This window comes from Aquimarina sp. TRL1, from assembly GCF_013365535.1.
Taxonomy (GTDB): domain Bacteria; phylum Bacteroidota; class Bacteroidia; order Flavobacteriales; family Flavobacteriaceae; genus Aquimarina; species Aquimarina hainanensis.
The window spans coordinates 4997857-5113199 of record NZ_CP053590.1 but is presented as its reverse complement, the minus strand read 5'-3'; the positions used below and the strand labels follow the sequence as shown (position 1 = coordinate 5113199).

Here is a 115343-nt window from a genome sequence, read left to right as displayed (position 1 = left end):
TGGGAAATTGGCTGTATGTAAGTTTTATGTTCAATGGGGAACGAAAGACGGGATATGTCAGTCAGGAATTAGTCGATTTTGATCAGGTTGCCAATGATGCAAATCAAAGAATCAGTGATTTCGATTCCTTTAATAGCTATCCCGAAGTAAGAGGAGCCACCGGATGGACTTTTGGAGATGAAACTCAAGGAGTCATTCCAGAGCAGGAGCTCTCTATGGCAACAGCTAACAGTTTACCTGAATTGGGAGCAATGTCACTACTAAACTACAATGTTGTAAACCTGCGGGGACAGATTTTGGAAAAAATAAGAACAGACCCTGATATGTTAGCTACGCAACAGGAAATTTTACAGGCAGTGCGACAAGATGAACGATATGGAGAAACAGCATTTTATATCACAGGTAGAGAACTTGTAGGGTTTGGAGGAAACCGTTGGACTTCCAGTAATGAGAGTTGGTCCAGTACGGGAGATGATAATCCGTTACTACATCGCGAAACCTGGCAAGTTGCAGGAAATGAACTCACCTGGGCACTTAGGAATGCGACAGTTCGTTACTGGGCAGAAGTAAGTCCGGATGGAGCTGTACGAATAACCTATCACCTCAATGATAGATTAGACCTCAGTCCTTCAGAAGGTCGCTCAGAAGCCTATAATAATATTTCAGAAGTTACAGGATTCCTCTATCATACATTAGCAGGAGGAAACCTTAACCTACAAACACGTGCAGAATGGACAGAAACATTTTCAAACGAATAATACTAACAACCCTAATACTAAGTAGTTGTATGAATAAGCAAACCAATACCAATCATTTTTATGATACCAGAAAGATAAACGATCTCTACAGGGTTCCTTTATTAGAACCTATAGAGTTAATATCTGCGGATGAAGACAGTTGGTTTCTGGCTGTCAACTCTTTTAAAAAAGGAGTGAAAAGAATGCATGTAGAAGCAGTTGGAATAACAGATTCTATACTGGTAGGATATGTATCGAGTGTATACCTGGATAGTAAAATGACAAAAGCATGGTATGTGATAGATTACCCCGAAAAAAAGATAGAGTATTTTACTGATAGTCATGCATATCAGCAGGAAATAGCTAAGAAAGGGATCGTAGTCCCCCTTGTCAAAGCAGTTGATTTTTATACCAGTTATTGGAAACAGAAAGCAGTAAATAAATGACTAAACTATGAATATATGAAGCGTTATAGAGAAAATGAACACAACAAGTCTCGAAGGATGAAAACCCCAATTATAGAGGGAATGGTTTAGTCTTCAGTATGCCATAATAATATGCTCATCCTGTGAGCCTAATACATTTAATATATGTTTAAAGCTACTTCACATACATCCACAACAGCAGGACACCAGCGTCCAACTCACGTACTGGGAGAAAAAGAAACACCGTTTATCCAACCCAAATTGAGTGTAGGTAAATCAGGAGACAAGTATGAGGTAGAAGCAGATCACATGGCAGATCAGATAGTAGCAAAAAGCAATCAGCAAAGCCCCCCTTTTTTTAGCCCTGTACCAACGATACAATCAAGAGAAGAACAGATACAGGAAAAACCCCTGGCTGCTTCTATAACCACAGGAATTCAGCTAAAAGAAACAGAAGAAGAAATCATACAAGAAAAATGTGAAGCTTGTGAACAGGAGCAAGTACAGAAAAAGGAAATCATCCCTCCTCCTGTGGTTCAAAATAAAGGAGAAGAGGAAGAAGCACTTATTCAAAAAAAATGTGAAGCCTGTGAGAAAGAAGAAACTGTTCAGAAACAAGAAGAAACGAATATTGTTGAGACAAATAAATCTTATGAGATAGAAAGTCAGAAACTAATACCTATTCAGAAGAAATGTGATTGTGAGGAAAAAGCACCTGTCCAGCGGCAGGAGTTGGTCACCACGGACCCGAATGTTATTGTTAGCAATGCATTGGGAGCACTTCAATCCGAAAATAGTCTGGAATCCCGCCTGAATAATACAAAGGGGAAGGGAGGTAAACTGGATAAAAAAACACAAGAGGAGATGGAGTCAGGCTTTGGAGCTGATTTCAGTAATGTTAATATTCATACAGATAGTACTGCTATAGAAATGAATAAGGAATTAGGAGCACAGGCTTTTACCAATGGTAATGACATCTATTTTAATGAAGGGAAATATAATCCAGATACGACCAGTGGAAAACATTTACTAGCGCATGAATTAACGCATACAATACAGCAGGGAGCAAGTAGTGCTGATACTATTCAGCGATTCGAATTACCGGAATTTGGGGTGCCTGATTTCGTAGAGGATGGTTTGGATACAGTATCCGGTTTGTATGATGATACAGTAGATGCAGTTGCAGATGGAATATATGAAGTAGGAGAAACACTGGGGATCAATGATGATGTGTTGGAGGCGTATGAGACTGTTACAGAGTATGCTTATACCGGAATGGACTATTTATATGCCGGATTGGATTGGTTATATTCATCAGCTGGAGAAGTAGCGCGTCGATTAGTAGAATCTCTGGGAGGAGTTATTATGATTACATCTGGAGGCTTGATCATCACTTTTCCCAAGATTTGCCCGATTGAAGCAGAAGATTTTGATATAGATATTGACGCACAGGAAGGAGAAGCAAAAGTTCCGATTTTTGGAATTCCAATTGGTCCGGGAGTACTGACAGGGGAAATAGGGGTAAAAGGGGTGTTTGATCCGGCAATGAACTTACAATTAGGACCTTTCTGCCTAGAAGGAGCACAATTAGTGATTAATCCGCTTAGTGGAAATTATACTGCCAGGGGAAGTGTAAGTGCCACAGCCGCAGTATCGGTAGGGGCAGAAGCAAGAGCTGGTCTATTAGGAGAGTTGTCTTATATAGGAGTTATTGTAGTAGGAGGAGTCCCCGTTCCTATAGAGATCCCTCTTATAGGATTAGAAGGGGGAATTGCAGGATTAGGAAGAGCTATAGGCATTGGAGAAATAGAAATCGGGGGTAACATAGGTTATAGCGGAGGTTCCTTTATCGCAGGAGCCTTTGAGCAGCTCAATTTGGGATTAGCAGGAGATTTGTTTTTAGGTGCCTATGGGCAGATGAATATTTTAGGAGAGAATTTCTGTAGATTGTATTGGGAACCTCTTGCATGGCATGGAGATATCGGAGCATTCTTTAATATTGCAGCAGGAATAGTAATTGGTCCTAGTTCAAGTGCTTATGCATATGCATCAGCAAGTTTGGGGCGCTTTCCTTTTGATCAATTTGATCTTATTTTGAGTAGAAAAGGATTTTCAGATGATTGTCCGATAAAAGATAAGTTATGCAAGTTGTTAGAAGCCTTACATCTATTGCCGTCACAGAATGGAGGTGTATGGAGTGATACCGGAAGTTATGGACCGGGAAGTAGATTGACAGGACCGTTGGAAGTCTATGAAAAGGCGCCGCCAGGAAGAGCCAGTGGAGCAGAATGTAGAGGGGCATGTGGTCCTGATTGTGAAACTTGTACCTCACATAGCACATATAGGTATACGGACCCGGTAAGCGGAGAAACCTGGGAATACACTAATTTTCAGGATTGTGATACCCATGAAGGTTGTAGAGAACATGATGCTGCCTTTGACTGGGCTGCTGATAAAAAAGGAGAGATTGGTAAATGGGCGATCATTATGCCTTGGCATATGGCAGCGAATATTGAGTGTACCTGTGATTATCCGGCAGGAAATTGTTTTGCCTGGGTAGCAGGCTTACCTCCATATGATGGGAAAATGTATTTTGCAGATACAGCAAGAAAGATATCAGGAGGAGGAACAGGTCCAGGACATGGCGGAACCCAACCTGGAAATACTCCGGATTGTGAAGGATATACAGGAGGACCACCATTTGGTAGTGATGAGGTGATTGGAATTCCTGGGGGAGACTTTTATCACTATAGTGCAGCACCAGTTAGTGGAGAGTTTACCGTTGTTCCGGGATATGACCGATGGACAGATTACCTGACTAATTGTAGTGCAGAAGCACATGCAGCTACAGGAGTTCCGGAACCAGCGATTCAATACGTAACTATTGTCAGTGGGAGTGATGCAGCACTTTTTATTGATACAGGTCAGTTCAATGAGAGACATACCACCTCAGTGATTTATGGCGTGAATTATCCGTATCGTCATTATAATAACCATACTGCAATTCCTGAAAGCTGTTATACGACTTTTAGGTTGACAATTTTTACTCCAGATTGCTCGTTGAGTGGAGGAGGAGCTACCCCAAGTGGCGATGAACAACAAGACCTGGAGCGATGTGACAGGCACGAATTACCCCCAGAGTTTTGCGATGATCTTTATAATAGGGTAATAGAACGTTTTGGAAATAGAGACCGGGATTTAGAATTTGATCCCGATGGTCCTCTGGAAGGACATCGTTTTCCCGATGATGCTCCTATTATGGAACGCTTCAGGCAATCCTATAACCGATTAGATAGCTGGAATACCTATATTGCTACCTATCATCAGGATTGGTTTGGAGAGTTTACACAAACATTCCAGGTAGAAGAAAGAAGAACCGAATGGATGTCTGCGATCAAAGAAGAAACAAAAGAGTTTAAAAAGAGATTTAGAGATATTGATAACAGAGATCCTGAAGGAGAACGCAGGCGGTTCGAAGAAGGGATTTTGCAAGACTATGAAGAGAGAATTGATCAAATGGTTCAGGAGATAGCACAATGGTATAAAACCAGAAGCGGAAGTCAGGAAAGTATTGAAGAAATCATAGAAAGAGTTCATCAGGAAGGAACTGTTCTATGGAGAGCAGCCTGGAGAGCTACTATTTTGGCAGTAAACAGAGTGTTGTCCAGAATCTGGCCTCCTGCCAAAGCAGCATTAGAATCCTGGATAGGACAGGAACAAGGAAGACACCCGAATGTAGACCTGAGCGGAAGCATTAGTGATATTGATTATATCGGGAGTTTAGCCAGAGGATTTAAAAGTCCATCAAAACAATTTGTGCGGTTTAATCCTGATAATTTTGATGTAGATGCATTTTTAGTAGCTCCACCGTTATCAAAATGGGCAATTAATTTTGCTCCGGAGAAAGATGAACCTGATTTTATTGATAAAGGGAGAATCTGGGGAAGATCCTCGGGAATCGATCGTCTTATTTCATTTGCTGACCTGGCACATACGGAATTTAGTACTATTGAAGGATATGATCAGGAAGAAATATTTGATGTGGTACTGAGAACTCCACCAACCCCAGAACAAGATCGGAATAGAACAGGGTCAGATAGATTGTATGAAGTGAGAGAACAGCTTAGTCCGGAACGATACAGTGAACTATTACAGGAATTACAGCAAGCAGGTTTGATGATGACTGATGAAGAGGGGCGGTTATTATTACGGGAAGACCTAAACGAAGAAGAATTTAACACCTTTGTACAGATTATAGAACGATACGAACAATAGAATGGAAATATATAGATATAATTATCTGCTGGATCTACGGACTGCTGATTTTTTAACAAATATGAATTTTAAGGATCGATTCGCATTGCTCCATGAATTATTACGGATTTCAGCACAACCTATAACAAGGCGTTGGCGTTATATATTCGAATTTTTTGATTCTTTAAAAGATTCAGAACAGGAAAAGATATTTTTTGAGATTACCTGCAAAGAGATCGATCATTGGGACGAAGCAGTTTTATCAATGCACTCTAATTCAAAATATGTGTTGGATCAGAAATGTGAAGGAATGTTTTCCCGGTTGATCAAACATGTTTCTATTTATAAAAGAGAAAGTAAAGGGAATGAACATTTGATTAAAATTGCCCATAATGAGAATCTGGAAAACCTCAATATGCTGACAATTCACGATAGTACTCTTAATAAAAGCGGAATACTGGCACTTAAAAACTCATCGGTTTTAAAAAATATTCATTCATTGCGTATTCAAAATGTGGTACTGAATCCAGCGCTAAGAGCATTATTGTATTCCTGTTCTTTTCCTAATTTAAAACACTTAGAACTAATAAAACTCGGAATATCAGATTCAGATTATTCCCTCTTAGAACAAGCGTCAATTTTTGAAGGGGTTCAATCCCTGAATTTATCATCAAATATCCTAGCAGATGGTTTTATAACCACCTTATTTGATACGATGACATCCCTGCCGGAAACAATAATTCTAAAACGGAACTTTATCAAAGAAGCTGGGATGAATCATATGTTAGGATATCTAAAAAACACCTCATTTCAGTTAGTAGATGTTTCTAAAAATAGCATTCCTCAGGATTTTAAGAGCAAAGATACCGAAGTACTAAGAGGAACTATTTTGTATTGAAATTAGCCTATGTATTATTGAAGATTTATATAAGAGGGGTTCGCACAAGCTAGTAGCCGTTGAAGAGGTATATCAGGTTGTTCCGAACGCGGTATAGGATGTTCAGGGCGGGGTAATTTGTTCCGAACAGGTATAGAGAATGTACTTGATCATCCATAAGTATATTCGTTGAGGCGTATTCCGAGGTGGTTTACTGTTTTTTCAAAAAACAGGTATTTACCCCTTTTTTAACCGTTTTTTACCTCCGGATAATCTCGAGAATTACAATTAATTTTAAAAAAGAATAGCTTGGTCAGCATGAAAAAAGAAGCGTATAAAAAAGAATTATTACTACGATCCGTACAACGAAGGAATGGATCGGATAATTATTATAAAGAAGTGATGAAAATCCAATCCTGGCTGACGTTATTTTCTATTTGGAACCCCAATAGTGGAACAGCCACAGCTATTGATGGGGATTTTGGTCCTGCAACAGAAAAAGCAGTTAAAAATTTTCAGCAGGTACATCAAATGGAAGAAAACGGGTATGTCGATCAGCATACGTTTAATGTATTGACATTAAATCTCAAGGAAGCTTTCGAAAAACCGTTATTTGAAGATACCGTTAGAGGACTACTTATTGAAGCAGCAAATAATCATCTGATGAATTACCCATTCGAATTAGAGATTCGCAAAGAGTCCAATAGCGGACCATGGGTACGAAGTTATATGGATGGTAATGAAGGTAATCTCTGGTATTGGTGTATGGGATTTGTGCAGACTATAATAGATCAGGTATGGAGTCATCTAGGGAAAGATTTTAGAACGATGATGCCGTTGACGTATAGTTGTGATACGGTTGGTAATACAGGTTTGCAAAAAGGGGTTCTTTATCGCTATCAAACCCTCCGGAAGGATCCGGATTTAGTGAAACCAGGAGATCTCTTTCTCTTACAGCGATCAAAATATGACTGGATACATACAGGTATTATTGTGAGTTGCAAAGGAGCAGTACTGGAAACAATTGAAGGAAATACAAACTATCAAGGCTCCAGAAATGGAATTGCAGTGATGAAGAGAACAAGAAATCTGCAAAAGTCGAGATTAGATGTGTTTTCATTGGATACTTTTATTTAAAATAAACTTTTGGCTTTAGGGGTATTCCCGAAGCGTTAATACCTCATTTCATGAGCACTCATAAATCAAAATCTATACAAACCAGGGTAACAACCCATAGCGGCTGGGAATATGCACTTTCCTTTCTGAAAGAAATAATTAATTATCGATTGCAAAAAGAATTTTCAGGCTCAGTAGCAGGGTATCCTATATGGAATCCGGGGGAACATACCAGGGATCCGTTACTTTCCTGGATTGCCGACAAAGAACTCCCAACAGCAGAAATTATTGTTTTATTAATAGGATTGGTTCCTCATGTCTCTCCAGGGTTTATACACAATATTATCAGTGACTTTTTTCCCTCAGGAGGAGAATTACCGGATTTAGGAGGGGTAAAAGGGAAAAATCATCGGGGAATTCTTCCTACGGGAGAAACGGTACAGTTTCTACTGGCAGGTAAAGAAATTGAGGGGCGAATTCTGGTGAGTGCATACTTCTCTCCAGATCATTTTTTTGCTCAGGAAGGGGTACTGTATCTGGAGACTGTACCGGCAGGAGAACCCGTAATGAGTGGAAAAATCATTATAGAAGAAGAGTTCCTCGTATTATTGACGACTAACAGAAGCTATCAACCCAAAACAGGAAAAGAATTCCCGGCAGAGAAGATTGATACTACACTAGAATGGGAAGACCTGGTATTGAGCCCAAAAACATTGACACAGGTAAAAGAGATCGAAATATGGTTGCGATATCATCATACATTATTGAATGAATGGGGAATGAAGCGATCCATAAAACCAGGGTATCGAATTTTGTTTTCTGGTCCTCCGGGTACAGGGAAGACATTAACTGCTACTTTATTAGGGAAGTACACAAAAAAACCAGTATACCGAATTGACCTGTCTATGGTTGTGTCTAAATATATAGGAGAAACCGAAAAGAACTTGTCCAGACTTTTTGACAAAGCTAAAAACAAATCCTGGATTTTATTTTTTGATGAGGCAGATGCTATTTTTGGAAAAAGAACTAATGTAAGAGATGCACATGACAAGTATGCAAATCAAGAAGTTTCCTATCTGTTACAACGTATCGAAGCCCATCCGGGACTCGTTATTCTGGCTTCTAATTTCAAAAATAATATAGACACCGCTTTTACCCGCCGGTTTCAATCTATTGTAGAGTTTGAAAATCCAGGATATAAAGAACGTTATACACTATGGAAGAAAAACATTCCGGTACAGGTTACTTTTGAATCGGACTGCTCCCTCCAGGAGATTGCAAAAAAATACGAAGTTACAGGAGCCAATATTGTCAATATTATACAGTATGTATGTCTCAAAACAATTGCGATGGATAAGCGGGAAATTTCATTAAAAACTATGCTGGAAGGAATCAAAAAAGAATATTTGAAAGAAGGAAAAATGATAAGTATTTAAGAGTTTATGAACTATTCTTTTATGTTATTAACAAAATCGGAAGTTACTTCATACAAATCAATACTTTTAAAAATATTGAATACACATATTTTTAAAATACCTGATAATGAAACACTTTCTTTTTTTACTCTGTTCCCTTTTTATTATAGGGTGTAACCAGAAAAGTGAAACTACAACTACGACTGATACAACAGAAGTTTCCAAAGATCCGCTAAAAGATCAAAAAAAACCGGAACCCCCAGCAGAAGCATTAAAACTAACACAGGAACAGGCAAGTAAACTTATAGCACTACCACTGGCATGTATCCAGACAGAATATCCGAATAAATTAAATCAAGTTATAGGAGGTAAGAAGGACATTCAGGAACCTTCTGTATTACATCCTGCTTTTTACGGATGTTTTGATTGGCATTCTTCTGTTCATGGCCATTGGTCTCTGATAAAAATCTTGAAAGAATTTCCACAGATAGCCAAAAGCGAAGAAGCCAGAAAGCTATTGGCGACAACTATTACAAGAGAACATATAGCCGCAGAGGTTGCGTATTTTCACGGAAAACACAATACTTCTTACGAAAGAACATATGGGTGGGCATGGTTGCTTAAATTAGCAGAGGAACTTCATACCTGGGAGGATCCTTTGGCCAGAACACTGGAAGAGAATCTCCAGCCACTGACAGACTTAATCGCGCAGCGCTATATTGATTTTTTGCCTAAGCTCAGATATGCAATCCGAGTAGGAGAGCACCCAAATACAGCTTTTGGGCTTTCTTTTGCCTGGGATTATGCAATAGCCGTAAATCATAAAGCACTTATAAATAGTATCCGGACAAAAGCCATTGAGTTTTATAAAAACGATCAGGGATGTCCCTTGAGTTGGGAACCAGGAGGGTACGACTTTTTATCCCCCTGTCTGGAAGAAATTGATATCATGCGCAGGGTGTTGAATAAAGAGGAATTCGAAAAATGGATTGGTTCATTTATTCCCGATTTGCAAGCAAAAAGCTTTCGATTAGAAACCGGAGAAGTATCAGATAGAAACGATGGGAAACTAGTACATCTGGATGGGCTTAATTTTAGCAGAGCCTGGGTACTATATGGGTTGGCAGACCAATATCCGGAAGATTATACGCACCTTATAAAAATCGCTAATCAACATGTCTCGTATTCCTTGCCGAATCTGGTAGGGGATAGTTATGAAGGAGGGCATTGGTTAGGCTCATTTGCTATCTATGCATTGGGGGCTTCAAATACCGCTAAAGCTACAGAATAAGGATTAATCAACAGAAGGTTTTAGCAAAAGAGGAAGTATTACTTCTGCTCAGGGAGATAAAAACACTTGATACCAATCTATGACAGTATGGATACTACTATCATGGATAGTAGTAAAATATATGTGTAATCATATAGAACTATAGCATTAACAGCTGACCCCATTCCATTGCAATGTAGAGAATACGAACTGAAAAGTGTATAAACAGGCTCTGGTTGAGGGGTAAAACAATAAAAACAAACAGATGAAAAAATGGCTTTCGAATATAGGACCGGGAACATTGGTAACAGCAGCCTTTATAGGACCAGGTACCGTAACAGTATGTACCTTAGCAGGGGTAACCTTTGGGTATTCCTTATTATGGGCATTGGTACTGTCTATTGTAGCTTGTATTGTACTACAGGAAATGGCAGCACGATTGGGAATTATTACCCAAAAAGGACTGAGTGAAGTAATCCAATCTCAATTTCCGAATAAGGTTATAAGGTGGGGACTTATAGGAATTATCCTATCTGCGATCTTTATTGGGAATGCAGCATATGAAGCAGGGAATATTAGTGGAGGAGTACTAGGTTTATCTACAATATTGGGCAATCCTGTGATAGACGTTGCAGGTTTGCAACTAAATTACCAGAGTCTGTTAATAGGAGTATTGGCGTTTGCTTTACTTTATATAGGAAATTATAAAGTACTGGAAAGAAGTTTGATAGGTTTAGTGCTTTTTATGAGTTTGGCATTTATTCTTACTGCAATAGCCACGAAACCAGATCTTTCTCTTTTGGTAAAAGGGTTTGTTCCAAGTTTATCCGCAGATAAAATTGTAACCGTTATTGGTTTGGTAGGAACCACGGTGGTACCCTATAATTTGTTTTTACATGCTTCTTTAGTTAAAGAAAAATGGCAGAGTGCCAGTGATTTATCAAGTGCCAGAAAAGATACAATGATTGCAGTTATTTTGGGAGGACTCGTATCGATGGCAATTATTGTAGCTGGAGCTTCCATACAGCAAACAGAGATTCATAACGCGGCGGATTTAGCGAAAAGCTTAGAACCAGTTTTTGGTAAAATGGCAAAATATGTATTGTCATTGGGACTATTTGCAGCAGGGATTACCTCGGCAATAACTGCTCCTTTGGCAGCGGCATATGTGGTAAAAGGATGCCTGGGATGGGAGGGAGGATTAAAGACTAAACGCTTTAGATTCGTTTGGATGTTTATTCTTGGATTAGGTGTGTTGTTTTCTTCATTGGGAATAAAATCCATTGAGATTATTCGCTTTGCTCAGGTGACAAATGGACTATTGCTACCGATTATCGCAGCCTTCCTTTTATGGGTAGTAAACAGTAAAAAAATATTAGGAAAATATACCAATACTACCCAACAAAATATACTCGGTTTTTTAATCCTGATGATAACTGTTTTTTTAGGAGCAAAAAGCATTTGGAAAGTAATTGAAAGTTTGTAGGAAAATGAAAAAAAATATTTGGAATGCCGATGTAGGAGAAGAGGCTGGTTTTGATCATCAAATCATGCCGTATATCTCTTGGTGTAATATCTCTTGTGGAGTGCATGCAGGGAATGATGATGAAATCAAAAAAACAATTGATTTGGCAATAGCAAATGATGTAGCTATTGGAGCACATCCATCATATCCGGATCGGAAGAATTTTGGAAGATTGTCGATGGATATTTCAATGTCTGAATTGGAAGAGATACTAACAAATCAGGTATTGAAGGTAAAAAAGTATGTAGAAGAAAGAGGGAAAAAAATGCATCATGTAAAACCTCATGGAGCATTGTATAATGATGCGGTTATTCGACCTGAAATTGCAGAGGTAATTGTTGATGTTGTGAAAAATGTCGATAGAAGATTATTTGTTTTGACATCAGGTAATTCGATGATAGAAACTTTTATGGAAGAGAAAGACAGAATTAAAAAGGAGGTTTTTGCAGATCGGAATTACACTTCAGATTTACAATTGGTATCAAGAAAATATAAGGAAGCGGTGATCACCGAACCAGAAAAAGTATATGCACACGTAAAAGAAATGGTGTATCATAATAGAGTATTAACGATCGAAGGAGTGAGGAAAAATATTTTTTTTGATACGATATGTGTACATGGAGATAATCCAAAATCTGTAGCGATATTAAAATATGTTACAGAGAAAATAAATAGAAATTTATAAGAAGAGAGAAATGAGAATATGACAACGGAATTACAATTCAAACAATATGGAGAATGTGCTATTTTAATCGAATGGCCAGAAAAAATAGATGAAAATATACTCGAAGAGCTGATTTTTTGTCAAAAATTGATTCAGGAAAATTATTTTAAAGTAATTATTGAGGTAATTATATCATATAACTCGTTATTAATTTCTTATAAGTCTGGTATAGAGGATTTCTATAGCGCTGTTTTTGAGCTGAAAAAGCTTTTTAAAACAGTAAAAACTATTGAAGGAAGAAAAAAGAAGTTGTGGGAGATCCCAGTTTGCTATGAAGCGCAAATGGCAGAAGATCTACTACAGTTTTTGGAGTTGAAAAAGATAAAAAAAGAAGAATTAATTCGTTTACACTCCTCCTCTTTATATACTGTTTTCTTCAGAGGTTTTTTGCCGGGATTTTTATATCTCGGAGGATTGGATGAAAAATTAGTACTCCCGAGAAAAGCAATTCCCAGCAGAGAAGTTCAAAGTGGTTCAGTTGCAATTGGAGGAAGTCAGACAGGAATTTATCCGGTGAATAGTCCTGGAGGTTGGTATGTGATTGGTAAAACGCCAATACGCTTTTTTGACGTAAAAAATGAAACCTTGTCATTTGTGTCACCTGGAGATAAGTTAAAGTTTGTTGCAGTGGATGTTTTAGAATATAACGCTATAAGTTCATTGGTTTTGGAAGGTGAATACCAGCTTAAATTTTCTGTTGTATGAGTGTAGGTGTAAAAATTATAAAAGAAGGATTGCGAACAACAATTCAAGATAAAGGAAGAATTGGTTATGCTGAGTTTGGAATTCCTAAAGCCGGAGCAATGGATCAAACTTCTTTTTTATTGGCGAATTTACTGTTGAATAATAAAGAAAATGATGCTGTGTTGGAATGGGTTGGAATTCCTCCGGTTTTACTTTTTGAAGTACGTACTGTTATATGTGTTACAGGGGGAGAATGTGAGGTGTTACTGGATGCGAAAAAGATGCCGATGAATGTTCCTTTTGAGGTTTTTGAGGGGAGTAAACTTTCATTTAAAAATAGCAAAAAAGGACTGTATTTTTTTGTAGGAATTAAAGGAGGTTTTAAAACGGAATCTATCTTAAATAGTCGTTCTTTTTTTATGAATATAACAGCAACTTCTGTTCTAAAAAAAGGAGATGAAATTGGTTGTGAAAAACACCTTGGTTTGTCTACTAAAAACACAAAGGTAAGTGCTCCTTTTTATAAGCGGAATTTTTCTGTGATAGAAGTATTCCCCGGACCGGAGTGGGAACAACTTACTAAGGAACAAAAACAATTTTTATTGGAGACCACTTTTACTATTTCGAATGTTATAAACAGGATGGCGATACAATTAATAGAAACAGTACATAATAATTTAAAATCAATGTTAACATCTCCCGTCTTACCAGGAACAATTCAATTAACTCCGGCAGGAAAATTAATTGTATTGATGAGAGATTGTCAGACTACCGGAGGGTACCCGAGAATTTTGCAATTAACAGAAATGAGTATTGATGTATTGGCACAAAAACACCCGCAATCTACTTTTAGATTTGTTTTAAAAAACTATTAAAATCGTCTTTTATTGTGGATAGTTACTATCTACTAATTTATATATTTTGCAGGTTGCTCTCGATCAAAAGGCTTCTTTGTTACAACGCTATTGCCTTGTATCTGTAGGTCTGTATTCCTGTCAGGAGTTTGATGTATACTAAAGTCTTTGATACAGTGTAATGGTTGAATGGCGTTGGTGATAAAGAGTTTGTTAGTAGGATATTAAAAAACACAATTCTCTTTTTTGGGGGAAAATCCCCTGTTTTGGTATGGGGTAAATCCCTTTTGCTAAAAAAAAGTTTATTGACAGTGTGTTGTTTAATTATCTGTAAATCAGTTTTTTAGTTTGTTTTTTGAATTAAATGATTATGTTAAAAAGGGTGCTGTTACTTGTTCAAGAGTGGTTATTTTCGGTACATTAGCAAGTGTTAATCAGAAAATAAATAACCATTATGAATTCAGAAATACCTAATAACGGCGGGAAGTTTCCCAAAGATAAAAAAGCAACCAAAAAGAAAAAGAAGATAACAAAACCTAAGAAATGTATTTCTGTAGAAGAAGCTAAAGAATTACAACATCATTGGTGTTGTGATCGGGCAGAGCACTTACAGAAGTGTTTAGGGCATGAAGATGCCAGAGAGTTTTGGTGGCCGTTGGAAGAATTAGAACAATATATCAAATATGTAAAAAGGAAATCTAAGAAAATGGGAATAGAGAATCCTGGAATTAGAGCATATTTTGGAGCATATCCTAAAAATAAGTGTAGCCATGGAATAGGAAGGTCTACTTTGTTTTTTGCACCGACAGGAGTGCCAGCCGGAAGTGCAGGGAAAGATGGAGCTGTAGACTATAGACAGAATAATTACGATATAGACCCTTTTAATAGAGGAGGTGATGGTGGAATTCCTCCAAATAGTTATTAATTACATGTTATTCTCTATACGCCTATGAGTGCAGTGGTATTTTTTTCAGTTGTTAATCTTTTTGAATTGTTAGCTGCAATAGTAGGTACAGTTGTTCTAATAAAGAATAAAAACCGAGTTAATAATTTAACTCGGTTTTTTGTCTGGTTTTTATGGTTTACTGTTTTTGTTGAAGTGTTTTTCGGCTGGATGCCAACATGTGCGAGAGAATGGAATTCATCGATTTTTTTAAAAGATTTAATTTCTTGGGATGTAGAAGTGTCTTATAAGATAAATTTTTGGGGGTTTAGGGTTTATACGGTTTTTTCTGATTTATTTTTGATGTACTATTTTAAAAAGAATATAAAATCAGAGGAGGTAAGTAAAATTGTAAAAGGCTTGATGCTTTTTTATTTTGTATTTACAATTTGTTGTATTGTGTTTAAAAATTCTTTTTTAGAAAATATTTATTCAGTACCTTATATTCTAGGTCCTATTTTTATTTTTATAAGCGTAATGTTGTACTTTTTTGAAATTTTAAAAAGTAATAAAATTTTATATTTTCATAAAGAATTACCTTTTTATATAGCTATAGGAAGTATGATTTTTAACTTAGTGGTTACTCCTTTGTTTATATATAAAGAGTATTATTCTAGTGAGAACCCTGATTTCAATACCTTAAGGATGTTTTTACTTTATTGTTCGATCATTTTTTTAAATTCAATATATATATTAGGTTTTTATATATGCTTCCGAAAGAACAAATCTTATTAATTATTTACTTTACTGCAGTAATTCTATTTTTTGTAGTTTTTGGAGTGGTGTTTATTGTGACATTTCTTAAAAGGAAAAATAAACTATTGCTGGAAAATTTTAAAGCGACACAACGTTTTAAAGAAGAGCTGTCTCGCTCTAAAATAGAAATACAAGAACAGACATTAAAAAATGTTAGTTGGGAATTACATGATAATATAGGACAGTTGTTATCTACAGCTGTTATGCAGATTAATATATTAGGCACAGCTATCTCAGAAGAAAATGCAGATTCCTTACGGGATGTAAGAGGGTTAGTAGGTGATAGTCTGCAAGAAATACGACTATTATCCAGAACACTAAACAAAGAGGTAATTCAGCATGTGGGGATAGAGAAGTCTATACAGGTAGAACTCACCCGATTTAATAAACTAAACTTTTTAGAAACAGAACTAAAAGTGAGTGGTACTCCTGTGACGATTGAGCCTAATGACGAGATTATCTTATACAGGATTGTTCAGGAATTTTTTTCCAATACGATAAAACATGCAGAAGCAGCGCACCTTTTTGTACATTTGGATTATCAGCAGGAGGGCGTTGAGATTACGGTAAAAGATGATGGGGTTGGCTTTGATCAGACTTCGGTACAGGCTAATTCAGGTTTGCTAAATATGAAAAGCAGAGCAGAAGTAGTTGATGCAAAAATAAAATATACTTCCTCTCCAGGTAATGGAGTGACATTGGTACTACAATATCCGTTTAAGAAAAAGAAAATACAAAATGATTACTAAAAAGAAAAAAACAATTGTAATAGTTGACGACCATCTGCTCTTTGCACAATCATTAGAGAGCTTGATCTCTAAATTGGAAGAGTACCAGGTGTTAGCAATTCTAAAGAACGGAAAAGAATTAACGCAGTATTATTTACACAAGCGAAGAAAACCTGATTTGGTACTATTGGATGTAAAAATGCCAGTGATGGACGGGGTGCAGACCATGGAATGGTTAAAAGAGAATCAACCACAGCAAAAAGTATTGGCACTTACTATGGAGGATGATGAAGAAACCATTATAAAAATGCTGAGATCAGGAGCCAGAGGATATCTCCTAAAAGATATTCATCCCGAAAACTTTGAATTTGCGATGAAGATGGTTATTGAGCAAGGATTTTATTATTCTTCCAAAATAGAAAAAGCTCTGAAGCACTCAGATCAACTAGATCAGCATACAAACTTAGAAGACCATCTGACTAAGAGAGAATGGACTTTTCTCAAGCATGCTTGTTCAGAATTGACCTATAAACAGATTGCTGATGAGATGAGTCTTAGTCCTAAAACAGTAGAAAACTACAGAGAGATGGTTTTTAAAAAGCTGGAAGTTAAAACCAGAGTTGGGCTGGTCATCTATTGTATGAAAAACAATTTGTTTAAATTTTAATCCGACTCACTGAACCATAGTTGTTTTTTATAAAACCTCATAGAAAGGAGATGGAAATGAAAAAAATAATGCCTTTTTTTATTTATACTTTGAATTTAATAAAGAATTAGTATATTTGGCAACAGATTATGAAAACAGTAAATACAATTATTAACGTCATTATTATTGAGGTGATTATTTCACCCCAGTAAAGGGACGTTGTATAAACAATATAAACTTAAAATCCCTTTACAATTTGTAAAGGGATTTTTTTTTGAGCATAAAAAATAAAATAGAAATGCAAACTGTAAAAGCTATCATTCGTATTGTCATTATCGTCGTGGTGATTATTTCACCGTGATGAAGGGCATATTGTGTAGCGAACAAAAAAATCCCTTCAATTATGTTGAAGGGATTTTTTTTGGTGTATAAGGAACAAAAAATAATAATTATCTGTGTAGTGATTGTAAAAAAAACAAGTGTAATTAGTTGTTTTTTAGGAGTTTGTGAATAAATAGGCTTAGGTTGGATGTTGTAAGGAAATTGAGGAAATGATAATTGTTTAGCAGTAACAAAATAATTTTATACTGCGTTATAAAAGATGCTTTTTGTTATTATCAAAAAAACTGTTAAAAAAATAAAGATAATATAAATAATATTCAAAAAAATGGATATCAACAAATTTAGTAGGCAAGTTACTCAGGATGACACTCAACCGGCAGCACAGGCGATGCTGCATGCAATTGGGTTAACAAGAGAAGATTTAAAAAAACCATTTGTAGGGATTGCTAGTACAGGGTATGAAGGAAACCCATGTAATATGCATCTCAATGATTTGGCAAAACTTGTAAAAAAGGGAACCGAAAATGAAGATTTAGTCGGTTTGATCTTTAATACTATTGGCGTTAGTGATGGTATTTCTATGGGGACACCAGGAATGCGTTTCTCATTACCATCGAGAGATGTAATTGCTGATTCTATGGAGACAGTAGTACAGGCGATGTCCTATGACGGAATGGTGACAGTTGTTGGGTGTGATAAGAATATGCCTGGAGCACTTATGGCGATGCTGCGATTAAACCGTCCGGCTATTTTGGTATATGGAGGGACTATTGCCTCTGGATGTCATGAAGGAAAAAAGCTGGATGTTGTGTCTGCTTTTGAAGCCTGGGGAGAAAAAGTAGCTGGTACTATGACGCAACAGACATATGAGAGTGTTATCGAAAAAGCATGCCCGGGGGCAGGAGCTTGTGGAGGAATGTATACAGCAAATACCATGGCATCGGCTATTGAAGCATTAGGGATGTCACTTCCTTATAACTCCTCGAATCCGGCAATAAGTGAAAATAAAGAGAATGAAAGCGTCATGGCTGGGCAAGCAATGCGAGTTTTATTAGAAAAAGATATTAAACCCAAAGATATTGTTACCAAAAAATCATTGGAAAATGCAATTCGATTGGTAACGATAATGGGAGGATCTACAAATGCAGTATTGCATTTTCTAGCTATAGCAAGAGCAGCAGATGTGTCTTTTACTTTAGAAGATTTTCAGCGTATAAGTGACGAAACTCCATTTTTGGCAGACCTGAAACCTAGCGGGAAGTATTTGATGGAAGATGTGCATAGGGTAGGAGGAATTCCTGCAGTGTTGAAATATTTATTAAAGAAGGGATTACTACACGGAGATTGTCTGACTGTAACAGGAAAAACATTGGCAGAAAACCTATTGGATGTTCCCGATTTATTAGAAGGGCAACATGTTATAAAACCATTGGAGTCCCCTATAAAGGAAACTGGGCATCTGAGAATTATGTATGGAAATCTGGCAGAAGACGGATGTGTGGCAAAGATAACAGGAAAAGAAGGGCTCCTTTTTAAAGGAAACGCCAAAGTTTTTGATAGCGAATACGATGCTAATGATGGAATACGAGATGGAAAAGTGCAAAAAGGAGATGTAGTTGTTATACGATATGAAGGCCCTAAAGGAGGACCTGGAATGCCAGAAATGCTAAAACCTACAGCAGCGATTATGGGAGCAGGCTTAGGAAAAGATGTCGCTCTGATTACAGATGGACGATTCTCAGGAGGAACGCATGGTTTTGTCGTAGGGCATATTACCCCGGAAGCACAAGAAGGAGGATTAATAGGTTTGGTTGAAGATGGTGATGTGATCACAATTGATGCAGAAAAAAACTCGATAACAGTTGATATAGACAGTGAAGAACTTGCAAAAAGAAAAGCAGCATGGGTACAACCTCCTTTAAAATTTAAAAGAGGAGTACTGTATAAATATGCGCATACGGTATCATCAGCATCCCAAGGATGTGTAACAGATGAATTCTAAAAAATACACAAATCAAATTATTACAATTGACAAATTTTGAAATCGAATACTAACGACTCAAAAAGGACAGAGCGTATGGAAACAGCAACGCAAACAGTAACGAAAGAAACTACAATGAAGACGGAACGAATGACAGGGGCAGAAGCAGTCATTAGATGCCTGTTAGCCGAAGGAGTAGATTTAATTTATGGGTATCCCGGAGGAGCAATTATGCCTGTATACGATGAATTGTTTAAATATGAAGATCAACTAACACATATTCTGACAAGACATGAACAGGGCGCAACACATGCTGCACAAGGATATGCCAGAACCAGTGGAAAAGTTGGCGTCGCAATGGCTACTTCTGGACCAGGAGCTACAAATCTGGTCACGGGAATAGCAGATGCACAGATTGATTCAACTCCGATGGTGTGTATTACAGGACAGGTCGCTTCTCACTTACTGGGATCCGATGCCTTTCAGGAGACCGATATTGTGGGGATTTCTACACCGGTGACAAAGTGGAACCATCAGGTAACAAAAGCTGCCGATATTCCCGAAGTATTTGCTAAAGCATTTTATATTGCCAGATCAGGGAGACCCGGACCGGTACTTATCGATATCACAAAAGATGCACAGTTTGAAGAGTTTGATTTTTCATACGAGCCCTGTAAAGGTATTCGTAGCTATAAAGCAACTCCTCCAACGGAGCCGAAAAGCCTGGAAGATGCTGCAGACTTAATCAATGCCGCGAAAAAACCATTAATTGTTTTTGGTCAAGGAGTGATTTTGGGAGAAGCAGAAGAAGAGTTTACAGCTCTGATAGAAAAAGCGGGAATTCCGGCGGCATGGACTATATTAGGATTATCAGCCCTGCCAACTTCTCATCCACTTAATGTAGGAATGGTAGGAATGCACGGAAACTACGCACCTAATAAATTAACCAATGAATGTGATCTTTTGATTGCTGTAGGAATGCGATTCGATGACCGGGTAACAGGAAATCTGGATACTTATGCGAAACAAGCCAAAGTAATACATTTTGAAATAGATCCTGCAGAAGTAGATAAGAATGTGATGAGTGATGTGGCAGTTATGGGAAATGTGAAGCATACATTGGCAAAAATATTACCTCTGATAAACAAAAATGATCACCAGGCTTGGTTACAGCAGTTTAATGATCTGATGGAGATAGAGTACGATAAAGTCATTAAAAATGAATTGTATCCTGAGAAAGAAGGCCTGTCTATGGGAGAAGTTCTCAGAGGAATCAATGAAGAGACCAAAGGAGATGCGGTTATTGTATCTGATGTAGGTCAACATCAAATGATCGCATGTCGTTATGCAGCATTTTCCAAATCAAAAAGCAATGTTACCTCAGGTGGTTTAGGAACTATGGGATTTGCTTTGCCGGCAGCTATTGGAGCAAAAATGGGAGCCCCCGAACGAGATGTAATCGCTATTATAGGAGATGGAGGGTACCAAATGACAATTCAGGAATTAGGAACGATTTTTCAGAACAATACAGCCGTTAAGATCGTTGTACTGAACAATGAGTTTTTAGGAATGGTTAGACAGTGGCAACAATTATTTTTTGAGAAGAGATATGCCTCTACAGAAATGACCAATCCGGATTTTATTACGATTGCTAGAGGATATCATATCCCAGCAAAAAGGGTAACCAAGCGAGAAGAACTAAAAGAGGCAATCAAAGAAATGATGACCACAGAAGGTGCTTATTTCTTAGAAGTATGTGTAGAAAAAGAAAATAATGTATTCCCGATGATTCCAACAGGAGCCTCAGTATCAGATGTAAGACTAAGTTAATTATGGAAAAAGAAAATTATACAATTTCGGTATATACCGAAAACAATATAGGGTTGTTGAACCGGATTTCGGCTATCTTCCTGAAAAGGAGAATTAATTTGGATAGTTTCACAGCTTCCGTTTCTGAAATAAAAGATGTTTTTCGATTTACGATTGTAGTTTCTGTTACGGAAGAACAGGTTCGGAAAATTATAACACAAATAGAAAAACAAATTGAAGTTATCAAAGCGTTTTATCACAGAGATGATGAAACCATCTATCAAGAAACAGCTTTGTTTAAAATCTCTTCAAAATTGTTATTCGAGGAACGTCAGATTCAAAATGTGATTAAAGAGAGCAATGCGCAGATTGTAACAGTAACTCCGGAGTTCTTTGTTTTAGAAAAAACAGGGAGACGCTATGAGGTAGAAGCATTGTACGATAAGCTGGAGCCCTATGGACTAATGCAGTTTGTCAGGTCAGGAAGAATTGCAGTAACTAAAGAGAAAATGCATATCTCTAAGATTCTGGAAACATTCACTATAGAAGAAGTGAATTAAATCATATACTAAAATTAATAAACTAAAAAACTGTTCCGGGCAACGGAAAAAAATTAACCAATAAGAAAATGGCAAATTATTTTAATACACTATCATTAAGAGATCAGTTAACTCAATTAGGAAAATGCAGATTTATGGAATTATCCGAGTTTTCGGATGGAGTAGCTGCATTAAAAGGAAAAAAGATTGTTATAGTAGGATGTGGAGCACAAGGGCTGAATCAGGGATTGAATATGAGAGATTCAGGGCTGGATATATCCTATGCTTTGAGAGAAGCAGCAATTAAAGAACAAAGACAATCGTATAAAAATGCTTCTGAAAACAGCTTTACAACAGGAACTTATGAGGAGTTGATTCCAACAGCTGATATGGTGATTAATTTAACTCCAGATAAACAGCATACACAAGTGGTAAGTACAGTAATGCCGCTGATGAAAAAAGGTGCTACGTTATCCTATTCTCATGGATTTAATATCGTAGAAGAAGGAATGAAAGTACGAGAAGATCTGACGGTTATTATGGTTGCGCCAAAATGTCCTGGATCGGAAGTACGAGAAGAATATAAAAGAGGATTCGGAGTGCCTACACTTATTGCGGTACACCCGGAAAATGATCCAAAAGGAGAAGGTCTCGCGCAGGCCAAAGCGTATGCAGTAGCTACCGGAGGACATAAGGCAGGAGTTTTAGAATCTTCATTCGTAGCAGAAGTAAAGTCAGATCTAATGGGAGAGCAGACAATCTTATGCGGATTATTACAGACAGGATCTATTCTTTGTTTTGATAAAATGGTCGAAAAAGGAATTGATAAAGGGTATGCCTCAAAATTAATTCAGTATGGATGGGAAGTTATCACCGAAGGATTAAAATACGGGGGTATTACTCATATGATGGATCGTTTGTCTAACCCGTCCAAAGTGAAGGCATTCGAATTATCAGAAGAATTAAAAGGAATTATGAGACCGTTGTTTAGAAAACATATGGACGATATTATGTCAGGGCATTTTTCCAGTACTATGATGGAAGATTGGGCAAATGACGATAAGAATTTATTAGGATGGAGAGCAGAAACAGGAGAAACTGCTTTTGAGAAAACACCGGCAGGAGATGTAGTAATTTCTGAACAGGAGTTTTATGATCACGGAGTACTTATGGTTGCGTATGTAAGAGCAGGAGTAGAATTAGCCTTTGAATCGATGACTGAATCAGGAATCATTGAAGAGTCAGCGTATTATGAATCATTACATGAAACTCCTTTAATTGCGAATACAATTGCACGAAAAAAACTATTCGAAATGAATAGAGTAATCTCCGATACCGCTGAGTATGGTTGTTATTTATTCGACCATGCATGTAAGCCATTATTATCTGATTTTATGAAAGATATTGATGTAAATGTTATAGGGAAAGCATATGATGAAGGAGTTGATAACGGAGTAGATAATGCAAAACTAATTTCTATTAATGAGATTTTAAGAAATCACCCAATTGAAGTTGTAGGAAATAAGCTTAGAGCTTCTATGACAGCAATGAAACCAATTGTATAAAAAAGTAAATCCGGTTTGTGCAAAAAAAGTATAAGCCGGATTGTACCTTCCCAAAGGGTGATATTAGTAGAAAGATACAATGACGAGTAGAATTAGCAATACATTATGAATACAACGAAGACCACATATTTTCCGGATTTAGAGGATATACAAAAAGCAGCTACAACTATAAAAGAAGTGGCTATGGTGACTCCTTTAATGAATAGTATTAGGTATTCTCGGAGGTATGAAGCGAATGTCTTATTAAAAAGAGAAGATCTTCAGCGGGTTCGATCCTACAAAATTAGAGGAGCTTTTAATAAGATAAGCTCTTTGACTCCGGAACAATTACAACGGGGAGTGGTTTGTGCCAGTGCGGGGAATCATGCCCAGGGAGTTGCCTTTGCATGCAACCATTTGCAAATAGAAGGGACGATTTATATGCCTTCTGTGACGCCAAAGCAAAAAGTAGAGCAAACTCAGATGTTTGGAGGAGCTCATGTAAAAATAGTATTAGAAGGAGATACGTTTGATGATTCATCCAGGGCAGCCAAAGAGATTTGCGAATCTCAGGGAAAAACATTTGTACATCCTTTTGATGATCCCAAAACCATAGAAGGACAGGGAACCATCGGTTTGGAGATTTTTAAGCAGGCAGATGCTCCTATAGATTATATTTTTGTTGCTGTAGGAGGAGGAGGATTGGCATCTGGTTTATGTGGAGCTATGAAAGCCTTGTCTCCCAAAACAAAAATTATTGGAGTAGAACCAGCAGGAGCTCCTTCGATGTCCACTTCTATAGAAAAAGGAATCAATACAGAGATTGCCGATATAGATAAGTTTATAGATGGTGCTGCGGTCCAGAAGGTTGGTGAACACAATTTCGAGATTTGTAACTCTAATTTGTCTGAAATGATAACTGTTCCGGAAGGACTGGTATGTCAGACTATTTTGGACTTGTATAATAGAGATGCTATTGTTGTAGAACCAGCAGGAGCACTAACTTTAGCAGCGCTGGATTTCTATAAAGAAGAAATCAAAGGAAAAAATGTAGTGTGTATTGTCAGTGGTAGTAACAATGATATTACGCGTACAGCAGAGATCAAAGAAAGGGCCTTGTTGTACTCTGGGCTAAAACATTATTTTATTGTACGGTTTCCACAACGTGCAGGAGCTTTGAAGCAATTTGTGGGCGAAGTATTAGGTCCTAATGATGATATCACTCATTTTGAATATTCTAAAAAATCAAGTAGAGAGAATGGTCCTGCTGTGGTAGGAATTGAATTAAAAGATACAAAAGATTTAGCTCCTTTGATTACCAGAATGAAAGAAAAGAATTTTTTTGGCGATTATCTAAATGATAAACCTGATTTATTTCAGTTTTTGATTTAAAGATAGTTGCAACTTTTATTTTTTTTAACCTCTGCAGCAATGCCATGCAGAGGTTTTTTATTCGATAATCCAGGGAAGATACACAAGAGGTGCTGCTTATTTTCCATGAAACTCCATATTGGGAACCTTTTCTCCTTGTTTTAGAAAACGATCAAACCATTGAATCACTTGCTCGGAAACCTCTTTTCTGTTGTTTCTAATTCCGTGATCACCTCCTTCAAACATGATAAGTCGATAAGGTTTTCGATGCTTGTCTAATTCTATAGCCAGTTGTAAAGACTGGGATGGTTTTACACGCCAGTCAGAGGTGCCATGCATAATGAGTAATGGTGTATCTTTTGGGAATGCATGTGCCCAAAAGGTTGCAGATCGCTTTTTTAATTCGGTTTCTTTATGTTTAGAATATTCAGGGATGAGTTCTGCCAATACTTTTTCTTCCATGATAGGTCTGTCGGTAATGGTTTCAAAATTATTCGAGACAGCTCCTCCAACAGCAGCGGCTTTTATGCGATTTGTTTTGGTTAATGCAATATAGGTCATCATTCCCCCACGACTCCATCCATACATACCTACATTAGTAGTATCCGCTTGTTTTATTTCTTTTATCACATTTAGAAGATTCAATACGTCATTAACATCTTGTCCTCCAAACTCTTCTTTTCCTTCTCCTCCCATATTACCTCTGTATTGACTCGCGATCACGACATACCCTTTACTGGCTATTTTAGCAAGTCCTAAAAACGGAATAGCTTTTGGCGATATGGCACCAGTATCTCTGTTTCCTCCTCTATTATAGATGATTGTAGGATATTGTCCTTCTTTTTTAGGAAGAACCAGAACACCTTTTACTTTGAGACCATCACTGAGGTAAGTAATATTGTAGCTGTTCACTGCTTCTATTTCAGGAAATCGAGACAAGAATTTTTCATAGTGTTTAATTTTAGAAAATGGGATTATTTCTTGTTTTAGCAGGAGAGAAGTTTCTTGGCTGTTTCCCGTGAAAAAAGAAATAAGAGTGAAGAGTAAAAGTAAAATAAAACGGATCATATTGATTGGTTTTGGATATATTTTTATGACGATCCAAAAAAACTTTTGTTACAATCCTATCGGGAGATAGTAAAAAAGGGAAAGAATACATAAATGATTGAAGTAGTGTGTAATTTTTAGTTGTTTACATAAAATCCAAAAAAGGGAGTGAGATATCGATGATTTTACAGGGGATTTTTTATGATATTGATAAAAACTCGAAATTTTAAGTCTATAATTAGGTAGCGTGTATGTTTTTTACGTATTATTGCACAGTTAGTTAACGAAAGGGGCTTCGGCCGACGATTTAGAGTTACTATATTATGAGACATTTACAAGACATACTACCAGCAGCAGGAAAACCAATCCTTTTATCTTTGATTACTCCACAATCAAATCGCTGTTTCCGTCGTCCCTTTGGGATATAAAAATGTAAAAGAAGTGGGTGCGTCCTGCTTCCCCGTGAGATAAAAACCTCTTTAATTTTACTAAAACTTTACTAGATGTTAATATGAATTATTGCGTTTGTATTATATATCTGTAGATCTTTATTTCTCCAAAGAGGATACCCCATACTTTAATTAAAAAATTAATACATCTTTTACAGGTTTGTTATACCTGTAAGAGAAGATAGTCAGGCTTTTTGATATAATTAATAAAAGCATGAACAGTGGCTATGTTGCTGTAAATGTTTTAGGTACGATTATATCATAATGACAGTTTTGAGAATCAATTAGAATACATTTTTTGACAAGTTTTATAGAATACCTAAAACAGTAGTATAGGCATGAAACAGGTTCATATTACAGTAGCAACAAAATCACATTTTTCTTACGCAGATGAGATATGTGATGTTATTCTTGATTCAGCCAGAGTTCGCGGAACAGGAATCGCTAAACGGACCCCAGAGTATATTCGAAGCAAAATGCTCAGTGGTCACGCCATTATCGCTATGTGTGGAGAAGCCTTTGCCGGTTTTTGTTACATAGAGGCTTGGGAACATGAGAAATATGTAGCCCATTCAGGACTTATTGTTCATCCTGATTATAGAAAAATAGGATTAGCAAAACGTATTAAGGAGTTCACCTTTGAACACTCATTACAAAAATATCCTAATTCCAAAGTGTTTGGAATAACTACAGGATTGGCTGTTATGAAGATTAATTCTGAGCTAGGGTATAAACCAGTTCCTTTCTCTGAATTAACAGAAGATCCTAAGTTTTGGTCTGGGTGCAGGACATGTACCAATTATGATATTCTAAAATCAAAAGATCATAAAATGTGTCTGTGTACTGGGATGTTATACGATCCGACACAAAAAGAAAATAAAAAGAAACAATTCAATAAAAAGATATTAAAACGATTACGAAGCATTAAACAAAAAATGCTGATAAGTAATAAACATTTTTTACAATGGAAAAAGTAGTATTAGCATATAGCGGAGGATTAGACACTTCTTACTGTGTCAAGTATTTGATTCATGAAAAACAATTGGAAGTTCATACCATATTGGTTAATACCGGAGGTTTTTCTGAAAAAGAGTTAGAAGAAACAGCACAAAAAGCGTATGAACTGGGAAGTAGTTCTCATAGTAATAAAACCATATTGGATACCTTCTATAATAAAGCTATTAAATATTTAATTTTTGGAAATGTATTAAAAAATAATACCTATCCCTTATCAGTTAGTGCAGAACGAATTTTTCAGGCAATAGAAGTAATTAAATATGCCAAAGAAATCGGAGCTAATTATATAGCTCATGGAAGTACAGGAGCAGGAAATGACCAGATCCGTTTTGATGTCATTTTTCAGACCCTGGCTCCAGAAATAAATATTATCACTCCTATACGAGATTTACAATTATCTAGGCAAGAGGAAGTTTCATATCTCGAAAAACACGGTGTTAATTACAGTTGGGAGAAAGCACAATATTCTATTAATAAAGGGATTTGGGGAACCAGTGTGGGAGGAAAAGAAACATTGACATCTCATCAGTCATTACCGGAGTCTGCCTATCCGAGTCAACTAGAAAATAAAGAAGAGACGACTATTACCCTACATTTTGATCAAGGAGAATTGATAGGTTTAGATAATGTAAAGGATACACCTATCAGTAATATCAAAAAACTGGAACAGTTGGCGAGTTCCTATGCGATAGGAAGAGATATTCATGTTGGAGATACTATTATTGGAATAAAAGGGAGAGTGGGGTTTGAAGCAGCAGCTCCTCTATTAATTATCAAAGCACATCACTTGTTAGAAAAACATGTACTGACTAAATGGCAACAGTATTGGAAAGAACAATTGGCTAATTGGTATGGAATGTTATTGCACGAAGGAAACTACTTAGATCCGGTAATGAGGAATATAGAGGTCTTTTTAGAAGATTCCCAAAAGACAGTAACAGGAGATGTGATTGTTCGATTAAAACCGTATCATTTTGTATTAGAAGGAGTCGCTTCTGATTTTGACCTTATGAAATCTGATTTTGGTCAATATGGAGAGATGAATAATGAGTGGACCTCAGAGGATGCCAAAGGGTTTATCAAAATCTATGGAAATGCGAATAAAATATATCACCAGATAAATTCTTCATTAGTATGATTACAGCAGGAATTATAGGAGGGTCAGGATATACAGCAGGGGAATTAATACGATTACTGGTACATCACCCAGGAGTAACTATTGATTTTGTATACAGTACGACCAATGCAGGAAACCCAATTCATAAACAACATAAAGATCTGCTAGGAGAGCTTACACTGGATTTTACGAATACAGTTAATCCAGAAGTTGATGTGCTTTTTCTATGCCTGGGGCATGGAAGGTCGCGCTCTTTTCTAGAGAGTCATACATTTTCCGAAACAACAAAAATTATTGATTTGGGAAATGATTTCAGATTGGAAAAAGATCAGGTTTTTGAAGGTAAAAAATTTATATATGGATTGCCAGAACTATATAAAGAAGCAATTAATAAGGCATCTTATATCGCAAATCCAGGATGTTTTGCTACAGCAATTCAATTAGGACTATTGCCATTAGCTTCTGCCAAAAAACTGGAAGATGTCGTACATATTAATGCCACAACAGGAAGCACCGGGGCAGGAGTTGTACCGGGAGCGACTACTCATTTTAGCTGGAGAGACAATAATTTTTCTAGTTATAAGGTCTTTAATCACCAACATTTAGGAGAAATAAACCAAAGCCTGAAAGCTTTGCAAGAGGATTTTACAGCTCCTTTGTTCTTTATTCCGAATCGGGGAAATTTTAGCAAAGGAATTTATGCAACGATGTATACCCGTTTTGAAGGAACAGAAGCAGCTGCAAAACAATTGTATATGGATTATTATAAGGATGAAGAGTTTACAGTAGTGTCAGAAGAAGAGATCCATTTAAAACAGGTCGTAAATACCAATAAATGTGTATTACATGTATGCAAAAAGAAAGGGATGCTATTGATTACGTCAGTTATAGATAACCTTATAAAAGGAGCTTCAGGTCAAGCAATACACAATATGAACCTGATGTTCGGATACCCTGAAAAAAAAGGTCTGGAATTAAAAGCAGCAGCTTTTTAAAAAAGAAAACAGTTAAAAAAAGAAAAGATGCAGGAACAATTAACAATAATAGGAGGAGGAAATCTTGGAAAGTCAATAATTTCAGGTTTGGTATCCAGTGATATATTTAATACATCTGATATAACTGTAGTTGATAAGTCCTTTTATAACTTATCATACGTGAAAGACAATCTGGGGGTCAATATCTCTCAAGACATTATTACAGCTATAGAAAATGTAAAATGGGTTATTCTATGTGTACAGCCGAGGCAGTTAGAAGGAGTTCTTAATGAAATAAAAGATAAAGTTACTAAAGATCAGGTATTTATTTCTACGGTTACAGGAACCTCTATAGAAGAAATTAATCAACTATTACCTGACAATAAGGTGATTAGGGTGATGCCGAATACGGGGGCAGCAAAAAAATTATCAATGACCTGTATCTCTGCAAGCAAAGATGTAAAGGAAGAGTTAGCGATCGTAGAGAAAATATTCAAAACAATTGGAGAAACTTTGGTGATTGAAGAGCGATTGATGCAGGCAGCTACGGTGTTGGGAGCCAGTGGTATTGCTTTTTTTCTTCGATTTTTAAGAGCGATGATACAAGGAGGAATCCAAATGGGATTTCATCCGCATGAAGCTCAGATTATCGCAGTACAGACAGCTATTGGAGCTGCTACATTGGTGGCAGAGAACGGAACCCACCCAGAACGGGAAATCGATAAAGTAACTACCCCGCAAGGATGTACAATAGAAGGGTTGAATGAGATGGAACATCAGGGATTAAGCTCTTCCGTAATAAAAGGAGTAATGGCTTCTTATGAAAAAATTAATACTATAAAATAACAGGAATTACCATTGGGGTAACTGCTGTAAAAAAATAATAAAAATGAAACTATTTGATGTATATCCATTATATGATGTAGAGCCAGTAAATGCTTATGATTGTATTGTTATAGATAGAAAAGGAAAAGAGTATCTCGATATGTATGGAGGGCATGCTGTAATTTCTATAGGACACTCTCATCCACACTACGTAAAGCGCATAAAAGACCAATTAGATCAAATCGGTTTTTATTCAAATGCAGTTCATAATAGTTTACAACAAGAACTAGCTAATAAATTAGGAGAACTATGCGGGTATGATGAGTACCGTTTGTTTTTGTGTAATTCTGGGGCAGAAGCCAATGAGAATGCATTAAAGCTTGCTTCTTTTCATACAGGTAAATCAAAAGTGATTGCCTTTTCTAACGGATTTCATGGGAGGACATCTGCAGCAGTAGCCGTGACAGATAACCCTAAAATTGTAGCTCCTATTAATAAACAGCAACAAGTAAGTATACTGCCCTTAAATGATATTGAATCTTTCCAAAAAGAAATAGAGAAAGGAGATGTTTCTTCTGTGATTATAGAACCCATTCAGGGAGTAGGGGGACTAGATGAACCTACAACTGAATTTTTTAAAGCAATACAGCATTTGTGCAAAAAGTACAAGGTAGTTTTGATTGCAGATGAAGTACAGTCTGGTTATGGAAGAAGCGGAAAGTTTTTTGCGCATCAACATCATGGAATTAAACCAGATATTATATCCATAGCAAAAGGAATGGGAAATGGATTTCCTATTGGAGGGATATTAATTAGTCCGGAATTTCAATCTAGTTATGGATTGCTGGGAACTACTTTTGGAGGAAATCACCTGGCTTGTGTAGCAGGTCTGGCAGTATTGGAGGTTATCAAACAAGAAAAACTTGTTGAGCAGGCAATGAAGATGGGACAGTATTTAATCAACAAAGCTCAAAAGATTCAGGGAGTCAGTAAGATTAAAGGAAGAGGGTTGATGCTTGGAATCGAATTCGAAACAGAAGTAGGAGAACTTCGGAAGAGATTGATCTACGAAGAACGAATTTTTACGGGAGGAGCGAAGAATCAAAAATTACTGAGGGTATTGCCTCCAATGACTATTACGACCTCGGCAATAGATAGGTTTATAAAAGGAGTACAGGAAGTAACCTCAGTAGTAATCCCCTAAACAATTTTAAGAATCATAATAAGCAAGCAGGATGGAGACAAAAGACATGATTAAAATAGAAAAATATTTTTCCACACATGATATAGATTCAGTAGCTGACTGGGTAGAAGAAGCTATCACGATCAAAAAGAATCCATTAGGATACAAGGAATATGGTCAAAATAAAACCATAGCAATGCTCTTTTTTAATCCGAGTTTGCGAACCCGGTTAAGTACCCAAAAAGCAGCGGTACACTTAGGGATGAATGTGATTGTTATGAATTTTAATGGAGAGGGATGGTCCCTGGAGTATAATGATGGAACGATCATGGATCAGGGAACATCAGAACATGTAAAAGAGGCAGCTCAGGTAGTATCTCAGTATTGCGATGTATTGGCTATTCGGGCTTTTGCTTCTCTGGAATCTAAGGAGGATGATTACAGTGAGAAAGTAATTAAGAGTTTTGTGAAATACGCTTCTGTACCTATCATTAATATGGAAAGTGCTACTGCACACCCATTACAGGCATTAACAGATGCGATGACCATTACGGAGCACATGACTAAAAAAAGACCCAAGGTAGTTTTTTCCTGGGCACCTCATCCAAAGCCATTACCACAGGCAGTAGCAAATTCCTTTGTAGAAATGATCAAACGAATGGATGTAGATTTTGTTTGTACCTACCCAGAAGGTTATGAATTAGCCAGGCATATAACAGAAGGAGTAACAACAACACATGATCAGGAAGCAGCTTTGAAAGATGCAGATTTTGTATATGTCAAGAACTGGAGCTCTTATGCAGATTACGGAAAAGTTCTTTCTACAGATACGTCCTGGAAAATGACAGCAAAAAAGATGGAGCTGACCAACAATGCGAAATTTATGCACTGCTTACCGGTAAGAAGAAATGTAGTCGTAGATGATGAGGTATTGGATGGTGCTAATTCATTAGTGATTGAACAGGCTAATAATAGAACATATGCAGCACAACTGGTCTTAAAAAAGATGTTGGAATAATCGTGTAAAAAGAAATGATATGGAAAAAATACTAGTAGCAAAAATAGGAGGTAATGTTATAGAAGACGAGAAGGCATTGGCTTCCTTTTTACAGGATTTCTCAAAAGTAAAAGGACCTAAAATATTAGTGCATGGAGGGGGGAAGATGGCAACCAAATTAGCTGATAAATTAGGAGTCAAAACAGAAATGATCGATGGCAGAAGAATTACTTCTTCAGAAAATCTGGATATTGTCTTAATGACCTATGCGGGAGTGTTGAATAAGAAGATTGTAGCCGCTTTGCAAAAAAATAATTGTAATGCATTGGGGTTAACCGGAGCAGACGGGAATGTAATACAGGCGCAAAAGCGACCACCTCAATTTGTAGATTATGGCTATGTAGGAGATATTGTCAAAGTAGATGGAGTGATTATCAAAAATTGGCTCGAACAAAATATTGTACCGGTATTCTGTGCAGTAACCCATGATACAAGCGGGCAATTATTGAATACAAATGCAGATACCATTGCATCAGAAATAGCGGCAGCGATGAGCCCTTTTTATGAAGTGTCTTTATTTTATTGTTTCGAATTACAAGGAGTCCTGGAAGATATAGAAGATAAAAGTTCAATCATAGAGTATATAGATCAATTAAAGTACAAAGAACTTCAGGATCAAAATGTGATTTCAGCAGGAATGCTCCCCAAACTGAAGAATTGCTTTGATGCCTTGAAAAAAAATGTAAATGAAGTTCATATAGCCAATGCAGATTTTGTTAAAGATAACTCTATAAAACATACAACCTTATGTCTCTAAAAGAAGAACTAACTCAGGAAGCAATTGTTTTGTTAAAACAGTTAATAGAAACTCCTTCCTTTTCTTCAGAAGAGCAAGAAACAGCTCTTCTTATAGAACGATGGTTTTCTAAGAATGATATTCCTTTTCATAGGGAGAATAATAATATCTGGGCCTATAACAAGCAATACGATCCTGATAAACCCACAATTTTGTTAAACTCTCATCACGATACAGTAAAACCCAATGGAAATTATACCAATAATCCTTTTGAAGCTTTTGAGTCGGAAGGAAAGTTATTTGGTTTAGGGAGCAATGATGCAGGAGGGTGCTTGGTTTCATTAATAGCAGCTTTTACATACTATTATCATTGCGAAAACATGGCATATAATCTGGTGATTGTTGCCTCTGCCGAAGAAGAGAGTAGTGGTGATAATGGGTTAAATAGTGTTTTGAAACACTTGAGAGGGATTGATTTTGCTATTGTAGGGGAACCGACATTGCTGGATCTGGCTATTGCAGAAAAAGGATTACTGGTACTTGATGTTACAGTGAAAGGAACTGCTAGTCATGCGGCACACCCTAATGACGACAATGCTATTTATAATACGCTGGAAGTTATCAGGTGGTTTCAGGAATACGAGTTTTCCAAGGTGTCTGATACATTGGGAAAAGTAAAAATGACAGTTACACAAATTGATGCGGGAAAGCAACATAATGTAGTGCCGGCTAATTGTCGATTAGTAGTAGACATACGGGTCAATGACCATTATACAAATAGAGAGGTACTGAATACAATAAAAGAGGCTTTGCCTCAAACGGTAAAAGTAAAGCCGAGATCTCTACATCTGGGATCCTCATCAATTCCGATGGAACATCCTATAGTACAGGCAGGGATTTCGTTGGGAAGAAGCACATATGGATCTCCGACATTATCTGATCAATCCGTATTGAGTTGCCCTTCTCTAAAACTTGGACCGGGGGATTCTGTGAGATCACATTCTGCAGATGAGTTTATTTTTATTGAGGAGGTGGTCGAAGGAATTGGTCTTTATATTGATGTTTTAAAAAAAGTAATACTACCTGAAGAAATTCCGAATACTGCTGTTTTGGAAAACAACAAATAAAAGAAATAATACAAAATCAATAATTGGTAATAAAAGAAAAAGATGAAACTTTGGGATAAAGGACTACCGACAGATCAAAAAATAGATGCATTTACTGTAGGGAATGATAGAGTATTGGATTTGGTAATTGCAAAATATGATATAGCTGCAACACTAGCACATGCTAAAATGCTACATCGTATTGATTTGATATCGTCAGAAGAAATAAAAGCTATTGAGAAAGGATTAGCTTCTCTTCAGGAGGAAGTAGCAAAAGGCATTTTTTCTATAGGAGAAGATTTTGAAGATGTACATTCCAAAATTGAGTTTGAATTAATCCGTAGAATAGGAGAAGCAGGGAAAAAAGTGCATACAGCCAGATCGAGAAACGATCAGGTATTAGTAGCAATGCATTTATATCTGAAAGATGAGTTGATAAGCATAAAAGAACAGGTTTCTGGTTTTGTAAAAGTACTGTTGGATACAGCAGATAGGTATAAAGAAGTATTATTACCCGGATATACGCATTTGCAAATAGCAATGCCTTCTTCCTTTGGGTTATGGTTTTCAGCATATGCAGAGAGCTTTGTCGATGATTTGTATATGGTGAATGCAGCTTTAAAAATAGTTGATCAAAATCCCCTGGGAAGTGCAGCAGGCTACGGGAGCTCTTTCCCGATTGATAGAGAATATACGACAAAAGAATTGGGGTTTGAAACATTAAAATATAATGTCGTTGCTGCTCAGATGAGTAGAGGGAAATCAGAAAAATCAGTCTCTTTTGCATTGAGTAGTATCGCTGCGACTTTGTCTAAACTAGCGATGGATGTTTGCCTTTATATGGGGCAGAATTTTGGTTTCCTAAGTATTCCATCAGAGTTTACAACCGGTTCCAGTATTATGCCGCATAAAAAGAATCCTGATGTTTTTGAATTAATAAGAGGGAAATGCAATAAAATACAAGGATTACCTTATGAATTAAGCCTGTTGACCAACAATTTGCCTAGCGGTTATCATAGAGATTTTCAGTTGCTAAAAGAAGGAATAGTACCTGCTATTCAAGAGCTCAAAGCATGCCTGGAAATGGCATCCTACTCATTAAAGAATATAGTGGTAAATACCCAAATTCTCGAAGACGAAAAATACAATTATCTGTTTAGTGTAGATACACTAAATGAACTGGTAATCGGAGGAATGTCTTTTAGAGATGCGTATAAAAAAATTGGTCGTGACATTGAAGAAGGAAAATATCAACCTGTAAAAGGAATCACCCATACCCATATAGGAAGTATTAATAATTTATCATTGCCAGAAATAGAGAACAAGTTAAAGCAGGCATAAAAGTGAGAGTTGAGTTTGTGTACTTTTAAAAAGCTTTAACTATAGCCCCTCGGAAATACGATACATTCCGGGGGGTGTTTTTTATAATACTTTCTTATTTAGAGATTATTTTTTTCAGATCATTGATGACATGTATATTGTGTCGTAGTAATGCGAATAAAATGAATAAAATAATAAGAGCTGCCAAAAATCCTAATGTAATTCCACTTCTATTATTACTGGATACTTTTTTAGAGGTTTTGATATAGGCTTTAGAGATTTTTTTAGTGTATTCTGATACGAGTGCAAAAGCAGGGGCAAATATCAAAACAACAACCAGCATATCCATAAGTACCAAAAGATATCCTTGTAGATCAATGTGTTTTTTTACATACTTAATAATGTATTCATTAATTAAGGTAGCACTTAATACCGCAACGGTATAGATAGCATATTTGGTTAGTATTCGGTTATTCATTATTTGGGACAATTTTTACAAAGAAAACAAAATCTTTTATGGATGAAAAAAAGAAAATGATCGCATATAGATATGTACAATATATACCTGATATAAACAGGAACGTATAATTATAGTAAAGTGTTGATTTCTTGTTATAATTGTATAAAAAAGCACCTATAGATAGGTGCTTTTTTATTTTAGAGAGTAGCTTGCTCTTTTTCTATAAAGGAATATTTCCATGCTTCTTTTGAGGAGTATGAACTTCCTTGTTCTCAAGCATACTAAAAGCTTTGATAAGTTTTTTTCGAGTGTTTTCGGGAAGTATTACTTCATCAATGAATCCCCGTTGTGCGGCTCTATAAGGATTAGCAAACTTATCAGCATATTCAGCTTCTTTTTCGGCTAGCGTAGCAAGAGGGTCTGTAGCATTTTTAATTTCTTTTTTAAAGATAATTTCACTGGCTCCTTTGGCTCCCATAACAGCAATTTCGGCAGAAGGCCAGGCAAAATTAAGATCCGCCCCAATATGCTTTGAATTCATTACGTCATATGCACCTCCATATGCTTTTCTGGTAATAACGGTAACTCTGGGAACAGTAGCTTCACTCAATGCATATAATAATTTAGCTCCATGGACGATGATTCCATTCCATTCCTGATCCGTACCGGGAAGAAAACCAGGGACATCTACCAGTACTAATAAAGGGATATTAAAACTATCACAGAAACGAGTAAAGCGAGCAGCCTTTTTAGAGCTGTTTACATCTAATACTCCGGCAAGAAACATGGGTTGGTTGGCAATAATTCCAACGCTTCTCCCTGCGATTCTAGCAAATCCGACGATGATGTTTTCTGCATATTCTTTATGGATTTCATAAAAAGAATCCTCATCGATAATCCCAGTGATAACCTCATGCATATCATAGGGCTTATTAGGATTATCAGGAACAATATCAGTGAGAGCATCCCTTATTTCATCCGTAAGAACTACTTCTTTTTTAGGAGGAGTTTCTTTATTGTTTTGAGGGAGATAACTTAATAAAGACTTGATATCTTCTAAACATTGGACATCATTAGATGAGGTAATATGTGCTACTCCTGATTTGGTAGAATGTGTACTGGCACCTCCTAATTCTTCTGATGAAACCTCTTCATTTGTGACCGTTTTGACAACATTGGGACCTGTCACAAACATATAACTTGTATTTTCTACCATAAGGGTGAAATCAGTCATGGCAGGAGAGTAAACAGCACCTCCGGCACAAGGTCCCATAATGGCAGAAATTTGAGGAATTACTCCGGATGCCTGTACGTTGCGATAAAAAATATCAGCATAACCACCTAAAGAGCGAACTCCTTCCTGGATACGGGCACCCCCCGAATCATTCAAACCGATAAGCGGAGCTCCTGTTTTCATTGCTAAATCCATAATTTTACAGATTTTTTCGGCATGTGTTTCAGAAAGAGCTCCCCCAAAAACGGTAAAATCCTGAGCGAATATGTATACCAAACGCCCTGAGATGGTTCCGTAGCCAGTAATTACTCCATCCCCATAATAGATTTCTTTTTCCATACCGAAATCGGTAGTTCTATGGGTAACCAGAATACCGGTTTCTTCAAAAGATCCTTCGTCTAGTAAATAAGCAACTCTTTCTCTGGCAGTGAGTTTCTTTTTTTCGTGCTGTCTTTTGATACGATGTTCCCCTCCACCAGTATGTGCTAATGCGATTTTATCTTGTAGTGTTTTTATTTTTGAATCCATGTTTTACTGTATTGGTAGCCGTACTATTTTTTGATCTTCCATATATTTTTTCAATGCAATGTAAGCAGCGATTTTTGCTTCTTCTTCCAGTTCATTTTGTATGGTTTCCGGCGAATAATATTTTTTTACAAAATGAGTATCGAAGTTTCCGGACTGAAAAGCTTCATGATCGAATACAAAATCTCCAAATGGAAGCGTTGTTTTTACCCCTTCAATTTGGTATTGACTAATAGCTTCTTTCATACGTAATAATGCTTCTTCTCGTGTCTGCCCATAAGTGATCAGTTTGGCTAGCATAGGGTCATAATATATAGGAATGTCCATTCCTTGTTCGAATCCATTGTCAACTCTGATCCCTTCTCCTTGTGGAAGGATATAGGTGCTTAGGTTTCCAACACTGGGTAAAAAATCATTTAAAGGATCTTCTGCATAAATTCTCAGCTCCAGCGCATGTCCCTTGATATGTATGTCTTCTTGCTTGATGGGGAGTTGCTCTCCTTTTGCTACACTGATTTGCAATGCGACAAGATCCAATCCGGTAATAAGTTCTGTTACAGGATGCTCTACCTGTAATCGGGTGTTCATTTCCAAAAAGTAAAAATTATGCTGGTCATCCAATAAGAATTCTACCGTTCCGGCACCGACATAATCACAAGATTTTGCTACTTTAATTGCCGCTTCTCCCATGGCAGCTCTCAATTCGGGAGAAAGGACTGTAGAAGGGGCTTCTTCGACAACTTTCTGATGTCTTCGTTGTACACTACATTCTCTTTCGAATAAATGAATTACATTGCCATGGGTATCAGCCATTACCTGTATTTCAATATGTCTCGGAGAGGCAATGTATTTTTCAATGAATACAGCCCCATCTCCAAAAGCAGAAGTAGCTTCACTAATCGCTCGTTCCATTTGTGCCGGTAGGTCTTCTTCTTTTTCTACTACCCGCATTCCTTTTCCTCCTCCTCCGGCAGAGGCTTTAATTAGAATAGGAAATCCGATTTCCTGCGCAATTTTTATCGCTTTATCGACATCAGTAATAGCTTCATCAATTCCTGGAACCATAGGAATGTCATAAGCTTTAACCGCTTCTTTTGCAGCAAGTTTGCTTCCCATGATTTTAATGGCTTTGGACTTGGGACCAATAAATGTAATGTTGTTTTTTTCAGCTTCTTCGGCAAAAGCGGCATTCTCACTTAAAAAACCATATCCGGGATGGATCGCATCTACTTGTAGTTCTTTTGCGGTGGCAATAATTTTAGACCCTAACAGATAGGATTGATTCGAAGGAGCTTCTCCTATACAAACTGCTTCATCAGCGAGTTTGACATGAGGAGCATTTCTGTCAACTGTTGAGTAAATCGCTACGGTTTTAATTCCCAGTTTTTTTGCCGTATTCATAACTCTAACAGCGATTTCTCCTCTGTTAGCAATTAATATTTTTTTCATCTTTAGATGTTTGTGTTTAGGAACAATAAGTTAATTTGATGATAGGATACTCCCTGAATTATTCAAATTCAATGAGAAGTTTTCCTTTATCTACCGTTTCCCCGGAGGTAATCGATACGGATTTTATAATCCCATCTCGAGGGGATGTTATAATATTTTCCATTTTCATGGCTTCCAGCACCAGTAAATATTCTTCTTCTTTTACTTCTTGCCCTTCATTGACGTGTACATCTATGATAAGCCCTGGCATGGGTGCTTTTATCTGATTGATTTGCTTAGAAGAACCAATAGAGAATCCCATCTCGGCAATTAGTTGATCCAGTGCATTAGCAATATCAACGGTATAGGTGTTGTTATTTATATTTACAACATAGTTTTTTTGATCAAAGTCAGAAGAAATTATTTCAGCTTCATACGGTTTTTGGTGATGAAGTATGTGATATTTGGAGGGGGTCGTTTTGACCGCATCCAAATTAGCTAAACTTTCTTCTGTAAGCTCAATATCAAAAGCATTATTCACTTTTAATTTAAATGTATTACTCATAGGTATAGCTATTTTAATGTTTAAATATAGCTATTAAAATGCGGAGTCGCTTCGTTGATTAATTTTTATTCTTTTCTAGAAGGGACTTCTGTTATTGAGTGAAAACGAGATAAAGAATATTGGTTTTATTTTTATGAATATGTGTATTGTGTTGTTTTTTAGTTTTTTATGTGTGTTTGTTATTGTTTTTAGAAAGATGGAATTGTGTGTTTTTCTGACAGGAATATTTTTTGAGACTTTTCCTGAAAAAACTTTTAGGAATGCCTAAAGTGCTTATGGTTTTATTCCGTTAATTCTCGACCAAAGTTGGGATAACAAGGGAGAGATATCCCTTACGTCCTTTTCTTTTTCTTTTGCTTGCAGCATTCCATTTTCATAAAATAATTCATAGCTAAATACAAAGTTGTTCGCTTTCGGAACTACTCCTAGCTGACCAAACCGAAGGTCGTTAAAGTAGATATGACTCTCTTTTTTTTCTATGGTATACCAGCCTTCTGTTAAGGCAATCAATCTATGAATTAAGGGATCAGATGCCATATCACCTAATAACTGATGATTTTTAGGAAATTTTGAATACTGAATGGAATCATCATCATCTAATAAAGAATAAAACCCTATCAAAAAGGCGTCTTCTGTTTCTACATTTGCGGTCCATAAAATCGTATTCAGAGGGGTAGGCTTATTCTGTATAGCTATAAAGGGAATCTTTTGATCGTGTAGGCTTTTTTCAAACTTAGTATAGGTAAACCATTTTAATCCCAAGGTAAGGAGGATATAACTACTACTGATTATAAGACCGAGATTGTTAAGGCGTCTACGGGTAGGGGAGGTACGCTTATAAAACATTAGTATGAGAATGCATAGTAAAAAAGGCAAAGTATATAAAGGGTCTACTACAAAGATATTTTTAAAAGAGACCTTATAGTCAAAGGGCCAGAATAATTGAGTCCCCCAGGTTGTAAATGCATCTAAGATGGGATGCGTAAATAATCCTAGGAACATTAAAATAGTCCAGTCTTTTCGGGTAGCTTCACTTCTGGGATATATAGTATGTAATAACCATCCGAATACGGGAGCTGCAATAAGACAAAATAAGATAGAATGAGAGAATCCACGATGGATTTCATTTGCAGTAACAATATCAACAAAGTTGCTGGTAAGTACGTCCAGGTCGGGAATTGTCCCAGCAATAGCTCCCCATAGAATGGCTTTATTACCAACTTTTTTTCCCAGGCAAGCTTCTCCGACAGCTGCTCCTAAAACGATTTGAGTTAATGAATCCATTAATAAAATTAATGTTTTTATTTTTTTAAAGAGTTTTCTTTTCTTAAGAAATCGCGAGAAATATAGTGAATTTAAAAGTGTAAATGTAGTGTTGTTATTCAGTTTTTTAGTCTCGTATGCACAAAGTTTTTTTTGAATAAAATAGCAATTGATGCACCGTATTTTTTTCTAAACAAATCCTTCCTGAAATATAATTAAAGAAGTGTTTTTTATAAAAAGACTAAATGCTTTATTTAGTACGGATTATGTTTAATACATATGGAGTATGGGGTGTTTGGCAGGAAATTTTATCGACAATTTGTGTTTTTTGACGAAAAAAATAAAGTGTTTTTATTTTTTGCAAGGAAAATTAAAATAAGTTTAGTTCTTTTGAAAAACCACGGGGAAAAATTTATGAAAGAATTAGTTAATAAAGTTTTGTTAATTGATGATGATAAGGCAACTAACTTTTATAATACAAGAGTAGTTTCTAAACATCATTGTTATGAGCAGGTAAGTTCGGTTCAGAGCGGTAAAGCTGCATTGGAATACTTAACCTCTCTAAGGGAGGATACAAGTTTGTTAAAACCAGATTTGATTTTTTTAGATATTAATATGCCAGCGATGAATGGATGGGAATTTCTAAAAGAATACGAAAAACTGGAAACCTCTTTAACAGAAAATATTATTGTTATTTTATTGTCTACATCGTCGAACCCAGAAGATGTTAGAGAATCTATCATCCACCACTCTGTAGCTGATTTTATTAATAAACCATTGTCTTTAGACTTATTAGATACAGTGTTTAATACTCATTTTTGTCAAAAGCAAAAAAAAGATTAGTACTTTTGTAGTTGAAATTGTAATTATTAAAAGGCGTTTTTATGGTTAAGGGGTTAAAACGTTTTCTTTTAGTTGATGATAGTAAAGCAACCAATTTTTTTAATAAAACAGTCATAGAGCGAAGTGGAGTTCCGGCAGAAATCCTTATTGCGGAAAATGGAGAGGAAGCACTTAATGTAGTAACATCGGAACAATCGCCAGATATTATTTTTTTGGACATTAATATGCCTGTAATGAATGGGTGGAACTTTATATCGGAGTATCAACAATTAGAAAATAAATATAAAAAGGGAATTATTATTTTGATGCTGGGCACTACATTGAGCATCGAAGATGAAGAGAAAGCAAATAATACACCGGAGATAAAAGAATTCAGAGAAAAAATGCTAACCAAAGAAATTGTGGAAGATATTGTTTCCAACTATTTCTAGGAGGATTTCTTAGCGTTTCCGAAGGTTAAAATATTCTTTTTTAGAATTTTATATTAGATTTTTATTCTGAAAAATTAAAAGGTAAAGTATATTTGCCCACAAAATAAGTGTCTTATTAAATTTATAACTATTAGTATCATAGGTTTCACACACAGATATTATAGGGTTCTTATTGCAACTGCTATAACATTATTATGTTCTGTTCATTCAGTTACATCTCAAGGGATAGTAAAGGGAAAAGTCTCAGATCAATTCGGAAGTCTTCCGGGGGCGAAGGTTGTTTTGGAAGGATTTGGGATTAGTACGACTACAGACGTTCATGGCGATTATATCCTAAAAGTGGATAATGGAAGTTATACACTTGTTGCAGGTTTTATTATGTACAACCCGGTTTCTAAAGAGATTCAGGTACAATCCGGGGATACTTTGCAGGTTGATTTTGTTCTTACTACAGGTTTTTCAATGGATCAACCTACTACCTTGGGATCTCGGGCAAAACCAAGCTCTTTACTAAAAACTACGGTACCGGTAGATGTGATTTCTGCTCAGGGAGTGTCTAATTCATCTCAGATAGAACTGAGCCACATTTTGCATTATCTAATTCCTTCTTTCCATTCTACATATCAAACCATCTCAGATGGAACAGATCATATCGATCCAGCAACGTTGAGGGGGTTAGGACCTGATCAGGTATTGGTACTGGTCAATGGGAAGAGGAGACATAATAGCTCATTACTGAATGTGAATGGAACCATTGGGAAAGGAACAGTAGGGACTGATTTTAATGCGATTCCTATAGCTTCTATCGAACGTATTGAAATTCTGAGAGATGGAGCAACTTCTCAATATGGATCTGACGCTATTGCAGGGGTAATTAATATTGTATTAAAAAAACAAACAGACGTAATAGATGTTGATAATAGAATAGGTGTGACTACTGATGGAGATGGTGTTAATACATATTCTTCTGTTAACTTCGGATTAAAGGTAGGAGAAAAAGGATATATCAATGTTACTGCGGAATATCGGGATAGAAAAGCAACCAATAGAGCAGGGAATTATACAGGAACTGTTTATACAGATGATAGAGAAGAAGATCAGGACCTAATAATTAAGAATAATTTCTTTGGAGAAACGGGCTATACAGATAAAAGAGTAATGGAAATAGGCAATGCTGCTACTCAAAATCTGGCAGTGTCTTTTAATGGAGAAATAGAAATGTCTGAAAAAGCAAATTTTTACCTGTTGGGAGGTAGAAACTATAGAGAAGGAAAATCAGCAGGATTTTACAGATTTCCCAAAGAGCAAGAGAAAGTAGTGTCAGAATTATTTCCCAATGGTTTTTCTCCACAAATTCTAACGGATATCCAGGATGATTTTGTTATTGCAGGAATTCGTGGAACTAAAAATAATTGGAATTTAGACTTTAGCCATGGTATTGGGATTAATGGATTGGATTATACAGTTAATAATTCGAATAATGCATCTTTAGGAATTGCTTCTCCGAGAACATTCTATGCCGGAGGTTTTAAGTACCGACAGAGTACAACCAATCTGGATTTGTCACGAAGTTTTGATTGGTTGAAAGGGGTGAATGTAGCCTTTGGAGCAGAGCTTCGAGTTGAGAATTATCAAATTATAGCAGGAGAAGAGGCTTCATATATCGATGGAGGAGAAACCTATATAGATACATCCGGGGTAGAACGAAAGCGAATTGCTGGCGCACAGGTGTTTCCAGGAATTCACCCGGATAATGAATTAAACAGATTCAGAACCAATAGCTCAGGGTATATTGATCTGGAAGCAAATGTATCAGAGAAACTTCTGTTAAAAGGGGCCGTACGATACAATAGCTATAACGATTTTGGAGGACATGCGATCTGGAAACTATCCGGAAGATATCGAATAAATAAGTTTACCAGTGTGCGAACAGGTTTATCTACCGGGTTTAGAGCTCCTTCGTTACACCAGGTATTCTTTCAGAATATCAGTACCCAATTCGTCAATGGACAGAGTATTCAGGTGGGGACCTTTAATAATGAAAGTGCAGTAACCCAGGAAGCATTTCAGACAGGACCGCTAAAACCAGAGGCGTCAAATCACTTTAGTGCAGGGATTAGCGGTAAGCTCAATAATAAACTGGCGTATTCGTTTGATTATTATCTGATTAATATAGAAGATAGGATTGTTCTTTCTTCTAGATTGTCCGAAGGTTATGAAGATATATTGGCTCCTTTTCAGGTAGGAGCAGCTCAGTTTTTTACCAATGCGATTGACTCTAGAACTACTGGATTAGATGCTTCTTTGGTGTATAAAACATCTATAGGTGAAGGAGATGTAAATGCAGTGCTAGGTGCAAATCTTACCAGAACAAAAGTAAGAGGAAGAATACAGGCACCTCCGTCTCTGATCGGAATGGAAGAAGGCTTGTTTAACAGAGAAGAAGTTGCTCGGATAGAATCTTCTCAACCCAATTATAAAATTACATCAGTGATGTCCTATGAATTAGGAAAATATCGTTTTCAATTGATGAATACCTTATTTGGAAAAGTAACCTATTTACATCCGGAAGATGGAGATCCTGATAATTGGGTTCTTAATGAATTTACAGGAAATGTAGAAAGCAGAGATCAGACTTTTGCTCCAAAATTAGTAACTGATGCGGCTATTACATATCATATCAATTCTCAAATACGATGTATGATAGGAGGAAATAATATTTTTGATGTATATCCGGATAGAAATAAACATTCTGTCAATAGTAATGATGGAAATTTTATATATAGTAGAAGAGTTCAGCAGTTTGGAGTAAATGGAGCAAATTATTATTTTCGACTATTGCTGAGATTATGAAGTAAGACATATGAGTATTCAACAGTTGGTTAGGGAACAGTGTTATTCTTTTTTCTTTTTGATCCTTTTAACAGGATGTTTTTCTTTTCAGGGAAGAAGTCAGGAAGAGAATAATGAAGCTGTGAAAAAAAGACAAAGAGCTATCTTTGTTTATAATTTTGCGCAGCAGGTACAATGGAAAAATATCGAAGACAATCAGTTTTTTAAAATTGGTGTTTTGGGGATGGATGCTACAATCTATGATTTGCAATCACTGGCTCAAAAGAGAAAAATACAAGGTAAACCGGTTGAGGTATCCAGGTTTCTCAAAGCAGATAATCTTCGAGGAATTCAGCTGCTATATGTAAATAACAAATTCAAGTACGATATTAATTATATCCTGAAAAAAATCTCAGGAAAAGGGATTTTATTGGTGACCGAAGATTATAATTTTAATTCTTCAATGATCAATATGGTAAATGTCGGTAATTCTTTTGAATATGAAATTAACGAACGGCATATAGAAAAAGAAGGGTTTGTTTATGCTGTTACGCTAAAAAGATATGCTATTCGCTCTCCTCAGAAATGGAAAAAACTGTATAAAACACTGGAAAAAGACTTTGATGAAGCACTAGAAAAAAATAAAGAACAGGAACGGTTAATAGAAGACCGGGAGAAGGAGATTACAAGACAAGAAAAAACTATTGGAGACCAAACCAAACGGTTACATGATATAGAAGAAGAAGTTGTAGCTCGTAATAAGACGATTAAAGAGTTGTGGAAAGCAAGTGGAATTCAGAAAAAGAAATTTGAGGAGAAACTAAAAATAGAAAAGGAACTGGAAGAGGGAATTAAAGAACAATTGCTTCGAATTCAGGATCAGGAGGAGAAAATAGCAACTCGTAATAAGAAAATAGGAAATCAGCAAAAAATCCTGTCAGATCAGAAACAAGAGATTCAAAAACAAAAGGAGATCTTAAATGAGCAGCTTTCAGAAATATCTACTCACAAAAAAATAAATCTCTATCTGATAATTCTGATGATGCTTCTTTTATTAGCAGGTGTTTTTGTATATCGTAGTTACCTGACTAAAAAACGCTTGAATAAAGAGTTAAAACAGAAAAATATTGCAATTAATAAACAGTCCTTAGAACTGGCTTCCAAAAATCAGGAATTGGAACAATTCGCTTATATAGCAAGTCACGATTTGCAAGAGCCCTTAAATACAATTTCCAGTTTTATCGGACTATTAGCGGAAGATTATAAGGATACTTTTGATGAAACGGGAAAAGAGAGTTTAGGGTTTATTCAGGATGCCAGTATTCGTATGAAAAACCTCATAGATGCCTTGTTGCAGTATTCTCGATTGGGTAGAGGTAAAGATATAGGTTTGGTAGATAGTAATGTAATTTTGAGAGATCTGAAGAAAGACTTAAAGGATGTTGTAGAAAAAAGCAAAGCCAGTTTAGTCATTGCGAATTCATTACCCATATTAGAAGGGAATGAAATAGAGCTTAGATTGTTGTTTCAGAATTTGATTAGTAACGGAATTAAGTTCAGAAACAAGGAGGTTATTCCCGAGATTGTAATCTCGAGTATCGAGATTACAAAGGAAGGGAAAAAGTACTGGAAATTCTCTGTAGAGGATAATGGTATTGGGATACCGGAAAAACATCAGGAAAGAATATTTGCCATATTTCAGCGTCTACATTCCAAGGATAAATATCCAGGAACAGGTATTGGGCTGGCGCATTGTAAGAAGATTGTTGAGTCTCATGGAGGCGAAATATGGTTAGAATCATCAGAAGGAGAGGGGAGTACGTTCTTTTTTACCATCCCAGGATAAAAAAAGCCAAATACATAATGGATGTATTTGACTTTTGTTACATTACTCTTTTCAGATGCTAGTGTTTTGCTTTAGAGGATTAATCTCCATCATTATCTGTAGGTGTAATAATGATAGAAAGAATACTTCGTACATCATTAGAAAGCATAATTACCAGAGCTGTTATTTCTTTATGAGCCTTACTGACAGCTTCTTTCTGAGTGTTAATTGCAGTATAGATATCCCCGTCGATAGCAAGTAAGGCATTTTGAGTATTGGTCAATTGTTTTTGCAATGCATCTGCCAGTACAGTATCTCCCGTAATCGCCGTGATCTTATCAGAGATTCCCAAACCATCGGAATTGTAGAAAGTGCGTTCTATACTTTTTATATTGGCAAGTATCAATTCTTTAGAAATTTTACTAAAAGGAGCCTGAAGATTTTCAGGACTGGTATTTGATGAGTTCTCCAGACCTCCGGGTTTTCCTAGTTTTGCTTTTTTTACAGTATCCGCAGTATTATATAGCCCGTTAAATAACAAATTGAGAGAAGAAGCAAGTCCTTCTTCTTTATTTTGTATAAAAGCAGTAGCATAATTGTCTCCGTTTCTATCCCAGATGTTTACCAATTTCTCAGCATTGGTTTGTAATTCCTTTGCGATGAGAGAAAGGTATTGTTTTCTTTTTTCGGTAGCAAAGTTTTGTATAATGTCATTGTTAGGACTATTAAACAATAAATACTCAATAGAGGAAATCCCTTTAGAAGGAGTACTGATTTTGGCTATTGTTTCTTCATTCAGTTCTGTATTGCCATTAATTCTGTTTTCTATAGCATTCGTATAAGTTGGCCAATTATAAAGTTTTAAGTGCATAAAATTGTCCTTAACAGTGCCAATATTAAAAGCATAAACATATCCGTATGCAGTAGCTGTTTTTTTCCATTGTAACTGTGCTTCGTCCAGGTTTTCTATGGAAGGGGCTGCAACAAAAAGAGTTATTTTCTCATGTAGGATAGTAGCCTCTTCCCGAAATGATGTTACCGATGGTATGATGATGTCATCTACGATGTTAGCTCTCATTTTTTGATTATCAAAATTCGTAGGGGTATCGGTTGTCGTCTTGTGGTCATTTTCATTGCAGGATGCAAAAAAAATGAGGGTGATTAAAAAGATGGATGTTATTTTTTTCATAGTGTAATCTATAATGAATTGATAAAATCAAGTAGGTATTGTCGTTCTGCTTGTGTTAATTGCATAAAATCATTTTTACTTTTTTCTGCTTCTCCTCCGTGCCATAAAATAGCTTCTTCAATATTTCTGGCTCTTCCGTCATGTAGTAAAAAAGTATGGTTGTTTACTGTCTCGATAAGACCAATTCCCCATAGTGGTTGAGTTCTCCATTCTCTTCCACTTGCTAAAAAATCAGGTCTGTTATCTGCTAGTTTTTCCCCCATGTCGTGTAATAGAAAATCGGAATAAGGGCGCACTTGAATATTTTGAATCTGAGGAAGAATAGCATAGTTGTTATCAGTTACGAAATTATCTACATGACATTTGATACAGGCTAATTCTCTGAATAGATTTTTACCTTTTAATACGTTTTCTTTTTTATAATCTCTTCTGGTAGGTACAGCTAATGCAGCTTGATAGATGAGTACATGCTTTAGTTGTCTGTCAGTAACTTCCGGGGCTCCTCCATTAGGAGCATTCGCACAGTCATTTTGTGGGCTTGGACAATTGTTTTCTGGGAATAAATAAGTAGTTAGTCCCATGTCTCCATTAAAAGCACCTGCAATTTGTTGTTCCAGGCTGGGTTGGTTGGATTTCCATCCAAATTTTCCAATTTTAAGGGTGTTTGTTTTTACGTCCCATACATAGTTTGCTTTTCCAGAGATTCCATCTTTATCGGTATCAAATTCATCTACGTTTGCTAAAATAGCAGCGTCGTCCAAAGCATCAATAAAACCAAGACCAATAGTTTGTTGTGCAATTCGCGGAGAGGTAAGAACGGTTTGTAGGGAACCGAACTCTTCATTTTGTATAGCGTACACAGGTTTTCTGAGTTCATATGGAGTTCCATCGGGATAGTTCCCTTTTACAGTTTCATATGTTATAAGAACCTTGGCTTCAGCAGGTATATTGAGATTGGCATGATCTTGAATTTGGTCTCCGTAGTGAGGAACTTCCAGAGGTCCTCCATTCATGCTTTCACCTGGAATACTGATTCTCATTAAAAAACCATTGGATTCTCCGGTATCTCCTGCAAGCGGGGGACGTCCTCTACCATCTTTAAAATGACAGCTGGCACATGCTTTGGCATTAAAAGTGGGACCTAATCCGTCTCTGGCAGTAGTAGAAGCGGGAGATGAAACCCAGGATTGATTGAATAAGGAATTTCCGGTTTCGAATGCTCCTTCATTATCTATTAATCCAGGAATTTTGTGTCCAAAAGCATTGTTACTTTGGGAACCGATACTAAATTGTCCGATAAGAAGTTCTTCTCCTTCTTCATAAGTTATTTTATCAACAGGAGTATAAGAGTCGTTATCATTAGAACAACTGCAGGATAAACTCAATAGGGTTATTGATAAAAGTATAATTTTATATAAAATTCTAGTCATTTATAGGAAACTCTTTTTACGACAAAACCCGAACAATTTAATGTTCGGGATTTAATAAGGTATGCTTTGTTATCTAGATAGTTAAAACTATGTGATTAGTTTACTACATTGATTCCTATACTCGATGCCGCAGCACTAATTTGGTTTGCCTGTTCTTTTAGCGCATCAATAGCAAGAGTAACAACTCCTTTTGGAGTATCTGTAAAGTTTTCTTCGATAATTAATAAATCAAACGGCTTATCATTAGTTGCGATCGCATTAATTTTGCTTATGGCATCGGCAGCCGCTACTTTTAATTTTTGAGCAGCATCTGCGTCTGTTTGATTAACAAGATCATAAAATGAAGCCCCTTTTATCGAACCGTATTGTCCAAAAATAACATTTTGCACCCCTAGGGCATTGTTATAAATATCCCGGTGTGTATTGTCAGAAAAACAAGAGTGCTCATCTTCTTGTCCACTGTTGTCAATTCCCTCTTCAGAGTTAAGGGGAGCAATCATTCGTTCTGATGATAGTTCTTCTCCACTAATAAAGAAGGATCCTTTAATTACTTGCTTTAAAGCAACGTCTTCATTTAGTGCCAGAAATACTTTTCTGTAAGCTCCATTAGCAGCCCAGGTGTCTACAAGGCTTTTCAGGTCTTTTACAAGAAGATCAGTCGAAACTTGTAAAAACTCTTTTCTTCTATCAGCATGCGCTGCTGTAGTATAATCTGTATAAGTTCTTAATCCTGCTTTTTTATCTGCAGGCTTTGTATTGTCTTGCCCCCATAATAGGAACTCAACAGCATGCCATCCAGTGCTGATCGATTTGTCGTTTTGCGCTTCGTTTTTATCGATCAAAAGTGCTTCGTTAATTGTGATTGCTGGATCAGCAATAATACCACCAGAGTAATCCCCTGCGTAGGATTCTGTACCTGCAAGAACATAATCAATATATCCTTCATCAAGAGGCCAGGCATTAATCTGTCCTTCAATATCAAGTCCCCATGGCTCTGAAGCTGATTCTTTCGTGTCGATTGGTCCGTTTGATTCTCTATATACCTCCGTTTGTCCGTATGGTTCACGAGCATCTAACCAAGCTTTTTTTGCAGCTTCGAATCCTGCTTCAGAAGGAGCAGCGATAAATGCATTAATTGCTGTCTGCATTACGACAGCCTTATCATATGAGTCTTTATAGGATTGGTGTACTATATTGACATAATTTTCTATTACTTGTTTTTTGGTAACCTTGGAGGCATTATTCCCTTTATCGTCATCATCATTACAATTAACACATGTAATGGCAATGGCAGCGATCATAATACCTAAGACGATTCTCAATTTCATTTCCTGATTATTTATTTAGATTAAATATAGTTAGGGGATAAAAGTACTCTGTTGCCCCAACAAATCCAATTTTATTTAGATTAATTTCAAATAGATAGGGTTAATGTTTTCTTAAATTTTAACTGATGTTTTATTTAAAAGAAAATGTTAAGAAAATTGTAACCAGGAACTATTGGATTTGTATTCTTCGATACTGTCAATCAGGTTGTTGAAGTTATATGAGTTTATCAATTTAGATATATCTTGTTGCAGGGATACAATGCAGTTATCGATCAGGTCTTTTCTGAAATCGGTTTCTGTCAATGACAAAACGAAATCAGCAGATATAATTCTGCCTAAGGCTTTTCCCAGATCAACAAGTTTGCGCTGTGGGAGATCAAATTTGAGAGAGAAATCAATATCTTTTTTAAAGTATTCGGAAGATTTTTCGGTTAGATTAAATTCTTTAAGAAAAGCAAAAAGATTGAATTCTTTCTTTTTCCTCATTAGTTTTAACACCATTTCTGAGATCTGAGTATATAGCATTTCATTAGAACCTTCAAAAATCTGAAAAGGTCGACTGTCTACAATGCCTCGACCTCCAATATGACTTAGTCGATATCCTTTGGAACCGGATAATTGTACTAATAACTGCGCAGATTCCTGCATCAGATCAGTAATTACGGCCTTCATACTATTTGCTTCAATTCCTGCAGAAGATACATTTTTATCAATACCGCTGGTTTTACTGCTTCGGATACACATGGCTGAACAAATGGTGAAAGCACTTTGTATTTTAGAAATCTGATGTTGCACCTGATCTAATGCCAGCAGGTTTTTTCCCCCGATGATTCTGTTTTTGCATTGAAGGAGTGCTTCGTCCAACATACGTTTAATGAACCCCATACCCATTCCAGGGAACTGCATTCTACTGCGATGAAGGATGTCTAGCATCATTTTAATTCCTGTACTTTCAGGTTGTAATTTGAATTTTTCAGGAATTTCAAGGTTTAATTTGTTACGACCATATGGTATCATATATAGTCCGAGATTATCAAAGTACTCTTCGACTTCTACATGTTGATTCTTTTGTGTGACATCACAAATAAAAAAATCAATATCTCTTGCTAATTCCCCTTTTTCATTTTTCTTTCGGGAAGTTATTAACCAATAATCTGCCATACCGGTCAACCCCTGCCAGTGTTTGGTTCCTTTGATTGTATAAGAAGAGTCATTTTTAATGTTATATGTCTGCATGTTCAAGGCATCACTCCCAAAGTCAGGCTCTGTAATCATGAGTCCACCCATTTGTTGTTTCTCTAGGAAACGCTTAAAAATAGCTCCTTTTACATCCTCATCAGCATATTTAGCAACAGGTTCTAGAAATAAAGCGATGTTTATACCAAAGGTAAGTGATAATGGAAGGGATTCATAGGATGCTGCTGCCAGTACACCTAGACATTCTTTGACATACGCTCCACGCCCTCCATAATTTTGAGGAATGGCAACTGATAAAGGAGCATGAGCCATAATTTCTCTCATTACCATGGGAGGAATTCCTCGTTGACTACTGAAAGTGTCTATATTAGCTCGTTGGTGAAATACGGATTTTAGAGTGTTCTCAAAAGAAGAAATGAATTCTGAAAAGTCTGGATTCATGATTGTTTATGTTTATTCTTGTATTGGGGGAATATGAAGAAATGATAACTCCATTTTACACGAATACATAGCATGTTTGTTGGGGGGTGAAATTAATTAAAATAATTAATATTATTTAGATTAATTAAAAATAAATTTCAAAACTGTTTTTTATAAGCTAATATTCATGCAATTCTTCATTAAGAGTTATTAGTAATTAACAAACAGCTAGTGGGGAGTCTTCTATGTTGTATGAAAATTTTTGAAGGGAATAGGAAAGGAAGGAGGTTGTTTTTAGGAAGTAAGGTTACACTGCTCCATAGTAATACCAGCGTCCTTTTTCTTTTATAAAATAAGATTTTTCATGGATTACTTGTACAGCATTATTTTCAAAAAAGAAGGCTTTGAACTCTACATATCCATCAGTGTCTTCTAAGTTTCCTTTGGATGTTTTTAGCACGTCTAGTTTTATCCAGTTTACAGACTTAGCCCATTTAACGATCTCCTTTTTCTCATGTACAGGGCGTGTTTTGGCATGATGACTTTTTAGCAAATAATCTCCATCCGCATAGACAAAACCAACATACCTGGATCTCATCAGCATCTCTGCAGTTATCGCTTTTTCATGATGTTCATGGACTATTTTACAGCAGTTGAAATAACTTTTTCCGGTACCGCAAGGACATTGTTGTGTGCTCATAAAAACAAACCTACTAATTTCTGCAAAAGAATTTGGTGATGGATTTCCAAAATATGAAAAAAATGTTGTTAAGTCATTTTGTTGATCGACAGAAAAACGTCATTCGACTACAGTAAGTTTATTTGTAACATGTTGTTTTTTAATTAATTGTGTGTTTTGAGTATTTTTAAGAAACCTTACATTCTATAAACCTAAAAAGATGAAAAATAAATACCCAAATTTTTACCTATTGTTATTTTTATTGGTTACAGGAGTTGTAATCAAAGTAACAGCTCAAACGAACACTCCTTTTAATTGTGATGTAAATGCCTATTTATTTCAGTATAATGATGTTTTTGGAATAGATCTGGCCTCAGGAACATCAACTCCAACAGCAAGTGATATGGTAGAAGGAAATATTAATGGCGCAGGATATAATGCCAAAGACGGATATATCTGGGGATCATTAAAGACGCCTTCCAATACGATTATAAAAATAGGAGCTGATTATACGTATGAAACGCATTACTTTAGTGAATTACCGTCAAGTAGTTATATCGGAGATGTACATCCTAATGGAATTTATTATCTAAAAAACGGAGGAACGGTATTTCATAAAATAGATTTAGATCCTTCTTCAAGTACGTATTTAACACATTTAGGTACAGGAACTTTGTCTGAAAATATAAGTATTCACGATTGGGCATTTAATGCGCAGGATGATTTTTTGTACACTGTAGAGAAAGGAACGAATCGCTTGTATAGAATTGATATAGATACAGGGATAGTAACAAATCTAGGAGTAGTTCCTATACTGTCTGGAAACGATTATACTTACGGAGCTGTATATTTTGATTTGGCAGGGAATTTTTATGTTTCTTCTAATCAGACAGGGACCTTATATATTGTTTATGCAGTACAGGATATAACAGCAGGAGGGACTATTTCTTCTAATTTATTTGCTTTTGGACCTTCTAGTTCCAGCAATGATGGAGCACGATGTCCCACAGCCCCAGTTGCTATGGAAAATTGTACTAATGGTGTTGATGATGATGGTGATGGATTGGTAGATTGCGATGACCCTTCATGTTCGGGAGTTGAGAGCTGTCCGGTAGTTACAACCACTTCGGGAGGAAATGAAGGCGGATTGGAAAGTAATAATAGATTATCATCGTTAGTTAATAAACGGAATTATTCCAGAGCGAAAACAGGATATTCCTTCGATAAGAAAACAGCAAAAAGACTTTATAAAACAAAGAATTACGGAAAAAAATACAGCGCTAATTTTACCCTTAGAGATTTAGTACCTCTGGAAACTATTAATGATACGGAAGCTATTGAAAGTTCTCCTCTGGATTTGATAGCTATCACGAATGCTACAGATATTATATCAATAGATTATCAGAGGAATAAAGAGACAGTTGGTGTTTTATTAGCATTGAAAACAGAAAATAAAGTTTATGAACATACAAAGTATATCTGTGATCGGTTATTGGGAGCTGAGTTATTATCTGTATCTACTATTCATATAGACGAGCACCCATTTATCAAATCAATTATAAAAAATCCGAAAGGAGAATTGGAGTTTGTTGTAAGTTTTTCAGGAAGAATGACGGCTGATCAAACCGGGTTTATAATAGATTCCCATTGGAACCTAGATACGTATGCCAGTGATCATGAATATTATAATTTTCAGATTTGGGCAAGTACCGTAGATGATTTATACACATTAGCGAATGAAGTACTTGAATTAATGAAAGCTCAAAGAACGATAACATCTTATAATGTTTCTCCTCCTCCTCCGATTTTTGTTAAAAGCGCTGCTTATAAAAATCATAAGTTGACAATGGAAGTAGTAAACACAAGAGAGGAAACACAGCATATTACAGTAGAAGGTCATAAACGAGCAACAGAAACTAGTGAATTTGAACCATTGCAGGAAAAGTTTTCATTAGATAATTATATCAATCAAATAACATTTGATACGGGAAGCCTTTATGATTTTGGATTTAGAGTTCGTAACGAATTTGAGTTTACTCCTGATGATTTATTTGTATCTGATGGTACCTGGGGAGTAGATGATGCAGCGGATCATACACAGGTAAATATTTTCGAAGTTACTCCTGATACTACTTCTTTTGAAGAAGGAACCTATGCTATAGAAAGAAATGTTTCGCTAACAGCTACTATAAATGATTATGTAGCAATCTACAGGTCATTAACTCCTCGATTCCATGCAGTTGATCTGTCTGAATATGAAACGATGCGTTTTAGAGCAGCTGGTTCAGGGAAATTGAGTATTACTATAATCAAGGATAGTATCAGAGACTGGGAAGATCAGTTTAGAACAGAGGTTACTCTAAAAGAAGAAGCTCAGGATTTTGTTATACCAATATCTGATTTTTCTTCTAAACTAGGAATTCCGATTGATTTATCAGATGCTGAATTGATTGTTTTTAAAATGACAGCAATAGAAAAGAGTGCTTCAGAAGTTTTTATAAAAATAGCAGATTTACAATTCTCTACTTCACAAAAAGTAGTGCCTGATACTATAGCTAGTAAAGAAGTTTTTCTGGCTCCAAACCCTGTTGAAGATTCTGCTACTTTTTATTTCCATATGACAACAAAAGAGACCTATCAATTGTATGTATATAATGTTTTAGGTGAAAAAGTATATAGTGAAGAACAAGAAGGGGTTAGAGGTCTCAATGAATTAACGTTTGAGAAAAGAAATCTGCCAGGAGGGATGTATTTTTATCAACTACATTTTGAAGGAACCTCTAGAGGAGGTAAATTTTTGATAAAAAACTGATAGTTAGGTGCTTGTTGTAGAAAGAATTATTTGAATGTTTGATTTTATATTTATTTTTTAGTGTTAGGTAACAACCATATAAGTGTTTATCTTATATGGTTTGTTTTTTTACAAAAAAACCTTTGGGTTCTTAAAATCCAAAGGTTTATTAGTTTGTTGGTCGTATTGTATTTATGAAGTAGCTCCGCTAAGAACTCTGGAAGAAAGTACTGCTTTAACACCAATAGGTCCTTCTCCCAGATACGTCATTTCTCCGGAAAAGGTTTCTCCATTATCGTTCGAGTTTATTTTTAGCTGTACAACATTCTGATTCACTCTTGCCCCGATCACAAGATTACCTCCTGGATGCCAAGGTGCAGAAGCTCCTCCCCATTGATTCTCTGCAGCGTAGTTATTTCCAGCAGTTTGGATTGCTCTAAAGCCGATAGGACCTTCTCCTGCATATGTCATTGTTCCGGTAAATGTTTTCCCTCCATCAGTAGACTGAATATCATATGCTACCGGGTTTTGATTCTCTCGGGCACCTAAAACGAAGGTACCTCCCGGATGCCATGGTGCAGAAGCCCCTCCCCATTGATTTTCTATAGAATAACTGCTTCCGACAGTTTCCTGCCCTTTAAAACCGATAGGACCTTCTCCTGCATATTTCATTGTTCCTTCCAGGTTAGCACTTCCGGATTCAGCAGTAACATTTAATTCGATAACATTTTGTCCATTTCGACCACCTATAATCCAGTTTCCTCCTGGGTGCCAAGGTGCAGAAGCTCCTCCCCATTGATTTTCTACACTGTAGTTATTACCTGCGATTTGTATGGCTTTAAATCCTATAGGACCTTCGCCTTCATATGTCATTGTTCCGGAAAAAGTTCTTCCTCCATCTCCGGACTTAATATCGATTGCTACAACATTTTGGTTGTCTCTTCCTCCTAAGACCCATGTTCCTCCTGCATGCCAGGGAGCGGAATTGCCTCCCCATTGATTTTGTACTTGATAAATTGCCATTTTGTTTAATTTTAAGAGTTAGATATCAAATTTCCAAAACGCTATAGAAAATAAAGTTAGGTGTAAATACCTGTTTTTTAATTTTTTAAATGAGTTTTAAAATTGTATTTGCTATGGGGGGATTGTAATTTATAACCGTTTATAACCCGATAGATGTGATAAAGGATCCATATTTAGATAGACCGCTATATGTAGTTACATTGTTTTTTCTTTGCTTATGAAGTAACAATAGGTTTTGGCTTGTTCAATTAATATAAGTTTATTTGTAGCATCTCATCACAAAACATTATCAATGAAAAAACATCTTATTCTATGCATACTATTGATGATTTTAGGTTTACCGAAGTGTATTGCACAGGAAATAGAAGGCATTAACAGATCTTATGAAGAGTTTTTGAAAAAAAAAGAGGCAGACACGACTATTACCAAGAGTATCCGGGAATATGTTTGTTCTGAAGATGTGAAAGGTCGTGTTACTTTTTATTATCAAAAAGATACTTTACGATTAATAATACATAGATATAAGCAGGGGTTTTATAATGACCCTTCTATAGAATACTATTACATAGAAAACAACCAATTGGCACTTGTGACGACCTTTTCAGAGATCATACATATGAATACTTATAGTCATGAGAGTAAAGAGCGAAAAGTCGCCGGAGTAGAAAAGGTGCTGGAATTGGTAGAAAACAGAACTTTTATAAACAAGCAAGGGCAGTTGAGTTGTAGGGAGAGACGTTATGGCAGAAAATTATCAGAATGGGACCAGACCTACTTTGATACCTTACCCTTTAATGAGCAATCTTGTCCGGAACATATCGAAGAGATTAGAAGTAAATACCGTTTGTTACAAAAGGTAGAAAAAAAGTTTAAATCGATATATTATAAAAACAAGAAAGGATGTATTTTTTACTTGTGGTAGCTACATTGGGTATCATTATGCACTCCCCGTTTTCAGGGGAGTAGATTCTACCCGAACTAGTGTTTTGTTTCATAAGGATAAAACGGAGATTTGTATTGTTATTAGATAATAAACCAAATCATTACTCCTATGAAATCAAATAGTGCTTTTTTCCTCCTTATCGTATCACTGGTATGTTGTACTTCCTGTAAAGAAGAAATAGAAGAAGAAACGTATGAGAGTAAAGATTATTTACAGGAAATAGTCGAAGAAGTACATGCTATGGAGCGTATAATCGAAGATAGAGCAGAGGAAGAAGAAGTACCAATGGCAGTTTGGGATACTGAAATTCCGGATTTTGATCATCCTGAAGCAAAAAAGTATATAAAAGACTACGAGGCATATATTTCTGAATATAAAGAAACGTTTGAGAAAAAAAATGAAAAGGCTTTCTGGCAGATACAAATGAAGGGGCAGGAACTGGTATATAAGTCTCAATATATAGCAGACTTATTGTCAATTGAAGATATTAGAAAACTGAATTCATATCTGTTATGGAGAAGTTCGACTCTGGAAGAGATTTCTAATAATATGATGTAAAAAAAATACCAACCTGTATCGTATCAAGTCGGTATTTTTCCATTCAGTAAAATGAATGTTTATAAATAAATGTAGCCCCTAAAAGTAATTTATATTTTTATTTCTATACTTTGTAAAGTATCCTTATTTCAATTACTTAAGAATACAAATTTGATAAAAAAAATATAAATATATAAGCGTATAAATACGCATTTTTAATCAGTTTAATGGGGATTTTTCCAGGAAACTAGAATTTTTTGAACATCGTATTTTATCTCAGATCTAATTTCTTTTTTCCGCTTCCCTTTCCCAAATTGATTGTCATAATCTGTTTCCATGTGTCTAATATGTGCAATGACAGCCAGGTCGATCATTTTAGGCTCAAATTCTTTTGCTCCTGCTGTTCTGCCAACACGACCACTATATTTTTCACAAGCGTGAATAGCGATTTCGAACTCTCTGTTTTTCGGGCAATATGGATATCTATTTCGTATTGCATGTGCAAAATGAGCTACATAAGCTTTGTCTTTTTCAGCTCTTATTAATGCTGCTTTTTTATTTTTTTCCTGACGTATTTCCTGATCTTTTTCGCATTCGATACGTGCTTTTTCAATAGCACTATCTTCTACAAATTGTCCTTTTCTCTGAAATCGCTTTCTTTTTGGAACCCACTCCCATAATATGGCGCATCTTGTAGAGTATTTCTTAGACCTTCGAGTCATTGCTGCATTTCCTGCATGTAGTAGTGTGTAATTGACAAAAGGAGAACATCGAAAACAAGTTCCTTTATGATTTTCTGTTTCTGCAACATAAGGGTGCCCTTTGGGAACAGGACGTCCGCAAGAGCAACATTGTAATTTTTCTTTTTTGGTTAAAAAAATATGCTGTACTGTTGTAGCCAATGTATGTGGTTTGATAAAAAATAAAAGAAATAATTTACTAAACAGGTTCCAAGAGTTTAGAGCGTTTTACTGTGTAAAGTTGACCAATAGCAAGAGAAACCACCCGATGACAAATAGCAATCCTCCCAAAGGTGTTATAGGTCCCAGAAAAGTCATTTTTTTCCCCATGGCGGCACTGATACACAATCCATAGATACTAAAAGAAAATAAAACAATCCCAATGATAAAACAATAGGCCATTCCTTTTTCTATTCCAGAGATAAAAGGAAATTGATACCCAGTAATAAGCAGTACTATAGCATGATACATTTGGTATTTCACACCAGTTTCAAAATTTTTTAATTGCTCTTCAGAAAATATTTTTTTTAATGCGTGAGCGCCAAAAGCACCGATGATAATGGCAAGTCCACCAAAAAAGGCAGCAGAAGAGAGAACAAATTCTTTCATGTGCAGTCAGTTAGTTAATTTTTATTTAGGGAAACAAGGTACTTTTTTTAGAAAGAAGAAACAATGGTTTTTTAGCTACTGTTTGCAAGCTGCTGATGTTGTGAAATGTATAGCTCACAAAAACAAAAAAGCAACCAAGTTTCCTTGATTGCTTTTCCACGATAGGGCATAAAAATAGGCTATCAGATAATAGTGGATTGCCCTACGTGAATATTTTCAAAATTAATATTAGAATCTTCAGGGTTTAGGATATAATCAGCGATGAAATCCCCAACTTTTTCTGTTGTCAACGGATTTTTATCGTTTAGATCAGGAGTTGTTAAGTTTAATTCCAGTGCTTTTTCTACAGCATTTTTAATCGCTTGTGCTTCTTTCATTAAATCGAAGTGTTCTAATAGCATTGCAGCAGATAGAATAGCGGCTATAGGATTAGCAATTCCTTTTCCGGTTGCCTGTGGATATGATCCATGTATTGGTTCGAACATCGCGAATCGATTTCCAACAGATGCTGAGGCTAAAAGCCCAATAGATCCTCCGATAACACTAGCTTCATCAGAGATGATATCACCAAACATATTTTCAGTAAGAATTACATCAAATTGACTTGGATTGAGAATCATCTGCATTGCAGCGTTATCTACAAATAGGAAATCTAAAGTTACCTCTGGATATTCGGCAGCAATTTCGGTGACAACTTTTCTCCATAAACGAGAAGACTCCAATACATTTGCTTTATCAACTAATGTTACTTTCTTTCTTCTTTTTTGGGCTGATTTAAATGCTAAATGTGCAATGCGTTCTATTTCTGGTTTAGAATATTCGCATAGATCAGAGGCTACAGTACCATCTTCACTCAATTCTTTTTTACCAAAATAGATGCCTCCGGTTAGTTCTCTATAGATAGAAATATCAGTACCGTCTATAATCTCTTTTTTTAATGGAGATTTTTCGATTAATGTTTTATAGGCTTTAACAGGGCGTATATTGGCATAGAGCCCTAATTCTTTTCTCAGCTTTAATAAGCCTTGCTCTGGTCGAACTGGAGCACTAGGGTCATTATCATATTTAGGATCTCCAATAGCTCCAAAGAGAACAGCATCTGTGTCCGAACATAAAGCTAAAGTAGTATCGGGTAGGGGATTTCCAGTTTTATCGATGGCAATAGCCCCGACTAATCCCTCTTTGAATATAAATGTGTGGTCGAAACTATGCGCAATAGCTTCCAACGCCTTGATGGCTTGAGCGGTTACCTCTGGTCCGATTCCATCTCCTGATAATACGGCAATATCTAGTTTCATTTTCTTTGTTTTATATGGTGTTGGTATTTTGGGGAGTGTATGACACTACCTTATTGTCTTGAAGCTTCAAAGGCTTCGATTTCACTTTTACTATTAACTAAGAAATCAATATCATCATACCCGTTCATAAGACAGGTCTTTTTGTAGTTGTTAATTTCAAAGTTTTGAGAATTTCCATTAGCAGTAATAGTAATTGTCTGATGCTCCAGATCTACTTCTAATGCTGTTTCCGGGTTTTTACGTACTTCTTCAAATATTTCGGATAAAAACTCTGGAGTTACCTGTACAGGTAATACCCCATTGTTTAATGCATTTCCTTTAAAAATATCAGCAAAAAAACTGGATACAACGACCTTAAATCCATAATCATGTATTGCCCAAGCAGCATGCTCTCTACTGGAACCACATCCAAAATTATCTCCTGCAACAAGAATTGTCCCGGTATAGGTCATGTCATTTAGAGCAAATTCGTTATTAAGACTTCCATCTTTATTGTATTTCCAGTCTCTGAATAAATTTTCTCCAAAACCATCTCTGTTTGTCGCTTTTAGAAAGCGGGCAGGGATAATTTGGTCGGTATCTATATTCTCTATTGGTAGAGGAATAGCTGGTGATACTAATTTTGTAAACTTATCCATAATCTAATTTAAGTATTTTGTAACATCAATAATTTTACCTTCTATAGCCGTTGCTGCGGCTACTAACGGACTGGCTAATATGGTTCTGGCTCCTTGTCCCTGTCGTCCCTCAAAATTTCTATTAGAAGTCGATACGCAGTACTCTCCTTCTGGAATTTTGTCATCATTCATAGCCAGACAAGCAGAACACCCTGGTTGTCTCAAATGAAATCCGGCTTCTTCAAAAATATCCTTTAAACCTTCATTTTCAATTTGTTTAGCGACCTGTTGAGAGCCAGGAACAAACCAGGCAGTAACATTATTAGCTTTGGTTTTTCCTTTAATAAAGCTGGCTGCAATTCGGAAATCTTCAATTCTACTATTGGTACAACTACCGATAAATACATAATTGATTTTTTGATCAATCAAGGATTGCCCTTTTTCAAAATTCATATATGCTAATGATTTTTCAAAAGAGTCATTATTTTCAGAAGGGATGTGTTCTGTTATTTTGATACCCATTCCAGGATTAGTTCCATAGGTAATCATGGGTTCTATATCTTCTGCATCAAAAAAGTATTCTTTGTCGAATATAGCTCCTTCATCTGTAGGGAGTGTTTTCCAGTAAGCTACTTTTTTATCGAATTCTTCTCCCTGAGGAGCAAATTTACGTCCTTTTACATATGCAAAGGTAGTCTCATCAGGAGCAATCATACCTCCTCGAGCTCCCATTTCGATACTCATATTACAAACCGTCATTCGCCCTTCCATTGACATTTCTTCGAATACATTTCCTGCATATTCACAGAAATATCCTGTACCAGAGTTTGTTCCTAACTTAGAAATGATATATAAAATTACATCTTTAGGCAGTACTCCGGGTTTTAGTTTTCCATTGACAGTTACTCTCAGACTTTTAGGTTTTTGTAACAATAAACATTGACTAGCAAAAACCTGTGCTACCTGACTGGTTCCTATACCAAAAGCGATGGTTCCAAAAGCACCATGAGTAGAGGTATGGCTGTCTCCACATACCATTGTCATTCCAGGTTGTGTAACTCCCAGTTCCGGAGCCATGACATGTACAATACCATTATATTGATGACCAAGCCCATATAAAGTAATGTCATTTTTAGCACAATTTTGAGAAAGTTGCTCTAATTGCTTTCTGGACATTTCATCTCTTACAGGAAGATGTTGATCTACCGTTGGAGTGTTGTGATCTGCTGTAGCGACAATCTGATTAGGTCTAAAAATAGGAATTCCACGTTGTTCAAGTTCATTAAATGCTTGTGGACTTGTTACTTCGTGGATTAAATGTTTGTCGATATACAAAATTTGTGGTCCGTCTTTTATTTCTTTAACGACATGTGCATCCCAAACTTTATCAAATAAGGTCTTCTTCACTGGTTTCATTTTTTTAGCGTTCGAAAAGAGGGGTTGAGGGAATCCTCAAAAAAAACTTCACGAATCTAGTGTTGTATCTTTTACTTTTTGCTTTTGATTATCGTATATATTTCTCTCTCCTGTTTTTCAGGAGAGAGAAAATTAAATATGTGTATTATGCTACAATGGCAGAAGCAATGCTTTTAATTCTCATTATTTCATGGATATCTTCATCCTTTACTTCTTTTTTTCTATCAGCAAAAGAAAGGAATTCTTTGTAAGCGTCATCCAATTGAAGCTTTGTTAAATCATACCCTACTTTTTTAGCTCTATACGCTAGAGCAGCTCTACCACTTCTGGCAGTAAGTACAATAGCAGATTCTGTTACTCCTACTTCTTCAGGATCAATAATTTCATAGGTTTCTCTATTTTTGATCACTCCATCTTGGTGGATTCCTGAGCTGTGTGCAAAGGCATTAGCTCCTACAATGGCTTTATTTGGTTGTACAACCATTCCCATACCTTCAGAAACCATTCGACTGGTATCAAATAATAGTTTCGGATTGATATTCGTATTAAGTGCTAATGTCGGATGTTGCCTCATAATCATTACGACTTCTTCCAAAGCGGTATTCCCGGCACGTTCTCCGATTCCGTTAATAGTACATTCAATTTGTCTGGCTCCATTAAGTACACCGGCAATAGAATTAGCGGTTGCTAACCCCAGGTCATTGTGACAGTGACAAGAGATCGTTACATTATCGATACCGGTTACATTTTCTTTTAAGTACTTTATTTTTGCTCCGTATTCTTCAGGAAGACAATACCCTGTAGTATCAGGAATATTCAATACAGTTGCTCCTGCTTTGATCATCGCTTCGCAAACACGTGCTAGGTATTCATTATCTGTTCTCCCGGCATCTTCTGCGAAGAACTCTACATCTTCTACAAATGACTTGGCATATTTAACAGCAGCAACGCCACGTTCAATTACTTTTTCTCGGGTTGTATTAAATTTGTATTTGATATGAGAGTCAGAAGTCCCTATTCCCGTATGTATTCTTGGTCGTTTAGCATACTGGAGTGCTTCTGCAGCTACCTTGATATCTTTTTCTACAGATCTTGTCAGTCCGCAAACTGTAGCATTTTTTACAATTTTAGCGATTTCACTTACAGAAGCGAAGTCTCCGGGACTGGAAACAGGAAAACCTGCTTCAATAACATCAACTCCCAAGGTGTCGAGACGTTCTGCTATGATTAGTTTTTGTTGCGTGTTTAATTTGCAACCAGGAACTTGTTCTCCGTCTCTAAGGGTTGTATCGAAAATTTGGACTTTGTTACTACTCATAAGAATTCAAATAAATTATCAATATTAGATGGTTATTTACAGGACACATCTCAAAAAAATATTTCTCCCAGATGTTTCTTAAATCTCTTACGAATTTATATTTTGGGGATTCAAAAAAGAGATGTTTTGTTCACCTGTTTACAATGTTTATATAAACGGTATAAGGCATAAATAGTTAATAATCAGTTTTTTATAATTTAATTTCTTACAATGACTAATGATCAAAAAGATCCTTTGTTTGTTTTAGTAAAGTCTCTTTCTAAATCAGAAAAACGTCAATTCAAAGTCTATGTCGGGCGTTTGGGAGTGAATTCAGATTCTAAATTTTTAGCCCTTTTTAACCATCTGGATAAAAGTGAAACATTGGATGAGGATTTGATCATTAAAAAAGGGATTGTAACCAAATTACAGATATCAAATCTAAAAGCGCATTTATACAAACAAATTTTGATTAGTTTGCGTTTAAGTCCTTTACATCAGAATATTAGATCGCAAATAAGAGAGCAGCAGGATTTTGCTACAATTTTATATCACAAAGGATTGTATAAGCAAAGCTTAAAAATTCTGGATAAGGCAAAGACACTGGCGATTGATAATGAAGAAAATAATAGTGCGTATGAGATTGTTGAACTGGAGAAGATTATAGAAACTCAGTATATTACCCGCAGTATTAGTACTCGAGCTGATGAATTGACAATTCAGGCAAAAGACTTAAGTGTTAAAAATGTTTTGACCAGCAAGCTATCTAATCTATCATTACAATTATATGGATTAATGCTAAAAACGGGGTATGTAAAAAACGATAAAGAACATCAGGCGATAACAGAGTATTTCGAAAGTAAGCTTCCGGAATATAAATGGACCGCTTTAGGTTTTAGAGAAAAATTGTGGTTGTATAAAGCTCACTTATGGTATAGTTTTATAGTTCAGGATTTCTTGTCTTGTTATAAATATTCTAAAAAATGGGTGGATTTGTTTTATAAACACCCCAAAATGATGATACTTAACCCGGTTTTTTTTCTAAGGGGAAATCATTATTTATTAGAATCATTGTATTTAATAAAAGATAAAACACAATTAAATCTGACATTGGGGCGTTTTGAAGAAACAATCAACGCTGATAAGTTCCCTAAAAATGATAATATAGCAGTATTATCCTTTTTGTTTATCTATAACAATAAGTTGAATGTACATTTTTTAGAAGGAACATTTCATGAAGGAGAGTATTTGGTAAATGAAATCCTTAATGGGATTAAAGAGTATAAAAAGCGATTAGATGATCACCATATAATGGTATTGTATTATAAAATTGCTTGTTTGTATTTTGGGATGGGAGATCATAGAGAGTGTATTTTGTACCTGGCTAAAATTATAGATAATAAATCATTGAAGGTACGAGAAGATTTAATGTGTTTTTCAAGGGTACTTAGTTTAGTGGCACATTACGAAGCAGGAATGGATTATCACTTAGAAAGTCAGTTAAAGGAGACTTATAAGTTTTTGATAAAAATGGATGATTTATATGAGGTGCAAAAAGAAATGATTAAGTTTTTGAGGAATCTTGGAGATATTTTCCCTCATCAGATAAAGGATGAGTTTAGAAAACTTCATAAAACATTAAAACAATATGAAGAACACCCTTATGAAAAAAGAGCTTTCTTATATCTGGACATCCTTTCTTGGTTAGAGAGTAATATAGAAGGGAGACCTGTAGCAGATATTATCAAAGAAAAGGCAAGAGGTTTACTTCGTTAAGAAGTATGAACATTATATAATAGTCTGTTTTTTTGCTTTTAGTAAGTTGGTTTCGTGCGGACACGGGAATCTTTAAATTAGTAAAGAAACGTTGATATTTTAGCTAAGTTTAGAAAATTTTAGGTTCTTATTGCTGAGTTAAAAGAAAGAGATTGTGGTAGATATTATCTATAATAAAGTATATTTGGAGCAGTAAAGGAATTCGGGTTGAGTATGTTATAGGAAGAAGAGAAGGCAGGAACCGTGTAGTAAAAAGACAGTTCATTAGCCTATCTTTAATGCTGTGTGAGTTTTTTAATAAAATGACACATGAAAAAAATAATTTATATCGTATCCTTTTTGTTAATACACAATCTAATACAGGGGCAGATTAATGTAGATGATACGTCGTATACCGTACAAGAATTAGTAGAGGACATTTTAGTGAATAGTCCATGTGCTAAAGTGAGTAATTTCTCTTCTTCTACGGGAACTGATTTTGGGATTAATGGAATTGGATATTTTGAAGAAAATGGTTCAGGGTTTGAAATAGACAGAGGGATCATTCTTAGTACTGGAAGAGCAAAAAGTGCCCAGGGACCTAATGGAGTGGAAGCGTTAAGCGAAGGGAGTGATACTTCTTGGGGAGGAGACTCGGATTTATCAAGTATTACCAGTACTTCTGGATTACATAATGCGACGTATATTCAATTCGATTTTGTACCTACAATTGACTTTATAAGCTTTGATTTTTTATTTGCATCTGAAGAATATACACAGGGATTCCCTTGTCAGTTTTCTGATGTTTTTGCTTTTATTCTTACAGATTCATCTGGAAATTCCGAAAATTTAGCGGTGGTTCCCAATACAGACCCTCCGGTACCGGTAAAAGTAACAACAATTAATGAAGGAGTAGATTTTAATGGAGATGGCGAGTACACACTTGATGGAGAATGTGCACCTAAGAACCCATCTTATTATAATAAAACAGTCACTCCAGGTTCGAGTTCTCCTATAGATTTTAATGGATATACCAAGGTGTTGACAGCTTCTGGTTTTGTAACTCCGGGAGAAACATATACGATTAAACTAGTCATTGCAGAAAATACAGATGGAGCATTTGACTCTGCTGTATTTCTAAAAGCGGAGAGTTTTAACTTGGGAGGGGATTTAGGAGAAGACAGAACTGTTGCAAATGGGAACCCAGGTTGTGAAGGTACCCCTATTGTCTTGGATGCAAATATTGGAGCAGGAGCAAGTTATAGCTGGTTTAAAAACGGACAACCAGTTGCACCGGGTGATGGGACAACCGTATTAGCAGGAGGTTCTCAATTATCAGTAATGCAACCAGGAACTTATAATGTTCACGCAGTATTGTCGGGAGAATGTCAGACAACGGATGATGTCGTAATAGAATTCGTAACTCCTCCGCTAATAGCACAATCACCTATGGAAATCATGGAATGTGATATTGATGGAAATGGGAAAGAGTTATTTGATTTAACGGCGAATGCTTCGCGAATTTTGGGAACTCAGAATGCGAGTGATTATGTCATAACATATCATGAGTCAGAAGAGGATGCAAATGAGTTTAAGACTGCCAATGTTGAGATTGATACGCCCTCTAGTTATGAAAACCTTTCAGAAGAGCAAACCATTTGGATAAGAATTGCAGATCATACACAAACGTGTTTTGAAGTTGCCTCTTTCGAAATAAAAACAATTGTCCTAGATGTAACCTCGCAAGTAACCATGTTAGATGAGTATATCATCTGCTTGGATGAAGAAGGAACAAGGCTTAATTTACTTCCGGTTGATCGTATTGCTGTAGGTTTGGTAGCTTCGGAATATAATTTTCAGTGGTATAGGGGAGAGACAGTAGATCCTGCAAATGAAATTACAGGAGCAATACAATCAGAATATTTCCCATTGACAGCCGGAACATATACGGTACAAGCAATACATACGGGGACAGGGTGTTCTTTTTCAAGGACGACCACAGTAGTACCTTCTTATCCTCCTGTAGAGGCAGTAATCGATGTAGTTTCGGGAGCATTTTCCAATCGTGCAACGATAGCGGTATCTGTGTCTGGAAATGGGACGTATGAATACCAATTGAATACAGGAGAATGGCAAAGCTCCAATACATTTACAGCTGTAGAATACGGAACTCATATTATACGAGTACGGGATACGTATTCTTGTGGAGAAATTAGTGTTGACCTTACCTTAACAGCAGATTATCCTTCTTTTTTTACGCCTAATGGGGATGGGTGGAATGACTCCTGGGCTATTCCGGAAAAGCAAGGAATTTCTATATTAGATACTTCCATTTTTGATAGACATGGGAAACTTATCAGAAAACTCAGAACTGGTAGCAATTGGGATGGGACGTACAATGGGAAATTAATGCCATCCAGTGATTATTGGTTTAAAGTAACCTATATCGAAAATAACATTACTAAAGAATTTACTTCTAATTTTTCATTAATACGTTAGCCTTGTCAAATAACAGAAACTTCAAAAACCTCCTAGAATTAAATTTAGCGATCCTTTTTATTGCCACTTCCGGTCCGTTAGGGCGGTATATTGATATGCCTGTCCCTGTTATTATTGGGTTTAGAGCACTTCTGGCAGCAGTATTATTATTTGTTTTCTGTAAATGGAGAAACATCTCTTTTACGATCGCTAATAAGGACAGGGGAGTAGTGCTGTTAAGCGGGGTGCTAATGGGGGTACATTGGGTTACGTATTTTTATGCCCTGCAACTTTCTAATGTGGCCATAGGAATGTTATCTTTATTTACATTTCCTGTAATAACAACGATTTTAGAACCTTTACTATTAAAAACAAGCTTTCAGAAAGTGCAATTACTGTTGGCGGTATTGGTGCTGATAGGAATCTATTTTTTAGTACCGGATTTTGATGTTCAAAATACAAATACGCAGGCTGTTGGTTTTGGAGTTTTTTCTGCGATATGTTATTCTTTGCGCAATATTTTAATGAAAAATAAAGTAAGTAATTATAACGGTTCAGTTTTGATGTGGTATCAGGTTGTGATTATAGGAGTATTGTCCCTGCCGTTAATATGGATTATGGATAGTTCCGGGATAACACGACAATGGCCGGCAGTGTTAGCATTAGCATTGTTAACCACAGCAGTAGGACATACATTATTTCTGAGAAGTTTTAGGAAATTTACGGTTACAACTGCTAGTATTATGAGTTGTATCCAGCCAATATATGGAATTATTTTAGGAATCTTTTTTCTTCATGAAATACCGAGTTTTTATACCATTATTGGAGGGTTGCTAATTCTGAGTTCTGTAGTGATAGAAAGTATACGGTCAGTAAAAGAAAAATAGTTATTTTTTTAATTGAAGGGTGTGATTCATAAAATCATATAGAAAGTACATCTCTTTTTTACCAGTTGCTCTACCAATTCTTCCGGCTGCGTATAAGATAAACCACACTAGTACCATGAACAAAGTCAAGAATAACTGAATTCCATAGTCTGTACCCAATGACCAGTTACTATAAGTCCAGATACTGCATGCTATAAAGATGGCGGCAACGATAAAATGTAAAAACATAAATAAGGTCCAGACAGTTGGACTAGGACCAAATAAGCCGTAAAGTATAGCACTATTACTTGTTTTTTCATTGATTTCCAGATGAAGCTGAGGAGACCAGAAATGCTGTTGGTTTTTAGGTATTTTTAAAAAAACATGATCATCTACTCTTGTTATAATAACATCTTTTTGTTCTTTTTTTGCCGTTTCAAAACGTTGTAAAGCATCCTTATTCGTATAATTTAATGCTACTTTGAATCGGGGGCGCAATGCAATGGTCGGAGTATTAGACATAAGAGTATGATATAAATAAAATAGGTTATAAGTATCAAGTAAGTGTTTTATACCTGTTTCGAAATAAAACGATAAAAACAAAAACCTCAAAAGAAGTCGTCCTAAAAAACGACTTCCTAATATACTAAATATTAGGAAGTCATTTGCAAAGATTTTATAGGTACTCTATTTTGCGGCTAATTCCTCTACTTGTTTAGCAGCATTGGACTTCATGAATTCATCCACTTGATCATGGGGAATTTCTTTGACATCTATACTGAAATCCCCATTAGAACCAGAAACGACGATTTGTGATCGGTATTCACCGGAAAAAGACCCATTGACACTATATGGTGTTGTCCCCTCACCGATGGGACCAGTCCACCCCATTGACTCAACTTTTAAGCCTCCTACAAAGTGTGGGTCTCGTACGAGGTCAAATCCAGAGGAATAGTTTGGTGCATCGCCCTCTACATGAACTAAGAAAACTCCCGGAGTTCTTAAACCTGTCCATAGATAGGTTGCAGTTGTTTTTTTGGGGTTAACAGGTTGTTTTGAATAAAATCCCATAATAATACGTTTTAAAAGTACTTCCTACTCTTTTTTATGGCTTTTCGGATTTCGCCTGTTCAATAAATAGTCATCAGATGACTATCTTTTGAAGAGTGTAATGTAAAAGATTAATTTATAATAGGTTAGCGTGTAAATACCTGTTTATTAATGAGTTGTTTAGCTAGTTAAATCCCAAAAATCTAGTTTTGTCGAATTGTTATTTATGTGATGTAAGAATGTTTTTCCATATTCGTTGTCAAGATAACCAAGGCATACTTTTTTTGTTTGCCCATAGGTTCCCGAATCTATTCGGCTAAAGAAATGTGATTTGGTGTTAGAATTTCTTACTAAGCAATGAAAGAGGGGTCTTTGTTGTTTACAAAGAAAAGCAGTTTCTAACTGTAAAAACAATTTGTATTGGATTATCGTCAGTTATGTTTTCTTTTTTCTAAAAGAAGTAAACTCCGTTTTTCTTGCCAAAGTAGCTATTGTTTTTTATAACAATTATATTTTTTTAGAGACAATCATCCCATACAGAATCAGAAGGAGGAGGGGCAATAATTGTCATGGCTTCTTTTTTTACAGGATGTGTAAATTGTAATTTTCTGGCATGCAGGTGAATGCTTCCATTTTTATTACTTCGAGATGCCCCGTATTTTAAATCCCCTTTGATATGACAACCAATAGCTGACAGCTGGGCACGAATTTGATGATGCCTTCCTGTATGCAGGTCGATTTCCAGTAACTGAAAGCGCTGTAGTTTTTTTAATACACGATACGACAAACTTGCTTTTTTACTTTCAGAAACTTCGTTTTGATGCGCATATGATTTGTTCTGTTTGGTATTTCGCTTTAACCAATGAACAAGTGTTGCTTGTGGTTGTTTAGGGGCTGGTTGTACTACAGCCCAATAGGTTTTTTGTATTTCCTTGTTGGCAAATACCTTGTTTAATCGGGTTAACGCTTTACTGGTTCGGGCAAAAACAACAATACCACTGGTAGGTCTGTCCAAACGGTGAACAACCCCCAGGTATACTGCACCAGGTTTATTGTATTTTTCAGCAATATAGTCTTTGACCACCTCACTAAGTGGCTGATCTCCGGTTTTGTCACCCTGTACAATGTCTCCTGGACGTTTATTGACAATTATAATATGATTGTCTTCATATAAAACAATCAAATTCGATGTATTAGAAAGTGTTTTCAACTCTATTTTGTTACTGTTGAACAATTAGAAAACATAAAAAAAAAAGAGAGCATTAATATTGCTCATCTTCATTTGGGAAATCAACAGACTTTACATCGTCTACATACTGCTTAAAAGCACTGGTCATTTCCGTATACAGATCCAGGTAACGTCTTAAAAACCTGGGATTGAATTCATGTGTCATTCCCAGCATATCATGAGTAACTAATACCTGCCCATCAACACCATTTCCAGCACCGATACCAATAACAGGAATAGTCAATTTTTCTGCTACTTCACGTGCTAAATTAGCAGGAACTTTTTCTAGTACGATGGCAAAACATCCTGCTTTTTGAAGCATCAAAGCGTCTTCTTTTAGTTTTTTAGCTTCTTCCTCTTCTTTTGCACGAACAGTATAAGTTCCAAACTTATAGATAGATTGAGGAGTTAGTCCCAAGTGCCCCATAACTGGAATTCCTGCATGAAGAATTCTTTTGATGGAATCTTTTACTTCTTTTCCTCCTTCTAGTTTTACAGCATGACCTCCGGATTCTTTCATAATACGAATGGAAGAACGCAATGCCTCTTTAGGGTCACTCTGATAACTACCAAAAGGAAGGTCAACAACTACTAAAGCTCTGTCTATACCTCTGACTACAGAAGAGGCATGATAGATCATTTGATCAAGTGTAATAGGAAGTGTAGTTTCATGTCCTGCCATTACATTAGAGGCTGAATCTCCTACTAATATGACATCCACTCCGGCACCATCTACGATTTTAGCCATTGTATAATCATAGGCAGTAAGCATAGAGATTTTTTCATTATTAGCTTTCATCTCTGTAAGAGATTTTACAGTAACTCGTTTGTAATCTTTTTTTGCTGTTGACATTATTTTATTAATTTATTGTTGTAAATGTAATGATTTAGGATAATGACAACAAGTTTAATCTGCAGGCTACTTTATAATTTATAATCGATAGGAATAATTGATAATAATGTGATACTTTTATATGAAAAATAAATAAATATGAAAAGGTATTGTGTGATAATTAGTATGTTTTTTACAGGGGTTATAATAGGGCAGAAAAACGGAACGATGGATAATGTAGCTACCTATAAAAAAGAAGTAAAACAAACTATTGTAGAATTTTTTGAAGGATTTCATAAAGGAGATACTAGTATCATAAGAAAAACTATTGATCAGGATATCACACTGAAAACAGTTATAAAGACAAAAGAAGGTTCCTATAGTACTCGAAGTACAAATGTATCTGACTTTATGCGTGTGATTCACGAAATGGCACAAAAAAGCAGATGGAATGAACGATTGTTATTGTTTAAGATAGAAGCAGATAAACAGTTAGCTACTGCCTGGACACCATATGAGTTTTACTTAAATGATACTTTTAGCCATTGTGGGATAAATACCTTTCAATTATATCATGATGGGACCCAGTGGAAGATTTTATCAGTAGTAGATACAAGAAAAAAAGAAGATTGTCAATAAATTAGGATCTGAGTATAAAGAGAAGATAGATAATGCCATTATTCATAGCATGAAGGGTTATTGGCCAAATAATATGTCTGTTCTTTATTTTTAAGGTACCAAAAACATGACCAGCAATAATCCTGGGTACAATCAGAAGGAATAGTGCACTATCTAATAAGAAGGAATCTACATAGTTGACAATATGGAATAAGCCAAAAACAACAGCTGTAATTTGCAATATCCAGATTTCTTTTTGAGAAAGAAATGTACATGCCTTTCGGAGAATTTTTTTGGAAATAAGAAGGGATAAAATAAAAAATACAAGTGAAATACTAATAAGTAGTAATGGGTATGAATAATACCAACTCATTTTAGGAAGTACCCCCCACAGAATACTGACGATCCAGGTACTTCCCCATAGCGTTAGCTCTTTAGACGAAGGTCGCAATAAGGTACGGAACATTGACTCTTCTATAATAGGAGCAATAAGAATGAGGGAGAAGAAAGCGTGTAATTTCTCTTTTTCTATAAGTTGCATCAAATCTTTTTGCGAATATTTAGTCAGATCAATTCCCGGAAATACCTGCTGGATAATTCCTAAAAGAATAAAAAATATAAAGTAAAAACCTATTAATTGGATGTATGCTAAAAACAGGTTTTTACTTTGATCCCAAAACGAATTCGTGGAGGTATTCATCTATAAAATTAGCAATCACTCATATTAACTTTTATAGCGAGACCACCTTCACTGGTTTCTTTATATTTGGTATGCATATCTTGCGCAGTTTCCCACATGGTTTCTATAACTTTATCTAAGGGAACTTTGGCGTTAGAGGCATCTGTATCAAGAGCCATTTCACAGGCATTAATTGCTTTTACAGTTCCCATAGCATTACGTTCAATACACGGAATCTGTACTAATCCTCCGATTGGGTCACATGTTAAGCCTAAATGATGTTCCATGGCAATCTCACTGGCCATTAATACTTGTTCGGGAGTTCCCCCCATTAATTCTGTCAGTGCTCCAGCTGCCATTGCAGAAGACACACCTATTTCTGCCTGACATCCTCCCATAGCAGCAGAAATTGTAGCTCCTTTTTTGAACAGACTACCGATTTCTCCAGCTACCAAAAGAAACTGTTTGATATCTTCAAAATTAGCATCGTGATTTTCTATAACCATATAGTACATTAATACTGCAGGAATAACTCCTGCACTTCCATTTGTAGGGGCGGTTACCACACGACCTAATGATGCATTTACTTCATTTACTGCCAGAGCAAAACAAGAAACCCATTTTAATATCTGACGAAATGCCACTTCTGTATCTCTAATGGCTTCGATCCATTCTTCTTTTGTACTGTACTCAGTACCTCCTATTAAATTTTTATGGCTATCAAAGGCTCTTCTACGTACGTTAAGTCCTCCAGGAAGTGTTCCTTCGGTATGACATCCGATATACATAGATTCTAACATGACATCCCATACTTTTTTCAGGTCAGCGTCAATTTCTTCATCTGTACGGAGAGAACGTTCATTCTCCAATACGATTTCAGATATTTTTTTATTGTGTTTTTTACAATATTGAAGTAGTTCAGAAGCTTTGTCTATGGGAAGAGGAAAGGTTTTTGTGTCTTCTTCACTATCTGTAACTGTCTCCTGATCTTCTTTGATAACAAAGCCTCCTCCGACAGAATAAAAAGTAGTGGCTACTTTATCGTTATTTTTTAATATAGCGGTAAATGTAATCGCATTGGGGTGAAACTCTTTGAAATCTCTATTGAATACAATATCAGTTTCTGTATCAAAAGACACTTCTAGGGTATCATCTAAAAATAATTTTTTTGTGGTTTGGATAGTACTAATGATACTATCTATTTTATATACGTCAATAGTGACAGGGTCATGTCCACAAAGACCTAAAATGGCAGCTAAATCCGTAGCGTGTCCTTTTCCGGTTAAGGATAATGACCCGAAAAGATCTACTGTAATAGAATTGACAGAGTCGAAATGCCCATTTTCTTTGAGCTCGGATATCCATTGTTGTCCTGCTCTCCAGGGACCAAGCGTATGGGAGCTGGATGGTCCCACTCCGATTTTAAGCATATCAAAAACACTGATGCGTTTCATATAAATAAGGTATTCAAAAAAATTAGCCGGTAAATATATGATTTTGCCATTTAAAATGGATTTTTTTAAAGATAAAATAAAATTACAAAAAAGTCATGTATCAGAAATATTGATAATTACCAGTATAAAAAAAATAAAAAATGACATCATGTCAGCAATTGTGTCATGGCATAATGATTGAACAGAGTAGGGGGAATTAATATTGAAAACACTTAAACAAATTATAACATAATAGTATGAGTAAGATTATAGGAATAGATTTAGGAACAACCAACTCTTGTGTTTCTGTAATGGAGGGTAATGAGCCTGTGGTTATCCCTAATGCTGAAGGGAAAAGAACCACTCCATCTGTGATAGCATTTGTTGAAGGAGGAGAGATCAAAGTTGGAGATCCTGCGAAGCGTCAAGCTGTTACTAATCCAACAAAAACCATTTCTTCTATAAAGAGATTTATGGGAAACAAGTTCTCTGAATCGGCAAAAGAAGCAGAGAGAGCTGCTTATAAAGTAGTAAAAGGAGATAACGATACCCCACGAGTTGATATCGATGGGCGTTTATATACACCACAAGAATTATCTGCAATGACACTTCAGAAAATGAAGAAAACTGCAGAGGATTATTTAGGACAAGATGTATCAAGAGCAGTAATTACTGTTCCTGCATATTTTAATGATGCACAGCGTCAGGCAACAAAAGAAGCCGGAGAAATTGCCGGGCTGACAGTAGAGCGAATTATCAATGAGCCAACAGCTGCAGCTTTGGCATATGGATTAGATAAAAAAGGAACGGATCAGAAGATTGTTGTTTTTGACTTTGGAGGAGGAACTCATGACGTTTCTATACTAGAATTAGGTGATGGAGTTTTCGAAGTGTTAGCTACTGATGGAGATACTCACCTAGGAGGAGATGATGTTGATCAAAAGATTATTGATTGGTTAGCAGCAGAGTTCAAAGGAGAAGAGAATATGGATCTAAGAGAAGATCCAATGGCTTTACAACGATTAAAAGAGGCTGCTGAAAAAGCAAAAATCGAATTATCGTCTTCTGCGCAGACAGAGATCAACTTACCGTATATTACAGCAACAGCAAGTGGACCAAAACACTTGGTTAGATCATTGACACGTTCTAAATTTGATCAATTAATTGATGATTTAGTGAAACGTACTATCGAACCTTGTCGTACAGCACTTAAAAACGCTGGGCTATCTACTAGTGATATTGATGAGATTATTTTGGTAGGAGGGTCGACTCGTATTCCAGCAGTTCAAAATGCTGTAGAGCAATTCTTCGGAAAAGCTCCAGGAAAAGGAGTAAATCCTGATGAGGTAGTAGCAATTGGTGCTGCAATCCAGGGAGGAGTATTGACAGGAGATGTAAAAGACGTATTATTATTAGATGTTACGCCACTTTCTCTGGGAATTGAGACTATGGGGAACGTAATGACAAAATTAATAGAAGCGAATACAACAATCCCTACTAAAAAATCACAGGTATTCTCTACAGCAGCAGATAACCAGCCTTCTGTAGAAATTCATGTTTTACAGGGAGAGCGCCCAATGGCAGCAGATAATAAAACGATTGGTCGTTTCCACTTAGATGGAATTCCACCAGCACAAAGAGGAGTTCCTCAGATTGAAGTAACTTTTGATATCGATGCCAATGGAATTATCAAAGTATCTGCTACAGATAAAGCAACTAATAAGTCTCAAGATATTAGAATCGAAGCTTCTTCAGGGTTGACAGAAGAAGAAATCGAGAAAATGAAGAAAGAAGCAGAAGCAAATGCAGATGCAGATAAGCAAGCTAAAGAGAAGGCTGATAAGTTGAATGAAGCTGATGGAATGATCTTCCAGACAGAAAAACAATTATCTGAGTTTGGAGAGAAACTATCTGAAGATAAGAAAAAGCCAATTGAAGATGCTTTGGCAGAGTTAAAGAAGGCTTATGAAACAAAAGATCTAGCAGTTATTCAGCCAGCATTAGATAAGATTAATGAAGCATGGAAAGTAGCTAGTGAAGAAATGTATAAGGCACAAGCGGAGGCTCAGCAACAAGGAGGAGCTGCAGGACCAAATCCAGGAGGAGAATCCGGAGGAGGAAATGATTCAGAAGGAAATGATGTACAAGATGTAGATTTTGAAGAAGTAAAATAATACGTTTCGATCTTTACAAATAGCAATAAAAGAAATGCGCGGACCCCTCCGCGCATTTTTTATAACTAATAATGTTTAGCATGTTTTTTGCCATTTCTATACTAATTAGTTATAAGAGAATAGTAAGCACCTCTACTTACTGAATTAAAAAACTACCCGTCGCTCTTTCTCTTTCATTGTAAAGGGCAATATATGTATAGAGACCCTTTGCTAAGTTTAAGTTTGTTGGGTCAAACTTAACTGACTTTTCATCTTCCATAGTTTTTAACATGGAATTGTATATTTTTCTACCAAAAAGATCATAAACATGTAGATCTATGTTGGATGTCTTTTGGGGTACAGTTACAATTGTATAATCTGTAAATGGATTAGGATAGTTTATCGCTTTTGACTGATTAGCCAGGGTACCTAATAAAGACTCAGGATTAATACCTAAACCTAATTTATGTATGTCAATAGAGAAACTAACCGGAGTTTCTGTTCCGTTATGCATAGAAAATATCACGGATCGCAGGTCATTAATTTCTTCAAATACTCCTGCAGCATTGGTGAATTCATCAAACCGGATCGTGTAATCAGTGTTACTAGAATTAGCAGGGATATAATACCGAAGACGATTATTCCAGTCTTCTAAGTTACTAGGGACTAAAATTACTTCTATAGGAAGGTTGTTTTGTATCGTAAACATAATACTTTCGTAATCTTTCGTCTTTAAGGATAGATCTCCGGGTAAAAAAGTTCTGAATAGATTACACGTTCCTTTTAGGGTTCCGGAAGCATTACTGGAACGTTCTAATTGATAGATAGCTGGATCTAAATCACTTTCTTGTTCATTAATTACGAATTCATCGATTGTCGTATCTTCTGCTATATAATCAATTCCCCAAGGACCATCAGCAAGGTATAAAGCATCACTTTTATCAGAGAGATTGTCCTCAAAAGATAATCCGATGTCAAATAGAAATCCTGTTTCTACAACTATCTGATCATGCCATTCCCCAGAGAGCGGAACCTGATCAGAAAATTCTTCTAACTCTGCTTGTTCTGTACGTTTTATATTAGAAGCAATAGTTACATGTTGGGCTCCTATCTTGTTAATGATGTCCAAGTGTAGTTCCTTGTTTCTGTAACGAGCAGCACTGACAAAAACAGTAGGAGCTCGATGATCAACATGATAAGAAGCGATATTTTTTTCATAAGACAGTTTTTCCAGTGTATAATTGACAATATGAACTACCTGCGCCATAGATTTTCCCCAAATCTGAAAGTTTTTATAATTTCCTTCCGGGTAATCATCAACATTCCATAAACTAAAAAGCTCATGATTATCACCATTTTCTCGGATAGAGAAGCTTATAGCGTATTCGATATCTCCATTATGACGTTCGATAATAGCAAATATCATGTCATGATCTTTAATTGTCACCTGCCGTACATCCTTAAGAGTTGAACCATTCAACCGGTCACATATTGTTTTTGCATGATTGTATATTTGACCAGAAGTAGTGGTTACTAATCCAGCAGAAACTCTATTCTCTTCGATATAATAATCGATGGAGAAAACATCTTTGGCATTAGCATAGTTGACAAGATCAAGTGAGGTTGAAATAAATGGAGACTCTGTAGCATACAATCCTGTTTCAGGGAAATAGTTTCCCAGATCATTGTTTTTTAAAGCGTTTTTAGTAAACATTTTTTGTTTTTTCTTTTGATCTGCATAATTTTTGCTTTTCAAACGATCAAAATTTCGCTTTGCTACCTGGTTGGCTAAGTCACCATTACTTTCGAAACCTCCTAGGTTTGCAGAGTAAACATCAGTAGAAGAAGAAGAATCGATGAGATTATTTGTATCAATTGCAGAATAATCAGTTGCGGTGATATAAAATAAGGCATCATTGAAATCATTATCACTCCATGGATGGTCTCTGCGTATTTCTTCAAAACCTAAAATAACTAATTCATTGGTGTCGTCCTTGATTTGAACATTATGATAGCGGTCGCTTTCATTTGGTTCAGGATTAAAATCAGGATTAGAATAAAATTGCCAATACCCATATTCTACCTGTTCTCCATTCCATCCATCACTTAATAATACCCATCCAATTCCTGTTCCTGCGGGATGAGTGCCTAAGCTTACTTTATCACCAGGCTGGAGACCACCTCCGCTTCCTACTTCAGAAATATTAGGGAAAATTATAGTAACTTCTTCATCCGTAGGAGCAGTTGTTGGTGGATTATTGACATCGTAGGTATAGTACCCTAATACATTTCTGAACCCTGCACATTCGTGAATATAGGTGATAAAAACTTCTGTCTCTTCCGTAATGATAATATTCGTCTCATAATTAGAAGTGATATAGTGAGGATTATACGTTGGAACTTGAAAAGTTTCAGAAAGAGAATTATCTACTAATTCCATAATATCAGTGGTTATATTATCTCCAGGACTTTCTAGATATAAAGGAGTTCCATTAGCAGTATAGTCGCCCAGGTATTGATAATTCTGAGCATAACTAATACTACTGAGTGCTATGGCAATATAAAAGAGGAATATTTTTTTCATAGTTTAGGCATTTTGTAGGTTTATAGGTGAAGCGCTCTATAAAGGTTTATTAGTATTTATTTTATAATAAAGGTTCCATTATATTCTTTTTGATTTTTTGGGATCGCAACATATTTATACATGCCTCTTTTGAGGTCTAAACAATCAAACTTGATCGATTTACTATCTTCTATGGTTTCTATGGTAGCATTATACACTACTCTTCCAAGCAGGTCATAAACCCATAAGGAGATATAGGGGGTTTCTTCCGGAACTGTAATCATCGTGAAATCAGAAAAAGGATTTGGGTAATTTGTAACACTAGTGATATTGGCAGTAGAAAGATCGATTAGAGAATCAGGATCCACTCCAAGCGCCAGGTTTTTAATTTCTAATTCAAATGCTGCTGTAGAAACGTAGTCTCCTTTAATAGAAAATAAAACCGTTCGTATCGTACTTATTTCATCGTGAACTCCTTTTTCATTTACAAAATCTTCTATTGATATTGTATAAGGAGTTTTATTTGTATTTATTGGTAATTGATATCGTAGACGTTGTGACCAATCTGTTAAGTTTTCAGGGATTATTGTTACTTCTATAGGAGTGTTGTTTTTTATATAGAATTGAACACTCTCATAATTTGCAGCATCCAATGCCAGATCTCCAGGCAAAACAGTTCGAAAAATATTACATGTTCCTGTGACAGTTCCTGAAGCTTTGATAGATCTTTCTAGTGAAAACACCAGCGGGTCGTCGACAAGCTCCTCAATTTGCGGAGCAATGGTAAAATCATTGATCACAGTTTCTGAACTGTTATAGTCAATACCCCATGGACCATCTGCCAAATAAATAGCGTCATTAACAGGTGACGTATCAGAGGAAAATGATAATCCTATATCAAATAAAAAACCAGTATCTATGGTTATATCCTGAAAATGTTCTCCGGTTAAAGATACCTGTTCTGTGAATTTTTCCAGATCAGTATGTTCGGATCGTCTGATATTTCCATCAATGGTAGCAGATTTAGCATTTGATGTATTAATTACACGTAACTGTAATTGTTGATTTGTATAGGTTGCAGAACTAATATACACAGTAGGAATAACGCTGTTCTCAGAAGAAGAGGTTAGTTCTTTCTCACTTGATAATATATTTAGAATATAGTTGGCTAAATGAGCTACTTGTCCCATAGAGTCTCCCCAAAGTTGAAAATTTTTATAATTTCCTTCGGGATAATCTCCAATATTCCATAAGCTAAAAAGCTCATTTGGTGTATCATTGTCGTTTAGCTTTATAGAAAAGCTGATTGTATATTCTATAGCACCATTATTGCGTTCCATGATAGAAAAAATCATGTTGTGGTTGTTAATGGTTACCGGTCTTACATCTAATAGTGTAGATGCGTTGAGACGATCACAGGTAGTTTTACTATGATCGTATATTCTGTCTGTTGTAGATGTTACAATACCAGCAGATACTCTGTTTTCTCCTACGTAGTAATCTATAGAAAAAACATCATCAGCGTTAGCATAGTTAATCAGATCAGTAGATGTAGATATATGAGGAGTCTCATATGCCATCATTCCGGTTTCAGGAAAATAGTATCCGAGATCACTTTTCTTAAAATTTCGTTTGTTGTATACCGCTTGTTTCTTTTTCGTATTCGCTTGATTGTTGTTTTTTAACCGGTCAAGACCTCTTTGAGCAATTAATGAAGCTAAATCCCCATTACTTTCGAAGCCTCCTAAATTTCCTGAAAATACATTTGTAGCACTGGAAGTAGAAATGTTATTCGTCGTATTAAGGTCGTTGTATTCGGTAGCAGTAACATAAAACACGGTATCATTAAAATCATGATCGCACCAGGAAAACTCTCTGTGTATATCTTCAAAACCTAAAATAACAATCTCCTCTGTATCATCTTTGATTAAGACATTGTGATATCGTTTACTCACATCAGTCTCGGGATTAAAATCAGGATTAGAAAACAATTGCCAATATCCATACCCAACCTGACTTCCATTCCATCCATTACTCAATAATACCCACCCAATTCCTGTCCCGGCAGGAAATGTTCCTATGCTTACTTTATCACCAGCTTGTAGTCCACCACCGCTTCCCAGAGCAGAGACATTAGGAAAGATGATCGTAATTTCTTCATCCGTGGGAGTTGTTGTTGGAGGATTGTTTAGATCATATGTATAATACCCTAATACATTTCTGAAACCAGCACCTTCTGAAACAAATGTTACAAAAACTTCAGTTTCCTGAGTGGTAAAAACATCTGTGTCGTAATTAGAGGTTATATAATGAGGGTTATATGTAGGAACCTGAAATGTTTCAGGTAAGGATGTGTCGATAAGTTCTAAAGTAGCTATACTGATATTATCTCCCGGAGATTCTAAATAATCAGGAGTACCATTAGCAGAATAACTACCCAGATATTGAAAGTTTTGAGCGTAACTATAAAGAGAGATCAAAACAAAAAAGAAGAATGTGTAATTTTTTTTCATAGTAGTGATTTTAAAGCTTACCTAAAACTACTACTAAAGAGCGCTTGATTTTTTTTAATTCGATTAGTGAGCGTTTGCTATCGATAAAATATAAATTTTGATAGGCTAATGAAAAAAAGGATAAAAAAGAGAAAAGGTACTTTTTATGCTATTTATTTTAATCTATATTAAATAAATTTTATAGTTTTAAGTAATTTAGTAGGCATATTATCGTCTAAAATGATAATTAATTTCTATATTTCTCTTTTACCCCTTCTTCAAGTGAATTTTTATGGAGATGCTATACAATATGAATAGCATTATCTATTGATTAATAGTTAGTTGTTTTTAAGAATACTGGGATTTGTTATGATACAACTTTTGAGAAAAAGGCTTTTTTGGACATTAGATTACTTCAAGGGAAGAAGTGTCAAAAAGCATTATGTAGATATAGAAAATATTATGAGAAATCACACTTCTCAGGGAAGTGCTGATTTTTCAAAAAAATACTTGTCAGACATATTGACACATACTATAGATACGGTACCTTATTATACCGGGAAAGTATTAGAAGAATTAACACAGTTTCCCGTGATTAATAAAAACATGATTCGAGATCATTTTGAAGCCTTTATTTCTAAAGCGTATATACAAAGAGATTGTGTAAAAGTGTCTACAAGTGGCTCTACCGGAGCTCCCTTTTCTGTTTTGCATGATAGAAATAAGCGGAAGAGAAGTCTGGCGGATAATTTATTTTTTTCTAAAGCTTCAGGATATCAGATAGGGAATAAACTAGTATATATCAAAATTTGGAAAGACAATGTCAAAGTACATTTGCTGTCCAAAAACTGGATGCAAAATGTATACCCTGTCAGTGTTTTTAATTTAGAGGATATTCATATCGCTTCTTTTATCAAGTGGCTGGAAAAAGACCCTTCTAAAAAAAGTTTTCTGGGATATGCTTCTGCATTAGAAAAGATATGTAAGTATTTAGATCGACATGGGGCTGCTGCTATAAAGGCGAATGTCCAGTCGATTATAACAATGTCAGAAAGTTTAAATGACTATACAAAACAGTCCTTAGAGAAATATTTTGGAGTGCAGCCACTATCCAGATATTCTAATAATGAAAATGGGATTTTGGCACAGGAAAGTTTTGATAAAAAAGGGTTTGTGATTAATAAAGCCAGTTATCATATCGAAATACTGGATATGAAAACAGATAAACCTGTAGGTATGGGAGAAAGAGGAAGGATTATTGTTACAGATCTTCATAACTATGCCATGCCATTAATACGATATGATACGGGAGATGTCGGAGCTATGAACCTTGATGAAGAAGGCAATCCTTATATTATGTATATACAAGGGAGAAAGTTAGATCTCATTTATGATACCAAAGGGAAGTTGGTGCCGTCACATGTGTCGTATAAACTTTGTAAATATGGAGATTATAAACAATTTCAGTTGGTACAATATGGGATCAAAGATTACCTGATCAAATTAAATACGACCAAGAAAGTAGATGAAGAAAAGATGAAGGAAGAGTATAAAGAGTATTTCGGAAAAGATGCGAAAATTACTATTGAATATGTAAATGATATTCCCTTACTCTCTTCAGGAAAACGAAGAGAGGTAAGGAATACATATTATTCTGAAGTTTAGGGTGTTTTAGAATCCAACAGCGGTATCATCCCCTCGTTTATCAGCCCCTCCTTCCAGGGTTCCATCTTTAAGGACTAGAATACCATCCACTTTTCCGATGATAGTTGTTTCTTTTTCGTTAATTTGATACCCTTTCTTTTTTAAATCAATCAAAAGTTGTTTGTCAAAAGAATTGGGTTCGAATGTTATGTGATCAGGAAGCCATTGATGGTGAAACCGGGGAGCATTGACAGCTTCCTGCATACTCATATTAAACTCTTTGACATTTAAGATTGTTTGTAGTACAGATGTTATAATAGTAGATCCTCCGGGGGTTCCTACAGACATCCATAAATTCCCGTTTTTTTCTACAATAGTAGGGGTCATTGAACTTAGCATCCTTTTTTCTGGTGCAATTGCATTTGCTTCGGCTCCAATCAAACCAAACATATTAGGCACTCCCGGTTTGGCACTAAAATCATCCATTTCATTATTAAAGAAAAAACCGAGTTCTTCTGAATATAATTTTGAACCATAAGCACCATTAATTGTAGTAGTAACAGAAATTGCATTTCCAAACTGATCTACGATAGAATAGTGGGTTGTTTCATCACTTTCATAGCCTGAGATATTTCCATGATTAAGTTCAGAAGAAAGAGTAGCCTTATCAAAATTAATTGTACCCATTCGAGTATTGAGATAGGTGTCAGATAACAAAGAATCTATTGGAATTGTCACGAAATCCGGATCTCCCAAATAAAAACTTCTATCGGCATAAGCTCTTCTTTCTGCTTCGGTTATTATCTGAATCGTTTTTAGTTGATTATGACCGTATTGCTGAATGTCATAAGGCTCGATCATTTTCATAATTTGTGCCAGGCATATCCCTCCACTAGAAGGAGGAGACATAGAAATAATACGAAGGTCTTTATAATCAAAAGTAACAGGATTACGCCACTTGGCTTCGTAAGAAGCCAAATCATCCAGACTGATAATTCCTCCTTTCTGCTGTAAAAAATCAACTATTGTATGAGCAGTCTCTCCCTTATAAAATTCATCTTTTCCGTTTTTCAGGATCCTTTTCAAGGTATTAGCCAGACTCGTATTTTTGATAGTATCAGTGGCTTTGAATGGCTGTGCATACAAGATGGTATCTCCATTGGTTTTGATAAAAATATCTTTAAATCGCTGTAGTCTTTTCTCTTGCTTTTTAGTAACTACATAGCCCGTATCGGCAAGCTCAATTACAGGAGTAAGGATTGTTTCAATAGGAAGTGTTCCAAATTTTTTATGAACGGCAAAAACACCAGCAACTGTTCCGGGAACTCCAACAGCCAGGGCTCCTAGCTGGCTTTTTTTAGGAATTACTGTTCCATGCTCATCCAAAAACATATCTCTGCTAGCTGTTTTAGGGGCTTTTTCGCGATAATCAAGAGCCCCGATTTCACCATTTGCTTTCCGATACACCATAAATCCACCTCCTCCGAGATTTCCCGCATAAGGATATGCTACGGCCAATGCCATTTCTGTAGCAACCATCGCATCAAAAACATTTCCTCCCTTTTGTAAGATTTGTTTTCCGATGAGAGAAGCTTCTTTTCTGGCAGAAACAACCATAGCCTGCCGAGCAATAGTTCCTTTTACAGGAATTTTCTTTTTTGAAGGAGTAGAATGATCAGCGTTGTTCTTACAGGAAAAAAGGCAGATGAAGAAAAAAAGAAGAATGTAGAAATGATACTTCATAATATGCTAAATTAAAGATTATCAAGTGTAACTTGTGTGATGAATGACATCAAATATATCATATTTAATAGAAACAATTACTTGATGCTATGTATAATTCTAATAAGAAAAAAGCAGTGAAGATGTACGAATAGATTTTTAAAAAAGTAATCGCTCTATAAAATTAAGCAAGTATGTTATCTGCTACAATTTTTGAATTTCACTATTGGAGTAGTGTATTAATTCTTTAAAAAAGGATTCGAATTCTTTTTGGAATTCATCATAATATTCTTCTAGTTCTATCACAGCAAAGTTCATCTTGGATTTATTTTTGGTTCGATGATTCATATTGTGTAATACGGTACTAATTCCGGTAACCGTAGCATAGCTTAGTAGCCAGTTATCCTTGATCATATATGGATAGAACCTTTTGATGTTTTTAGGAAGAATATCATGATATGTTTCCAGATCCTGGTAGAATAAACTTACATATTTATTCAGGGGAGTGGCATGGTATTTTTGCCAATTAGCAGCCAGATAATGATCGTATAGAATATCGACAATGACGCCACTGTAATGTCTGTATTTAGGGAATAATCTAGAGATGCTTTGACGCACAATAGGGTGAGTATCTGTATAAGTATCTATTTTTCTATGTAGAATAATCCCTTGTTGAATTCGATCCGGAAATTCCAAAAATTTTTTACCTTTGACAGCATCGGCAATAAAATTACCGATTCTTAATTCCGTATCATCTCCCGACAAGTAAATATGTGCTAAAAAATTCATATTGCTAAAATACAGGTTTTATGAATGAATTTTTTGCATAGAATGAGGATCCTTTTTTAGGATCCTAAAAAAAACTGTAAATACAGAGAATAATACATGAGCAGACAATTTTTTTTGGGTACTTTGGTGATGTTACTAGTATTCAGTTGCACTGATCCCCAAGAACGTACAGATCTAACAGAAGAAGGTGTTTTTACAAAAGGAATTGAAGGACCAGCAACTGATAGTGAGGGGAATATTTATGCGGTAAACTATAGTAAAGAAGGGACAATAGGTAGGGTAACTACAGATGGAAAAAGTTCTCTCTTCATATCCTTACCAGGTAAAAGTATAGGGAATGGGATTCGATTTGCGAATGATAGCATTATGTATGTAGCAGATTATACCAATCACAATGTTTTGGAAATCAATATCAAAACTAAAGATATACAGGTGTATGCACATCAAGCTACAGCGAATCAACCGAATGATATTGCCATTAGTCCAGAAGGAATCTTATATGCCAGTGATCCTGATTGGAAAGAAGGAACAGGAAATGTCTGGAAGATAACAAAGGAAAACGGATTTGAATTACTGGAGGCAAATATGGGAACGACGAATGGAATAGAAGTGAGCCCAGATGGAAAAAAACTATACGTCAATGAATCCGTACAGCGAAAAGTATGGGTGTATGACAGAATGCCTTCGGGAAATCTGAAAAATAAAAAGGAATTTTATAGTTTTGAGGATTACGGTTTGGATGGAATGAGATGTGATCCGCTGGGGAATTTATATATCTGTAGATATGATAAAGGGACGGTCGCTGTATTATCTCCTCAAGGACAATTAATCAAAGAATATGTATTAAAAGGTAAGAAACCAACTAATATTACTTTTAGTAATGATTATAAAGAGTGTTTTATTACCATGGCAGATAGAGGATGTATTGAAAAGGTGCTAAATACCTTATTGTAATAAAAATGTAGTAAAGAGGAAAAATAACGATCTGTTAACATGTTAATTATTAGATATATTGCGTGTAGCTATCGTATCATTTACATTTGTAAAAAAGAAGACAAATCAATAGAGTTATATGACATTAATTAAATCAATTTCAGGAATTAGGGGTACTATTGGTGGTAGTGTAGGAGAAAATCTTACTCCAATAGATGCGGTAAAATTTGCATCAGCATATGGAAGCTGGTTAAAAAAGGATGCGAATAAAGAGTATCCTACCGTAGTTATTGGTAGAGATGCCAGAATCTCCGGGGCTATGATCCAGCAATTGGTAATGAACAGTCTTGTAGGATTAGGGATTAAAGTTATCGATATAGGATTATCGACAACACCAACTGTGGAAGTAGCAGTGCCGATAGAAAAGGCAGATGGAGGAATTATTTTGACAGCAAGTCACAACCCAAAGCAATGGAATGCCTTGAAATTATTAAATAATAAAGGAGAGTTTCTCAATGCTTTAGATGGGAAAAAAATATTAGAGATAGCAGAAAGTGACAGTTATCATTTTGCCGACGTGGATCACTTAGGAACGATAACCACTAATGACACTTATATAGATGTACATATCGATGAGGTATTAAAATTACCTTTGGTAGATGCAGAAGTCGTAAAACAAGCAAAGTTTAAGGTTGTTGTTGATGCTGTGAATTCTACAGGAGGGATTGCGATTCCTGCTTTACTAAAGAAAATGGGGGTTGAGGTTGTAGAATTATACTGTGAACCTAATGGTCATTTTCCACATAATCCAGAACCCTTAAAAGAACACTTGACAGATTTATCTGAGTTAGTTATAAAGGAAAAAGCTGATTTGGGAATTGTAGTAGATCCAGATGTAGATCGTTTGGCTTTTATGAGTGAAAATGGAGAGATGTTTGGAGAAGAGTATACGTTGGTAGCTTGCGCAGATTATGTATTAGGAAAAACTTCTGGAAATACAGTCTCGAATTTATCATCAAGTAGAGCCTTGAGAGATGTAACTCAAAAACATAACGGATCATATGAAGCCAGTGCAGTAGGAGAAGTGAATGTTGTAGAGAAAATGAAACAAACCAATGCAGTGATCGGAGGAGAAGGAAATGGAGGAATTATTTATCCAGAATTACACTATGGGAGAGATTCTCTGGTAGGGGTAGCCTTATTCCTAACACACTTAGCTGAGAAGAAATGTACGGTAAGTGCTTTAAGAGATTCTTATCCTTCTTATTACATGAGTAAAAATAAAATTCAATTAACTCCTGAGCTCAATGTAGATACTGTTCTTCAGGCATTTCATGATAAGCATGCTTCAGAAGAAGTGTCTACAGTAGATGGAGTAAAAGTAGATTTTGCAGATTGTTGGGTTCATTTGAGAAAAAGTAATACCGAACCAATAATACGAATTTACACAGAAGCACTCAGTCAAGAAAAGGCAGATAAACTAGCAGAAGATACTATCGTATCAATACAACAAATTATAGAAGTTGGTGTCTAAGCAAATCATTTCTTAGTGAGCCCGCGAGGCACTCGTTAGAAACAATTTTTCAATTTTAAAGGTAAGTTTTGGGGGATTATACCCTTTGGCAGCACCTATATAAAAAAAGCCGGTCATTTGACTGGCTTTTTTTAATCTACAATTGCTTTGTTAGGTTTTTCAGCATTTCGATGCTTCCACCTTTTATGTGTCCAGAGGTAATACTCTGGTTTTTCCTTTATTTGATTTTCTAACAGCCTTAAATACGCTTTGATGTAATAAAATCGATCATTACTGGTATTGTCTTCCTTTTTAATAGGGACAAAAGTAGCCTCATAATATCCCCTTTTCTTTTTGTTGATTTGTAAGTATAGTACAGTAAGGTCAAACTTTCTGGCAATTAATGATGCTCCAAGGAAGACAGGAACAGTCACTCCCATAAAATCAGTCCAGTACTTAGCATTCCATATTTTAGGGGATTGGTCAGCAATCATTCCGTAGGAACAAATATCCCCTTTTTTGATATCTTGTGAAATAGTACGAACAACGTCATGACTTTCAATTAAACGGGCACTGAATCGTCCCCTTATGCGATGTACCATTTTATCAAAATAGGGATTTCTAACTTTTTTATAAATCCCTACACATGGATTTATAGATAATAAATCAATAGCAGATGACCACTCATAACTGGCATAATGCCCCATAAGGACAACAATACTTTTGTTTTCTTTTTCTAATGCATGAAAATCTTCAATATTAGTTACTCTAAATCGTTCCAGCATTTCTTCTTTGGTAATCGAAATCGATTTGATCATTTCTAAAAACATATCGCACATATGCTTATAAAAAGCTTTTCGAATGCGATTTATTTCAGATGTGTTTTTCTCAGGAAAAACCAGCGTTAGATTCGCTGTAACAGTTTTTCGCCTGTATCTAATAATGTAATACACCAGATAGTAAATGCATGAAGATAACCCGTAAAATAAGCGCCATGGGAGCTTGGAAATACTCCATAGAACAGGGTATATAGTATAATAAATTAGTCGCTGCATTAAGCTGTGTTTAAACCAGCAAATATATGCTTATTTTGTTACCTGTAAAAGTGTTAAAAGGTCTTAAGCAATACTTTTATAGCTTGAAATAAGTGCTATATTTGAATAAAAATTTTGTATGCAAAATATTAATGTGGTCATGCTATTAATTATAGGAGCTAATGTACTGGTTTCTATAAAAGGTTTCAATGATTATTCTTTTTTTGAGAAGTATAAATTCAATATCGGAGGTATTCGACGCGGAGAACAATTGAGAATGCTGACATCAGGGTTTCTTCATGTAGATATGACTCATCTGTTTTTTAATATGTTTTCCTTGTATTTTTTTGCCCCTGTTGTGATTAGCTATCTGGGAGATATAAAGTTTTTGATCATATATCTGGGGAGTCTTCTTGTAGGGAATATCTTGTCATTATTATTTCATAAAGATGAATACCACTATAGTGCTGTAGGGGCTAGTGGGGCAGTTTCTGGAATTATATATTCTGCTATCTTGTTTAAACCAGGTATGAGTTTGTTCATAATGTTTATCCCAATTCCTATACCTGCTTATATTTTTGGAATTGGATACCTTTTATATTCTATTTATGGTATGAAAAGCAAGACTGATAATATTGGGCATGATGCGCATTTTGGAGGAGCAGTGGGAGGATATATACTTACATTATTAATGGCGCCCAGGCTATTGACTACGAATTTATTGATGGTGTTCTTATTGGCAATTCCGATACTAATTCTATTGTTGCTTAAGAAATTAGGAAAACTCTAATCTGGATATATTTACAATAAAAAAGCGCCATAAATAGGCGCTTTTTTTTTGTTTTGATGGAGTGTGGTGAAGTCTTACAATGCGGGTTCTTCTTCTCCTAATAATTCCTTTATCTTGTTTTCTAATGCCATTCCTCTCAGGTTTTTGGCTATGACTAACCCTTTGTCATCAATTAAGAATGTAGAAGGAACTGATTTTACGCCAAATTCCCTGGCAATAGGTTCTTGCCAGTACTGTAAATTAGAAATATGGCTCCATTGCAGATTGTCATCTTTTATCGCTTTAATCCAATGATCCTTATTTCTATCCAGAGATACTCCTATAATATTTAATCCTTTGTCATGGTATTTATTATAAACACGAACTACATTTGGATTTTCTGCTCTACAAGGCTTACACCAGGAAGCCCAAAAGTCTATGATGGTATATTTTCCCATTACTTCTTTTAAAGAAAGATTCTTCCCTTCGGGAGTAGGTGCAGAGAAATCTTCAATAACACTTCCGACATCAATGATTCCTATTGCACTTTCTACAAAAGAACTTAGACGTTTTCCTAATCTGCTGGAAACAACAGACGGATCCATCTGAGATAAGGTGTTTTTAACATCTTTTGCAGACATAATTTTTAAATTCATTAAGTCTGTTAATGCCATTATTGCTACAAGAGAGTTCGGGTTGTTTTTAGCAATTTCTTTTCGGAATTGCTTAGCTTTCTCCGGAAGTTCTTGTTGTTCTTTTTTAATCTGAGCGATTTTCTCTTCTTGTTTTAATCGGGTAGCAACCACGAGATCATTTCCCAGTTTTACTTTTTGCTTGCCAAATGATTTTGTCCCGGATATATACTTGAAGAACAATTCATTTTCAGGCCCTCCAGTAACAACAGAAGAACGCAGACTATCTTTATAGATGGTCATCTGTAGTGGATAGTTTTCACCTATAAATAGTACATTGCTGTTCAACGGATTCTTAGCAGCTGGGGTTTTGAAAGTCAGGTAATTAAAATCCCTGGTTTCTATATCTGGTAATGCTATAGAAAATTGTTGATTTTTAATAATTACAGAATCAATAACACTAGGTCTGTTAGATTGGCTTAATGCATTGATATATACGATATCTCCATCTTCAAAACCAATAGTTTTGGCAGTAATGTTATATCCTTTTTTTTCTTTTTCACAAGCAGTAGCTATTACTAAAATACCTACAAGCAATAGAATGATTCGATTCATGACAGTCCGTTTATTACGTTGTAAAAATAACTATAATCTTTTCTCATAGCCAAAAAAATATGGAATGTTTTTGGGCTAAAAATGGTAATTTTTTGTTATTTTAAAGGGGTTTTGGTGGGGGAAACACCAATTTTACTGTATTTTTGTATAAACTGGGGAAATACTAAAGAATTATGAAAGTGCTAGATCAGGATTTTCCATTAGATATATGGATTAGCTTCACTAAGTTCTTTGAAGCATACAGAGAAAATGTAACGAGTGAGAATGAATTGCTAAGAGATAGAGCCAAGCGAATAGTAGCAATTGCAGATCAATATCCGGAGCTGGAATCCGGAATTCAGTCAGAAGAACGCATACAAGAATTAATGCCACAAATCAATATGATTTTGGAAGATTCTTTTTCTGAAATACTGCAGAAGAATGAAATCAAACTAGCGACGATTCCTTTTAAAAATATTGTATTAAAATGCACTCGTCGTTATGAGAATATTATAAAAGCGGCAGGAAAGGATTTTGAACCAACAATAGAGAACTTAGATGAAGATTATTACTATATCATGGGGTGTAGTATTATTTTGACAAGCTATTATGGATACAATATAGATTTTAAGCGTCCTTTTATTAGCAGTATTCCGGATATGTCTGGAATATTGAGGCATTATAAGATTTTATATAATGCAGATTTTATAAAAATAACCAAAAAAGAAGGAACCAGAGATATCACTAATGAAGATGTGGCAGAGTTACTGGATAACTTTGGTGATATTGATTTATGGAAAGAAAAGTTTGCTCCTAATAGTTGGATTTTTCAAGGAGTAATTATCGCTAATATGTTTGATGTGACCATGGATGTTTCCTTATCTAATTTCAAAGCAAAATTGCTGAAATATGATAAAGAAGAAGAGCAAAATGAAACATTCTTAGAAGATTTTCAAAAAATATTTAAGGCAATATTTAACCTCCCGGATATAAAAATCGGTTTTTCAGATTATAATGAAGAAGAACAAGTTTTTGAAACTGTGCCTTTCAAAAATGTACAAAGTTATCTCTTACACGATAAAAAAATGGATTGCTGTGAGGCAATGGTATGCAGAGAATCATATGATCACCTCTTTAAGGAATCTACATACTTTGCCATTTCGGATGTGGAGAAAAGTAGTCAGTTGGCCCCGGAAGAAGGGATGTATAAACGTTTACTGAAGCAAAATATTAAAAGCATTATTATTGCGCCAATAGTAAGTGGAGAGAAGTTGCTGGGGATTATGGAAATTGTATCTCCAAATGTTAGAGAACTCAATAGCATCAATGCACATAAGCTACAAGACGTAATGCCATATCTGGTAGATTCTGTTTTGAGATCCAAAGCAGAAATGGAAGATGAAATGGAGTTGGTAATTCAGAAAGAATGTACATCAATTCATACTAGTGTATATTGGAAATTCAGAGAAGAAGCAAAGCGATTTCTGAGATCAAAAATAGATGGAGAAGCTACCTCTTTTAGAGAAGTGGTTTTCGAAGATGTATATCCATTATATGGTCAGATCGATATAAAAGGTTCTTCTGAAGCCAGAAATACTTCTATCCAAAAGGATTTGATTTTGCAACTAAACCTTATCAACGATGTAATGAGTAAGGTTATAGAAGAAGAACCCTTACCTATTTATAATCAGCTAAAATACAGGATAGACGTCTATATACAAAGTATTAATGAGCAGTTTCAGGTAGATAGTGAGCAAAATATTCTTGATTTTATACGTAATGAAATTACTCCTTTATTTGAGCATCTGGAGAAAAAGAATGACAAAATAGACGCATTAATTTATGATTATAAAACTGAGTTGGATGAGAATTTAAGTATAGTTTATAAGCATAGAAAAGCCTATGATGAATCTGTAATGATCATCAATAAAAGATTAGCGGATCTTCTGGATAAAAAACAGGTAGAAGCGCAAAAAATGTATCCTCATTACTTCGAACGATTTAAGTCTGATGGAGTAGAACACAATATGTATGTAGGAGAATCCATTACCAAGAAGAACTCATTTAATCAAATTTACTTACATAATCTTAGATTGTGGCAGTTGCAGGTGATGTGCGAGATGGAAAACGAATATTATTTGTTAAAAAAAGATCTTCCTGTAGCTATGGATGTAGCCTCAATGGCATTAGTTTTTAATTCATCGTTGTCGGTACGGTTCAGAATGGATGAAAAACGATTTGATGTAGACAGTACCTATAATGCGAGATATGAAGTTGTAAAAAAGAGAGTCGATAAGGCAAATATCAAAGGAACCAATAAGAGAGTTACCGAACAAGGAAAACTGGTTATTGTATACTCTCAGCGTTCTGATGAGAAAGAATACATGAAGTATATTCACTTTTTACAAGCTAAAAACTACCTGAAAGAAGGAGTAGAGATTGTAGAACTGGAAGACCTTCAGGGGGTTACTGGTTTAAAAGCAATCCGAGTGGATATCTTATATCATAAAAATAAAGAAGCCAAAGAGTTTTATACATATGAAGAATTGATGGAAGCGCTTAATTAAGCGCTTTCTTTTTAGATTGAATAGAAAGCAATTAAAAATGCAATAACAGAAATAATAATACCAGCCATAAATACATTGTAGGTAACTCGCAATAATTTATACTTCCTGTTTAGAACAATTCCCAGATAGTACAAGTCCTTAGTAAGCAATTCATAGACATGTTCCTTGTCTTTAGAAATTTCTTTAATGGCCCATTGATATTCATCATATGGCATTTTATGAAAATTACCAAAAAATAGAATATTGACTTGTCTGTTTTTTATTTGTTCTTTCGTAAACTCTCCACTGGTAACATTAGGACGAGTAGACATAATAGAAAGAATTATGGAAACGACACTAGAAAGTACCAATACCATGGTTGGGATGATAAGATGATGATTTCCCGGAGAGTCTAATTTAGGGATTAAACTGGATAATGCCAGAGAAATTATAATGGCATTAACCGAAAGTAGAATATTGGCTTTAGTATCAGCTATATCACTTAATTTTATATGGTTTCGGAGCGTTACCCTAAATAAGGTCTGTACTCCTCTTTCAGGGCTGTCATTTTTTATTTGTGCCTTTATTTTCGCTTTTAAAGCATCATCCTGGGAGTCTTTCTTTTTCTTCTTTTTATTTAATTTTTCAATTAGTTTTAAAAGATTTTCCTGTTTCTTTCCTTCCCAATGCTGAAGTGCATATGGGGTATAATAAGAATGTTTTTTAATAAAAAAGTTAATGCTTTCCAACAACCATTCATCGCTGGAGTATGCTTTTATATTTTGCAATTTGAGCTCTTTTCTCAAGAGATCACTTGTTTCCATAAAGTAATCTTTGGCAAAATGTGAGCAATCAGCATCCTTAATGATTTTTTCCAAATCATTAGAAGGGATGACATCCATTTTAGTGGCTAGAATGCAGCTTTCTACGTTGTTGATTATCTCTTTATCAACCTCGTTTTTCTCTAAGAAATTCCGAGCAATTTTAGCACTTTCTTCTTCGTGATTATGTGGGTCTACAGTGTATCCTGTATCGTGTAGCCAAGCAGCTAATTGTAAGGTGAGTTCCTCTTTTTCGGATAAGTTAGCATGTGTAATGATTTCATTTGTACTTTTAACTACCCTGTGGGTATGAACGTAATTATGATAAACAAAAGTATCTAGTAAATCGTTTTCAAAGAGATTAAAAACATAATCATTTGTTATTTTTACAATCTTGTTCATAAGGAATACCTTTTATTTATAAGTGCCAAATTACAATATTAAAAAAATATCAACCATAAGAGATGAAAAAAAATAATATTATTCTAGCTGTTTTTCTCAGTTTGTTTTTATTCAGTTGTGAATTTTACAAACCGAAGTATAGAGATGCATATAAGAAGGTTGATTACGATGGAGCTATAGATAAGACATTCTTTTTTATAGGAGATGCAGGGTATGCAAGTCCTGATCAAAACACAAAGGGGATTTTACTCTTAGAGTCATATTTACAGGAAAATAATCCAGCCGATGGGTATATGCTGTTTCTGGGAGATAATATATATCCTGCAGGAATGCCATCAAAAAAAGAGACCTCTCGGAAACAATCAGAACACCGTATAAACAATCAAATCAATTTAGCTAAAACATTCAAAGGAGAAAGCTTCTTTATTCCTGGAAATCACGATTGGTATATCGACGGTGTAAAAGGAGTACAACGTCAGGAAAAATATATAGAGAAAGCATTGGGAGGAAGAGATGCGTTCAGACCTACTGGAGGATGTGCTATAGAGAGTGTAAAAGTAAATGAAGAGATACAACTGTTGCTAGTAGACACGCAATGGTATTTAGAAGATTGGGATGAGCATCCTACGATCAATGATAATTGTCCGGAAATCAAATCCAGAGATTCATTTTTTGCGGAATTCGAGAGTCAGCTAAAAAAATACCAGGAAAAAACGATTGTAGTAGCATTACATCATCCTTTGTATTCCAATGGAATTCACGGAGGGAAATATGCATTAAAGAGGCACCTGTATCCAGGAAAAAGTAAAATTCCAATGCCGATTTTAGGTTCGTTAGCGATGCAGTTAAGAACTACAGGAGGGGTTTCTAGTCAGGATATACAAAATAAGAAGTATAAATATCTGGCAAGAAGGCTGGGAGCATTAGCCTCTGATATTGATAGAGTTATTTTTGTGTCTGGACATGAGCATTCACTGCAATATATAGAACACGATAAAGTAAAGCAAATAATCGCTGGTTCCGGGTCTAAAGTTACCTATGCAGGATTGAGAAATGATGGGCTTTTTGCTTATGCAGGAGATGGGTTTGCTAGATTGGATATTTATAAAGATGGAGCTTCGTGGGTTTCATTTTATGGAGATAATGGAACAGGATCAGCCACCTTACTATATAAAAAAGAAGTATATAGAAAGAAAGAAAAGCATACTCATGAATTAGCAACGAATTTTCCCAAAACAAAGAAAGCGTCCATTTATAACTTTGAAGGAACAGAGAGAACAGGATTTTATAAGAGTATTTGGGGAGAGCATTATAGAGCATTGTATGGAAAAGAAATAGAAGCTCCGGTTGCAGTATTGGACACATTGTATGGAGGACTAAAAGTAATAAGAAAAGGAGGGGGGCATCAAACACGCTCTTTGAGACTGGAAGATAAAGACGGGAAACAATATAGCCTTCGCGCATTAAAAAAGAGCGGGGTTCAGTTTTTACAGGCTAATGCCTTTAAGGATAAATATGTGGAACATGAATTAGAAAATACCATTTCAGAAGATGTTCTTCAGGATTTTTATACCTCAGCACACCCATATGTATTTACAATGATACCGGAATTATCAGATGCTGTAGGAGTATATCACTCTAATCCCAAAGTATTTTACCTGCCTAAACAGAAAGCTTTAGGAAAGTACAATCTTCATTATGGAGATGAATTATGTACTATTGAAGAACGACCAGAAAAAAAACAGAAAAACGTAGCGTCTTTTGGGTATCCGGATAACATTCGAAGTACGGCAGATGTATATGAAAGACTTAGAAAAGATGAAAAATATAAAATTGATGAGCCTGCTTTTATAAAAGCCAGAATGTTTGATATGTTAATTGGGGATTGGGATCGCCATCAGGATCAGTGGAGGTGGTCAGAGTTTAAGCAAGAGAACGGAGATAGAATCTATCGACCGATTCCCAGAGACAGAGACCAGGCATTTTCTAATTTTGATGGTGCATTTATAAGTGCCGTAAAAGGAATGGTAGGAATGTTCAATAAATTCCAGGTATATGATGAGAAACCCAGAAGTGTAAAATGGCTTAATATTTCCGGATTAAAATTAGATAGAACCTTTATCCAAAGCAGTGGAAGAGAAGAATGGATAAAACAAGCAAAATATATTCAGGAACATCTCACAGATTCTATTATAGAAGTGGCATTTGATAAATTGCCTCCTGTTGCTAAAGGGGCTTCTGCTGAGGATATAAAAAGAAAATTAAAAGGAAGAAAGAAGATCTTACATACCATTGCAGATCAGTATTATGATTATTTATCCACGTTAGAAATTATTACCGGAACAGATAAAGATGATTTTATAGATATTGAACGAAGAAAAAACGGAGAGACGAAGATTGGAGTTTATAGAATTAAGAATGGAGAAAAAAGCGATTTAGTAAGTCAGCGAATCTATAGGAAGAAAGATACGAAAGAGATCTGGATTTATGGGTTAGATGATGAAGATGTATTTCATGTTCATGGGAAAGGGAACAACCTGATTTATATACGAATTATAGGAGGACAAAATAATGATAAATACAGGATCGAAAACGGAAAAAGACTTACAGTATATGATCATAAAACGAAAAAAAATACACTGGAAAAGAAGGGAGGAGCGACCATCCGTTTTACAGATGATTATGAAGTGAATTCATTCGATAAGAACAAGGAGATAGCAAAAATAAATACATTGACCCCAGGGGTAGGATATAACCCAGATGATGGGATTAATATTGGTTTTGCGAATAGTTTTCAGGTAAAAGGGTTTAACAGGAATCCTTTTACAACCAAACATACAGTAAAAGCAGGTTATTACTTTGCTACGAATGGATTTGATATTTCCTATGAGGGACAATTTGCCGGAGTGTTAGGGAAATACAATTTACTAATAGGAGGTTTTTTTACCAGTCCTAATTTTAGCAAAAACTTTTTCGGGATGGGGAATGAAACCATCAACAATGATGAAGTACTCGAAATGGATTTTAATAGGGTTAAAATAAGTAAGCTGGGGGTAGAAGCCGGGGCAGTAAAGACAGGAGAATATGGAGGGTATTTCTCTTATAAAGCTATTTTTGAAGGTATTGAAGTTGATAAAATAGAAAACAGATTTATAGGGAATCCTGTTTTTGAAGCAATAGATCCTGAGTTCTATGATAGGAAATACTTTTTAAGTGCCGATGGGATTTATAAATATGAAAGCTATGATGTTGTAGTAAATCCAACTAATGGAATGAAGTTTGAAATCAATGTAGGAGGGACTGCTCATGTAGATGATTGGAATAAAGGTTTTGTGTATATAAAACCTTATCTGGGATTTTATAATGCAATAAGTAGAAATAGAAAATTGGTTTTAAAAACAATAGCGCAGGGACAAGTAAATCTGGGAAAAGATTATGAGTTCTATCAATCTGCTCAACTGGGACAAACTACCGGAATGAGAGGGTATAGAAATCAACGATTTTCAGGACAACGTTCTTTAGCAACTACAATGGACCTCAGGTATAGCTTTAATCAATTCAAAACAAGAGTTGCTCCCTTACAATTTGGAATTTTTGCAGGAGTTGATGTGGGGAGAGTTTGGGTGGATGATAGCGACTATTCCGATAAATGGCACAATGATTATGGAGGAGGTTTCTGGATCAGTAGTTTAGATATGTTAAGTGGTACTGTGAATTTGTTTAATGGAGCAGAAGGATTGCGATTTTCTTTTGGATTCGGTCTTAAAATATAAACATAAAAAAGTTCCTAATACAGGTATGAGGATTTAGTATCGTATTAGGAACTTCGTAACATTACAGATTTAGGGGCTAATTCTAAAAACAACACGTTACATTTCAAAAATCGCCAGAAACGCTAGATGCAATTCTTTCCGGCGCTGTATTTGTATTGATCAAAATCGTAGGATTTTCTATCTTATTGTATGAATAGGATGAAAAAGGGGCTGATCCATTCATATCTTTTCCTGATATAGAAGTAACTGTAATCGTCGACCGGTCCGTATTTTTATCTGTTATTACAGAAATAGGATTTTGATAAGAACCAGAAGCAACAACTTTAGAGCCTCCTTCTACAAAAAAAGTAATAGACGCTTTTTTAGGGTTTTTAAAAGTGACACCCTCTTCTATTGTCAGGATTGCATTATTAATTATAGTAATATTATTTTCAAAAGTATACATTGTATTTTTGGTCAATATCATGTTTTCTGATATGATGACAGGCAATACAGAAGCTTTCTGTTGAGAAAAAATAACAGCAGAAAAACAGCATAAAAAAACGAATAGGGGTATGTAGTTTATTTTCATAGGTTTATGGTTTTGGGGTTAGTATGTTGTTGTTTGGAGCTTAAGCGGGTAAGCTTCTCTAATTTACTAAAAAAAAACGAGTTTTTGTAATTTTTATCCTACATATGTAGTTTTTTGTCGTTGAAATAATGTTTATAAGTAGGTTTTTTACTACAATTAAATGAAGCGTTAACGCTTTGATATAAGGAATAGAGAAGAAATGAACAGTTTTTACTTATTGTTAATAACTTATATTGTTGATTTGTAGCTTTTTAATGTGTGTTTGAGAAGGGGAAGGTGGTGACAAGTCTTTATACTTGTAGATATTTATAGTTCTACTTTATAAAGAAAGCCGGTGTTTTTTCCATTTTTTTCATCTGTAACAAGCAAGGTAGTATCGTTTAAAAAAGTAACTCCTTCCTTTTGAGAAAAATGATTAAGCTCTTTTGTTTGTATTGAACCATTAAATACGTTGGGGAGTTTAAAATCCGTTAACACAAAAATCATATCATACGTTAACAATACGATTTTGTTCTGAGCATGATTGACGGCAGCAGCCGTAATAAAACAACGATTGCTATACTCACAGGTTTTAAATGTAGCAACTAATTGAGCAGTATGAGTTCCGGGGATTGCTGGAACAGTATAGAGTTTCGTAGTTCCATCAAAGTGAGAAGATCTGTTTTTCGTAAATAGGTAGAGGTTTCCGTCAAGGTAAATACATGCTTCTATATCAAAATTTCTGTTTTTCTTTTTAGGAGGGAACTTTAATTGATCTTCCAGAGAGAATTTTATTTCAGAAACAGTACTTTTTCCTTTCAGAGGGTCTGATACTTTGTAAATAACCAGGTCTTTTCTGTCATTATCGTTATTACCAAAATCCCCTATATATAAATTGTTATAATGATCATAACTAATATCTTCCCAATCGATATTTGTCGTACCAGGAATTACGAATTCATCAATAAAATCCCCTTCAGAAGTAAATATGATTACAGTGTTGTCATTACCTGAGTCATTAATTGTATAGAGATATTCCTGCGAAGGGAATAAAGTGATACCAGATATTTCCTTAGAAATACCTGGTAGTTTTTTTATTTTCTGAATAACTCGGTTTTTAGTACATCCCACTAAGGTGATAAGACTAATAAAAAGAGCAAGTATTGAAATGTTTAATTTTGTTGATTCCATGCATTAAGCATCCAGCTGGTTTTTTCTAATTCACCAATATAAGTTCCTACAAAATCCAAGGTTCCGTCATCCTCAGCTTCTTCAGCACTTTTGGCAACTATTCTCAATTGTTTAATAAGAATATCCTGATCTCTCAGAATCGTAGATACCATCTCTACATCTTTTAAATCAGAATCCGATTCTTTGATATTAGAAGCGGCTAAGTAGTCACTGAAATTACTAATAGGCTTTATAACCCTTAATGTTAAAATTCGTTCTGCAATTTCGTCAATTTTTAGTTTAGCATCTTCATAAAGTTCTTCAAATTTTAGATGTAGTTCAAAAAAATTAGAACCGGTAACGTTCCAGTGAAAGTTTCTTAACTTCTGATAGTATAAATGATAGTCAGCTAATAGGACATTCAATTTTTCTGATGTCTGTAAATGAATATTGTTCATAGTTTTTATTTATTGTTTTAAATTTTGTAATACAAAAATACTATAGTTTTGTTGTTAAAAAAGCTAAAAGTAATAGTTAAATATGATCGAAGTATTACTTTAACTTATTTGTAATTTCTTTTAAGATAAAATTATAATAAGTAGTTCCATGTGGCACATATTCTTTTGAGATATGTTCACTCATTACATGTGCATATAAAGTTTTTATAGGAATTAATTTTACCTGGGATACTTCCTCTTTTTGAAGTTGTAACTCAGAAATTTTTCCTAAAAATTCGGAAATATAAATACGATGAAATTCATTGTCGATTATATTATCACTAGGTGACATCATGGATTTAAAAGTCCCTATAAAAGATAAATTACTTTCTTGAAGCATAATCCCTAACTCTTCTCTAGATTCTCTCAGAGCTGCCTTCATTGGAGCTTCCTGATAAGAAATATGTCCTGCAACAGAAACGTCCCATAGACCAGGGTATGTATCTTTTGCTGGAGCTCTTTTTTGCAGTAAAAGATTTCCTGTAGAAGTATACAACCATAGATGGACGCTTTGATGAAATACCCCCAACTTGTGTGCTTCGGATTTAAGAATCTTTTTGTGAGTCGGATTTCCTTTTTGATCTAGTACATCTATCCATTCATCTGCCATGGTAACTTAAGTATAATGTAGAGTTTTGATTTTGTATAAAAATACATTTAATACTGTGAATTATACTGTTTTTTATGGTTGTTATTGTGTATTCGTTAGTTATTAAGGTTAAATTATGAATATTTATTATTGCTAAATTAGTATATTTATGCAAAATTAATATATATGTCCATTAATTCATGCCCAAATTGTAATGCCAGAGAGTACATAAAAAGTGGTGTTATAGCCAATAGACAGCGATATAAGTGTAAAAAATGCAACTACTATTTTACCGTAAATAAGTTGGGGAAAAAGATTGATGATTACTATGTTAATAAAGCTTTACAATTACATTTGGAAGGGTTAACCTATAGAGAAATAGAACGTATTTTAGGGATTTCTCATGTTAGTATTATGAATTGGGTAAAAAAGTATAATGTGAAGCGTCCACAAAGTACAAACTATCACCCAACCTATAAAATTTTGAGTAGTGATGAGCTTTCCAGATATTTTATGAATACGGATAATGTAAAAGGAGCTGGGGTTATCGTTACGGAATTAGGAGATAAATTTATGCTTATTAAATGGGAAAGGTTTAAAGAATAACTATAGTAATTAACAAAAAACTATATCAATTTTTATTTCAGTATATAATTTTTAGAATTTTATGAAGTACACAAGAGTATTCTAGCTAGAATCTAAAACATACAAATCAAATTCTAAAGACATGCGAAAACATTTATATATACTGCTACTCTTAGGATTCGTTTTTCATTTTGGTTTTTCACAAGGTTCTCCGGATTACAATGGAGGCTATAAAGTAAAATTTAATGAAGATGGATCTAAGTTTTTCAGAATAATCTCTTGGGCTCAATTTTGGGCTACACATACAGATAAGGTTCCTGATGATGTAAGTAAAACAAATTTTAGTATCAGAAGAGCGAGGATTCTCATGTATTCTCAGATTAATAAAGATTTTTTGATTCTTACCCATTTTGGATTAAATAGTTTAAATGCAGAAAATCAATCCCCTACGGGATTAGAAGGGAACTCTCAACTTTTTCTTCATGGAATGTGGGGACAATATAGTCTGGGAGCAAAACATGCGATAGGAGGGGGATTACATTATTGGAATGGAATTTCCAGATTGAATAATCAAAGTACTCTGAATATGATGACCTTGGATAATAATAGGCAATCTTGGGCTACTATTGGGCTTTCGGATCAGTTTGCTCGTCATATAGGTATTTATGCAAAGGGAGCAATAGGAAGATTGCAATATCGTATTGCAATTAATGAGTCGGTAAGTAACAACCTTCAGGAAACTGTAGAGCCGGTTGCAGGGGGTGCTGCAGTATATGCAGGAAGAAGACTTCTGGGATCCAGAGATGCCGGAAAAAATTATGCAGGATATTTTGATTATCACTTTTTAGATCAGGAATCGAACTCATTGCCTTATAAGGTCGGGTCATATCTGGGGAGCAAAAAAGTATTCACCGTAGGAGCTGGTTTTTTCTTTCACCCTGATGGGAGTGTATTGGCAGAAACAGATGGAACATTATCAGGGGAAGATGTATCCATATTTGCAGTAGATGCATTCTATGATGCTCCGATAGGAGAAAAAGGGAATGCGTTAACAGTGTATGCAACCTATCAAAATAATGATTACGGAAAAGATTACACTTTAGGGCAAACCTATGAAACAGGGGCGATGCTGTATGGTCATGTGGGATATGTAATACCACTAAAGGACAAAAAACTAAAGTTTCAGCCTTATGTATCCTATAGTAATAGAAGTATCGATGCAATCGATGATAATGCCAGTACTTTAGGGCTGGGAACCAATGCGTATATCAGTGGACACAATTCAAAAATAACCTTGGAGTATAAGAATACAAAATACGGAAACAACACAGATACAGGAGTAGTGACCCTACAAGCAATGATTTATTTATAAAAATTACACACAATGTCAGAAGAAAAGAAAAAAGCAAAAGCTTATTGGAAAGAGAATGTTAAATATCTTTTTCTATTGCTAGCGATATGGTTTCTGGTCTCATACGGAGCAGGAATTTTATTTAAGGATGCGTTAAACGAAATACGTCTGGGAGGTTTTAGGTTGGGATTTTGGTTTGCTCAGCAAGGATCTATCTATGTATTCGTAATCTTGATTTTTGTTTATGTACGATTGATGAACAAATTAGACAAAAAGTACGGGTACGATAAAGATTTAATGGCTGATAAAACGAAAAAATAACAAAATAAAAAAAGAAAAGATATGAGTGTTCAAATATGGACGTATGTCCTCGTAGGGTTGACCTTTGCTTTATATATAGGAATTGCAATTTGGTCCAGAGCAGGATCTACAAAAGAGTTTTATGTAGCAGGAGGAGGGGTCTCTCCTTTGGCTAATGGAATGGCGACGGCAGCTGATTGGATGAGTGCAGCTTCCTTTATCTCAATGGCAGGAATCATTGCATTTGCAGGGTATGATGGAGCAGTATATCTCATGGGATGGACCGGAGGATATGTATTACTGGCATTATTATTAGCCCCTTATCTCAGAAAATTTGGAAAATTTACAGTGCCTGATTTTATAGGGGATAGATATTACTCAAAAACGGCTAGATCCGTTGCTGTATTTTGTGCCTTGTTAGTATCTTTTACCTATGTAGCAGGGCAAATGAGAGGAGTGGGAATTGTGTTTTCTAGATTCTTAGAAGTTGATATAAATACAGGAGTGATTATCGGGATGATTATCGTATTGTTTTATGCTGTATTAGGAGGGATGAAAGGAATAACATATACACAAGTAGCTCAATACTGTGTCTTGATTTTTGCTTTTATGGTTCCGGCAATATTTATTTCTATTCAAATGACCGGAAACCCGATTCCACAATTGGGGTTTGGAGATACCGTTTCTGATGGTTCTGGGACTTACTTATTGGATAAGTTAGATGGGTTGAGTACAGAACTTGGATTCTCTGCATATACAGAAGGTTCTAAATCAACTTTAGATGTATTTGCAATTACCTTGGCCTTGATGGTTGGAACAGCAGGATTACCGCATGTAATTGTTCGTTTTTTTACGGTAAAAAGAGTTAGAGATGCCAGGAAATCTGCTGGGTATGCGTTGTTGCTAATTGCTATTTTGTATACGACTGCACCAGCTGTAGCAGTATTTTCTAAAACTAATTTGATAGAATCAGTTCATAACAAAAAATACGAAGCACTTCCTACCTGGTTTAAAAACTGGGAAGATACAGGATTGTTGGGCTGGACAGATAAAAATGGAGATGGGCAAGTACAATACTTTAGCGGACATGCAGTAAAAGGAAACAAAAACAAACCTGTTTTTGACGGGAAAAACAGGGGGACTTCAGGAGAACGAGTAATTACTAACATAAATCCGGCTACTAAAAATGAGCTATTTGTCGATCGAGATATTATGGTATTAGCTAATCCGGAAATAGCAAATCTTCCTAATTGGGTAATTGCTTTGGTAGCCGCAGGAGGATTAGCTGCTGCATTGTCTACAGCAGCGGGATTGTTACTAGTGATTTCTTCTTCGGTTTCTCATGATTTAATAAAGAAAATGATTAAACCAGATATATCAGAAAAAGGAGAGCTGGTAGCAGCGCGTCTTTCTGCAGTTGCTGCAGTTTGTGTAGCAGGATATTTTGGAATTAATCCGCCGGGATTTGTAGCTGCTGTGGTTGCTCTAGCCTTTGGTCTGGCAGCAGCTTCTTTTTTCCCGGCGATTGTATTAGGAATATTTTATAAGCGAATGAATAAAGAAGGAGCGATCGCAGGAATGGTGATTGGGATATTATGTATGCTTCTGTATATGATCAAATATAAACTAGGGTGGTTCGATGACACCTTGCCCCCGTCCAGTGAATGGTGGTTTGGAATTTCACCAGAAGGCTTTGGAGCTGTGGCTATGGTTGTCAATTTTGTTGTGTCATTAGTAGTGTGCCATCTGACGACAGCTCCTCCTGAAGAAGTACAGGAAATAGTCGAAAATATAAGAATTCCAAGTGGGGCAGGAGAAGCTTCTCATCATTAAAAAATAAAAACACTTCGAGGTGTCCCCAAAGCTTCGAAGTGTTATGTTATTATAAAAGATAAAAAATGATTATTTTAAGCTAGCATAAATCAAACTGGCACTTTCAAATAAAACTGAGTGAAGAAAAGGCATCAACAAAAATTAGTCGTATTATCCCTGACATTGTTCTTTTTGATCAATATACCTTTAGTATTTGTTTTTAATGAATCTGGGCAAGTATTAGGGTTCCCAAAACTTTATTTTTTTCTGTTTGCATGTTGGGCAATTGCTATATTGATTTCCGCAATAGTACTAAATAAGTATTATGAATAGTTATTTTCTAATATGTATAATTGTAGCATACCTGTTATTTCTTTTCGGGATTGCTTTCTGGGCAGAGAAAAAGGCAAAAAGTAATTGGATTAATAACCCTTATGTGTATACCTTATCATTAGCAGTATATTGTTCTGCCTGGACTTATTATGGTAGTGTCGGGATTGCATCTACATCAGGAGTTAGCTTTTTAACCACTTATTTAGGACCGGTAATAGCTTTTCCGCTCTGGATTGTTTTACTAAAAAAAGTGATATTTATAGCGAAACAACATAAAGTCTCTAGTATTGCAGATTTTATTTCACTGCGATATGGGAATAATCGATTTTTGGGAGCTTTAGTAACAGTTATCTGCTTATTAGGTGTATTACCTTATATTTCGTTACAATTAAAAGCTATTTCAGAAACGTTCGCGATTCTTTCAGATAATCTCATTCACTCGTCATCCTCTATTCTAAAAGATTCTACCTTTTACATTGCGGTTCTATTAGCAGTATTCGCTGCTTTTTTTGGAACACAAGCTACGGATGCTACTTCTAGAAGAAGGGGAATTGTTTTTTCAGTAGCCTTTGAGTCTGTAATTAAATTATTATTTTTTTTAATTATAGGAGGATATGTAACCTTTTTCTTATTCGATGGAACAACTGATATTTATGAGAAAATAGCCAAAACAGCGAACTTCGAAAAATTAATAACATTTGATACGTTAGAGTCAGGGATTAACTGGGGCTTAATGATTGGGCTATCCTTTTTTGCTATTTTTTTATTACCTAGACAATTTCAGGTATCTATTATAGAAAATACGACAGAAAAACATCTCAAAAAGGCAATATGGATGTTTCCTCTTTATCTGTTATTATTTAATGTATTTGTCATTTTTATTGCGTGGGGAGGAAAGTTAAAATTATCAGAAGCTGTAAACCCAGATTATTATACGTTACTGTTACCCTTGCAAAATGGGAATGTGTTTTTAGCTACTCTGGTTTTTTTAGGAGGATTCTCAGCTGTTATCTCAATGGTTGTAGTTTCTACATTGGCTTTGTCTACAATGCTTAGTAATAATCTGATTATTCCATATGGTTTTTTGGATAAATTCAGTCAGAATAAACCCGAACGTAACGCTAACTATATAAAGAATATTAGACGGATTGCTATTTTTTCATTAATAGTAGGGGCTTATTTGTTTTATATAAACTTTAATATCCAGTTATCGTTATTTTCTATCGGACAAATTTCATTTGTGGTGATAGCACAATTAGCACCTTCTTTTTTTATAGGATTGTATTGGAACAGAGGATCTGCTATTGCAGCAAAGTCTTCAATAATAGGAGGGACATTAGTAACATTATACACATTGATTTTACCATTTGTTTGGGATGCAATTTTAGGAGAAACAGATTTTATCAATTATGGTTTTTTAGGAATAGAATCACTACGACCGTATCAATTATTTGGGATTGATTTTCTGACACCTGTGACCCATGCTTTCTTTTGGAGTATGTTTTTTAATCTCCTGATTTATCTAACGGTTTCTCTGTTGACTACCGTAAATTACAGAGAACGAAATTATGCAGAGATGTTCGTGAATTGTCGTTTTAATTCATTGCAGGAGAACGCATTTATATGGAAAGGGGAAGCTTATGTAGCGGATATAAAAAAAGTGCTAAACAGGTTTTTGGGAGAAGAACGAACAAAAAGAGCAATGGATATTTTTTGTCTAAAATACAACCTGCCCAAAACAATCGAAAAAGCAGATTCCAGGTTAATTAATTTTTCAGAAAAATTATTAACTGGTAGCATAGGGAGTGCTTCGTCTAGAATCTTAATAGCAAGTGTGGTAAAAGAAGAACCTGTTACCCATATGGAAGTAATCAAAATAGTAGAAGAAAATAAAAAAACCATCTCTACCAATAAATTTTTAAAGCAAAAATCAAAAGAACTTACTGATCTGACAGAGGAGCTGAAAATAGCCAATGAAGAACTCATGATTCATGATAAGCTTAAAGATGAGTTTTTGGATACTGTGGCTCATGAATTAAAAACACCGATCACCTCAATACGAGCTGCAACTGAAGTTTTATTAGATGATGATGATATGTCAGAGCAGTATAAAAAACGGTTTTTAGAAAATATTTTGCAAGACTCGGAACGCCTGTCCAAACTGATTCATCATATTTTGGATTTGGAAAAATTAGCCTCGGGAAGAGAAGTGTTGGATAAACGGAGGAATAATGTTAAAAAGACAGTAAAGAAAGCAATAAACGGTGTTCGGGCAATTGCAGAAAAAAAAGAAATTGTCATTACTAATGCGATATCCAAAGGAGGGGTATTAGCTACCTATGATGAAGACAGAATATTACAGGTATTGGTGAATGTATTGTCAAATGCTATAAAATTTGTAGAAGAATCTATCGGAACAATAAATATTACAGCTCAGGAAAAAGACGAAACTGTTGCGATTATGATAAAAGATAACGGAAAAGGAGTATTAAAGGAGGATAGACGATATATTTTTGATAAATTTTACCAATCAAAAAATCAAAATATAAAAAAGCCTGCAGGAAGTGGGTTTGGTTTAGCGATTAGTAAACAGATTGTAGAAAGACATAATGGAACGATTTGGTTAGATGAAACTCATAAAAAAGGAGCGTGTTTTGTCATAGAATTACCCAAATAGAGTTTCTATAAGAAAAGATAATGTGTATAAATGAAAAAGAAGATATTGATTGTAGATGATGAACCAAATATAGTGATGTCACTGGAATACGCTTTCAAAAAGAAGAATTTCGAAGTGTTTATAGCTCGAGATGGAAGCGAAGCTATTCAACTATTAGAAAAAGAAATTCCAGATGTCGTATTGTTGGATATTATGATGCCTAATATAGATGGATATCAAACCGTATCCTACATAAAAAAACACGAGAAACTAAAAAAAGTAAAAACAGTTTTTTTATCGGCTAAAAATAAAACCTCAGATATAGAAAAAGGGTTAGAAATGGGGGTAGACCAGTATCTGACAAAGCCTTTTTCGGTCAAAAAAGTAATTGCAGAAATAGAAAAATTACTTATCTGATGAAGTTAGGATAGATTCAGGAACTACTTCTGGAGTTATTTATAAAAAAGTAACCATTCGTGAATTTGATTCATGAAAAATTGAAGACATAAATAAAAAATTAACCATAAAAACATAAATCATGGAAGTACGAGAAACCCTCCAGCTACGGTCTTTTGCAGAGTATAAAGAAGCGTATCAAAAAAGTGTAGAAAACCCAGAAGAATTTTGGGATGCGATCGCAGAAAAATTTTACTGGCATAAGAAATGGGATAAAACATTAGAGTGGGATTTTACGAAACCCGAGGTGAAATGGTTTCAGGGAGGGAAGCTGAATATCACGGAGAATTGTCTGGATCGCCACTTAGATAAATTAGGGAATAAAACAGCGATCATTTGGGAACCCAATAATCCAGATGAAGAATCTCGCCATATTACGTATAGGCAGCTTTTTGTAAAAGTTTCTCGTTTTGCAAATGTTTTAAAGAACAATGGAATCAAAAAAGGAGATAGGGTGTGTATTTATATGCCGATGATTCCGGAGTTAGCTATCGCAATGTTAGCATGTGCCAGAATTGGAGCTATTCACTCTATTGTTTTTGCAGGTTTTTCCAGTTCTGCAATTGCTAGCCGAATCAATGATTCGTCATGTAAGATGCTTATTACTGCAAATGAAGTATATAGAGGAAGTAAGCCTGTGAAGTTGAAAGAAATGTGCGATGAAGCCTTGAAAAATACTCCTACAGTCCAGACTGTTATTGTCTATAGAAGGACGGTCGAGCCTACACCAATGACTCCAGGACGTGATAAGTTTTGGTTTGAAGAGTTGCAAAAAGCAGAAAAAGAATGCCCAGCAGAAGTAATGGATGCAGAAGATGTACTTTTTATATTGTATACCTCTGGATCAACAGGAAAACCTAAAGGAATGGTGCACACAATAGGAGGGTATATGGTGTATACGACCTATACATTTGCCAATGTTTTTCAATGTGATCATTTTGCACCGACAGGAGTAAAAAACCAATCAAAACCTAAGAGTGATGTGTATTGGTGCACAGCGGATATCGGTTGGATTACAGGACATTCCTATATAGTATATGGTCCTTTGGCAGCTGGAGTGACTACTGTTATGTTTGAAGGGGTGCCAAGCTATCCTGATTATGGTCGTTTTTGGGAAATTTGTGACAAGTTGGATGTAACTCATTTTTATACAGCGCCAACTGCTATTCGAGCATTGGCTAAGCAGTCACTGGATCTGGTTAATAAACACGACCTGAATTCATTAAAAGTATTAGGATCGGTAGGAGAGCCTATTAATGATGAGGCATGGCACTGGTATAATGATAATATAGGAAAAGGGAATTCTCCTATTGTCGATACCTGGTGGCAGACAGAAACCGGAGGGATTATGATTTCTCCTCTGGCAGGAATAACTCCAACCCGACCTACTTTTGCAACATTACCTCTACCAGGAATTCAACCAGTATTAATGGATGAAGAAGGAAAGGAAATTCCATTTAAATCACAAAAATCAGAAGGACGATTAGCTATAAAGTATCCATGGCCTTCTATGGCAAGAACTATTTATAGAGATCATCAGCGTTATAAAGATGTATATTTCTCTGCATATGATAAAATGTACTTTACAGGAGATGGGGCTTATAGAGATGCTACCGGGAATTATAGGATTACAGGAAGAGTTGATGATGTGGTAATAGTTTCTGGGCATAATTTGGGGACCGCTCCTATAGAAAACGCAATCAATGAACATTTATCAGTGGCAGAATCAGCAATCGTAGGATTCCCTCATGATATAAAAGGAACTGCCTTATATGCGTATGTGACTCTGCATGAGAATCAAGTAGGGGATGATGAGTTACGTGCCAAAATCAGAGAACAGGTTTCTAATACTATTGGTCCGATCGCAAAACCAGATAAAGTACAGTTTGTAGAAGGACTGCCTAAAACCAGAAGTGGTAAAATCATGAGAAGGATTCTTCGTAAGATAGCTTCTAAGGATACAAGTAACCTAGGAGATACCTCTACACTATTAAATCCAGATGTTGTAAAAGATATTATGGAGAATGCCTTGTAAAAATAAAAACGGCTGTAAAATTATTACAGCCGTTTTTATTTTCTTTTCGATGAAAAGCCTAGTCAAAATAACTAAAGGTTTCTCCTTCTTTTATTTGTAATAAACTTTCATAAATTAATGAAATAACATTTTCTACATCTTCACGGTGTACCATTTCTACAGTGGTATGCATGTATCGAAGTGGAAGCGAAATTAAAGCAGAAGCAACTCCCCCGTTACTATATGCAAAAGCATCGGTATCGGTACCTGTCATTCTGCTGGAAGCCATTCGCTGAAATGGAATTTTTTTGCTTTCTGCAGTATCGATAAGAAGTTCTCTTAGTTTATTCTGAACTGCAGGAGCGTAAGAAATTACAGGACCATCTCCAATTTTTGTTTCTCCTTGTGTTTTCTTTTCAATCATAGGCGTTGTGGTGTCATGACATACATCAGTTACGATAGCTACATCTGGTTTGATAGTATGAGTTATCATTTCTGCTCCCCTGAGACCAATTTCTTCCTGTACAGAATTAGTGATGTATAAACCAAAAGGAAGCTCCTTTTTATTTTCTTTTAAAAGTCGTGCAACTTCTGCAATCATAAAACCACCCATTCGGTTGTCCAAAGCTCTGCAAACAAATTTGTTTTCATTTAGAATAAAAAACTCGTCAGGGTAGGTAATTACACAACCTACGTGAACCCCTAATTCCAATACTTCTTCTTTGGTATTACACCCGACGTCAATACAAATGTTTTCCAATGTAGGAGCCTGTTCTTTAGAACCTTTTCTGGTATGAATAGCTGGCCATCCAAAAACTCCTTTTACAATACCTTTTTTTGTGTGAATATTAACTCTTTTAGAAGTTGCAATCTGGTGGTCACTTCCTCCATTTCTTATAACATAAATGAGACCATTGTCTGTAATGTAATTAACATACCAGGAAATTTCATCAGCATGCCCTTCTATAACAACCTTATATGGAGCTTTAGGATTAATAACTCCAACAGCAGTACCGTATGTGTCCGTTATAAACTCATCTACATATGGTTTTAAATAATCCATCCATATTTTTTGCCCTTCCCATTCATACCCGGTAGGAGCAGCATTATTTAGATATTTTTCTAAAAAATCTAAAGATTTTTTATTAAGTATACTTTTTTTTGCCATGCGTACTATATGTTTTTATGCGAAATTAATAATATTCACATAGTTTTAATAGTTTACGATTACTTAATTAGTAATTTTGAAATTAAAAAATACTGTTATGATAAAGTATGTACTTAGTATAGTATTATGTACACTGTTAACCAAACTTTATGGACAGGAAGAAAACATCATCCCCAAAGATACCACCCAGTATGTTCAGTATTATATAATAGAAGGTGATACAATACCACATGATGCAATTGACCTTGATGAAGTTATTATTCTGGGAAAACTAAAATTCAAGGATAATCTAGAGAAAAGGAAATACTTAATCTTAAGAAGGAAAACAAGAAAAGTATATCCTTATGCTAAATTGGCAGCAGATAGGTTAGGTGTGCTTCATGATCGGTTAGCCGAAATAACTACGAGAAAAAAGAAAAAGAAGTACGTAAAAATGCTGCAGAAATACATGGAAGAAGAATTTACTGCAGAATTAAAGAAACTGACACGTACAGAGGGGCAGATTTTAGTAAAATTAATTCATAGACAGACAGGAGTTACTATGTTTGATTTGGTAAAGGAGCATCGTAGTGGATGGAAAGCATTTTGGTATAATAATACGGCCAGGTTATTTAATATTTCCCTAAAAAAAGGATATGATCCAATAAATGTAGAAGAAGATTATTGGATAGAGGATATTTTGCAGCGAAGTTTTCAGGCAAATATCCTGGATGAACAAAAAACAGCTCTTGATTTTAGTTTTTATGACTTAAGAAATAAGTGGGCAATACCGAAAGTGAGTGATAAAAAAGAATAAAATAAAGTTTTCGTACAAGTAAAACTGTTTTTTGTAACAAAAAAGCATTGTTTAAATAATAAAAGAGGCGAAAAATACTTCTTCGTAAATGTTTTTTTATTAATTTAGTATTCTATCTTTTTTTAAATCAGCGTTTTCTGTTTTTGGGTTAAAAAAAACGCAAAAAAAGTATTGCTGAATATGAAAAAGGTTGTATGTTTGCACCCGCTTAGCCGAGGGGCTGATGTTCATTGAAAACGGGGATTTTAAAGGAGTAAGTATTTAGAGATACTTGCTTTAAAAAATCATAAAAAAGCACACTTTTTTGTTTCGGTAAAATACATGTTTTCTTGTGAGAGTAGGTGTGAGTTACTGAGTAATTATAGCAAGTTTTTTGTTAGGTAAACTATGGTTTATTTAAGATTTAAAAACTGTTATAAAAAAGTAAAAAAAAAACTTTAAAAAAAGTTTTGTCAGAAACAAAAAAGGTTTGTATGTTTGCACCCGCTTATCGAAAGGATAAGAGTTCATAAAAATAGTTATACTGGAGTAAAGTATTGATGATACTTAATAAGGTTCGATTCCTATTTAACGTACGAAAAGACGGTTTAATTTTCGGATTAGACTTACGTTCATAAACATATTGATTGACAGCGCGTATATAGAAATATATAAGCATTAGAATTAAGACTAGAAACATCATTGAGAAGACACAATTCCATAGTTGTTGAATCTAAATAATATTTAAGAATTCACGATGAAGAGTTTGATCCTGGCTCAGGATGAACGCTAGCGGCAGGCTTAACACATGCAAGTCGAGGGGTAACAGGAGATTGCTTGCAATCTTGCTGACGACCGGCGCACGGGTGCGTAACGCGTATAGAACCTACCTTTAAGTAAGGGATAGCCCAGAGAAATTTGGATTAATACCTTATAGTATTATTTGATTGCATAATTAAATAATTAAAGATTTATCGCTTAGAGATGGCTATGCGTTCTATTAGCTAGTTGGTATGGTAACGGCATACCAAGGCTACGATAGATAGGGGTCCTGAGAGGGAGATCCCCCACACTGGTACTGAGACACGGACCAGACTCCTACGGGAGGCAGCAGTGAGGAATATTGGACAATGGAGGCAACTCTGATCCAGCCATGCCGCGTGTAGGAAGACTGCCCTATGGGTTGTAAACTACTTTTATAGAGGAAGAAACCGCAATACGTGTATTGCTCTGACGGTACTCTACGAATAAGGATCGGCTAACTCCGTGCCAGCAGCCGCGGTAATACGGAGGATCCAAGCGTTATCCGGAATCATTGGGTTTAAAGGGTCCGTAGGCGGGCGTATAAGTCAGTGGTGAAAGTTTGCGGCTCAACCGTAAAATTGCCATTGATACTGTATGTCTTGAATAATTGTGAAGTGGTTAGAATATGTAGTGTAGCGGTGAAATGCATAGATATTACATAGAATACCGATTG

General features: G+C 35.5%; 91 protein-coding genes and 1 rRNA gene (2 of these 92 only partly in view). 56 read left to right on the top strand and 36 right to left on the bottom strand.

Features of this window, described 5'->3' with window-relative positions:
- From HN014_RS21100 to ilvA, 20 genes are all read left to right on the top strand, one after another.
- Nucleotides 1–758, top strand: partial view of a DUF4157 domain-containing protein gene (locus HN014_RS21100; protein WP_176030806.1) — the 3' portion only. Its footprint begins 736 nt before the window's first position; only the last 758 of its 1494 coding nucleotides appear in the window; the start codon falls outside the window, past its left edge; the stop codon is at nt 756–758.
- Nucleotides 731–1183, top strand: a complete 453-nt coding sequence (locus HN014_RS21095; RefSeq protein ID WP_176030805.1) for a hypothetical protein — start codon at nt 731–733, stop codon at nt 1181–1183. The genes HN014_RS21100 and HN014_RS21095 overlap by 28 nt, the downstream gene beginning before the upstream one ends.
- Before the next feature lie 144 nt (nt 1184–1327).
- Nucleotides 1328–5437 (top strand): DUF4157 domain-containing protein, encoded by a 4110-nt coding sequence (locus HN014_RS21090; RefSeq protein ID WP_217704352.1) that lies wholly within the window; start codon nt 1328–1330, stop codon nt 5435–5437.
- A gap of 61 nt (nt 5438–5498) precedes the next feature.
- Nucleotides 5499–6314, top strand: a complete 816-nt coding sequence (locus tag HN014_RS21085) for a hypothetical protein (RefSeq protein WP_176030804.1) — start codon at nt 5499–5501, stop codon at nt 6312–6314.
- 297 nt (nt 6315–6611) lie between these two features.
- Nucleotides 6612–7430 carry a peptidoglycan-binding protein gene (locus HN014_RS21080; protein ID WP_176030803.1) on the top strand — a complete coding sequence of 273 codons (819 nt, stop codon included), beginning with the start codon at nt 6612–6614 and terminating at the stop codon, nt 7428–7430.
- Nucleotides 7431–7480: 50 nt separating this feature from the next.
- Nucleotides 7481–8845, top strand: coding sequence for an ATP-binding protein (locus HN014_RS21075; RefSeq protein ID WP_176030802.1), 1365 nt, complete (start codon nt 7481–7483; stop codon nt 8843–8845).
- A 106-nt stretch (nt 8846–8951) separates the two neighbouring features.
- Nucleotides 8952–10115 carry a DUF2891 domain-containing protein gene (locus tag HN014_RS21070; RefSeq protein ID WP_176030801.1) on the top strand — a complete coding sequence of 388 codons (1164 nt, stop codon included), beginning with the start codon at nt 8952–8954 and terminating at the stop codon, nt 10113–10115.
- A gap of 244 nt (nt 10116–10359) precedes the next feature.
- On the top strand, nt 10360–11580 hold the full coding sequence (locus HN014_RS21065) for an Nramp family divalent metal transporter (protein WP_176030800.1): 1221 nt from the start codon (nt 10360–10362) through the stop codon (nt 11578–11580).
- 4 nt (nt 11581–11584) lie between these two features.
- The gene (gene pxpA, locus HN014_RS21060; RefSeq protein WP_176030799.1) at nt 11585–12304 is read left to right on the top strand and encodes a 5-oxoprolinase subunit PxpA; all 720 of its coding nucleotides are present in this window, start codon (nt 11585–11587) and stop codon (nt 12302–12304) included.
- An 18-nt stretch (nt 12305–12322) separates the two neighbouring features.
- Entirely contained in the window at nt 12323–13048 is a 726-nt protein-coding gene (gene pxpB, locus HN014_RS21055) for a 5-oxoprolinase subunit PxpB (protein ID WP_176030798.1), read from the top strand.
- Nucleotides 13045–13902, top strand: a complete 858-nt coding sequence (locus HN014_RS21050) for a biotin-dependent carboxyltransferase family protein (protein WP_176030797.1) — start codon at nt 13045–13047, stop codon at nt 13900–13902. The genes pxpB and HN014_RS21050 overlap by 4 nt, the downstream gene beginning before the upstream one ends.
- Before the next feature lie 433 nt (nt 13903–14335).
- A complete protein-coding gene (locus tag HN014_RS21045; RefSeq protein WP_176030796.1) occupies nt 14336–14806 on the top strand; it encodes a hypothetical protein in 471 nt (156 codons plus the stop codon).
- A 24-nt stretch (nt 14807–14830) separates the two neighbouring features.
- Entirely contained in the window at nt 14831–15559 is a 729-nt protein-coding gene (locus HN014_RS21040) for a hypothetical protein (RefSeq protein ID WP_176030795.1), read from the top strand.
- On the top strand, nt 15532–16329 hold the full coding sequence (locus tag HN014_RS21035; RefSeq protein WP_176030794.1) for a sensor histidine kinase: 798 nt from the start codon (nt 15532–15534) through the stop codon (nt 16327–16329). The genes HN014_RS21040 and HN014_RS21035 overlap by 28 nt, the downstream gene beginning before the upstream one ends.
- Nucleotides 16319–16975, top strand: coding sequence for a response regulator transcription factor (locus HN014_RS21030; protein ID WP_176030793.1), 657 nt, complete (start codon nt 16319–16321; stop codon nt 16973–16975). Before HN014_RS21035 ends, HN014_RS21030 begins: the two co-directional genes overlap by 11 nt.
- Nucleotides 16976–17621: 646 nt before the next feature.
- Nucleotides 17622–19298, top strand: a complete 1677-nt coding sequence (ilvD, locus tag HN014_RS21025) for a dihydroxy-acid dehydratase (RefSeq protein ID WP_176030792.1) — start codon at nt 17622–17624, stop codon at nt 19296–19298.
- A 75-nt stretch (nt 19299–19373) separates the two neighbouring features.
- Nucleotides 19374–21107 (top strand): biosynthetic-type acetolactate synthase large subunit, encoded by a 1734-nt coding sequence (gene ilvB / locus HN014_RS21020; RefSeq protein WP_176030791.1) that lies wholly within the window; start codon nt 19374–19376, stop codon nt 21105–21107.
- A 2-nt stretch (nt 21108–21109) separates the two neighbouring features.
- The gene (gene ilvN, locus HN014_RS21015) at nt 21110–21646 is read left to right on the top strand and encodes an acetolactate synthase small subunit (RefSeq protein ID WP_176030790.1); all 537 of its coding nucleotides are present in this window, start codon (nt 21110–21112) and stop codon (nt 21644–21646) included.
- 68 nt (nt 21647–21714) lie between these two features.
- Complete coding sequence (gene ilvC / locus HN014_RS21010; protein ID WP_176030789.1) at nt 21715–23190, top strand: ketol-acid reductoisomerase; 1476 nt, start codon at nt 21715–21717, stop codon at nt 23188–23190.
- 105 nt (nt 23191–23295) lie between these two features.
- Nucleotides 23296–24561 (top strand): threonine ammonia-lyase IlvA, encoded by a 1266-nt coding sequence (ilvA, locus tag HN014_RS21005; RefSeq protein ID WP_176030788.1) that lies wholly within the window; start codon nt 23296–23298, stop codon nt 24559–24561.
- A gap of 96 nt (nt 24562–24657) precedes the next feature.
- On the opposite strand, the gene HN014_RS21000 is transcribed toward ilvA, so the two are convergent.
- Complete coding sequence (locus HN014_RS21000; protein ID WP_176030787.1) at nt 24658–25608, bottom strand: S9 family peptidase; 951 nt, start codon at nt 25606–25608, stop codon at nt 24658–24660.
- A 766-nt stretch (nt 25609–26374) separates the two neighbouring features.
- On the opposite strand from HN014_RS21000, the gene HN014_RS20995 reads away from it, so the two are divergent.
- From HN014_RS20995 to argH, 9 genes are read left to right on the top strand one after another with little or no spacing between them, the layout of a single operon-like run.
- Complete coding sequence (locus tag HN014_RS20995) at nt 26375–27013, top strand: GNAT family N-acetyltransferase (protein WP_176030786.1); 639 nt, start codon at nt 26375–26377, stop codon at nt 27011–27013.
- Nucleotides 27001–28191, top strand: a complete 1191-nt coding sequence (locus HN014_RS20990) for an argininosuccinate synthase (protein ID WP_176030785.1) — start codon at nt 27001–27003, stop codon at nt 28189–28191. The genes HN014_RS20995 and HN014_RS20990 overlap by 13 nt, the downstream gene beginning before the upstream one ends.
- Complete coding sequence (gene argC, locus HN014_RS20985; RefSeq protein WP_176030784.1) at nt 28188–29165, top strand: N-acetyl-gamma-glutamyl-phosphate reductase; 978 nt, start codon at nt 28188–28190, stop codon at nt 29163–29165. The genes HN014_RS20990 and argC overlap by 4 nt, the downstream gene beginning before the upstream one ends.
- Before the next feature lie 27 nt (nt 29166–29192).
- A complete protein-coding gene (gene proC, locus HN014_RS20980) occupies nt 29193–29990 on the top strand; it encodes a pyrroline-5-carboxylate reductase (protein WP_176030783.1) in 798 nt (265 codons plus the stop codon).
- Nucleotides 29991–30033: 43 nt separating this feature from the next.
- Complete coding sequence (locus tag HN014_RS20975) at nt 30034–31173, top strand: aspartate aminotransferase family protein (RefSeq protein ID WP_176030782.1); 1140 nt, start codon at nt 30034–30036, stop codon at nt 31171–31173.
- Nucleotides 31174–31204: 31 nt separating this feature from the next.
- A complete protein-coding gene (locus tag HN014_RS20970; protein WP_254884056.1) occupies nt 31205–32170 on the top strand; it encodes an N-acetylornithine carbamoyltransferase in 966 nt (321 codons plus the stop codon).
- A 19-nt stretch (nt 32171–32189) separates the two neighbouring features.
- Nucleotides 32190–32966: an acetylglutamate kinase gene (gene argB, locus HN014_RS20965; RefSeq protein ID WP_176030781.1), complete on the top strand. Its 777-nt coding sequence runs from the start codon at nt 32190–32192 to the stop codon at nt 32964–32966.
- Nucleotides 32957–34072 carry a M20 family metallo-hydrolase gene (locus tag HN014_RS20960; RefSeq protein WP_176030780.1) on the top strand — a complete coding sequence of 372 codons (1116 nt, stop codon included), beginning with the start codon at nt 32957–32959 and terminating at the stop codon, nt 34070–34072. The genes argB and HN014_RS20960 overlap by 10 nt, the downstream gene beginning before the upstream one ends.
- Nucleotides 34073–34114: 42 nt before the next feature.
- Nucleotides 34115–35392 carry an argininosuccinate lyase gene (argH, locus tag HN014_RS20955; protein WP_176030779.1) on the top strand — a complete coding sequence of 426 codons (1278 nt, stop codon included), beginning with the start codon at nt 34115–34117 and terminating at the stop codon, nt 35390–35392.
- 94 nt (nt 35393–35486) lie between these two features.
- Here argH and HN014_RS20950 read toward each other — a convergent pair whose 3' ends face one another.
- The 5 genes from HN014_RS20950 to HN014_RS20930 form a co-directional block, all read right to left on the bottom strand.
- Nucleotides 35487–35849, bottom strand: coding sequence for a hypothetical protein (locus tag HN014_RS20950; protein ID WP_176030778.1), 363 nt, complete (start codon nt 35847–35849; stop codon nt 35487–35489).
- Nucleotides 35850–36051: 202 nt separating this feature from the next.
- The gene (locus tag HN014_RS20945) at nt 36052–37593 is read right to left on the bottom strand and encodes an acyl-CoA carboxylase subunit beta (RefSeq protein WP_176030777.1); all 1542 of its coding nucleotides are present in this window, start codon (nt 37591–37593) and stop codon (nt 36052–36054) included.
- Between the two features lie 3 nt (nt 37594–37596).
- Entirely contained in the window at nt 37597–39039 is a 1443-nt protein-coding gene (gene accC, locus HN014_RS20940; protein ID WP_176030776.1) for an acetyl-CoA carboxylase biotin carboxylase subunit, read from the bottom strand.
- Between the two features lie 58 nt (nt 39040–39097).
- Nucleotides 39098–39583 carry an acetyl-CoA carboxylase biotin carboxyl carrier protein subunit gene (locus tag HN014_RS20935; RefSeq protein ID WP_176030775.1) on the bottom strand — a complete coding sequence of 162 codons (486 nt, stop codon included), beginning with the start codon at nt 39581–39583 and terminating at the stop codon, nt 39098–39100.
- Nucleotides 39584–39856: 273 nt separating this feature from the next.
- Nucleotides 39857–40867 carry a metal-dependent hydrolase gene (locus HN014_RS20930; protein WP_176030774.1) on the bottom strand — a complete coding sequence of 337 codons (1011 nt, stop codon included), beginning with the start codon at nt 40865–40867 and terminating at the stop codon, nt 39857–39859.
- Between the two features lie 393 nt (nt 40868–41260).
- On the opposite strand from HN014_RS20930, the gene HN014_RS20925 reads away from it, so the two are divergent.
- From HN014_RS20925 to HN014_RS20910, 4 genes are all read left to right on the top strand, one after another.
- Nucleotides 41261–41689 (top strand): response regulator, encoded by a 429-nt coding sequence (locus tag HN014_RS20925; protein ID WP_176030773.1) that lies wholly within the window; start codon nt 41261–41263, stop codon nt 41687–41689.
- A gap of 41 nt (nt 41690–41730) precedes the next feature.
- Complete coding sequence (locus HN014_RS20920) at nt 41731–42120, top strand: two-component system response regulator (protein ID WP_176030772.1); 390 nt, start codon at nt 41731–41733, stop codon at nt 42118–42120.
- A 114-nt stretch (nt 42121–42234) separates the two neighbouring features.
- Complete coding sequence (locus HN014_RS20915; protein WP_368660078.1) at nt 42235–44973, top strand: TonB-dependent receptor; 2739 nt, start codon at nt 42235–42237, stop codon at nt 44971–44973.
- Between the two features lie 10 nt (nt 44974–44983).
- Nucleotides 44984–46798, top strand: a complete 1815-nt coding sequence (locus tag HN014_RS20910; protein WP_176030771.1) for a YfiR/HmsC family protein — start codon at nt 44984–44986, stop codon at nt 46796–46798.
- Nucleotides 46799–46877: 79 nt separating this feature from the next.
- On the opposite strand, the gene HN014_RS20905 is transcribed toward HN014_RS20910, so the two are convergent.
- The 5 genes from HN014_RS20905 to HN014_RS20885 all read right to left on the bottom strand — a co-directional run bounded on the left by HN014_RS20905 (nt 46878) and on the right by HN014_RS20885 (nt 53041).
- The gene (locus HN014_RS20905; protein WP_176030770.1) at nt 46878–47966 is read right to left on the bottom strand and encodes an imelysin family protein; all 1089 of its coding nucleotides are present in this window, start codon (nt 47964–47966) and stop codon (nt 46878–46880) included.
- Between the two features lie 8 nt (nt 47967–47974).
- Complete coding sequence (locus tag HN014_RS20900) at nt 47975–49396, bottom strand: di-heme oxidoredictase family protein (RefSeq protein ID WP_176030769.1); 1422 nt, start codon at nt 49394–49396, stop codon at nt 47975–47977.
- Nucleotides 49397–49491: 95 nt separating this feature from the next.
- Nucleotides 49492–50724, bottom strand: coding sequence for an imelysin family protein (locus HN014_RS20895; protein WP_176030768.1), 1233 nt, complete (start codon nt 50722–50724; stop codon nt 49492–49494).
- 147 nt (nt 50725–50871) lie between these two features.
- Nucleotides 50872–52362 carry an acyl-CoA dehydrogenase family protein gene (locus HN014_RS20890; RefSeq protein ID WP_176030767.1) on the bottom strand — a complete coding sequence of 497 codons (1491 nt, stop codon included), beginning with the start codon at nt 52360–52362 and terminating at the stop codon, nt 50872–50874.
- 286 nt (nt 52363–52648) lie between these two features.
- Nucleotides 52649–53041, bottom strand: a complete 393-nt coding sequence (locus HN014_RS20885; RefSeq protein ID WP_176030766.1) for a YchJ family protein — start codon at nt 53039–53041, stop codon at nt 52649–52651.
- Between the two features lie 199 nt (nt 53042–53240).
- Between HN014_RS20885 and HN014_RS20880 the strand changes: the two genes are divergently transcribed.
- Complete coding sequence (locus HN014_RS20880; protein ID WP_176030765.1) at nt 53241–55832, top strand: T9SS type A sorting domain-containing protein; 2592 nt, start codon at nt 53241–53243, stop codon at nt 55830–55832.
- A 171-nt stretch (nt 55833–56003) separates the two neighbouring features.
- Here the strand turns inward: HN014_RS20880 and HN014_RS20875 are convergent, their stop codons facing one another.
- The gene (locus HN014_RS20875) at nt 56004–56834 is read right to left on the bottom strand and encodes a lectin ESA-2 (RefSeq protein WP_176030764.1); all 831 of its coding nucleotides are present in this window, start codon (nt 56832–56834) and stop codon (nt 56004–56006) included.
- Nucleotides 56835–57126: 292 nt separating this feature from the next.
- Between HN014_RS20875 and HN014_RS20870 the strand changes: the two genes are divergently transcribed.
- Nucleotides 57127–57756 (top strand): hypothetical protein, encoded by a 630-nt coding sequence (locus tag HN014_RS20870; RefSeq protein WP_176030763.1) that lies wholly within the window; start codon nt 57127–57129, stop codon nt 57754–57756.
- A 129-nt stretch (nt 57757–57885) separates the two neighbouring features.
- On the top strand, nt 57886–58335 hold the full coding sequence (locus HN014_RS20865; RefSeq protein WP_176030762.1) for a hypothetical protein: 450 nt from the start codon (nt 57886–57888) through the stop codon (nt 58333–58335).
- Between the two features lie 203 nt (nt 58336–58538).
- Here HN014_RS20865 and HN014_RS20860 read toward each other — a convergent pair whose 3' ends face one another.
- The 6 genes from HN014_RS20860 to HN014_RS20835 all read right to left on the bottom strand — a co-directional run bounded on the left by HN014_RS20860 (nt 58539) and on the right by HN014_RS20835 (nt 64312).
- Nucleotides 58539–59216 (bottom strand): DUF2293 domain-containing protein, encoded by a 678-nt coding sequence (locus HN014_RS20860; RefSeq protein ID WP_176030761.1) that lies wholly within the window; start codon nt 59214–59216, stop codon nt 58539–58541.
- 66 nt (nt 59217–59282) lie between these two features.
- Nucleotides 59283–59663, bottom strand: coding sequence for a DUF423 domain-containing protein (locus tag HN014_RS20855; RefSeq protein WP_176030760.1), 381 nt, complete (start codon nt 59661–59663; stop codon nt 59283–59285).
- Nucleotides 59664–59845: 182 nt separating this feature from the next.
- Nucleotides 59846–60961 (bottom strand): 3-isopropylmalate dehydrogenase, encoded by a 1116-nt coding sequence (leuB, locus tag HN014_RS20850; protein ID WP_176030759.1) that lies wholly within the window; start codon nt 60959–60961, stop codon nt 59846–59848.
- A 50-nt stretch (nt 60962–61011) separates the two neighbouring features.
- Nucleotides 61012–61599, bottom strand: a complete 588-nt coding sequence (leuD, locus tag HN014_RS20845; RefSeq protein WP_176030758.1) for a 3-isopropylmalate dehydratase small subunit — start codon at nt 61597–61599, stop codon at nt 61012–61014.
- A 3-nt stretch (nt 61600–61602) separates the two neighbouring features.
- Nucleotides 61603–62985, bottom strand: coding sequence for a 3-isopropylmalate dehydratase large subunit (gene leuC, locus HN014_RS20840; RefSeq protein WP_176031186.1), 1383 nt, complete (start codon nt 62983–62985; stop codon nt 61603–61605).
- Between the two features lie 154 nt (nt 62986–63139).
- Complete coding sequence (locus HN014_RS20835; protein ID WP_176030757.1) at nt 63140–64312, bottom strand: 2-isopropylmalate synthase; 1173 nt, start codon at nt 64310–64312, stop codon at nt 63140–63142.
- Nucleotides 64313–64522: 210 nt separating this feature from the next.
- Between HN014_RS20835 and HN014_RS20830 the strand changes: the two genes are divergently transcribed.
- The 3 genes from HN014_RS20830 to HN014_RS20820 all read left to right on the top strand — a co-directional run bounded on the left by HN014_RS20830 (nt 64523) and on the right by HN014_RS20820 (nt 69411).
- A complete protein-coding gene (locus HN014_RS20830) occupies nt 64523–66067 on the top strand; it encodes a hypothetical protein (RefSeq protein ID WP_176030756.1) in 1545 nt (514 codons plus the stop codon).
- Nucleotides 66068–66376: 309 nt separating this feature from the next.
- Nucleotides 66377–68545: a T9SS type B sorting domain-containing protein gene (locus HN014_RS20825; RefSeq protein ID WP_176030755.1), complete on the top strand. Its 2169-nt coding sequence runs from the start codon at nt 66377–66379 to the stop codon at nt 68543–68545.
- 2 nt (nt 68546–68547) lie between these two features.
- Nucleotides 68548–69411: a DMT family transporter gene (locus HN014_RS20820; RefSeq protein WP_254884054.1), complete on the top strand. Its 864-nt coding sequence runs from the start codon at nt 68548–68550 to the stop codon at nt 69409–69411.
- Here the strand turns inward: HN014_RS20820 and HN014_RS20815 are convergent, their stop codons facing one another.
- The 4 genes from HN014_RS20815 to panB form a co-directional block, all read right to left on the bottom strand.
- Entirely contained in the window at nt 69412–69912 is a 501-nt protein-coding gene (locus tag HN014_RS20815; RefSeq protein ID WP_176030754.1) for a GTP-binding protein, read from the bottom strand.
- 165 nt (nt 69913–70077) lie between these two features.
- Nucleotides 70078–70461 (bottom strand): hypothetical protein, encoded by a 384-nt coding sequence (locus HN014_RS20810; RefSeq protein WP_176030753.1) that lies wholly within the window; start codon nt 70459–70461, stop codon nt 70078–70080.
- Nucleotides 70462–70957: 496 nt separating this feature from the next.
- The gene (locus HN014_RS20805) at nt 70958–71650 is read right to left on the bottom strand and encodes an RluA family pseudouridine synthase (RefSeq protein ID WP_176030752.1); all 693 of its coding nucleotides are present in this window, start codon (nt 71648–71650) and stop codon (nt 70958–70960) included.
- Between the two features lie 52 nt (nt 71651–71702).
- Nucleotides 71703–72521, bottom strand: a complete 819-nt coding sequence (gene panB, locus HN014_RS20800) for a 3-methyl-2-oxobutanoate hydroxymethyltransferase (protein WP_176030751.1) — start codon at nt 72519–72521, stop codon at nt 71703–71705.
- Nucleotides 72522–72659: 138 nt separating this feature from the next.
- Between panB and HN014_RS20795 the strand changes: the two genes are divergently transcribed.
- Nucleotides 72660–73139 carry a nuclear transport factor 2 family protein gene (locus tag HN014_RS20795; protein WP_176030750.1) on the top strand — a complete coding sequence of 160 codons (480 nt, stop codon included), beginning with the start codon at nt 72660–72662 and terminating at the stop codon, nt 73137–73139.
- A 1-nt stretch (nt 73140) separates the two neighbouring features.
- Here the strand turns inward: HN014_RS20795 and HN014_RS20790 are convergent, their stop codons facing one another.
- Both HN014_RS20790 and HN014_RS20785 read right to left on the bottom strand, forming a co-directional pair.
- Nucleotides 73141–73818, bottom strand: coding sequence for a CPBP family glutamic-type intramembrane protease (locus HN014_RS20790; protein ID WP_176030749.1), 678 nt, complete (start codon nt 73816–73818; stop codon nt 73141–73143).
- An 8-nt stretch (nt 73819–73826) separates the two neighbouring features.
- Nucleotides 73827–75251 (bottom strand): L-serine ammonia-lyase, encoded by a 1425-nt coding sequence (locus tag HN014_RS20785; RefSeq protein WP_176030748.1) that lies wholly within the window; start codon nt 75249–75251, stop codon nt 73827–73829.
- A 236-nt stretch (nt 75252–75487) separates the two neighbouring features.
- Here HN014_RS20785 and dnaK point away from each other — a divergent pair, with 236 nt between their 5' ends.
- Complete coding sequence (gene dnaK / locus HN014_RS20780; RefSeq protein WP_176030747.1) at nt 75488–77404, top strand: molecular chaperone DnaK; 1917 nt, start codon at nt 75488–75490, stop codon at nt 77402–77404.
- A 136-nt stretch (nt 77405–77540) separates the two neighbouring features.
- On the opposite strand, the gene HN014_RS20775 is transcribed toward dnaK, so the two are convergent.
- Together HN014_RS20775 and HN014_RS20770 are read right to left on the bottom strand one after the other, a co-directional pair.
- Nucleotides 77541–79967, bottom strand: a complete 2427-nt coding sequence (locus HN014_RS20775; RefSeq protein ID WP_176030746.1) for a DUF4114 domain-containing protein — start codon at nt 79965–79967, stop codon at nt 77541–77543.
- A 56-nt stretch (nt 79968–80023) separates the two neighbouring features.
- The gene (locus tag HN014_RS20770; RefSeq protein ID WP_176030745.1) at nt 80024–82459 is read right to left on the bottom strand and encodes a DUF4114 domain-containing protein; all 2436 of its coding nucleotides are present in this window, start codon (nt 82457–82459) and stop codon (nt 80024–80026) included.
- 348 nt (nt 82460–82807) lie between these two features.
- Between HN014_RS20770 and HN014_RS20765 the strand changes: the two genes are divergently transcribed.
- On the top strand, nt 82808–84103 hold the full coding sequence (locus HN014_RS20765) for a phenylacetate--CoA ligase family protein (protein ID WP_176030744.1): 1296 nt from the start codon (nt 82808–82810) through the stop codon (nt 84101–84103).
- Between the two features lie 6 nt (nt 84104–84109).
- On the opposite strand, the gene ggt is transcribed toward HN014_RS20765, so the two are convergent.
- Nucleotides 84110–85825, bottom strand: a complete 1716-nt coding sequence (gene ggt, locus HN014_RS20760) for a gamma-glutamyltransferase (RefSeq protein WP_176030743.1) — start codon at nt 85823–85825, stop codon at nt 84110–84112.
- Between the two features lie 183 nt (nt 85826–86008).
- On the bottom strand, nt 86009–86593 hold the full coding sequence (locus HN014_RS20755; protein WP_176030742.1) for an ACP phosphodiesterase: 585 nt from the start codon (nt 86591–86593) through the stop codon (nt 86009–86011).
- 96 nt (nt 86594–86689) lie between these two features.
- Here HN014_RS20755 and HN014_RS20750 point away from each other — a divergent pair, with 96 nt between their 5' ends.
- Both HN014_RS20750 and glmM read left to right on the top strand, forming a co-directional pair.
- Complete coding sequence (locus tag HN014_RS20750) at nt 86690–87547, top strand: SMP-30/gluconolactonase/LRE family protein (RefSeq protein ID WP_176030741.1); 858 nt, start codon at nt 86690–86692, stop codon at nt 87545–87547.
- Nucleotides 87548–87665: 118 nt separating this feature from the next.
- Complete coding sequence (glmM, locus tag HN014_RS20745; RefSeq protein ID WP_176030740.1) at nt 87666–89060, top strand: phosphoglucosamine mutase; 1395 nt, start codon at nt 87666–87668, stop codon at nt 89058–89060.
- Between the two features lie 131 nt (nt 89061–89191).
- On the opposite strand, the gene HN014_RS20740 is transcribed toward glmM, so the two are convergent.
- Nucleotides 89192–90094, bottom strand: a complete 903-nt coding sequence (locus HN014_RS20740) for a lysophospholipid acyltransferase family protein (protein WP_176030739.1) — start codon at nt 90092–90094, stop codon at nt 89192–89194.
- A gap of 118 nt (nt 90095–90212) precedes the next feature.
- On the opposite strand from HN014_RS20740, the gene HN014_RS20735 reads away from it, so the two are divergent.
- Nucleotides 90213–90863: a rhomboid family intramembrane serine protease gene (locus tag HN014_RS20735; protein WP_176030738.1), complete on the top strand. Its 651-nt coding sequence runs from the start codon at nt 90213–90215 to the stop codon at nt 90861–90863.
- 74 nt (nt 90864–90937) lie between these two features.
- On the opposite strand, the gene HN014_RS20730 is transcribed toward HN014_RS20735, so the two are convergent.
- Nucleotides 90938–92089: a TlpA disulfide reductase family protein gene (locus HN014_RS20730; protein WP_176030737.1), complete on the bottom strand. Its 1152-nt coding sequence runs from the start codon at nt 92087–92089 to the stop codon at nt 90938–90940.
- Nucleotides 92090–92262: 173 nt separating this feature from the next.
- Here HN014_RS20730 and HN014_RS20725 point away from each other — a divergent pair, with 173 nt between their 5' ends.
- The gene (locus HN014_RS20725; RefSeq protein ID WP_176030736.1) at nt 92263–94635 is read left to right on the top strand and encodes a GAF domain-containing protein; all 2373 of its coding nucleotides are present in this window, start codon (nt 92263–92265) and stop codon (nt 94633–94635) included.
- An 11-nt stretch (nt 94636–94646) separates the two neighbouring features.
- On the opposite strand, the gene HN014_RS20720 is transcribed toward HN014_RS20725, so the two are convergent.
- The gene (locus tag HN014_RS20720) at nt 94647–95837 is read right to left on the bottom strand and encodes a Pycsar system effector family protein (RefSeq protein WP_176030735.1); all 1191 of its coding nucleotides are present in this window, start codon (nt 95835–95837) and stop codon (nt 94647–94649) included.
- A gap of 62 nt (nt 95838–95899) precedes the next feature.
- Here HN014_RS20720 and HN014_RS20715 point away from each other — a divergent pair, with 62 nt between their 5' ends.
- Nucleotides 95900–99610: a metallophosphoesterase gene (locus tag HN014_RS20715; protein ID WP_176030734.1), complete on the top strand. Its 3711-nt coding sequence runs from the start codon at nt 95900–95902 to the stop codon at nt 99608–99610.
- A 103-nt stretch (nt 99611–99713) separates the two neighbouring features.
- Here HN014_RS20715 and HN014_RS20710 read toward each other — a convergent pair whose 3' ends face one another.
- The 4 genes from HN014_RS20710 to HN014_RS20695 all read right to left on the bottom strand — a co-directional run bounded on the left by HN014_RS20710 (nt 99714) and on the right by HN014_RS20695 (nt 102437).
- Complete coding sequence (locus HN014_RS20710; RefSeq protein ID WP_176030733.1) at nt 99714–100181, bottom strand: hypothetical protein; 468 nt, start codon at nt 100179–100181, stop codon at nt 99714–99716.
- Between the two features lie 306 nt (nt 100182–100487).
- On the bottom strand, nt 100488–101351 hold the full coding sequence (locus HN014_RS20705) for an SdiA-regulated domain-containing protein (RefSeq protein WP_176030732.1): 864 nt from the start codon (nt 101349–101351) through the stop codon (nt 100488–100490).
- On the bottom strand, nt 101333–101788 hold the full coding sequence (locus HN014_RS20700) for a Dps family protein (protein WP_176030731.1): 456 nt from the start codon (nt 101786–101788) through the stop codon (nt 101333–101335). Before HN014_RS20700 ends, HN014_RS20705 begins: the two co-directional genes overlap by 19 nt.
- Nucleotides 101789–101882: 94 nt before the next feature.
- Nucleotides 101883–102437 (bottom strand): NUDIX domain-containing protein, encoded by a 555-nt coding sequence (locus HN014_RS20695; RefSeq protein ID WP_176030730.1) that lies wholly within the window; start codon nt 102435–102437, stop codon nt 101883–101885.
- Between the two features lie 165 nt (nt 102438–102602).
- Between HN014_RS20695 and HN014_RS20690 the strand changes: the two genes are divergently transcribed.
- The 7 genes from HN014_RS20690 to acs all read left to right on the top strand — a co-directional run bounded on the left by HN014_RS20690 (nt 102603) and on the right by acs (nt 111944).
- Nucleotides 102603–103022 carry a helix-turn-helix domain-containing protein gene (locus tag HN014_RS20690; RefSeq protein ID WP_176030729.1) on the top strand — a complete coding sequence of 140 codons (420 nt, stop codon included), beginning with the start codon at nt 102603–102605 and terminating at the stop codon, nt 103020–103022.
- Nucleotides 103023–103143: 121 nt separating this feature from the next.
- Nucleotides 103144–104373 carry a hypothetical protein gene (locus HN014_RS20685; RefSeq protein ID WP_176030728.1) on the top strand — a complete coding sequence of 410 codons (1230 nt, stop codon included), beginning with the start codon at nt 103144–103146 and terminating at the stop codon, nt 104371–104373.
- Between the two features lie 12 nt (nt 104374–104385).
- Nucleotides 104386–104673: a DUF4212 domain-containing protein gene (locus tag HN014_RS20680; RefSeq protein ID WP_176030727.1), complete on the top strand. Its 288-nt coding sequence runs from the start codon at nt 104386–104388 to the stop codon at nt 104671–104673.
- Nucleotides 104674–104694: 21 nt separating this feature from the next.
- Nucleotides 104695–106485, top strand: a complete 1791-nt coding sequence (locus tag HN014_RS20675; protein WP_176030726.1) for a sodium:solute symporter family protein — start codon at nt 104695–104697, stop codon at nt 106483–106485.
- 304 nt (nt 106486–106789) lie between these two features.
- Nucleotides 106790–109474: a sensor histidine kinase gene (locus tag HN014_RS20670; RefSeq protein WP_176030725.1), complete on the top strand. Its 2685-nt coding sequence runs from the start codon at nt 106790–106792 to the stop codon at nt 109472–109474.
- Between the two features lie 30 nt (nt 109475–109504).
- Complete coding sequence (locus HN014_RS20665; protein ID WP_176030724.1) at nt 109505–109870, top strand: response regulator transcription factor; 366 nt, start codon at nt 109505–109507, stop codon at nt 109868–109870.
- Nucleotides 109871–109991: 121 nt separating this feature from the next.
- The gene (gene acs, locus HN014_RS20660) at nt 109992–111944 is read left to right on the top strand and encodes an acetate--CoA ligase (protein ID WP_176030723.1); all 1953 of its coding nucleotides are present in this window, start codon (nt 109992–109994) and stop codon (nt 111942–111944) included.
- A 58-nt stretch (nt 111945–112002) separates the two neighbouring features.
- On the opposite strand, the gene HN014_RS20655 is transcribed toward acs, so the two are convergent.
- The gene (locus tag HN014_RS20655; RefSeq protein ID WP_176030722.1) at nt 112003–113091 is read right to left on the bottom strand and encodes a M42 family metallopeptidase; all 1089 of its coding nucleotides are present in this window, start codon (nt 113089–113091) and stop codon (nt 112003–112005) included.
- Between the two features lie 97 nt (nt 113092–113188).
- On the opposite strand from HN014_RS20655, the gene HN014_RS20650 reads away from it, so the two are divergent.
- Together HN014_RS20650 and HN014_RS20645 are read left to right on the top strand one after the other, a co-directional pair.
- A complete protein-coding gene (locus HN014_RS20650; protein WP_176030721.1) occupies nt 113189–113887 on the top strand; it encodes a DUF4294 domain-containing protein in 699 nt (232 codons plus the stop codon).
- A 733-nt stretch (nt 113888–114620) separates the two neighbouring features.
- Nucleotides 114621–115343 (top strand): 16S ribosomal RNA (locus HN014_RS20645); it runs 803 nt beyond the window's last position.

What these genes read in the sequence shown, in the direction of transcription:
- HN014_RS21095 (WP_176030805.1), top strand. Translation starts at nt 731, where the DNA reads ATGGACAGAAACATTTTCAAACGAATAATACTAACAACCCTAATACTA.
- HN014_RS21090 (WP_217704352.1), top strand. Translation starts at nt 1,328, where the DNA reads ATGTTTAAAGCTACTTCACATACATCCACAACAGCAGGACACCAGCGT.
- HN014_RS21085 (WP_176030804.1), top strand. Translation starts at nt 5,499, where the DNA reads ATGAATTTTAAGGATCGATTCGCATTGCTCCATGAATTATTACGGATT.
- HN014_RS21080 (WP_176030803.1), top strand. Translation starts at nt 6,612, where the DNA reads ATGAAAAAAGAAGCGTATAAAAAAGAATTATTACTACGATCCGTACAA.
- HN014_RS21075 (WP_176030802.1), top strand. Translation starts at nt 7,481, where the DNA reads ATGAGCACTCATAAATCAAAATCTATACAAACCAGGGTAACAACCCAT.
- HN014_RS21070 (WP_176030801.1), top strand. Translation starts at nt 8,952, where the DNA reads ATGAAACACTTTCTTTTTTTACTCTGTTCCCTTTTTATTATAGGGTGT.
- HN014_RS21065 (WP_176030800.1), top strand. Translation starts at nt 10,360, where the DNA reads ATGAAAAAATGGCTTTCGAATATAGGACCGGGAACATTGGTAACAGCA.
- pxpA (WP_176030799.1), top strand. Translation starts at nt 11,585, where the DNA reads ATGAAAAAAAATATTTGGAATGCCGATGTAGGAGAAGAGGCTGGTTTT.
- pxpB (WP_176030798.1), top strand. Translation starts at nt 12,323, where the DNA reads ATGACAACGGAATTACAATTCAAACAATATGGAGAATGTGCTATTTTA.
- HN014_RS21050 (WP_176030797.1), top strand. Translation starts at nt 13,045, where the DNA reads ATGAGTGTAGGTGTAAAAATTATAAAAGAAGGATTGCGAACAACAATT.
- HN014_RS21045 (WP_176030796.1), top strand. Translation starts at nt 14,336, where the DNA reads ATGAATTCAGAAATACCTAATAACGGCGGGAAGTTTCCCAAAGATAAA.
- HN014_RS21040 (WP_176030795.1), top strand. Translation starts at nt 14,831, where the DNA reads ATGAGTGCAGTGGTATTTTTTTCAGTTGTTAATCTTTTTGAATTGTTA.
- HN014_RS21035 (WP_176030794.1), top strand. Translation starts at nt 15,532, where the DNA reads ATGCTTCCGAAAGAACAAATCTTATTAATTATTTACTTTACTGCAGTA.
- HN014_RS21030 (WP_176030793.1), top strand. Translation starts at nt 16,319, where the DNA reads ATGATTACTAAAAAGAAAAAAACAATTGTAATAGTTGACGACCATCTG.
- ilvD (WP_176030792.1), top strand. Translation starts at nt 17,622, where the DNA reads ATGGATATCAACAAATTTAGTAGGCAAGTTACTCAGGATGACACTCAA.
- ilvB (WP_176030791.1), top strand. Translation starts at nt 19,374, where the DNA reads ATGGAAACAGCAACGCAAACAGTAACGAAAGAAACTACAATGAAGACG.
- ilvN (WP_176030790.1), top strand. Translation starts at nt 21,110, where the DNA reads ATGGAAAAAGAAAATTATACAATTTCGGTATATACCGAAAACAATATA.
- ilvC (WP_176030789.1), top strand. Translation starts at nt 21,715, where the DNA reads ATGGCAAATTATTTTAATACACTATCATTAAGAGATCAGTTAACTCAA.
- ilvA (WP_176030788.1), top strand. Translation starts at nt 23,296, where the DNA reads ATGAATACAACGAAGACCACATATTTTCCGGATTTAGAGGATATACAA.
- HN014_RS21000 (WP_176030787.1), bottom strand. Translation starts at nt 25,608, where the DNA reads ATGATCCGTTTTATTTTACTTTTACTCTTCACTCTTATTTCTTTTTTC.
- HN014_RS20995 (WP_176030786.1), top strand. Translation starts at nt 26,375, where the DNA reads ATGAAACAGGTTCATATTACAGTAGCAACAAAATCACATTTTTCTTAC.
- HN014_RS20990 (WP_176030785.1), top strand. Translation starts at nt 27,001, where the DNA reads ATGGAAAAAGTAGTATTAGCATATAGCGGAGGATTAGACACTTCTTAC.
- argC (WP_176030784.1), top strand. Translation starts at nt 28,188, where the DNA reads ATGATTACAGCAGGAATTATAGGAGGGTCAGGATATACAGCAGGGGAA.
- proC (WP_176030783.1), top strand. Translation starts at nt 29,193, where the DNA reads ATGCAGGAACAATTAACAATAATAGGAGGAGGAAATCTTGGAAAGTCA.
- HN014_RS20975 (WP_176030782.1), top strand. Translation starts at nt 30,034, where the DNA reads ATGAAACTATTTGATGTATATCCATTATATGATGTAGAGCCAGTAAAT.
- HN014_RS20970 (WP_254884056.1), top strand. Translation starts at nt 31,205, where the DNA reads ATGGAGACAAAAGACATGATTAAAATAGAAAAATATTTTTCCACACAT.
- argB (WP_176030781.1), top strand. Translation starts at nt 32,190, where the DNA reads ATGGAAAAAATACTAGTAGCAAAAATAGGAGGTAATGTTATAGAAGAC.
- HN014_RS20960 (WP_176030780.1), top strand. Translation starts at nt 32,957, where the DNA reads ATGTCTCTAAAAGAAGAACTAACTCAGGAAGCAATTGTTTTGTTAAAA.
- argH (WP_176030779.1), top strand. Translation starts at nt 34,115, where the DNA reads ATGAAACTTTGGGATAAAGGACTACCGACAGATCAAAAAATAGATGCA.
- HN014_RS20950 (WP_176030778.1), bottom strand. Translation starts at nt 35,849, where the DNA reads ATGAATAACCGAATACTAACCAAATATGCTATCTATACCGTTGCGGTA.
- HN014_RS20945 (WP_176030777.1), bottom strand. Translation starts at nt 37,593, where the DNA reads ATGGATTCAAAAATAAAAACACTACAAGATAAAATCGCATTAGCACAT.
- accC (WP_176030776.1), bottom strand. Translation starts at nt 39,039, where the DNA reads ATGAAAAAAATATTAATTGCTAACAGAGGAGAAATCGCTGTTAGAGTT.
- HN014_RS20935 (WP_176030775.1), bottom strand. Translation starts at nt 39,583, where the DNA reads ATGAGTAATACATTTAAATTAAAAGTGAATAATGCTTTTGATATTGAG.
- HN014_RS20930 (WP_176030774.1), bottom strand. Translation starts at nt 40,867, where the DNA reads ATGGATTCATTAACTCAAATCGTTTTAGGAGCAGCTGTCGGAGAAGCT.
- HN014_RS20925 (WP_176030773.1), top strand. Translation starts at nt 41,261, where the DNA reads ATGAAAGAATTAGTTAATAAAGTTTTGTTAATTGATGATGATAAGGCA.
- HN014_RS20920 (WP_176030772.1), top strand. Translation starts at nt 41,731, where the DNA reads ATGGTTAAGGGGTTAAAACGTTTTCTTTTAGTTGATGATAGTAAAGCA.
- HN014_RS20910 (WP_176030771.1), top strand. Translation starts at nt 44,984, where the DNA reads ATGAGTATTCAACAGTTGGTTAGGGAACAGTGTTATTCTTTTTTCTTT.
- HN014_RS20905 (WP_176030770.1), bottom strand. Translation starts at nt 47,966, where the DNA reads ATGAAAAAAATAACATCCATCTTTTTAATCACCCTCATTTTTTTTGCA.
- HN014_RS20900 (WP_176030769.1), bottom strand. Translation starts at nt 49,396, where the DNA reads ATGACTAGAATTTTATATAAAATTATACTTTTATCAATAACCCTATTG.
- HN014_RS20895 (WP_176030768.1), bottom strand. Translation starts at nt 50,724, where the DNA reads ATGAAATTGAGAATCGTCTTAGGTATTATGATCGCTGCCATTGCCATT.
- HN014_RS20890 (WP_176030767.1), bottom strand. Translation starts at nt 52,362, where the DNA reads ATGAATCCAGACTTTTCAGAATTCATTTCTTCTTTTGAGAACACTCTA.
- HN014_RS20885 (WP_176030766.1), bottom strand. Translation starts at nt 53,041, where the DNA reads ATGAGCACACAACAATGTCCTTGCGGTACCGGAAAAAGTTATTTCAAC.
- HN014_RS20880 (WP_176030765.1), top strand. Translation starts at nt 53,241, where the DNA reads ATGAAAAATAAATACCCAAATTTTTACCTATTGTTATTTTTATTGGTT.
- HN014_RS20875 (WP_176030764.1), bottom strand. Translation starts at nt 56,834, where the DNA reads ATGGCAATTTATCAAGTACAAAATCAATGGGGAGGCAATTCCGCTCCC.
- HN014_RS20870 (WP_176030763.1), top strand. Translation starts at nt 57,127, where the DNA reads ATGAAAAAACATCTTATTCTATGCATACTATTGATGATTTTAGGTTTA.
- HN014_RS20865 (WP_176030762.1), top strand. Translation starts at nt 57,886, where the DNA reads ATGAAATCAAATAGTGCTTTTTTCCTCCTTATCGTATCACTGGTATGT.
- HN014_RS20855 (WP_176030760.1), bottom strand. Translation starts at nt 59,663, where the DNA reads ATGAAAGAATTTGTTCTCTCTTCTGCTGCCTTTTTTGGTGGACTTGCC.
- leuB (WP_176030759.1), bottom strand. Translation starts at nt 60,961, where the DNA reads ATGAAACTAGATATTGCCGTATTATCAGGAGATGGAATCGGACCAGAG.
- leuD (WP_176030758.1), bottom strand. Translation starts at nt 61,599, where the DNA reads ATGGATAAGTTTACAAAATTAGTATCACCAGCTATTCCTCTACCAATA.
- HN014_RS20835 (WP_176030757.1), bottom strand. Translation starts at nt 64,312, where the DNA reads ATGAGTAGTAACAAAGTCCAAATTTTCGATACAACCCTTAGAGACGGA.
- HN014_RS20830 (WP_176030756.1), top strand. Translation starts at nt 64,523, where the DNA reads ATGACTAATGATCAAAAAGATCCTTTGTTTGTTTTAGTAAAGTCTCTT.
- HN014_RS20825 (WP_176030755.1), top strand. Translation starts at nt 66,377, where the DNA reads ATGAAAAAAATAATTTATATCGTATCCTTTTTGTTAATACACAATCTA.
- HN014_RS20815 (WP_176030754.1), bottom strand. Translation starts at nt 69,912, where the DNA reads ATGTCTAATACTCCGACCATTGCATTGCGCCCCCGATTCAAAGTAGCA.
- HN014_RS20810 (WP_176030753.1), bottom strand. Translation starts at nt 70,461, where the DNA reads ATGGGATTTTATTCAAAACAACCTGTTAACCCCAAAAAAACAACTGCA.
- panB (WP_176030751.1), bottom strand. Translation starts at nt 72,521, where the DNA reads ATGTCAACAGCAAAAAAAGATTACAAACGAGTTACTGTAAAATCTCTT.
- HN014_RS20795 (WP_176030750.1), top strand. Translation starts at nt 72,660, where the DNA reads ATGAAAAGGTATTGTGTGATAATTAGTATGTTTTTTACAGGGGTTATA.
- HN014_RS20790 (WP_176030749.1), bottom strand. Translation starts at nt 73,818, where the DNA reads ATGAATACCTCCACGAATTCGTTTTGGGATCAAAGTAAAAACCTGTTT.
- HN014_RS20785 (WP_176030748.1), bottom strand. Translation starts at nt 75,251, where the DNA reads ATGAAACGCATCAGTGTTTTTGATATGCTTAAAATCGGAGTGGGACCA.
- dnaK (WP_176030747.1), top strand. Translation starts at nt 75,488, where the DNA reads ATGAGTAAGATTATAGGAATAGATTTAGGAACAACCAACTCTTGTGTT.
- HN014_RS20775 (WP_176030746.1), bottom strand. Translation starts at nt 79,967, where the DNA reads ATGAAAAAAATATTCCTCTTTTATATTGCCATAGCACTCAGTAGTATT.
- HN014_RS20770 (WP_176030745.1), bottom strand. Translation starts at nt 82,459, where the DNA reads ATGAAAAAAAATTACACATTCTTCTTTTTTGTTTTGATCTCTCTTTAT.
- HN014_RS20765 (WP_176030744.1), top strand. Translation starts at nt 82,808, where the DNA reads ATGATACAACTTTTGAGAAAAAGGCTTTTTTGGACATTAGATTACTTC.
- ggt (WP_176030743.1), bottom strand. Translation starts at nt 85,825, where the DNA reads ATGAAGTATCATTTCTACATTCTTCTTTTTTTCTTCATCTGCCTTTTT.
- HN014_RS20755 (WP_176030742.1), bottom strand. Translation starts at nt 86,593, where the DNA reads ATGAATTTTTTAGCACATATTTACTTGTCGGGAGATGATACGGAATTA.
- HN014_RS20750 (WP_176030741.1), top strand. Translation starts at nt 86,690, where the DNA reads ATGAGCAGACAATTTTTTTTGGGTACTTTGGTGATGTTACTAGTATTC.
- glmM (WP_176030740.1), top strand. Translation starts at nt 87,666, where the DNA reads ATGACATTAATTAAATCAATTTCAGGAATTAGGGGTACTATTGGTGGT.
- HN014_RS20740 (WP_176030739.1), bottom strand. Translation starts at nt 90,094, where the DNA reads ATGCAGCGACTAATTTATTATACTATATACCCTGTTCTATGGAGTATT.
- HN014_RS20735 (WP_176030738.1), top strand. Translation starts at nt 90,213, where the DNA reads ATGCAAAATATTAATGTGGTCATGCTATTAATTATAGGAGCTAATGTA.
- HN014_RS20730 (WP_176030737.1), bottom strand. Translation starts at nt 92,089, where the DNA reads ATGAATCGAATCATTCTATTGCTTGTAGGTATTTTAGTAATAGCTACT.
- HN014_RS20725 (WP_176030736.1), top strand. Translation starts at nt 92,263, where the DNA reads ATGAAAGTGCTAGATCAGGATTTTCCATTAGATATATGGATTAGCTTC.
- HN014_RS20720 (WP_176030735.1), bottom strand. Translation starts at nt 95,837, where the DNA reads ATGAACAAGATTGTAAAAATAACAAATGATTATGTTTTTAATCTCTTT.
- HN014_RS20715 (WP_176030734.1), top strand. Translation starts at nt 95,900, where the DNA reads ATGAAAAAAAATAATATTATTCTAGCTGTTTTTCTCAGTTTGTTTTTA.
- HN014_RS20710 (WP_176030733.1), bottom strand. Translation starts at nt 100,181, where the DNA reads ATGAAAATAAACTACATACCCCTATTCGTTTTTTTATGCTGTTTTTCT.
- HN014_RS20705 (WP_176030732.1), bottom strand. Translation starts at nt 101,351, where the DNA reads ATGGAATCAACAAAATTAAACATTTCAATACTTGCTCTTTTTATTAGT.
- HN014_RS20700 (WP_176030731.1), bottom strand. Translation starts at nt 101,788, where the DNA reads ATGAACAATATTCATTTACAGACATCAGAAAAATTGAATGTCCTATTA.
- HN014_RS20695 (WP_176030730.1), bottom strand. Translation starts at nt 102,437, where the DNA reads ATGGCAGATGAATGGATAGATGTACTAGATCAAAAAGGAAATCCGACT.
- HN014_RS20690 (WP_176030729.1), top strand. Translation starts at nt 102,603, where the DNA reads ATGTCCATTAATTCATGCCCAAATTGTAATGCCAGAGAGTACATAAAA.
- HN014_RS20685 (WP_176030728.1), top strand. Translation starts at nt 103,144, where the DNA reads ATGCGAAAACATTTATATATACTGCTACTCTTAGGATTCGTTTTTCAT.
- HN014_RS20680 (WP_176030727.1), top strand. Translation starts at nt 104,386, where the DNA reads ATGTCAGAAGAAAAGAAAAAAGCAAAAGCTTATTGGAAAGAGAATGTT.
- HN014_RS20675 (WP_176030726.1), top strand. Translation starts at nt 104,695, where the DNA reads ATGAGTGTTCAAATATGGACGTATGTCCTCGTAGGGTTGACCTTTGCT.
- HN014_RS20670 (WP_176030725.1), top strand. Translation starts at nt 106,790, where the DNA reads ATGAATAGTTATTTTCTAATATGTATAATTGTAGCATACCTGTTATTT.
- HN014_RS20665 (WP_176030724.1), top strand. Translation starts at nt 109,505, where the DNA reads ATGAAAAAGAAGATATTGATTGTAGATGATGAACCAAATATAGTGATG.
- acs (WP_176030723.1), top strand. Translation starts at nt 109,992, where the DNA reads ATGGAAGTACGAGAAACCCTCCAGCTACGGTCTTTTGCAGAGTATAAA.
- HN014_RS20655 (WP_176030722.1), bottom strand. Translation starts at nt 113,091, where the DNA reads ATGGCAAAAAAAAGTATACTTAATAAAAAATCTTTAGATTTTTTAGAA.
- HN014_RS20650 (WP_176030721.1), top strand. Translation starts at nt 113,189, where the DNA reads ATGATAAAGTATGTACTTAGTATAGTATTATGTACACTGTTAACCAAA.